We start from the raw sequence: 115,343 nt of genomic DNA on the forward strand, positions 1-115,343 counted from the left end.
GCCTGCTGTCTGTAATCCAAGTACAAAAATGAGCAGCAGCATCAATCCTTTACGAACGTTCATTAGTGCAGTCCTCCAAAATCATTATAAATTTGCGGTAAATTCTACTAGTTTAATAGACGCTCCTACCGTTCGTTTAGTTGCGAAAATCACCAAATTATGGTGTGAATACAAACAAAAAAATGCTTCCTGCCATTGAAACGGCAAGAAGCATCCTTTGATCACGGGATACGATTCATTGTATATCACCATGTGTATTCCACTGCTGAAACTTAAGACTCCGTATTACTCATGACGTCCTGAAGGTTTTTGAGGTCACGCAACCGGCTCTCATCCTGACGGAAGTATTCAACCAAGGACTCAATGCATGTAATGGAGTCCCAGCTCAGATGATGTTCAATGCCTTCAACATCATTGTAGATATTTTGTTCCTGAACACCAATCGTTGTCAAAAATTGTTCAAGCAGATGATGGCGCTCCATCAAACGTTTGCCCATCTTTTTGCCTTTTGGCGTAAGCACCAGTCCGCGGTACTTTTCATAGATCAGGTACTCGTCTTTGTCCAGCTTTTGGATCATCTTCGTCACCGATGAAGGATGTACTTCCAGTCCTTCAGCTATATCAGACACACGAGCATAGCCCTTTTCATCAATTAATTTGTATATACGCTCCAAATAATCTTCCATACTGGGCGTTGGCATCTGCTTCCCTCTTTTCTCTCTGACCGGCCCCTATTCGTGCCTGGTCCCTATCTTATAATGATACATGTTATCAATACGCATTGGCAAGTCCTGCACAGTTCGGAGCGCGCTGTTACACAAGTAATTGGCAGGCGTGACTTCTCCCCATACGAGGCAAACTAAACAAAGTTCCGCATCGAAAGGAGTGATTTCGTGAGTACAAGTGTAGCCTCACCGCCAGTTCGTAAAGCAAAAGGCACTAAACCCTTTATTCCCGATTTGGTGTATTTTGAACCCGGTGCGTTGGAATATGATAAAGGCAAACGGATTATGGAATGGGTCACATCCAAAAACATACCTTATCAGATGACCACATCCCATAACCGAATCACAAACTTGCCGGGTGAAACCGAACAAGAAAAATATCGGATGGCAAAGCGTACTCTTGTCGTTGGTGTGCGCAAAACACTTAAGTTCGACCAGTCGAAACCTTCAGCGGAATATGCCATTCCCATCTCTACTGGCTGTATGGGGCACTGCCATTATTGTTATCTTCAAACTACTCTTGGTGCGAAACCTTATGTCCGTGTCTATGTTAATACCGAGGAGATCATTCAGGCTGCAAAAGGATACATTGAAGAACGCGCGCCAGAAATCACACGGTTTGAAGCTGCCTGTACGTCTGATCCCGTAGGACTCGAGCATATCACGGAGAATTTAAGTGACTTGATCCGTTTTATGGCGGAAGAAGAATATGGGCGCTTGCGCTTCGTAACCAAATATCATCACGTTGATCCGTTGCTGAACCTTAAACATAACGGCCACACCCGTATCCGGTTTAGTGTCAATTCGGATTATGTCATCAAAAACTTTGAACCGGCTACCTCCAGATTTGAGGAACGCATTGAAGCTGCTGGTAAAATTGCACACGCCGGTTACCCCCTGGGCTTCATTATCGCTCCGATCATGTGGTATGAAGGCTGGGAAGAAGGATACTCGGATCTTTTGCAGAAGCTGGCAGATACGCTTCCAGAAGAAGCAACCAAGGATCTTACCTTTGAGATGATCCAGCACCGTTTTACCAAAACGGCCAAAGCAACCATCGAGAAACGTTATCCTAAAACCAAGTTGGAGATGGATATTGAGAAACGTAAGATGAAATGGGGCCGCTGGGGTCAGTACAAGTATGTGTATAAGGATGACCAGCAAGATGCGCTGCGCGAATTCATTACGGAACGGATCTTTGAACATTTCCCACTAGCCAATATTGATTACTTCACCTAAACGAACAACAGGATTGCCCAAAATCATATGCAGTTAAAAACATTCCTAACAAACGATTAAAAAGCAGGTTACATGACCCAGATTGACTCTGGTAACATGTAGCCTGCTTTGTCGTGCATTTTTAAATTCAAATTCAGTTCATCCGTTTAAATGATCATCCAGTCTGGTGTAATCTGCTGCAACCAGATCGTAATCTTCGTCATCTGATCTGTAAAAAGCAATATGCCAAGAAACAACATTAATGCTCCCCCGACTTTCATCATGACATTGGAATACCGTAAGATCCAGCGTGTCGAACCGATGAAAAAGGCCAAAATGAAAAACGGTATGGCAAACCCTGCCGTATAACCTGTAATCAACGCCAGCCAGGTTGTGGGCTCACTTGCAGCCATAGCAATGATTGTTGCCAGAATGGGACCAATACACGGCGACCAGCCTGCTGAGAAACCGATGCCAAATATAAAAGAGCCCAGATAGCCTGCTGGTTTCCATTTCATATCCAGCTTGCGTTCCTTCATCAGAAACTGTGGCTTGAACACACCAAGCAAAAATAATCCCATAAGCATAATTAAAATCGCAGACAATTGCCGAATCAGTTCTCGGTTATCATTGAAAAATTGGCCAAACAGTCCAGCACCCAGGCCAAGCGAATAAAATACAGCCGAGAAGCCTAAAATAAACGCCAGCGTGTGCGTCATCGTCTTAAAACGGACTTCTCGCTGATTGCGGTCATCCTTCAATTGTTGCACCGTCATACCTGTAATGTAGGAGAGGTATGATGGGTACAACGGAAGACAACATGGTGATATAAATGAGACCAAACCTGCTACAAAAGCCATCCATACATTAACATCAGGCATGAAGCGGATGTCTCCCTTCCCCGGGCTCTCGTGCTTGTTCGTTTAGCCGTCAGGCTCGGAACCCTTTTTTTCCAATCATCGTCAGAATCAGCATCATGATCAGCAATAATACAATCGTTGCTCCAGGTGCGAGGTTCCAGATACCTGCTACAACCAGTCCAAGGACTACGGCAATTTCGCCAATCACCACGGACAAAATAATGGCGGATTTGAAACTTCGGGCCATCAACAGGCTGACTGCTACCGGAATCGTCAATAGTGCTGACACCAGAAGCGCACCGACAATCTTGATCGCCGTGCTTATGACAAGTGCTGTCATCACAGTGATTAACATGTTCAGAATTCTCACAGGCAACCCTGTAACCGCTGCTGCATCTTCCTCAAAACTGAGCAGGAAAAATTCCTTATGTAACAATGCCACTACAATCACCACGATCAGCGTAACCACACCTACAAGCTTCAGATCCGTAGCGTCTAATGTATATATACTGCCGAACAAATAACTCATGACATCTGCATTATATCCTTTGCCCAGCGTGAAGAACAAGGAAGCAAGAGCCACACCACCGGACATGATAATGGCAATCGATAATTCGGCGTAACTCTTGTACGCTTTGCGCAATTTCTCTATCGCAAATGAAGCAAGCACGGCAAATATCAAGCCCACTGCAATGGGATACACTTCAATCAGGAATCCAAGTGCAACACCGGCAATGGTCACATGAGACAAGGTGTCTCCGATCATGGATAACCGCCGCAAGACCAGGAACAGTCCGATTAACGGAGCGGTAATGCCAATTAACAACCCACCCGCCAGGGCACGCTGAAAAAAATCACTCATTAATATTTCCAAAACAAACACGACTCCTTCGGCCTTACTCTAATCTAATGGGCCATAAATACGGCTAGCGTACCTGTGCAGTGGTATGTTGCAGATTGGTCTCAGCACAATCCTGTACCTCATGCGAATGACGGACATGGAAGTTAATTTTGCCATTCGTTACTGCAGCTTCAGAACCCAGATAACTCTCCATTCGATCCATATCATGAGACACCATCAGAAAAGTCATGCGGTGATGTTCATGCATATGGGTAATCAGTTCAAAGAAACTGGCCTGTGATTCAGCATCAATACCTACAGTAGGTTCATCCAGAATCAATAGATCCGGGTGATTGATAAGCGCTCGTGCCAAAAATACACGCTGCTGCTGCCCGCCGGACAATTGACCAATACGTTTGTTCGCCAGATCCTCGATCCGCATGACCTGCATCGCATCCGTGCACTGTTGCTGACATTTGCGAGACATACGACGGAACATGTTTTTGTTATTATACAAGCCTGACATGACCACTTCACGAACGGTCGCAGGGAACAACGGGTTAAATGCATTCTTTTGCGGTACATACCCGATTCGGTCCCAGTCCTTGAACCTGCGGATCGACTCTCCGAATAGTTTGATATCTCCCTGCGCAGGAGGAAGAAGTCCTACCAGCATGCGCAGCAATGTCGTTTTACCCGCCCCATTGGAACCGATAATCCCGACAAAGTCCCGTTCCTGGGCCATAAAATCGAGATTCTCAATCACTCGCTGGTCCCCGTAGGAAAATGATAGTTTCTCGATCTCTATAATTGGATCATGACATAGTGGCATGATTTGCTGCATGGCAAAGCCGCCCTTCATTATATATAAGAATCCCATAGCGTTCTAAGAGCCTTCACCGCGAACGGTAAAGACTCTTCGATCTGAATCCTTCATTCTATCTTATTTTAATGCGATCAGCAGATTTTGCAAATTTTTCTCCATGAGGGTGAAATAATCATCCCCGTTTGTTGCCTGCTCCTTGGTCAATCCCTCAACCGGATTAAGGACCATGGTCTCCACTCCTGCTTCACTTGCCAGTGTTTTCGCCAATTTGTCAGATACCAGCTCTTCGAAGAAAATATATTTGATACCTTCATCTTTAACCAATTGCGCAAGCTTCACAATATCCTGTCCTGTCGGTTCAGCATCCGGGGAAAGTCCCATAATGGCATGCTGGGTTAATCCATAATCACGTGCAAGGTAGCCAAACGCTTGGTGCGAGACTACAATTTCGTTGTTCGGTACGGTAGCCAACTCATCTGTGAAACGCTGATCCAGTGTCTCAAGCTTCGTACGAAGCGCTTCATAACGTTGTTCGTAACCTGCTTTGTGATCAGGATCTGCCTCGACCAGACTATTTTTGATGTTTTCAGCCATGATCATGGCTGATTTCGGACTAACCCACGTATGTGGATCAATATGATGATCAGCGACATCTTCACTGGTAGCCTCATCTGTATGTTCATCTACATGCTCGTCTTCGTGCTCTTCGCCGTGACCGTGCCCATCATCACCCTCAGCGGTTAACAGCTTAACCCCTTCGCTGACGGCAACAGACTTCACCTGAGTATCACTATTCAGCGACTTCAGGAAATTTGGCACCCATCCTTCCAGTCCAGCTCCATTATAGAAAAACAGCTGTGCCTTGGACGTATTAACAATATCCTGACTCTTCGGAGTCCAGTCATGCGGCTCTACTCCCGTTGGCAGCAGGTTAATGACATTGGCATCCTCACCACCGATGGCAGTCGTAAAAGCATATACAGGATAAAATGTCGTCACAACGTTTACCTTGCCTTCCACAATCTTCGCACTATTGGAACTATCCTGCCCACACGCTGACAATACCAGCAAAGTGAGAATAAGCAAACCCGTCCACATTAACTTCATGTTGCCTCTTTTGCTCGTCTTCCCTGTCCGGTTATCCTGAACTTGATGTTGATCTTTATAAAATGTCATTATGATTCACTCCGCATCTCTTAATCGTAAACATTACTGAAAGAATTATAGGTAACCTGAACCTACTTGTCAAGCTATCCCGTCCTATCATTCTTTCCTGAAGTACGGAGTTCATAACAGTATATGCTTGTTCTCTTCCCTTAAGATGCGATTTATATCAACAAAAAAAAGGGGCCCGAATTACATCGGGCCACCTTGTGTCATTTTTATGACAGAATTTGAATAAATTTCACAACTCAATTCTTATTTCACTTGTGCGCCATTAGGCATGTTGTCTGGTACTGTAGCAAGTGTAAGCTGGTCGCCATGCGATGCTGCAAGGATCATACCCTGGGACAGTTCACCACGAAGTTTCACGGGTTTGAGGTTCGTCACACAGATGACTTTGCGTCCAACCATCTCTTCTGGCGAATAGAACTTCGCAATTCCCGATACGACCTGACGCTGCTCATAACCCAGATCGAGCTGCAATTTCAGCAACTTATCCGCTTTTTTGACCGGTTCGCAGGCAATGACTTGCGCGACACGCAGTTCAACTTTGGCAAAATCGTCAATCCCGATCTCTTCCGTACCTTCAGGGGCTGTTACCGGTTCAACAGCTGCTGAAGTTCCAGCATCTGCTTGACTTGCTTCAGGCTGTGCCGCTTTTTGGCCACCAGTCATTGCTTCGGAGATATAAGCAATTTCCTGTTCGGAATCCAGACGCGGGAAGATTGGATCACCTTTTTGCAATGCGTTTCCAGTTGGAACCAGGCCCCATTGCTTGGCTGTGTCCCAAGCCGTAAGTTCACCTTCCTGAATGCCGAGCTGTGCCCAGATTTTATGAGGAGCACGTGTCAGGAACGGTTGCAACAGAATGGAAGCAATTCTCAAGCTTTCGATCAGGTGGGCCATAACGGATGCCAATTCATCGCGTTTTGCTTCATCACGAGCCAGCGCCCATGGCTGCGTCTCATCAATATATTTGTTGGTGCGGCTGACAAACTGGCTGATCGCTGTCAGTGCTACAGAAAACTGCAGGTTTTCCATGGCCTGTTCCACTTTTTCCACTGTAGCATGGCCTGCTTCTTCCAGCGAAGCATCAAATTCCGTTACATTCGATGCAAACGCAGGGGCTTTGCCTTCAAAATATTTGTCTACCATCGCAACTGTACGATTCAACAAGTTACCCAGATCGTTCGCGAGGTCGGAGTTGACACGTTCTACGAAGCTCTCCGGCGTAAACGTACCATCAGAACCAAACGGCACTTCACGCAGCAGGTAATAACGCAATGCATCCAGACCGTAGCGGTCGATCAGGGTCACCGGATCAACGACATTACCTTTTGATTTGGACATTTTGCCATCCTTCATTAACAACCAGCCGTGCGCAAACACTTTCTTCGGCAAAGGCAAGTCCAGCGCCATCAACATAATTGGCCAGTAGATCGTATGGAAACGAACAATTTCTTTCCCTACCAGATGAACATCTGCAGGCCAGAACTTGTTATACAGGGATGTATCGGATGAACCGTAGCCCAGTGCTGTAATATAGTTGGACAACGCATCAATCCACACGTAGACCACGTGTTTTGGATCGCCTTTAACTTTGACGCCCCATTCAAATGTAGTCCGCGATACGGCCAAATCTTCAAGACCTGGCTTGATGAAGTTGTTGATCATCTCGTTCTTACGGGATTCCGGCTGAATAAAGCCCGGGTTCTCTTCATAATATTTCAACAAACGATCTGCATATTTGCTCATACGGAAGAAGTAGGATTCTTCTTTGACCAATTCAACCGGGTGTCCGCTATCCGGGCTCTTGGCCGAGATAATCTCACCCTTCTCATTTTTCTCTACATCCACCAGTTGAGTCTCCGTGTAATACGTCTCATCCGGAATACTGTACCAGCCTTCGTACTCACCTTTGTAGATATCTCCCTGTTTCAGCAAACGGTCAAAGATATCCTGAACGACGGTTTTGTGACGCTCTTCGGTTGTACGAATAAAGTCGTCATTGGAAATGTCCAACTTGTTCCACAGTTCCTTGATCCCCACAACGATATCGTCGATAAAAGCTTGCGGTGTCTGCCCTTTCTCTTGTGCCTTGCGCTCAATCTTCTGGCCATGTTCATCGGTTCCTGTCAGATAGTGGGCATCATACCCGCGTAGACGCTTGTAACGAACCATCGCATCACCCGCCACTGTTGTATACGCATGCCCAATATGCAATTTGTCACTCGGATAATAAATCGGGGTTGTCAGATAAAATGTTTTTTGGTCAGCCATGAATGACTTCTCCTCCTTCTAATGTTCCTGCTTCATGTGATCCCTTCGTCCAAAACAACTAAAAAAGAACACAAAAAACTCCCGCCCCTATGGGACGAGAGTTGCTCTCACGTGTTACCACCCAAATTCCCCATGTTTTTCACAAAACACAGGCTCTGTCGGTCCTTCGACCGCCCATTAACGCTGGATCACGCCTCCGCCTTACGACAGCAGCTCTGAAATCACTGTCTGCACGCTCGAAAGAGGTTCCTCCGGGACCATATTCCATCCTCCTCCCAGACCGGTTCTCAGCTCATCCGGCTCTCTGCACTGGGGGTGTGTCTGTACTTATCCCTTCACTGGAAATCATATAGGAAAAATATACTGAAATGCGGACCCCTTTGTCAAGTGGACAGCATACTCAAGTTCAATCCTGGCCTGCTTCCATGCCACCCGAATACTTCAAGTTACATCGTTACTCTGATACCATCATGGATTTCTCCGCCTTTGGTGGCACCAGATCTACACCGCCTGGATGAAACGGGTGACATTTGGCAATACGTTTCGCTGTTAACAACGAACCTTTGAGCGCACCGTGCACTTCAATCGCCTCCATGGCGTAAGCCGAACAGCTCGGATAGAACCGACATGTTGGCGGTGTTAATGGAGAGATATAGTTGCGGTACACCCGAATGGGTGCCTGAGCAATTCTGCGCGATAACTTCATGGTTAGTGCTTCCCATGAGCGTGTGTATGTCCCGATGCCGCTTTGGCCGGAGCATGCTCTGCACAGTCCTTACAATATCCAAATACCTCGAACTTGTGGTCTACAACCTGAAATTGCTCAGGCGCATCCGCAAGCTGCATCGGGCAAAAAATAATAGGATATGTCTTCTGACACTTCAGACAGATCATATGATGGTGATGATGATCTTCACTACAGTGTGCTTTGAATTTAACGCCATCTTCGAAGATGACCTGTTCCAGTACACCCAGTTCCTGCATCACCCGCAAATTACGATATACTGTGTCAAAACTCAGTCCGCTGTAAGTCTTACCCATATATTCATAGACGTCCTTGGGTGTAAGATACCCCGGAGACTCGGCAAATAACCGGGCCAGTGTTTTCCGCTGATCGGTAATGCGAAGCCCCTGTGAGGACATGGTCGAAATAATCTGTTCTGTCGACAGCATGATCTTAAGCACCTCCTGTCATACGAGCATTTTGCATCATTCATAGAGCGACAGTTTATTCGGCAAAAGCGAAAACTTTTGCTTTCTTGTATACCTCTAATAATGCATCAAATTACGATTAGAGTCAACGAAGACACCGGGTTAGGTCATTTCAACATCACATAAAAAGGACTCCATACACATGCATTGCCATTAGTCCAGCTTGAGCTAATGACATTACATTTTGATGGAGTCCCTTCCTGACGGTTCAGATGATCAATCGTTCGGGCGACTTTTGGGGTGAACGGGTATATATGATATAAGCTTTCACTCCAAACCGTCCGTGCATGTTCATGTTATTACTTTTCAGCCGGAAGCGGCGTGAACAGCAGGTTAACAGGCAAGTTACTTCCTGGTGCCGCCGAGAAGAGAATAGTTACACTCTCGCCGTACGAACCTGTGCGATACATAACGCTTTGCTCATTAGGCGCAGTTACAGATTTACCTGTGGAAATCTGAACAACCTGTCCGTTCACGAGTGCCACACCTGAGTATCTGCCTCCACGAGGGTTGAATGAAATCAACGTGCGCGGAGCAACATTATTCAATGTAATTTTGTACAATACACCGAAGTTACCTGCGTTGGAAGCTTCCGTGTAAGCCATAGGGTCCGTTCCCACAAGGTTTGGATCACTTGCATTGTCTCCAAGTGGAAGACGTGCAGGCTTCGATCCTAATTCTTGATCGTACGTAATGATCCGTGTTGCATTCGGGTACGTTCCGCGGTTGTGAACACCATCACGATCCAGAACCGGCAGGCTCGACAACACTTCCATCGGGTCCTTGTTTTCTTCGATCATGATAATGTTGTAATCCAGTTCATAGTCACTGAATACATCCGAATACAAGGAAATGACTTGTCCCTGTTTCATCGGAAGAACGCTCAGATCATTGAGAATCAGCTTGCTTTCTCCTGGCTGGATGTACACTTTCTTTTGTCCGGTACCATTCTGCATGGATTGGAACCAACGGTCAATGGACAGCTTTCCAGCTACCGTTGCAAAAGGAGACGGTCCTGCAAAGCCCATGTTTTGCTGGTCAATGGACGCCGTGTATGCATTGTTGTTTGTCGCTACAACATACATTTTTACGCTTTTGCCCGTGTTGTTCACATGGTGAATCATGAAGCGTGTCTGTCCAAAGGAAGATTCCTTGTACACAATACCTTCCGTATTCACGGTTTCCGGGCTGTTACTACGGATCAGCAGACTTGGTTCATCATAATAAGTGAAAGGTACTTTCTCCAATGCCGGTACACCACCACCGTCAAAAGTGAACTTTTCACCGACTGGTGTGAACAATTGATTGAAGTCAGTCACACTATAAAGTGTTTCTCCCGTAATATTGATCATCTTGGTATAGCTATCGCTAGCACCATGTTTATCGGTAACTGTAATCGTTACGGTCTTCGGTCCTGGAACAAAGAATGCAAGTGCATTGTTATCCCATTCGGTTTTAACAATTGCATTCTCATCATCTGTGCTTTGATCAATATAAGTGATTTTCTCACCCATTTTGTATTCTTCTTTATCTGTCGTAAACATCGCGACAGGAGGCAGATTCGGTCTTTCAACCTTAATCGTAACCGAATACGGATCGCTCCATTGACCACTCGAATCCTGGACCGCATAGGTTACTGTGTATACACCTGGTTGGTCGAATGAATCCTGACGGCCTGTCCAACGCTCATCTACAATGCTGAGTCCCTTGGGAGAGCTGGATCTGGTTGTGTAGGTTACCTGATCTCCGGCAAAGACCTCTTTTTGTACCGTGAAGCTTGCCACCGGTTTGGTACTCAGATTCAATACAACCGTTTTGGCAGATTGATTTACTTTATACGTAATGTCCAGAGCCTGTGTAATTGAAGTCAACGGCACCATGAACGTATTTCTTTGTTGATAAGCCGCGCCCTTCATCGTTCTGGACACACCATTAACGGTATATATCTTGCTGTTTGTTTTGAAACGCAGCTCATCTTCACCACTAATAATGATCGTTTCTTTGGTTGTGTTATCATATTTTACATCATAGCCAACCCGATCAACGAGAGCACGGATCGCTACATAGGATACACCATTTTTAACAGCCATTGGCTGTCCAGCAAGATATGTTTTGCCATCTTGCATCATTTTATTACTGTTCATATAAAGAGTGAGGTCTCCACCCCCGCCTCCAGCAACAGATGAACCGCCTGTAGATGGTTGCTCCACTTCTACTGGTGCAGGTGCTGGTGTTTCCTCAGCTGTACCTTCTTCGTCCGTAGGTTCAATTACCGGCTCAACAGGAGTCGCGTCTGTTCCTGTAGGAACATCTGTCTCAGGGTTCACTTCTTCAGTTGTTTCATTATTTGATGTTGGCGTGTTTGTTCCGGATTTCACTTCGGATTCCGCGATGGTTTGTTCTTTCTTCACAACCTCCACGGATTTAACTTTGGCTGTATTCACTGATGTAGTATCGCTCTGATCTGCTGATTGTGCATTGGCAGGAATCACTGCAAACGCCTGAAACACAGCAAAAGCGGTAAGTATGGACAATTTCTTCTTCAAATTCATTCTTTGTCTTTGGCTCCTTCTGCTCCCATTTTATAAATATCCCCCTCAAAAAGTCATATTATTAGACGCTTGGAACCGGGAAAAGTTGCTAAAAAGTTAAGAGGAGAATTGTAAACTTTTAATAGAAGGAAAATACTATGAAAATAGTTATCTATCAATTATCTTTTTGGCATTCATATCCCAAAATTAACCAATATAAAATTTCAACAAAAAAATCTCTCCGGAGATGGTCAATCAGCACCATATCGCAGAGAGATGTAAGGATTGAATAGGCCTAGCGCAAACGGACAGGCAGACTTCCTGTTGGCTGCAGTCCTCCGGTTAACACATGGGACAGGGCCCGAACAACTGCAGGTGTATTTTCATACGTACACACATAACTTCCCGGCCTCGAAATCTCCAGCAGATCATATGGATTGCGCAAAGCAATTACAATCAGCGAATGATTCTTACTAAGCTTTTCAACCAAATACTGTTGCCCTTTCGGAAGATGACCTGCCGATGTGTACGTACATACGATAAGTTGTTCACTATTCGACACATCCGCCAATATCCGATCTGCTTCATCCAAAGTGGGCTGAGTAGTAATTTTGTGCTCACGAACTCTGCCTCGCAGCTGCGATAACGCCATACCCAGCGATTCTGTATGGGACCATGGTTCATCCACCTCTGTCCGTTGCACAACCTCAGGCCAGATGACATATACGTCCTTCTCTGGATTCAAGGGAAACAGCCCATCATTATGAACGATGGTAATACTGCTTGAAGCAATCTCGAATAGTGTTGATTCGTTTAGTTTACTGGAATCGGTGGTTTCAGTGGATTCAGTGCAATTAACAGGTTCAACATCGGTTATCTCGACCGTTTCACTCGCTTTCGGCGAAACCAGATGATCATTCTGCTGCCCACAGCGCTTTCTTTTCCATGTCATAATGCGTTCCACCGCCTGATGAATAACCTCTTCCGATATTCGCCCCGTTCGAACTGCTTCCACAATGGCTTCCAGCGCAGCAACCTGATCTTGCAAGGTATGACTCACCAGAATCAGATCTGCTCCTGCTTCCACAGCACGAACGGCAGCTTCAGCTACACCATATGGCTTGGATATTGCATGCATTTCAAGACAGTCTGTAATAATAATGCCTTCAAAACCCATTTCCTCACGTAGCAGACCCGATAACACCTTATGTGACAACGTTGCCGGAATGGGCTCGGGCTCAATCGAAGGGAACATCACATGAGCTGTCATAATAGCATCAACTCTGGCCTCAATCGCCTTGCGGAACGGTAACAACTCCATCTGTTCCAGCCTGTTTCGATCATGAGGTACCGTAACCATACCAAGATGAGAATCCACGGCGGTATCTCCATGTCCCGGAAAATGTTTGGCAGTAGCAGCTATGCCCTGTGATTGATATCCGGTGATGGCAGCTACGCCATGAGCGGCCACACTTTCAGCATGTTCACCATACGAACGCACACCGATGACCGGGTTAAGCGGGTTGTTATTCACGTCGACCACTGGCGCAAGGTTCATATCAATACCGATGTTTTTTAACTCACGACCCAGAATTTGAGCACACTCCAGGGTATATTCCGGATTGCCTGTCGCACCAAGTGCCATATTCCCCGGCACTTGGGTCATTCCCTCTTGGTCAATCCGTGCAACCATGCCACCTTCCTGGTCCACCGAAATCATGAGTGGTAGGGCCCCCGCTTCAGCAGCCATATCTTGCAGTTCGGTGGACAGCCGTGTCAATTGATCTATACTTTCGACATTACGCCGGAAATAAATGACACCCCCGACGTGATAGTCACGGATTAAGCGAGTAATCTGTTCATCTGCGTGCTGACCGTGAAATCCACACATTAACAATTGGCCTACCTTTTGCTCCAATGTCAGATCATTTAAGACCTTCATTTGACCTCTCCTCCCGGTTCCCTTGCCACTACGAACCCAATCGTTTACTCTGCCTGTACTCGGAGGGTTTCATGTGGAAGTGTTTATGAAACACCTTGGAGAAGTAACGGCGCTCCTTGAACCCTGTTGCTTCCCCAATCGCTGTAATGCTCCATTCGGTTGTACTCAACAATAAAGCAGCACTTTCCATCCGTTTCTGCGTCATGTATTCCACAAAAGTAACACCCATTTGGGTTTTAAATAGCTGGCAGAAGTAACCCGGGCTGATTCCGAGCCAATCTGAGACTTCATCTATTCCCAAGTCCTGTTGCAGCCGTGCGTCCATATACTCACATGCAGACAGGATCAGTTCCGATACGGAAGGACGTGGCTGCGTTTGTTTGCCCTGACAGGCATGGGCAACAACCTCTGCAAGTTCAAGGAGTTCCCTCATGGATCCGGCCCCTTGCAGTGCATTCCAATAATTCACTTCGTGCTCTTCAGCGATGGAATGTACCTCACGCAGTTCCCGAAGCATGTGAACAAGCATAAACCGAAGATTGGTTTCATCTATCCTGTTGAAAGATTGTCCTGAATTCCCCATTTGCTGTTTAAGCCGCTCCAATACATCACGTAACCCCTTCTTGTTCCCTTGCCGAATCCACCGAGTAACAAGCTCCAGATCTTCTCTTGTAATCCATGAGTTAGCCCCTTTGGAGGCCGTATGATCAGACGATAAGGTCGTTTCGGGACAACTTGCCTTCAGCACCTTGTCTTCACTCTCCGAATGGAACATCAGTATTTTTTGACAATGCCGGTATCGCTCCAGAATTTGACTTTCCAGGTTCACGGGCACATCATCCTGAACAACCCTGACCTTCACACTTGAATCCAAGGACAATATCGCATTTAATTCGAGACACAGTTGATGGGCCAGTTCCTCTGAGCGACGTTTCCACTCCCCCGATGCCTCCAGCAGGATGCACCACTCCCCTTTGCGGGTCGAAAGAATCTGACAGTCCCCCTCAATTCTCTCTGCTACTTCCCTAAGTGTGGAACTTACGGTCACATGCCATCGTTGATGCTGAAGCTCGGACCAGCCGATCGAATGGCGAAAATAACCGACCGCATCCACCAGCAGCAACGTATACGGTGCAGTAGTTGTTATGAATTCAGGAACAGAGGAAGGATAGGCAACCTTCAATGGTGCTTCTCCTCGCAACAGGTCAATCAACTGTTTGTGTCTGATCCAGCTTTCCATCTCTTGGCTGCGATAACGTTGCGATTCGTTTTCCAGACGTCTCTTCTGGATCTGCCCGGCAAGCTCACGCAGTTTATGTTCCAGATTCAAATAATCAATTGGCTTACATATGTATTCATGTACGTTATACTTGATAGCGGTTCGAGCATATTCAAACTGCTGATAACCGGTCAGCAAAATAATCTCACACGTTTCACCCTGCTCTCGCAGTAAACGAATAAGTTCCAATCCATCCATAGACGGCATCCGAATATCACACAAGAGAATGTCTGGATGACTTTCTGTTACTTTCCCCAGCGCTTCTACACCACTTCTCGCTGTACCTGTGATTTCAATCCCCATCTCTTCCCAGGGTAAAATGTAGTTCAGATTCTCCAAAATCGGCAGCTCATCGTCAACCAGCATTGCAGTCAGATTCATCCGGCTTCCTCCTGCTCATATAATGGAATGATACATCGAATAACTGTGCCATACCCCGGTGCTGAACATATAAATATGCCATACCCGGCCCCGTATTGAATACGAATTCGATCTGCCACACTTCGTAATCCCAATCCCCTGCGTTCCGTTATGGACGACAATGATTCCGCCCCTTCCGCGAGCATATCTTCCGGCGGATCTTCTGCCATATACTCAAATCGTGCGAGCATTTCCTGGGGAATACCGATCCCATTATCCTCAACACATAACACCAGATAATCCCGTTCTGCATATGCGCTTATCCGTAGTACACCTGGATAGGTGATCCCCTCAAACCCGTGTTGAATGCTATTTTCCACCAGAGGCTGGAGGGTAAGCTTGAGCAGGATTGAGCTGTATAGATGGGGTGGAATGTCAATCTCATAGGTGAACAAATCACTGAACCTGTACTGTTGAATCTCCAGATAACTTTGCAAATGTCTGATTTCCTCACCCAGCGGAATCTCCTCCTGATCCTGAATGCTGATACGAAGCATATTGCCAAGTCTGGTCACCATCTCGCTTACTTTACGGCCCTCCCCACGCAGCGCTAATCCATTAATGGATTCCAATGTGTTAAACAGAAAATGAGGTTTGATCTGGGCCTGTAATACACGTAGTTCCGCTTGGGCCTTCTGCTCTTGCTCTGCACGAACACGACGGAATAATCCCCCGATCCGATCCAATAGTTCATTGAACCCTTGCGCAAGCAGCTGCATTTCATCGAACCCTTTTCCTTCCACCCTTGCATTAAAATCACCATCATCCACACGACGCATAAACCTTACAAGTACAGCTATGTTCCCCGTAATGCGATTCATGAAAAAAAGATTAAAGATCATTGCTGCGAGCAGACATAACAGAATAATGATGACAGACCAACCGGCAAAGGCATTGGTTTCCGCAGATAAAGCTTCCCATGAAGTCACACTGACGAGGCTCCAGTTATAGTTCTTCAGATGATATTGCGAAAGGATGCTCTCCTTGCCGTCAAAGACCGTTCTGACACTGCTAAAACCGGGACCGTAACTGCCGGATTCAGCACCAAGGTTTTGCATGTTCTCACCGTTGTAAATCCCTGCAGGATCATAAACGATCAGTCCTTCTTCATTAATTAACAGGAATGATGTATCCTGTGCCGAATCGCTGATTTGCAGGTGACGGAAGATCCGGTCGATCTCTCCTTTTTTGATCTGAACAACAAGCACGCCAATATTTTGAAAATAACTGAGTTCTTTGATCAGTCTGATCTGGGTGAAGACAGGCTCTACCCCGGTTAATTCGGGATATTCCAGAGGTGCGAGCCATTTGGGCACACCATTAAGTTGCTGAATTTTGTCAAATAAGGGATGCACTTTGAATTGCTGAAAAGGAAGGGCTTGAAAATTTTCTTTGGTGAAAATGGAGACAATCTGGTTGTTCTCGGACGAACGCAAATCATATAAAAAGGCATAACTGATGAACGGATAGTTATATAGAAGGGAACGGAAATTGCGCTGGCTGGCATTCAGGGATAACTGATTACCGGTCCCCAGATCCTGCTTGGTCGGATCTTTGGCGTTCAACGCCATTTGAAAAACCGAGGTCGCTATCCCATTATCGGTCACATTGTTAATCTGCTGAAATACATTCTCGATATTGTAGCTAATGGCCTGAAGCGCATATTCGGCCTGTTGATTGTACTTTTTCTCAATCGTATGTGACGTGACCAGAAACATGCCAATGCCCAGCGCACACATCGGTACAATGATCAGCAGCAGAAATGCCAAGGCCAGCTTCATTCGCAAGTTCATATCCCGTTCTCCCTATTCACTGGTTCTTGGTATTAACCTTTGACACCACCTGCAGTTACTCCTTCAATAATTTTCTCCTGCAGTATGGCGTAGATCACAAGTACAGGTACAACGCTGTACACAATGCCTGCCGACATCTGGGCGTAGTTCATCTGATATTGATCCCGAAACTGGACCATGCCCACAGGCAGCGTACGCAATTTATCAGTGGATAAGAAATAGTTGGCGAGCAAAAATTCGTTCCAGTTGCCGAGGAAATTAACGATAAAAACCGTAACGATGGCTGGAACTGTAAGAGGTATCACTATTTTAGCAAAGATACCCGGGGCCCTCAAGCCATCCATGACAGCAGCTTCCTCAATTTCTCCAGGTAGAGAACGCATGAATGCGGCCAGTATAATTATTGTGAAAGGAATCGCATTCGCCACATAGGGCACGATCAACGCCAGATGTGTATCCAATATGCCCATTTTGCGAACAAGCAGATAGATCGGCAGCATAAGTGCATTGTTCGGTATAAGCATGCCGGCCAGAATCAGGCTGTACAGAAACAAACTCCATCTCCGATGTCTCATGCGGGTTACGGCAAAAGCAAACATGGCACCGAGCGCAATCGTGCATGCCGACGACAGAACCGAAATGTACAGGCTGTTCCAAAAATACGTGCCAATCTTGGCATTCACCCAGGCCTCCACGTAATTGTTAAACTCCCATGATGTAGGCAGACCGAACGGATTCAGGGCGATTTCATTGTTATCCTGCTTGAAGGATGAGAAAATCACAAACAAAAAGGGAAACAAAATCGCGATTAAATACAACATTAACAACACATGGGGTATACTGCTTTTTATGCTTTTCGCCATCAATATTCCACCCTCTCGCCCCGCCTCGCCACCAGCAGTTGATACACCGCAGTGAGCACAAGCGTCAGAGCAAAGATCAGCACTGCAATGGTATTGCCATAACCATATTTGAAGTTGGTAATCGCATATTTGATCATGTATGTCGCCAGAACCTCGGTGGACCCAGCGGGCCCACCTTTGGTCATGACAATCACGATATCGGCTGCTTTCATTGCACCTGCAATGGATAACATGATAACCACTGAAATGATCGGCCGGATCAGCGGCAACGTAATTCGCATTGCACGTTGTACCGCCGTTGCACCATCGATGGCAGCCGCTTCATCCAGATCACGGGGAATCGCCAGTATGGCCGCGAGCACCATGACAATGTAAAATCCCGTCCACTGCCAGGCGTTGGTCACCAAAATGGACAACATGGCGAATCGGTTATCTGATAACCAGTAGACTGGATCGATGCCCAGCACATGAAGCATTTTATTTAATAGTCCGATATTGGGTTCATAGATGAATCCCCATAAGATACCAATAACGGCTGTCGACATGATGGATGGTAGAAAAACAGCGGTTTTATACAGACCTTTTAGCCTTTTCACATTGGCAATAAGAAGTGAAAACAGGACGATCAGGGGTACTTGAATCAGCACCGAAAATCCGATAAAAAAGCCGTTATTCCGTGTGGAGATCCAAAACCGTTCATCGGTCAGTGCTTTCACATAGTTGGATAAGCCCACAAAACGCGGCTCCGCCGATACCCCATTCCAACTCGTCAGACTGTAATACAGGGAACTGCCAATAGGGTATAGAAAGAACATCACAAACAGAATTAGGGCCGGCATGACAAACAACGTATAAATTAACGGGCTGCGGAGTGAAGTATTCATGGTCAGCCTCCTTCGGTCACTTCAACGATCGCAGTTTCAACTTGAATTGGTCTATTCCACTGAGGCGTTTGCTTCCTCCTGCACCTTTTGCAGTTCTTCTGCCATTTTCTCTGGCGTAGTCTGGCCACCAATCAGCTTCTGAATCTGCAGATTGCTGATCTCTGTCGTCACATCGGCCTGAACAAGTGCATCAAATGCCGGGAACGACGTCTTGGACGCATTAAGCACGGCCACAATTTCTTTCATCAGATCATCCGTAATGCTATCGGTTAGCACTTTCTCATCCAGCTTCATGGCGGGCAACACACCATCTTCCACAAGGCCGCGGATCTGCATATCTTCATTGTAGAAATTTTGGATAAAAGCTTTCACTGCTTCCAGCTTTTGCGGATCGTCTGCCACGGATGCGGAGAAACCGTATCCATTGTTCACATCACGCATCAAAGACGTCTGATCGCCTGCTCCGTTCTCTACCGGAGGCATATTGAAGAATCCAACCTTGCCAATGAGCGATTCACCGCTCTGACCTTCTTTGAATACAGATGATTTCCATGTTCCGTCATACATCAACACCGCTTCTCCGCTCGTAAATTGCGTGGTGTATTCGGCATACTCGAAGCCCAGTTCGCCTTTTTTGAAGTAACCCTTATCGACCCATTCCTTATGCTTGGCAAAACCTTGCACGACACCCGGGTCGGTCCATTTCGCTTCACCTGTTGCAAACTTTGCAGTAATCTCCGGCCCGGCATACCGGGACCACAGATGATTGGTTAACATGAGCGGTACCCAGCCTGCCTTGGATGCAGAAGCAAGCGGCACTTTGCCATCGGCCTTGATCTCGGCCAGTATATTGTCCAGTTCAGCCATGGTGGTTGGGGCTTTCCATCCTTTTTGTTCAAAGTACTCTTTATTGTAGAAAAAACCTTCGCCCGAACCGCCAATCGGCAATCCATATACCTGGCCTTCATACGTAAATGGTTCAAGGGATGTGAACTGGTCTTGAATGCCCAGCTCTTGCAGGATCGGAGTCAGATCAAGCAGCATACCTTCTTTGGCATAAACTTTGGAATCCGGGCTGCCAAACAGTTCAAATATATCCGGCGGGTTGCCTGCAGCCATCTCTCCACGAAGCTTCTCCTTCCGATTCACATCGGATTCGACACCATCCAGCGTAAAAGTCAGGTTGGGTATTTCACCTTCAACTTTGTCCACAACATCCTGCAGGATGGCCAGTCGTTTCTGTTTGTCAGCCCCTACTTGAGTGTGGCGGAGAAGCATCTCAATCGGTTCCTTACTTGTCTCCCCCGCAGGTGTATTGCCTGCGCCCTGCTGTGGCTCGGTACTTGAGCTTGCACATCCCGCCAAAGTCCATGAAGTGATAAGCAATAATGAAAGCAGCAACGTCATTCCTTTTTTCATCTGGTTGACCCTCCTCAAGATATTGAGCATTTGGCTTTACACTCTGATTATAAAAAGCCGGAGCTTACATCGTAAGGATGACAATTCATCAATGGAGGGATAAAATCCTTCACTGGACCCATAATCTTGCATTTCCAATGGATAACAGCAAAAAAACAGCCCCTGCGAAACATGTTCGCAAGGACTGCTTGGTTGATTGTTTTTATTATATATAAAGGTTAGATTACTTACCTGAACAAGCCACGCCAGCCGTTTCCTGGCGACCTTGTTCGATCAGGCGATACGCCCGCTCCACTTCTTCTTCACTTGGTGAAGGAACTCCATCCAGTGGATATACTTTACCGAGCGCTTCCCATTTGTAGATCCCCATCTGATGGTATGGGAGAATTTCGAACTTTTCGACGCCATTCAATGTTCCGATAAACCGTCCGAGGTTAAGCAAATCCTCTTCCTCGTTATGAATACCAGGCACATACACGTGGCGTATCCACATTTTCCGACCTTGCTCCGATAACCACTTGGCTGTTTTCAACGTTCTCTCGTTGGATTTGCCTGTCAACTTGATGTGTTTCTCATCATCAATATGCTTGAGGTCCAACAGAACCAGGTCCGTGTGATCCAACAGATCGTGAATCCGTTCCGGTTCGTTAAACCCGTTGCTGTCCAGTGTCGTATGCAATCCCCAGCGCCGCTTCACTTCCTTGAAGATTTCGGCTACAAAGTGAGCCTGTAACGTTGGTTCTCCACCAGATATCGTGAGTCCGCCTCCGGAGCTGCGGTAGTAAGACAGGTAAGGCTCAATTTCAGCCAGTACCTCCTCAAGCGTCATTTCTTTTCCGCCATCCAGCGCCCATGTATCAGGGTTGTGGCAATATTGACATTTGAGTAGACATCCTTGCATAAAAAGCACAAAGCGGATGCCTGGGCCGTCAACCGTCCCGAAAGTTTCGAGTGAATGAATATGTCCGTTAACCATGCTGCCTCTTCCTTTCTGTATCCGCATCCGCTGTGCGTTTAATATGATTTGGAATATCTTGCTCTAGCGGTTTTCTACTTGCAAATTAATTACATCGAGCCATGGAACGTACGGTTGATGACATCCAACTGTTGTTCACGAGTCAGTTTAATGAAGTTAACCGCATATCCGGATACCCGTATAGTCAATTGTGGATAGTTTTCCGGGTGATCCATCGCATCAATCAATTGCTGACGATCAAATACGTTAACGTTCAGGTGATGAGCGTTTTGACCAAAGTAACCGTCCATCATCGCAGTCAGATTGGATTTACGTGTAGTCTCTTCTTTACCCAATGCTTTTGGCACGATGGAGAAGGTGTTGGAAATACCATCAAGACTGTGTTCATAAGGCAATTTGGCTACAGAGCCAAGGGATGCCAGTGCACCTTTTTTGTCACGACCATGCATTGGGTTTGCGCCTGGAGCAAATGGTTCACCTGCTTTACGACCATCCGGTGTAGTCCCTGTTTTCTTACCGTATACCACGTTGGAAGTGATCGTCAGAACGGATTGTGTTGGAACTGCGTTACGGTAAGCTTTGTGTTTGCGAATCATGCCCATGAAGTTCTCGACCAGTTCAACAGCAATGCTGTCTACGCTGTCTTCATTGTTACCGTAACAAGGGAAGTCTCCTTCGATTTCGAAATCAACTGCGATGCCTTGTTCGTTACGAATTGGTTTTACTTTGGCATATTTGATTGCACTCAGTGAATCTGCTGTAACCGACAAACCAGCGATACCACAAGCCATCGTACGTACAATGTCACGGTCATGCAATGCCATCTCGATACGTTCATAGCTGTATTTATCGTGCATGTAGTGAATGACGTTGAGGGTGTTCATGTACAGCTTCGCCAGCCACTCCATCATTGGTTTGAAGCGTTTCATAACCTCATTGTAATCCAGTACTTCGCTAGTGATGGCAGGATACTCAGGTCCAACTTGTGCTCCGGATTTCTCGTCACGACCACCGTTGATCGCATACAGGAGAGCTTTAGCCAGGTTGGCACGAGCACCGAAGAATTGCATTTGTTTCCCGATCTTCATAGCCGACACACAGCATGCAATACCGTAATCGTCACCGTAGATCGGACGCATCAGATCATCATTTTCATACTGGATTGAGCTGGTTTCGATGGATACTTTGCTGCAATAATCTTTGAAAGCTTCTGGAAGTTTCGTTGACCAGAGAACAGTCAAGTTCGGTTCTGGTGCAGGACCCAAGTTGTGCAGTGTATGCAGGAAACGGAAGCTGTTTTTGGTTACGCGTGTTTCACCATTCACAGACATGCCACCGATGGACTCAGTCACCCATGTTGGATCTCCACTGAACAGTTCGTTGTAATCCGGTGTACGCAGGAATTTGACAATCCGCAGTTTCATTACAAAATGGTCAACCAATTCCTGAGCCTGTTCTTCGGACAGAATGCCTTCTTGCAGGTCACGTTCAATGTAGATATCCAGGAAAGAAGATACACGTCCCAGTGACATCGCAGCACCGTTCTGTTCTTTGATTGCAGCGAGATAACCGAAGTACAACCATTGGAATGCTTCTTTTGCTGTTGTCGCTGGCAAGGAAATATCGAACCCGTGCATATCGCCCAATTGTTTCAATTCTTGCAATGCACGAATCTGTTCAGACAATTCTTCCCGCAGACGAATGACATCTTCATCAATAACATCAACTTCGAGTGCATTCAGTTCGCCTTTTTTGTTACGAATCAGGAAGTCTACCCCGTACAAAGCTACACGACGATAGTCACCGATGATCCGGCCACGGCCATAAGCATCTGGCAGACCTGTAATAATTCCTGCTTTACGCGCTGCACGCATATCGGAAGTATAAGCATCGAATACACCTTGGTTGTGTGTTTTGCGAATGTTTGTAAATATATCAATGACGCCTTGAGGCAATTCGAAGCCATACGCTTCACATGCATCAATCATCATCCGGATTCCGCCTGTTGGTTGAATGGAACGTTTGAACGGAGCATCGGTCTGAACGCCGACAATCTGCTCTTTGGATTGATCCAGATAACCGGGTTGGTGAGAAACAATAGTCGCTGGTGTGTTTACATCAACGTCAAGGACACCGCCGTTATCCCGTTCTTTTTTGGTCAGATCAGATACGATATCCCACAATTCTTTGGTATTCTGGGTTGCACCTGCGAGAAATGCTTCGTCACCGTAATACGGAGACAAGTTGTGTGCCAGAAAATCATTCACATCTACGGATTTGGTCCATGTTCCTTTGGTAAAGTTTCTCCAGCCTGTTTGTTGTTTGACATCTTTTTCAATCACCGACATCGTAATCCCTCCACTAATTTGGATTTCTGGACACATAACATCTTGCTTCATTCGTAGCATTGTGTGCCCAGAGCCGCGATTAATGTGAATTGTTTCACATAAACCGGAACATGTTCTCTCTACTTGGGAACCGGAACCGCGGGATGAATGTTTTTCTTACATTTTCAGTATACGACTTGGGGCTTTCATCATCTGTGATTTTTGTCACAAAGTCAGTGAAATAACTCACTCCACCTGCGCTGTGTCTCATTGCCCCCTGTAAATTCACACTTAGCCACTGCGCGGGCAGAACAACTTCCGATCGCTGTTATCCCCGGATTTTTTCAATTTTATATCTCAAAGGGGAAAATCCGAGGATAAAGGCGAACGCTCCGCTTCTTCAGTTTTTTCTGCCCTCTCCGTTATTGTGTGAACATCTGGCTCAAACAGCCACATCACGAATTCCATTACTACCTCTTTAGAACCCTTTTGCTCCTCTATGCTTGGAGCAAACCAAATTTTAAAATACTCCTGAAAAACAGGTGCTTCGCTCTTTTGTTTTTCTGCCCTTTCTTTATTGTCGAACATCTGGCTCAAACAGCCACGTCACGGATTCCGTGTAACCTCTCTAGAACCCTTTGCTCCTCTATGCTCGGAGCAAACCAAATCTTAGAATAACCCCTGAAAAACAGATGCTTTACTCTTCTGTTTTTCTGCCCTCTCGTTATTGTGTGAAAGACGGCAATCGGGGCTCCCCATTTGGGGAACCCTGATCTTCTTACCGTAAGGCACGCGTCGTTCTAAGTTTATTATTCAAACTTTCCGTAGAAAGCGTTGCGGTATACATCAGCCAGTTCAGTTACCAGCGGTAACTTCGGATTGGCGGTTGTACATTGGTCTTCGAAGGCACGGTCTGCCAGATAATCTACATGTGCTTCAAAGTCTTTGGCATCAAAGCCGATTTCCTGGAACGATTCTTCAATGCCTAATGTTTTGTTCAGGTTACGAATGGCGTTGATGAGACTGGTTACGCCTTCTTCTGTCGTACGAGCAGGCAATCCCAAGATGCGGGCGATTTCGGCATACCGCTCATCCGCTACAAAGTGCGAATATTTCGGGAATGATGCAAATTTGGTCGGTTTTTTCGCGTTGTAACGAATGACGTGTGGCATCAGAATCGCATTGGTGCGTCCGTGTGCGGTGTGATACTGACCGCCCCATTTGTGCGCCAAGCTGTGGTTAATGCCCAGGAATGCGTTGGCAAACGCCATACCTGCAATCGTGGAAGCATTATGCATTTTCTCACGTGCCAGTTTATCTCCTTGCAGTGCCGATTGCTCCAGGTATTGGAACACCAGTTGAATGGCTTTGATCGCAAGTCCGTCCGTGTAATCATTTGCCATAACAGATACATAAGCTTCAATCGCATGCGTCAGTACGTCCATACCTGTATCGGCAACAGCTGTTTTAGGCAGGGAGTATACAAACTCCGGATCAACAATCGCTACGTCTGGTGTCAGCTCATAGTCGGCCAATGGATATTTGGTGTTACCTTGATTTTTGTCTGTGATAACAGCGAACGAGGTCACTTCAGAACCTGTACCGGATGTGGTTGGAATCGCTACAAATTTCGCTTTTACGCCGAGACGTGGATATTTGTAGATCCGTTTGCGGATATCCATGAATTTTTGTTTCAGGTCGTTGAAGTCCGTGTCTGGGTATTCATAGAACAACCACATGGCTTTGGCAGCATCCATCGGTGATCCACCGCCGAGTGCGATAATGCAGTCTGGTTGGAAGCGGCGCATCATTTCGGTTCCGCGGTCTACCGTTGTTGTGGATGGATCTGGCTCAACATCGGAGAATACTTCGATCGCTACTGGCATTTGGCGTTGACGCAGATAGTGTTCTACCTTTTCAACATATCCAAGCTTCACCATCATGGCATCCGTAATAATCGCTACACGTGTGATGTCAGGCATTTTGGCAAGATACTGCGTTGCCCCTTTTTCGAAATAGACTTTGTTCGGCACTTTGAACCATTGCATATTCACGGTACGGCGAGCCACCCTTTTCACATTGATTAAGTTCACAGCGGTTACGTTGGAAGAAGTCGAGTTACGTCCGTATGATCCGCATCCCAGTGTCAATGACGGCATGTTTGTGTTGTAGATATCCCCGATGGCACCGTGTGTGGATGGTGAGTTCACAATAATCCGTCCAGTTTGCAGACGATCTGCGAATTTGCCAATCACTTCTTCATTTGTGGAGTGGATAACCGAGGAGTGACCCATGCCGCCAAAAGCAACCACTTCTGCTGCACGTTCAATTCCCTCTGCTGCCGTTTTAACTTTGTAACAAGCCAGTACCGGGCTTAATTTCTCAGCCGACAATGGGAATTTTGTACCTACCCCTTCAATCTCGGCCACGAGAATTTTGGTGCCTGCTGGAACTTCAATACCGCACAATTTCGCAATGCTTACCGCAGATTGACCAACAATCGCCGGGTTCACCGCACATTTCTCGGCATTAATCGCACCCGCTGTCAATTTTGCTGCTTCATCTTTGTTAACAAAGTAACAGCCGTTCGCAATCATTTTTTTCTTCACTTGATCAAAGATCGGTTCTTCAATGATGACCGCTTGTTCAGAAGCACAGATCATGCCGTTATCGAAAGACTTCGACAGGATCAAATCCGTTACTGCCTGATTGATATCCGCGCTTTTCTCGATGAAGCAAGGTACGTTACCCGGTCCTACGCCCAGTGCAGGTTTACCACAGCTGTACGCTGCACGTACCATGCCTGATCCGCCTGTTGCCAGAATGAGAGCCACATCATTGTGATTCATCAGTTCGTTTGTACGATCCATGGAAGGATCATCAATCCATTGAATACAATCTGCTGGTGCACCATGTTTCACAGCCGCTTCCAGCAGGATTTTGGCAGCTTCCCGGCTACAATTCTGTGCAGATGGGTGGAAACCAAAGATGATCGGGTTACGCGTCTTGATGGAGATCAGTGCTTTAAACATCGTCGTTGATGTTGGATTGGTAACGGGTGTAATCCCCATAATAATGCCGACCGGCTCCGCAATTTTCTGGAAGCTCTCATATTCGTTATCTTCAATCACACCTACGGTTTTGTCATACTTGATGCTGTGGTACACATATTCTGTTGCAAATATATTTTTGGTGATCTTATCCTCATATACTCCGCGGCCTGTTTCTTCTACGGCCATCTTAGCGAGCATCATGTGTTTATCCAGACCCGCAAGCGCCATCGCTTGCACAATCCGGTCAATCTGCTTCTGGTCCATCTTCATGAATGCAGCGTGTGCTTTATTCGCTTTGTCGATTAACGTTTGAATATACTGACCTGCTGTCGGTTCTTTTGCTGGGGCGACTTCGTTCTTTACAGCCATCTCCCTCATCCTCCTAAAGGTTCGTATTAGTTTGTCTCTCTCGTTTACATTCACATCGTAACATGACAATAAACTTAATTATGTGATTTTTTTCACAAAGTATAACAAATTTAATTTAAGTTTTGTAGTGTCCTTCATACGACCATTTTCACTTCCTATTTAAAATATAGGGCTGTAAAATTCATCCTCCCCATTAAAAGTGAATTTTATCACAATGTTTGAAATTTCGTCATTTTTGCCCCCTTTCCTTCCCCCTCAAACGGTAAGATTAGGTATATACTGAACTTAAAAATTGAACCACCGCAATTTGTACCGTCCTTCTTCCCGGCCGAGATGACCCTGATCAGGACGGCAACGGTTTGCGGCGAACCTCGGAGGCTACTGCTTATTACAGAAGGTCGTCCGATGGACACAAAGGGGAGATAGATTTATGAGAGAACTAACAACTGTACTGGAAAAGCGCGGTAATACCAACTGTTTCTCGGAAGCAAATTTCAACCATCTGTTGGTTACCATGAAAGATAGAACCTATCCGGAAGGTACACATCTGTACTGGGAAGGCGACATCTCTGACAAACTTTATTATATGAAACGGGGTCGTGCCCAGATCACCAAATCCACGGATGAAGGCAAGGAACTGATCATGTACATGTATCAATCCGGTGATATGATTGGGCAGGCTGATCCCTTCTTTGGCTCTAAACACAGCTTCTCTGCGGAAGTATTAGAGGATAGTGAGATCGGTGTACTGGAGCATAAAGACCTGGAGATGTTAATCTGCCAGCATTGTGACTTTGCGATCGACTTTATGAAATGGATGGGCATCCACCACCGGTTGACACAGACCAAATTCCGGGATCTCATGTTATACGGCAAACCGGGTGCACTCTGCTCCACCCTCATTCGGTTGTCGAATTCGTATGGTGAGCCTCATGGAGAGCATGTCATTATTCACAAAAAAATTACCCACACGGATCTGTCCAATATGATTGGAGCCACTCGTGAAAGTGTAAACCGCATGTTAAGCGACCTGCGTAAGAAAGATGGGATTGAATATGACAATGGCATGATTGTCATCAAAGATCTGAAGATGCTGCAAGGGATCTGTCACTGTGAGCTTTGCCCGAACGAGATCTGTCGTATTTAATATTTGACTATGCAATCGGAAATTGCTTATATATTTCAATGAAAAAAAGCCCATCTCTCTAAAAAGAGATTGGGCTTCTTGGTATACTTAGGATGCATTGGTCAATTCAAGCTTTACCGCATCACGTGGATTCAATTTCATGTCCAAACCATTTTCCATTAATTCTTTGTCATTCACCATAATGACCCACCGCTCATTCATACGAGGCGTGACATTCTCGACCGAAACGACAAATTTGTTATTCTCCGACATTCTTACAATGCCGCTGGACTTCAACACATCGCGAACTGTGCACTCCTGAACATAGACGCCAGCATATTGACGATTAAGAGTTGGCATAATGTTTCCACCGCTAACCTTGAGTAACGTTGTCTGATATGCAACGCCATCCCCCCCACTGTCAGCGGCTTTCACGTAAATGATCACTTCATCTTTGGCATGAAGCTCCATGTCCCAATCTTCCTGCTCAATATCCTTGCCATTTAATTTGACAGCCCAGCTAAGCGAAGAATCCAGAGAAACTTCACCGACGGATTGAATCCGTTTGCCATCTGCCGTAAAATCAACCAGTCCGCTATTGAGTAATGCTTTTTTGATTGTCAAACCCTCACTAAAATCTCGCTTAATGGACTTTGTTGCATCAGGCAAAAACGTACTGCCATCTACAGCCACTGTAATTGTATTCGCTGTTTCTGTCTCTTTGACAATTGGCTGCTCAGAAGGCTGTGTCTCACTACAACCAGCCAAGATCGCCAGTAGGAGCAAACATACACCTATGTAACCGGGGATTTTCTTCATCATGTAGGTAACACCACCCTGCGTAAAATCATTCACCCTGTTGTCCATAACCTCTATTATGGCACAACCTTCGGCAAAAAAAAGTGTCAAAGCCGTTACTTTTATAGGGTTCCGCCTCCAAATAAGGCTTGTACAAGAAAGAGAGCCTGCACACAGGCTCTCCAATCTAAATTATTTTCACGTTATCATTGGTTGCGTTATCATTGGACACAAGCCTGCATGTATGTCCGTCCTCCATCGCCATCTTTCAGATATGGATTAAGTCCGAAGAACTGCTCCTCAGACACATATACCCCTGTCAGCAATCGCCCTTCAAGTAATCCACCATCCACCTGTACGCAGCATGAAGGTGCATCTACATACTCCTGATACAACGGAATCTGCCCATATTGTTGATGTACCTTGAATACCTTGCCTTGCTCATGCAAAGGTCGTTCCGAGAAATAGGTAGGCACAATATAACGGGCAATGACATCCAATTCCTGCACGCTATAAAAGGGTTCATCACCAAGCCATGGTGCAAACATTCGAATCTTCTCATATTGAGACCAGACAACCGCCTGAATCAGCATTTCTGCCTGAACCAGCCGACCTTCTCCCACATCCAGAACCCATTGCTTACCATGGATAGTTTCTTCCATCTGAGACATCGTTGAATCAGGTTGCCCCAGCTCACATCCGATACACTTCCAGCCCCTGGACGTTTGAATCCATTTTTGCAGCACCGCCGGAGCTAATCTCGGACCATCGCTGTTCACAGAATGCGTATTCAATTGGGCAAGATCATCCTTAACCGATCGGGAATATGCTGTGCGCTTGAATAACTCTGCAGCTTTTTTGTAAATTAGATGGACCTGAATGGATGCGCTCTCAAGTTCTGCAATATCTTTCTTGCCGTAGCGTACTTCACGGGATAAGCTTTCTTCTCTCATGACGAGTGGGCCTCCTTCGCTCCGGCCGTCTGTGGCCATTTTCTATAGATTATACTACAACTCATGACAACATGTGCATAGCCCAAGAGAAAAACGCCGCTCCACCTAATCCTTAAGACAAAAACCCCTGATTTCCACGGAAATCAGGAGTCTATGTCATTCATGCAACGAATGCGGGTGATGCTTATACGTTAGTCAACCCACTGCTCAGCCCAGTCTTGAATTTGATTCATGACAGGCTGGAGCGCTCTACCTTTATCCGTCAGTTCATATTCAATACGAACCGGCGTCTCGGGATAGACGTGACGAACCAGAATACCTTCACCCTCCAGATCTTTCATCCGTTCGGATAACATCTTATCACTCATGGATGGGATCAGATTGGAGATATCCTTGAATCGCTTCGAACCACTCATCAACGTTTGAATAATTAAACCATTCCAGCGCTTGCCCAAAAAAGAAAACGCCGTCTCAAAACGCGGACACATCCGCAAGTCTTGACCTTCCACATTAATCACCTCTTTAGAGATCACTCAAATCAACTTACATTTTGTTAGTATATTTCATAATAACATATTTAAGCTTCAAAGAAAACGCCTGCAACTAAAAAGTTTAAATTTTAGAAGCATAACATCCAAAATGGATCATACATCCCAGTATACATTACACGCTGCGTCGTAACCATGGGAATTATCGTATAACTTCCCCATAGTACTATCTTACCCAAAAAGAACCCAACTGCCACAGTCATCATCGACTCGGAGAAGGGTTCCTGGGTATATGCTTGCGTTTACGTTATCTATATCAGTTCAACTAAAGAATATTTACACTAGCACTCCGATGTCAGAACAACTTTCCGATCGCTGTTATCCCCAGATTTTTTGATTTCTTTTTAAAGGGAGAAAATCCGGGGATAAAGGCGCACGCTCCGCTTCTTCAAGTTATGGCTGCCCTCTCCGTTGATGTGTAAATGTTAGTTGAACTGAATATATCTTTCACGAAGCAAATTATGAATTAAACTAGCACGCCACCAAATGGTCTTACAGGTTCACTCTTGCCAAATTCAGGCTTAAAGCTGCGGGCAGGATATGCCCATTTCACTGCGTTACTAATCACTCTTAATATTTCCGGTTTGTAATAGGTCGGATACGTCTCATGACCTGGTCGGAAATAAAAGATTTTACCTTCACCACGCCGGAACGTACATCCGCTCCGGAATACTTCCCCACCCTGGAAGTTGCTTACAAACACCAGTTCATCCGGCACTGGAATATCGAAGAATTCACCGTACATCTCTTCTTTTTCCAATACAATCTTGCCTTCGATGCCATCCGCAATCGGATGAGATGGGTTAACACACCATACAATTTCCTGTTCGTCAGCTACACGCCATTTCAGATCGCAGCTGGTTCCCATCAGCGCTTTGAATGGTTTGGAGAAATGACCTGAATGGAGCACAATCATTCCCATCCCGTTCAGCACTCGCTGCGCAACCTTCTGTGAGATCTCATCGCTTACGCGATCATGTGCCATATGTCCCCACCATATGAGCACATCTGTGGAATTCAGCACTTCATCACTTAATCCGTGTTCAGGCTGATCCAGTGTAGCTGTACGAATAGCAAAGCCTTCGCCGTCAAGTCCGTCAGCCAGTGCTCGATGCAGACCATCCGGGTAGACTTCCCTTACTTCATCGTGAATTTTCTCATGGACAAATTCATTCCAAATGGTGACGTTGATCATATTCAATTTCCCCCTAGTGTAACTCTAAACCCACCACATATCGCCCAGCGGTTCTTCGATTAATACTTGCTGGAGATTTTGCACGGCTTTAGAGAATCCTTCTTCAACCGACATCAGACCGTCTTCGTGCTCAATACTTACTACATAATCATATCCGACCAGACGCAAGGCACTCATAATGTCTGCCCATGTCTTGTTATCATGTCCATAACCAACCGAGCGGAACTGCCAAGCCCGATCCAGCATATTGGTATAGTCCTGCATATCCGTTACACCGTGTTTGTTCACGTTTACCGGATCAATCGTTGTATCTTTGGCATGGAAGTGATGGATGGCTCCTTCACGTCCCAAGATGTGAATTGCCTGAACCGGATCAATACCTTGCCACCACATGTGACTTGGGTCCAGATTGGCTCCGATCACTTCACCTGCTGCTTCACGCAGTCTAAGCAACGTTGCTGGAGTATGAACGGAGAATCCACCGTGCAGCTCCAATCCAACTTTTACGTTACGATCTGCTGCAAATTTACCCCACTCTGTCCAGTAAGGGATAACTTTGTTCTCCCACTGCCACTTCAGGATTTCCTGGAAATCATTCGGCCATGGTGCAACAGGCCAGTTGGGATATTTGGCATCCTCATGGTCTCCCGGACAACCGGAGAATGTATTCACTACAGGTACTTCCAGCTTCTCAGCCAGTTCTACCGTTTTAACAAAATCATCGTGAAATCCTTTGGCAATATCCTTTTGCGGATGTAGCGGGTTACCGTGACAGCTGAGTGCACTGATGGTCAAACCGCGTGATTCCACTGCATTTTTGAAGTTTTTCAATGCTGTAGGATTGCTTAACAACTCATCTGGCTTACAATGTGCATTGCCTGGATGTCCGCCTGTTCCGATCTCTACTGCTTTTAATCCCTTGGATGCTACATAATCAAGAGCATCCTCCAATTTACGTCCTCCGAATAGTACCAAAAATACGCCGAGTTTCAAGTGCGATTCCTCCCTGGATTAGATATCGTATGATTGCTGAATTCATGAATATTGAACTGTATACAATTACCGTTCAGATCACATGCCTGTTTGATTAGTGTGGAAAATCGAGAGTGTTTCTATCCTGAAATTGAACGTAAGAATACTGGTTATTCTGCATCACCCGTAAGAGCATCAAGCTTGGAACACTTTTTACTCAGACTAGTGGGATTCCACGGTTTCAATCTCAGTTTGAACTGTGCGAGTTACTGCAAAAGAATCATAGCTGCTCTCCAGATGTACATGCTTGCCTTCAAGTGAAGAACGCTGGAATGAATGCATGGCTTCCAGTACGTGATAAGCTAGCTTGCCACTGGCTTTGTGTTCCCGTCCGGCACGAATGGATTCAACCATTTCCGTTACGCCGATGCCTCGTTCGTTTTGTCCACTTTCGAAGACTGGTTTGACCGTCTCCCAAGTGTCTTGACCGTATCTGCGAACCTTCACTTCCCCGTTAAAATAATTGGGGTCCGGTACACTAAGCGTACCTTCTGTACCATAGATTTCAATACGTGGCAGATCCGAAGCTCCGCGAATATCGAAACTGGTAATCATGGTTGCAATGGCACCTTCTGCAAAATCAATGGTTCCTGCCAAGTGGGTAGGCGTCTCTACTTGCAGTGCTGTACCTTCCTTCGGCCCAGAGCCAATCTTGCGATCTGCAATCTGTATGCCTGCCGAGGCGCTGATTCTGCGTATCGGTCCAAGCAACGTAATCAGAGCGGTCAGGTAGTAAGGTCCCATATCAAACATCGGTCCGCCACCTGCGACATAAAAGAACTCCGGATTAGGATGCCAAGCTTCTGGTCCTCCGCCCATGAAGAATGAAGTCGCTGCAACCGGCTTGCCAATCAGCCCATCCTCAATGGCTTTACGAGCTGTCTGTATGCCTGAACCAAGGAAGGTGTCCGGTGCAGAACCAACATACAATCCCTTTTCCTCAGCCAACTCAACAACCTTGCGACCATCCTCAAGAGAAATGGCCAGCGGCTTCTCGGCATACACATGTTTGCCTGCTTCGAGTGCAGCCAGATCGGTCATCGCGTGACTGCCAGGAACCGTAAGGTTCAACACAAGTTCAATTTCGTTATTTTGCAGCAACTCATCTACATTGTAAACGTTTGCGATATTAAATTCATCTGCCCGTTCCTGAGCGCGTTCACGAATCAAATCCGCAACAGCCACGACTTCAATGACCGGGTTGTTTTTGAGATTTTCCAAGTAGATGGCGCTGATGTTACCACACCCGATGATGCCTGCTTTCATTTTCTCCACTGTGACGTTCATCTCCTTACGCATGGTGAAAATCTGCGTTTGAATGGTTGAGATACATATGTTTTGTTGGATGTTTCCTGTTCCTTAAATCTAATACTATGGTATTCCGTTTCAGCTTCAATTAAAATGAATAATATGATTGAAACATGAACTATCTGGTCATAATTTTCAAATTGCAAGGAGTATGCCCATGCCGACAGATCAATCCTGCCAAGTTCTTACAGCAGGCTTTTCGTTTCATCGTAAACCCTACGCTATGGTGCAGCCTGAAGGGATGAAGAACTACCTGTTAAGACTGCAAACAGACGGACGTTGCCGTGCACGCATAGACGGGGACATGTCCCTGGTGGATGCGGGCGATCTGCTTCTTTTTGATCCTGACGAACCCTATGAGCTGAGAATAGACAATGAAACCAATCCGATGGGAGAACGACTGGTGGAGAGTGGTGACTATCACATCTTCTTTAATGGTTCCTGGGTGGATGAGTGGTGGAAACGGCACAAACGGCCGACCCGGATCAAAGTCGAACTGACGGAAAGTCTTTTGGTCCTGTTTCGACAGCTCGTACTGGAACAGCGCCGCATCTCCAATCCTTATCCGGAAATTTCAAGTTATTATATGCGAATTTTATGTCTCGAAGTGGATCGTCTGCTCGCGGAGCATCCAACGATAACCAACACCAATTATGTGGCTTATGAGATCAAAAACTACATTGAAGAAAACGCTTCCTCTTTATTCAAGCTCGATGATGTGGCAACACATATTGGCATCAGTGTCTCACGGGGTGTTCACCTCTTCAAAGAAGCGTTTGGCAAAAGCATCATGCAATACACGCTTGACGTACGGCTGAATATGGCCAGGGAACGGATTATTTTCAGTCCAATGACCCTGGAGCAAGTGTCTGAGTCTTCCGGCTTTAACAACTATACCTATTTTCATCGGGTATTCCGTTCCCGGTTCGGCATGTCGCCGAAGGAATTCCGCGTCATTCACCGGGAACAGATGTAATCATACCAGTATACGTAAGTTGAACTTATTTGCGCGCGGCTATGGCCTCGGATACAACCATTGCCAGATCTTCATTGCCAAACATGGACAACACGCCAAGTACCGTATCATCCGGGATTTCACCGGCTTCCTCCTTGGATACAATCAGCTTCTGCACCTGCTGCAAACGCTCGTTGCTCTGCTGATTCGGGTAGGCTTGCCGGTACATCTCCTCCGGGTCCAAACCATTATTGACACACCACTGGGCAAATACGAGGATCATCATCTCTTCTTCCTGTTTATAGGTTTCTACAACAGCTTCCTCGATCTGTTTATTACGTTCCTTTTCATATTCATCCATGACTTGTATTCCTCCGTATGTGTATTCTGCAATTATTTGCGAATCAATTGTTCCGCCAGTTCATGACTGTCCATGACGTGACTTGCACTGATCAGGCAATCATCAGGTGAGTCCAGACAAGCCAGGAAATTATCAACTGCTCCGCTAAAACCTCTGCGTGTTAACACGGTGTCCCAGCTCCCGAACGTTTCTTTGGTTTCCAGACTCCCCTGTTCCATGCAGCTGATCGTGTCCATGTTCACCACTTCAACAGAGCGTCCACCACCATGCAATTCGATCTTCTCCAGATCTGCCCCAGCTTCACGCACCATATCGAATCGACCGTAGGCTGTTCTGCCCAGCTTGGCCGTTCCGGTTGCATGCAGCAGTCTGTCCAGATCATTCTTCCGAATCCATTGATGAAGCAACTCCACATTATGATCCGAGTACCACAACATCAGATCCAGTATATGGATGAGATCATCATAGATGGTTTCTGCCGCAGGACGATCCTGAATGCCTGTACGATGTTTGGTCACTGTAAGGGACTCGAAGCCTTTTCCACCCTGCATCCATTCTTTCGCTTTTTGGTACATCGGTGCGAATCTACGGTTGAAGCCTACTGCGAGTAGCAGCCCTTGTGCCTCGGCAAAAGCAGTCATCTCTTCCGACTCCCGAATCGTATAGGATAACGGTTTGTCTACGTACACGGCTAATCCCTGTTCCAGACATTGCATGACAATGTCAAAGTGCGCTTCCGTTGCTGTATGTACAAACACCGCATCCAAGTCCCAGGACAACAGTTCTTTCAGATCCGTTGTTCCCCGTTCTAATCGATACGCCTCCTGAACGGCTTTGACCGGCTCCGGAGATCGGTTCATAATGCCTACAATCTCCACGTTCGGATGAGCTGTTAACAGCGGCAAATATACTTTACGTGCAATATCGCCGAGGCCGATAATTGCAACTCGTTTACGTTGGGTTGTTTCCATGATGATCATTCCACCTTCAGTTCGGTTCTATATTTCCACGTCCTATAGTGTAACCCTTCGGACAGCAACTTGCCAGTGATTGCAGCACACTTCGCACGAATTGTTCAGACAATGGGCGAACGTGGTAAACTTAGGAGGAACAGCAGTACAGATCGGGACACGACCAGACCTGCCTGATCTGAAAGGAGCGTTTGGGATTTTGCGAAAATGGTTATGGCTTCTGTTATATGTTTTACTTGCAGGAGTCACGTTTATTTACAGATATGAACTGCTGGCCTGGACCGATCTTCATCAGTCCATTCCGCTGTTACTCGCCATGGCAACATTGTTTGCTCTTGTGCCTGTAATTCCTTATAAGTTTGTTATTATCGCCTTTGGTTACAGTTACGGTACCACCACGGCAGCCTGGATATGCTGGCTTGGCACCACACTTGCAGCCATGCTCGTGTATGGCGGAGCAAGAACCATCTTCAGACATCAGGCGAGATCGTACCTCGAACGTATTCGGGGTCTGAACCGTTTTACCACATGGATGGAAGCACATCCGTTCATGGGTGTCATGTCGATGCGACTGTTGCCGATCGTGCCTCAGATGGCCGTTAATATCTACGCAGGTATAACGTACACGCCATTCTGGGTCTTCATGCTTGCCACGGCCATTGGGAAAATGCCAGCGATTTTTGTATTTGCCTATGCAGGTGCACAAGCTGAAACCTCAATCTGGTTGAGCTTGGCCATCCTTGCCGGATATCTGGTGTTCATGGCCATTGTATTGCTCTTATTTCGCTTTCGGTCACGCAACAAAGCCTGAATTCAGAATTCGCAAACCGTTCAGATTCAGCTTGTTTTATTCCGGCTTGGTTGGCTTGCCAATTCAGGATATAATAGAAGAGCAAGCCTAATGCTTGTGTAACAAGTTTAATAAAACGGTAGATTGCTGGAGCTCGAACACGAGCGCTAAATCTTCATCAGAAATGGAGTGACTATAGCATGGAACAACATTCAAGTGAGTTAGCAACTTTTGCAGGCGGATGCTTCTGGTGTATGGTATCCCCCTTTGAAGAACTGCCCGGTATTCATAAGATCGTATCGGGTTATACAGGAGGACATACCGAGAATCCAACATATGAAGAGGTCTGCTCGGAGACAACAGGACATGTAGAGGCTGTGCAAATTACGTTTGACCCTGCCATCTTCCCTTATAAGAAACTGGTTGAACTGTTCTGGCAGCAGATTGATCCTACGGATACAGGCGGGCAATTCCATGACCGTGGATCTTCCTATCAGACGGCCATCTTCTATCACAGCGAAGAACAGCGCCAGATTGCGGAAACTTCCAAAGCGGAGCTGGGACAAAGCGGACGTTTTGATAAACCAATCTTCACTCCGATTTTGCCAGCCAAACCGTTCTATGAAGCGGAAGAACATCACCAAAATTATCACCGGAAGAACCCTGCCCATTACAAACGCTACAGCAAAGGTTCTGGACGTGTAGATTTCATCGAACGCAACTGGACCGGTAACGTGGATAAAGACGGGCTGAAAGAGCGTTTGACGCCGATTCAATATGAAGTTACGCAGAACAGCGCGACCGAGCCTGCATTCCATAACGAATTCTGGGATCACCACGGTGATGGTATCTATGTGGACATCGTATCTGGCGAGCCATTGTTCAGTTCTACCGACAAATACGACTCCGGCTGCGGCTGGCCGAGCTTCACACGTCCCTTGCGTGACCACAACGTGAAGGAAAAAACCGATCTCAGCCACTTCATGATTCGTACCGAAGTGAGAAGTCGTGAGGGCGATTCCCATCTGGGTCACCTGTTCAACGATGGTCCTGCCGAAGCAGGTGGAATGCGTTATTGCATCAACTCTGCGGCACTTCGTTTTGTACCCAAAGAAGACTTGCAAAAAGAAGGATACGGTGAGTACGCCGTCCTTTTCCAATAAGTTATAACACAAATACAAAAAGAGCAGTGGGATGATCCCGCTGCTTTTTTGTTGTACATTCTTGTTTTCATAGACGAACTATTGTTGCACAAGAATGCATTGATTAGGTTTGGCTCGAAGAGATTTCCGAATTCAATTGATTGGCAGGAGCCGTCTGATCATTACGAAATTGAATTCGCATCGCTGGAACAATACCCAGGATCATCACGGTAACCGAGATTGCGTAGACGATAAAAATGGATGTGCTGTTCATCAGTACACCTGCCATGGAAGATCCAAGAAGCATACTTCCTATGAATAAAGGTGTGATGGTGCCATTCACTCTCCCGATCAAATGCTCATCTATCCGAGTGACCAAGTATGTGGAGATGATGACGTTGATGAATGCCATACTGATTGAGCTTAAGAAGCTGATCAAAAGGGTCAGCCAGAACCAACTAGATAACACTTCCCCCATCGTGGCTACAGCCAGACACAGCACACCTACAAGCAGAGTTAAGGTCTGGTTCAGCTTAGCACTTACAGCAGCCGCAATACCTCCTCCAATCAATAAACCTACTCCGGACGCACCAGATAAAAACTGTAACGACGTTGCTTCAAGTCCCAGACGTTCAGTGATCAGAAATATTCCAAGTGGACTGATGAGACCCGCTGAAAGCCCTATACAGATGAATACCAGACTAAGCATTTTTAACGAGCGAGATCGAGCAACATATTGCCAGCCCTCTTTGATATCCGCTAATAATGAGGTATTTGTTTCCCGTTGAGTGGCGTCTTTAGGCAGCAATGTGAGTAGAAGCGCAGAGATGAGGAATAAAGTGAGTAATGCGTACATGGATGCCTGAATTCCCATTGCAGTGTATATAAACGTTCCAACGATTGGTCCGAGAATTAAAAACAACGATTGACCACTCTGTGTAATAGCAATTGCAGACTGCAAATGTTCTCCCTTTACATTTCGCCTCACAATCTTTAGAGAGGATGGTTGAGAAAACTGGCTAACGATAGAGGATACAAACGTGGCTACGTATAGAATCTGCCAATACCCGGAAGATAAGACGCCAATAATCATGACAATAGACAACGCACTCAGAATATCCCCCAGTATCATCGTACGTTTGGGATTCCAGCGATCAGCAAGTGCACCGCCTATGATGGAGAAAACAAAAATCGGGGCATATTCAAGTACGGTAATCAGCGAGACAGCTATTGGACTTCCTTGAGTTCGATCCATCACATAGTAGAGGATCGCCATATTTCGGATCCATATCGCCAGATTTTGCAGCAGATCAGACCCTGTCACGATTAAAAAAGCTTTGTTTCTGAACAATGTGTTCATTCTCCATCTCCTCTTTTAAACCGACTGTCCGGTTTATTAATATTTAAAAAGAAAAACTGAGTTACATCAGCTTTTCATAATTAATGTTGTTGAATACCTGCCAGCAGACTGGCCATGCCTTTGTGGTAAATACGACGAATATCCGTCAGGTCCTTCTCATAATAGAGTGTAGTCAATCCGCTAAACAGACCGTAGATGATGTGCATTACATCCTGTGGGTCATCCGGTTTTAACTCTCCATCTTCCATCCCTTTAGTAATAATGGACTCGTATGTCGCATACGGAATTCGGATCAGGGAAAGCATCTCATCAAGCATCTCCTGACTGACGACCTGACCCGAGACAAACTCGTTAATGGCGTGATTCAGCGGGTTAGCCAAATCATCCACGTAATGATCAGCAAGTCCGTACAATTTGTCTATGGCAGTCTTATACCCGGATTCTTTGTCCAGCCAAGCATCCATCCAATCTTCATTGTTAAGCTTGATTAGATACATGAATAACTCTTCTTTGCTTTTGAAATGATAATAGATGCTGCCTTTACTCCGATTGTTAATCGTACATATGTCTTCCATGGAAGTTGCACTATATCCCTTTTGGGCAAACAGTTCCTTGGTATTACGTGCAATGTCTTTCTTTATCTGGGTAACATCTTTTCTTCGTTTAACTTCGATTGGAAAAACCTCCATAAATTAAACCGACTATTCGGTCTAATAGTATCACAGCACAAATACTCCGTCAATTCATTTTGCACAGGCACCCTCTCATTTGCTGTTTCAAAAGGATGTACAAGAGAGTGCCTGGCTACAATTCAGGAAAGAAGAAGTCACATCATACTTACAATCCAACCGATCCAATACGCAAATGGAATTAATAACAACTGTGCCAACAGAGTACCGAATAAACGGGATACGAGCATGCAGCCATAAATCTGATTCATGCGATCCAAACGGATCTCGCCACGTAATGATTTGTCACTGAGCAGAGAAATCCGTGGATCGATCAGGATGGTTAGCAAAATAGTCGCTATTCCGTTAATTAACCCGGTCGATTGGGATGCAGCTACAGCCTGCCCTGGGTAAAGGTACGCTGCGTATAAGCTGGACAGGACACCCGTGGTATAGATTGCGGTTACCGCTACATTAAGCAGCATTAACCGTCTTGGCATCCCATGTTGTACTAATCGTTTGGCCATCTTCCAGGATGGCGGGGTGATGTAATACGTTGCATTTCTAATCTTGCTTCGCTTCAGCATACCGCGAACCATCGCAGGGATGGAACCGGCTGCTTCAAAATGTACAACCATTCTTGATGAGAGCTTCACCATGGTTGGAAAACACAATATGGCTAATGCCGTTCCAATTGTTGCCGCACCCATTAACCAGTGCAGCTGCGCTGCAAAGTGTGGATTGGCTCCACGTGTTGCAGTATCCACTAGATTACCTACCATCGGACCCTGGGCCATATTCGAGGTTCGAGAAATCAACAACAAGATACCTGCCAATGAAATGGCCAACGCGATTCTGCGGGTGCGTAATCCACCGAGGCGGAGCGCGTATGACAAGCTGTCTGCGGCATGAATCAGCATGGTGAACAGCATAGGGATTGCCAGACTAAGACTAAACATATGTATGTACTCCTTTATATTCCTGTTATTGAACTTATTTCTTTCATGGACAGCATTATACTCCTCTGGCTTGCAAAAGTATAGGAACGAGATCCTTTTATATAAGTTGAACTAAAGAATATTTACACTGGACACTCCGATGACAGAACAACCTTCCGATCGCTGTTATCCCCAGATTTTTTGATTCCTTTTATAAAGGGATAAATCCGGGGATAAAGGCGAACACTTCGTTTCTTCAGGTTTTTTCTGTCCTCTCCGTTTCGTGTAAATGTTTATTTCAATTTATATAGATCATCGGTAAATGCACTTACGACCTCGGATGTTCATCGTTTATCCCTCTCCTCACAGGGTAATATACAACTAATCCATTATTGTACAGGAGGGGTTCATATGCCTTGGAACAAACAGGATTATCCGGTATCCATGAAGAACCTGGAACCACGTGTCAGACATAAAGCAATTGAGATTGCCAATGCTCTGCTCGATGACGGGTATGAGGAAGGACGCTCCATTGCCATAGCGACAGCTAAGGCGGAAGAATGGAATGAGAATCATCCCGCACCAGAAAGTTCGAAATCGGACTCCACATCTTCTTCCGATAACTCCAACTCTAAAAAGTCGTCTTCCACAGATCGTCGTCATTCCGAGCCCGTCTCTTCGTCCAAAAGTCATGACAACATCCATGTCGTGCCTACCGACTCCGGTTGGGCGATCAAGGAAGAAGGAAAGTCTACCTATCTGTCGACATTCGATACTAAGGCAGAAGCTGTAGATAAGGCCAAAGAACTGAGTAGCAAACAAAATATTCGAGCGATTATCCATAATCAGGATGGTCAGATTGCTTCTTCGATCAAGCCCTGAATGAATCGGAAAACAACAAAATCCCTTTTGCTGCTGAAGAGCAGTCAAAAGGGATTTTGTATGAACTTTAACTATCAAGACCTGAATATGCATACAGGTTATGGTTGTTCTGAAACGTATGGTTAATTGGATACACCTCTAGCCACCGTAGTCCGTTGTGAAATAGCAGCAGCGTTAACTGCCTTGGCTGCAGCCGATGGCATCGGCAATTTCACAGCCGAAGTTGTAACCACGGTTCCGCGAGCCGGAACACTAACGACGTACGTGATGACTTTGCTGGCAATCCATACGGCCAGAATCGTATATAAAGTTTCTTTTACCGGAAGAAAGAAAAGCGACAATCCCAATACAAAAGCATCGCTGACAAAGAAAACTGTTCCCAGCTTCCATCCCTTCCAGCGGCTAACCAGCACGGCGAGAATATCGTCTCCACCTGTCGCTCCACCGAATCGAAGCACGATCCCAGCGCCTACCCCTGTCAATATACCGGATAGAACTGCCGGAATCCACAGATTTCCGTTAAACGACAATACCAGTGTGGAGTATCGTTCAAAGCCGTCATAGAATAGGGAAAATGCACCGACGCCAAGCAATGCCTGAATCATGAATTTCCAGCCTTTAAGGAACCAAGCCAGGATCATGACCGGAATGTCCAGTAACAACATACCGATAGCAGGTGATAAGCCTGTTGCGTATTTTCCGAGCAGGGCCAGACCAACAAATCCGCCCTCCGATAAATGATTCTGAAAGTTAATGTGATAATAAGCAAAAGCTAAAATAAATGTACCGAGTAGCATAATGGCGAATTTGATCGCCTCTGTTTTAACGTGTTGTAAGGTTAACGATGTTCTCTTCATTCAGGTTCCCTCGCAGTTTGTAGGTTGGTTTTTTAGACCGACCGTACCCTGCAAAAGGTAAGCCTGGAAGAAATCATCGTGTACGTCCTTCGAATATTCATTCCAATCCCCTCTTTCGCAGAGTCAGCCGTTTTTTTGAACCGGTTGGTGTACTCTACAAGGGGCGCTATGTGTATGAGAGATCGTAACGTTTCCAGATCGTCCTTGGGGAGATTGTCCTTCGGGAACTCATGGTATCCTGATCCTTTCTGTTCTGTTGTGGTTAGCTGTGCTCAGTTAAACTGAAAAATAACTACAATGCATAAGCTTGAACATTTAATTGTACACTTACACTTGGATTACAGTACCCTCTTTTGATCGCGGTTATCCCCGGATTTTTGGAATTCCATTTTCCCTCTGGGGAAAATCCGGTGATCGCTTATGCTTCCGAAGCTGCTTTCATTCAAAAAGCTTTCAGGCGAACGCTTCGCTTCTACAGATGGGTTCTGCACTCTTCGTTCCTGTGTAAATTGTAAATCCAACTTACAGCAGTTGCAAGTTCATTCAGTTTAAACACCAAAGCTAACTTGCTTGTTCTTCTATTATATAACACCAACGTGACCGGGTCTAAACAGTAGACCCCTCAAAAACAGGCATAAAGTAGCCTTTGGACTGCTCCAGCAGTCATACGGCAACACCAGGATAAGCAATGCTTGCTAATGGTGCAACCTGCTCCTTTATTCTATGACCAAAGCTTCCAAAAATAACTGTCAGTCACCCAACTGTTACAAATTGGGGCCTTTTTTTATTTTCTTGCGCTTTTTAAAGGAATCATTTTCCTTTCACACATACACTATAGCAAACGTAATCGGCTTATTCTTTGTCCAGTTCAGACGTTTCCAGACTTACTCTGCTGTTTATGGTATAATATAACAATTGAATCCCACTACCGTTTAAGCGAGGCGGATTGATGAAAACGTTAAAGCCAAGAGTCTTTATTGGCTGCTCGCTGGAAGCGAAGCCGATTGCAGCCGCAGTACACGAAAACTTACGTTTTTCAGCCGAAGTTACCCCTTGGTATTCCGGGGTTTTTAATCCAAGCAGCTATACCATGGACGATTTGGAAGTAGAGGTCCGTACGACTGACTTTGCCATTTTTATTTTTCATCCGGATGATATATCCAAAATTCGCGGGAAGTACTACGCGTCGGTCCGGGATAATACAATGCTGGAAATGGGTCTGTTTATGGGTCGTCTGGGACGAAAACGTATTTTTTTCATTCTTCCTGAGGATATTACAGACATCAAGGACACAACCAAGGTCGAAGGATTGCGTATGCCCACAGATCTGCTGGGGTTAAATCCACTCGTATATGAAATCCGTTCTGACGGAAAGTGGGCACCAGCCGTGTCCGTGGCATGTTCCAAAATCGCAGACAGTATTGAGGAACAAGGACGCTGGAGTGATCCAGAATTGGAGAACATCATTGAGGAGCATAAACGCACTGAGGGAGAAGCAAGGTTACAACTGCTTAAGTTGCTGCGGTTCTTTAGGGAATTACTGCGTACCCGCAAAGCAGATGCCAAGATGCTGGAGCGAATGAGCGATGCCTTGCGTACTGCCTTTGTCTCTCATCCTCCATTCGCTGTACGTGGCACAGCCATATACCGTACAGATGACAGTGGTTACATTGAGCAATTATGTGGTAATGTTGGAGAACCGGGGAGAAAGTATGACTTGTCCGCTAACGACGACAAACAACCGGATGATCCCAAGCGCATTCTGGTGATTGATTCTTACCGGGAGAATAAAATCAAGATTAACCTGTATGATGATTACCTTGAGAAAGAGTATCTGCTATGCTATCCTGTAGCCAAGAGGTATGTAATCACCGTTCACATTATTGGACATATTGAAGCGGATGAGGCGGTATTTCAGCAGATTGACCTACAGAATCGTCAACTGTTCAACGCCATCAACGATTTGTTAGGAGGCGAACCGGAATGAAACCGGAAACGAAAAAAATAAGCAAGCGCTGGGGCAGCGAAAAAAAGGTACGCCTCAGTTCTGCGCCCGAATCATCACGACCGGTTCCGGAACCCAAGGAAGAAGATCGTTTCCACAAGCCGGCCGTACCGCTAACTACCATTGGGCCCTCCCTGAAGGGCAAGGAAAGACCTTATAAGGTCATCCTTGAAAAAGAGGCGTTCTACGAAAAGCCTCAATATCTTGCTTAATTTCTGAACACATCATCAAACCTGCCGCTGAATCGGCAGTATTTCATAGGCCCCGCCGCCCAAGGCAGGGGCTTTTTTGTTGCTCATTTTCGCTAAAATAAAACTGCTTCTACTCGTTGACCTGGTGCCATCGTGTTGCGGCAAGGCATCCTTGAATCATGATCGCAATTCATTGCTTGTAATTACTTCTGTAGCAGACTGCATTGCATAAGGCTTATTTGGTTTATGGCCTTAGGTTTCCTGCAAAACCCATAAATTATACCTTATTTTGGAGCAGGTTTGTCCCTAAATCCCTAGCCTCACTCACTATCTGTACCTTTAGGAAAATGCGATAATGTCTGCTTCCAATATTTCTCGGTTGTATTGTGTATCTCTATTACATATATTGATTATAATATAGGAACACATGTTCTGTAAATATAAAATTCCAATTAAAGGTTAAGGAAGTGAACATATGACATCCTCAACTTCCGCCCCATCCCCTGCGGATGAAGACCATCGTCTGATTAAAGGTCTGGTTGTGCGTACGCTTTTGCTGGATGTACTTGAACGAGATATTCTCACACTGGATACGTTGCTGCTGAAGATGCCCGAAGTCTACATTCTGTCGCTGACCCGCATTCAGAACAATGTGCTCAAGGAGATGTTGGCCCTTCGTAAACAGATGAGAACCCGCGGTGTCAAAGTACTGGAAGAGAAACGGGAAGCCGAGGGTATCGAAACTCTGTATATGTGCAGAGGGTATTGGCAACGGTTCTATATGCTGTGGACATTCGCACGCAATGAAGTCAAAAAAGAACTCAGTCGGCATCTGCAGATGGACTTGGCACAGACTTGATACAACTCTGACAATATAGAACCCATTCCCCAGCAAAACAAGTTGACCACGGAAGGTTACGTTCATTAAGATGGAATAGAGATATCCAACCATTCCAATAAGGCATGATATAGTTTCACCGGATATACTCTCAACGTCTTATCAATCAAGGAGCTGTACTTCATGGATTTGAATACACATTCGATTAAACAAACACCCGCACATACAGGCATTGCCGCAGATGTAACAGAACTGATCGGCCAGACACCTGCCGTTAAACTGAACAGACTCACAGGCAGCAACTCTGCTGATGTATACGTGAAACTGGAATACTTCAACCCAAGTGGCAGCGTCAAAGACCGTGCCGCCTACAACCTGATCGTTCAGGCTGAACTTGCGGGACACTTGCTCCCTGGTGCTACCATTATTGAACCGACGAGCGGCAATACCGGGATTGGTCTTGCGATGAATGCCGCCGCCAAAGGATATAAAGCCATTCTGATTATGCCGGACAATATGTCCAAGGAGCGCATCAACATTCTGAAAGCCTATGGCGCAGATGTAGTGCTCACCCCTGCTGCGGAGCGGATGCCTGGTGCAATTCGCAAAGCGAAAGAACTTCAAGCAGACATTCCAGGAAGTTTCATTCCGCAGCAATTCGAAAATCAGGCGAACCCGGACATTCACCGGATCACGACGGCTCCCGAGATTATGCAACAGATGGAAGGCAGGCTGGACGCCTTCATCGCTACGGCGGGAACCGGCGGAACCATTACCGGAACCGGGGAAGAACTGCGCAAGCAGTTACCCGATATCCGCATCTATGCGGTGGAGCCCAAAGGTTCTCCGGTGTTGTCCGGTAGCGAGCCCGGACCACACAAGCTCGTCGGTACAAGTCCGGGGTTCATTCCGGACATCCTGAATACCGACGTGTGGGATGCCATCATCCAGGTGTCCGATGAGGACGCACTGGATACGATGCGGCAGCTTGCTGCTCGGGAAGGGCTTTTGCTCGGCCCTTCCTCTGGCGCTTCGGTGTGGGCCTCCCTTCGCATCGCGAAGGAACTGGGGCCGGGGCACCGCGTGCTCTGCATTGCGCCGGATACCGGGGAACGGTATCTGAGCATGGGTATTTTTTAACACAGCAAAAATCTATGCACATCAAAAAGGGGCTTCCATCTCCCATAAGTCATGAGCATGACAGAGGCCCTCCCTTATTAGCGCTCATTGGTCATTGGTTCTAATGAACCTGACACACGCTATTCGCTCCTATTTGCGCAGGTCTGACGTGTAACGAATCACAGCGACGTTATTTCTCCAAATCGGTCGATTTACAGGCTTAAAAGCTATTTTCGACGGGGTAGCGTTACTGAGATTCGTTAGAATTTACATCACTTCATTATCACCCTAATAAGGTGCGGTAGGTTCGTTAGAATGTTGGAGCGATTGGGAGCGAGGGAATGCCCTCGAAAAAAAGGGAAGAGAAGTACATTGAAGGAACAATCAAAACAAAAAAAGCCCTTGCTCACTTACGGATGGTGTATCCGCAGAGAACAAGAACTTATTTTGGCAAGAAACTTTATCATCAAAAATAAAGCAAGAACATGTAACCTAAGCTGGTTAGTGTGTCAGGGTTGTCCATTCCACACCTTCAGGAAGCAGGGCCGCAATGCGGTCTTTGGCTTCCTTTTTGGTATACAGCGATTCATCGAGAATGACCGCAGAACCGGAATCCGTGCTTGTCCGAATCAGACGTCCGAGACCTTGCTTCACACGCAAGAGCATATACGGAAGATCGATCTCTTCGTATGGTGCTGCCGACGCACTGCGTTTTGCATTGAAGACAGGGTCCTGTGGTGGATACGGAAGCGACCAGATCATGACATTGGATAATGACGGACCTGGAACGTCCAGACCTTCCCACAGATTAACGGAGCATAGCACACTCTCCTCATCCTGCTGGAACGCCGCAATCAGATCACTGATCTCCCGGTCGCCCTCATACATAAAGCGCAAACCTTCTGCTTCAGGTACATGAACGATGTCCTGCTTGAACGCACGTAGCTCTTCCATCGTACGGAACAGAACCAGCGCACGTCCTCCACTCTCCTGAAGTAACGACACCGCATCACGCATGCGATTTTCGTTCTCCGGGTGACCCGGTATAGCTTCATCGGTAATTTTCATCTTCATTTTGTCCGCATAATCATATGGGGAAGCCACCGAGAATGATACAAAATCATCAATGCCCAGGCTGTCCGCCACATAACGGAATGAACTGTCCACAGATAACGTGGCAGAGGAGAACACGATTGGAATACCTGTGTTGAACACACGCTCGTTCAGCATTTCCTTCACGGTGCGCGGCATGATCGATAAGGTCGTCTCATCCTCGCTCTCTTCCGCCCAACAGATGTAACCATCTTCCTTGCGGAACAAGGCAAGCGCAGACTGAATCATATCGAGATGTTCTTCCACAACACGCATCTGGTAACCATCCAGCGAGAACAATCCGCTCTCAAATACCAATTCTTCGCCGATTGCATCCAGCACACTCGTCAGACGTTCAATCTCACGTAGCAGTGGCGGCTCTACCCGAACTTCTTTCCGTTCCGAACCAGGGATCGCGACCGTATACGTATCCAGCAACGCAAACAGTCGCTCACTGCTCTCAATCGCTTCATCCACACACTCCGCGAGGGATTCACGAATCTCTCCTTCTAACAGGCGAGTGACGAGTTCCTCGAAAATGCGGTGTTTCAGCTTGTAGCTCAGTGCGTTCAGGGCTGCTTCTTCCAGCAAATGTCCTTCATCAAATACAACTGAACTGTGATCAGGCAGGAGTGGCAGTTGGCCCTCGCGTTTGCGCGCATCATAGGTCCACACATGCTCCATGTAATAATCATGGGAACAGATGATGATGTCTTTGGAACGACGGTAATGGTCACGCGACAGCGTCAGGCCGCAGCGTTGTCTTTTTGGACAAACAAAACAATCCTGGAACGGATCCCAGTTGATTTTGTTCCACTGACGATCATTTAGATGTGGATACTGTTTACGGTCACCATACGGATGGAAGGCCTGAAGTGTACCCGGGGTATTCACAAAATCCGGAAGGCTCTCATGCACTTCTTCAATAACAGGCGCATCCTCATCCGCAAATCGCATTGCACTTAATTTGTTCAAGCAAACGTATTGGTCCGGTGATTTGCCCAGACGTGCGTCCACTTCCAAGTCCAGATGTGCAGCCAGCTTCGCAATATCTCCACCGGGCTTCACAAGCTGTTCAATCAAGGACTCATCGGCACAGGCGATCACCGCCGGTTTGCCCGTATAACGTGCATAACAGACCGCGTAGAGCAGATAGACTAACGTCTTGCCTGTTCCGACACCGGCCTCCGCCATAATGGTCTTTTTATCTCCATAGGCCCGTTCGAGCTGGTACGCCATAAAAATCTGTTCATCCCGCACCTCGAAGCCGAACTCTGGCAAAATATCGTAAAAAACATCGGCAACCCATTCCCCGAGACGGGATACAAAAGGTTCAGCCGGATCATATGCAAAAGGATAACGTTGTGTAGACAATCCTAGGTCAGCCTCCATTCTTAGACGCGGTCCTCTTTCATTTTCCGTTCAAAAAAGGCCGCAGGGCAAAAGTTAATTATCTCACGCGATGAAGCGGGTGACAAGCTTTTTTTACGAGATTATTTGCGAGGTTTAATGTATAGAACCAATTTTCAGGGAAAATATATACAGGAATCCACTTTAAGGAAAGGCGGTGCTCCACTCCATGAATCATCAGTCTTCACAACCAGAGCATTCCTCAGACAAATCAGCTGAGACATTAACGGATCGACAAGGGCATCCCATTACGGACAATCAGAATGTACGAACCGTTGGTAGCAGGGGACCGACTACGCTGGAGAACTATCATTTTCTCGAAAAGATTACTCACTTCGACCGCGAACGTATTCCGGAACGTGTGGTCCATGCCCGCGGTGCTGGCGCTCATGGCATATTTGAAGCGTATGGAACAGCCGGGAGTGAACCAGTATCGAAGTACACACGTGCACGTCTGTTTCAGGAAAAAGGCAAACAAACGCCCGTTTTCGTTCGCTTCTCTACCGTTATACATGGCGGACATTCACCGGAGACCCTGCGGGACCCGCGCGGATTTGCTGTAAAATTCTATACCGAAGATGGCAACTGGGATCTGGTGGGTAATAATCTGAAAATCTTTTTCATTCGTGACCCGCTTAAATTCCCGGATATGGTACACGCCTTCAAGCCAGACCCGTTGACCAATGCACAGGATATGGAGCGTTTTTTTGATTTTGTATCACTAAGCCCTGAAGCTACCCATATGGTGACATTCCTCTTCTCTCCATGGGGCATTCCAGCGAATTATCGGCAGATGCAAGGGTCGGGTGTTAATACATACAAGTGGGTCAATCAGGAAGGCACAGGCGTACTCATCAAATACCACTGGGAACCGCTCAATCAAGGGATACGCAACCTGCTGCAAAAAGACGCGAGCGAGATTCAGGGACTGAACTTCAACCATGCGACGTTGGATCTGTATCACGCCATTGAACAAGGGGACTATCCCGAATGGGAGCTGTGCGTTCAAGTGATGGAAGACGGCGAGCATCCGGAGTTGGATTTCGACCCGCTGGACCCAACCAAGCTATGGCCGCAAGATCAGTTCCCTTTTCTACCTGTGGGCAAAATGACGCTGAATCGTAATCCCGAGGATTATTTCAATGAAGTGGAGCAAGCAGCGTTTGGCACAGGTGTATTGGTAGACGGGCTGGATTTCTCAGATGACAAGTTGCTGCAAGGGCGCACCTTCTCCTATTCGGATACCCAGCGTCACCGGGTGGGTGCAAACTACCTGCAATTGCCTGTAAATGCACCGAAGAACCGCGTTGCGACGAATCAGAGCGGTGGGCAGATGCAGTATCAAGTGGATCGTGCACCGGGTCAGAATCCGCATGTAAATTACGAGCCTTCGTCGCTCGGTGGCTTAAAAGAAGCAACTCCTCGTGGCAAGGATCATGAACCCTTGGTGGAAGGCCGACTTGTGCGCGAGAAGATTGAGCGAACCAATGACTTTGGTCAGGCAGGAGATACGTACCGGGCATTCGAGGATTGGGAGCGAGATGAGCTGATCAGCAATATGGTTGGCGCATTGGCGCAATGCAAACCGGATATCCGGGAACGCATGATCTCTTACTTCACCCAAGCGGATGCGGATTACGGTCGGCGCGTCTCTGAAGGACTATCCTCTGTACCAACCGATGATAGTGCAACGGTCCAACCGAAACATGAACCAAGTGTCGAGCAAGCAGAGAAACGCAGTCGTGAGACGGACGGATATTAAAATAGCTGGACAGCGTTTAGACTGATAAGTCTGACACGGTTAGTACATTTGAGTATTTTGAGTAAGCAGATTACGTTCTGAATTAAACATAGCCCTGATCGTCAAGTTGCCAGTTGCAGCTGCTATCAGGGCTTTTTCATGACTAGCTTGAGTGTAATCTCCACTTCAGGATGCATGCAGCTATGTATTTTTAATTAAATGAAGTTCATATGAGTGGATCGAAGGTAAGACTTGTGCTCGTGGGATGGAAAAGCGTACTTCTCTACGTTCATTTCAGATGATTCTTCGTTAAATGAGAGCTATCACCCAATGGAAAGATTACATAATTCACGTGATATTACAGGCATTGGAAGCTTGCAGGCCTGACCTGCCTGCATGTACCTCCATCTGATCAGATGATTATTGATGATAACGCTTACAACATTTACCATAAAGCTGTGTCCTAGAGATTACACCTAACCAGCCGGCATGATCTATCTCATAGGTAACGGTCTGGGTACACGGCTACCACATGCTCTTCATTCTATTCCCAATTAACCAAGGAGGTTTGCGTAATGAAATTATTCCCATCTACATCTACTCATGCATCTGTACGATCCGAACGTTCTCTGAAATCGAAAATGGCCCAGATCTGTCTGAGCGCCGCGTTCCCTCTATTATTGATTGGTGGTGGATCGGTCGGTGCTGAGGAACTGATCGAGAGCAGCTTGCAAAATCCCTCTGAATCGGTGGCGACTTCGAATATCACACTTGCTACGGGTGATCTGTATGTCGCTCCTAATGGCTCAGCCAGCAATCCGGGCACCCTCAACAGCCCTACGTCACTGGCTAACGCATTAACCCAGATCGCCCCAGGCAAGACTATCTATCTGCGCGGCGGCAACTACAGCTTTTCTCAGACTATTACCATTGAGCGTGGCAATAGCGGTACATCCGGACAACGTAAAAACCTGGTGGCGTATGGATCGGAAAAACCGGTATTTGATTTCTCAGCCCAGGCTTTCGCTTCCACCAATCGTGGACTGCAAATGTTCGGAGACTACTGGTTCGTCAAAGGGCTTGAGGTGAAGGGTGCGGGCGACAACGGCATCTTCATCGGAGGCAGTTACAACCGTCTGGAGCAAATTGAGGCCCATCACAACCGGGATACGGGTATTCAAATGGGACGTTATGCTTCCACAGCCGCCAAGAGTGAATGGCCTGCATATAATGAAGTGATTCGTTCTTACTCCCACAACAACTATGACCCCGATGACGGCGAGGATGCAGACGGTTTTGCGGCCAAACTGACCGTAGGCCCGGGCAACGTGTTCGACGGTTGTATTGCGGCCTATAACGTAGACGATGGCTGGGATCTGTATAGCAAAACAGACACAGGTGCCATTGGCGCGGTTACGATCCGTAACAGCATCGCCTATGCGAACGGGGCAACCGCAGACGGTACTTCTACCTCCAACAGTGATGGCAACGGCTTCAAGCTCGGCGGCGAGAAGATTGCAGTGAATCATATCGTTGAGAACAGCATTGCGTTTAACAATAAAAAGCACGGCTTCACCTACAACAGCAATCCCGGTTCGATCCAGATGAAAAATAACACCTCCTGGAACAATGGGCAAAGCAACTTTGCCTTTGATGTAGGCACCCACATCTTCACCAACAACCTGTCCTTCCAAGGCGGCGCCAGTGACAAAACAAGCGGAACCGACGTCAGCAGCACCAACGTCTGGTGGAAAAACAAAAAAAGCGAGAACGCCAAAGGCCTGCTCGCCAGCGCAGCCGACTTTGTCTCCCTTGTCCCTTCGGTAACACGTAGCGCGGACGGAACGCCTGTCTTGGGCAATTTCCTGAAGCTTGCGAACGGCAGTGATCTGATTGGATCGGGTACGCCATCTGGTAAAAATATTGGAGCGCGGTAGGTGGTAGGTAATAAGATAAAAGAATAATTTAAAAGCAAGTCCCTCCCCCAATGCCAGCCTAATCGGTGGTAATGGAGGAGGGGATTTTTGAATTGCTGTGAATTGTCTGCCGCTGGCTTATGAAGTAGGTAAATACTCACGGTTTAGCTAAAACCTCAATCATCAGTCTGCCGCCTGTGCGAAAACCTTGCTCAAACGCTGCTTCCACATACATAGATGTGGACTGCCCGATCAAGTCGATCAGTTTCTCCAAAGCATCGTATTCTGTATCTGTGAGATTTGTTTTGTAGTCCTGCATCATGTCCGATATCTGGCGATTGATCTCTTGATACTCGGCCTGCTCAGGATGAATCGACTCGTCCAAACGCAGGTTCCCGTGAAATAAATCTTCGATCAGGTTTGACATGTTATCCTTCATGGTAAGTTCACCTCAGGAAGATTGTACATCAAGGAAAAGGTAATGAAGGGGAATTAGCGTGAAATCCGCTAAACCTCAGCAAGGTGAGATAACAAAGCAGATCCGAAAAATATTATTAATGTATTCAAATAATTTTAAGGTATTCCTGTATTGGTCCCATTTTAGTTTTCTTAGAAAAAAACATAAACTCTTCCCCCTCACTTGCAGCAGCAATTGAATAGTTAAGATAATATTTCGTGTGTTCATGTTTTTTATAAAGTTGCTCAATTTCATTAGCCACATCATAAGTTAAGATCCAATACCGGTTTTTCATTGTATAATTAATTTTTTTGGCTAATTCAACATGATCTTCATGAGTGTAGAAATTCGTGTAGAGATTAGGCCCTTTATCATAGTAAGGAGGATCAAAAAAAGTGAGTGACTTTCGTGTTTTTGTAATCTCCGACTCAATAAAATCTTTAGCATCGTAATTATAGACTTTAATTCTACTCCCTAGTGAGGCAATAACTTTAATTCTGTCAATTATTTTTTCTTTATTAAACCTACAATTGAGTTTGTATTTCCCCTCTTGTTCTTTTCCTCCAATTACACCAGCTTTGATAATTCCTGATCTATTAGTTCTATTCATAAATAAAGTAGAAAAAGCTAATTCTAATTCATCGGCACTACTTTTATTAGCTTGAACTTTTCTCTGGAGATACCATTGATCCATATCTATTGGAGTTTCACTGATTAGTCGTATTAACTCCTCTGAACGTGTAACAATAGTATTCCAGAGAGCATAAATTCCACGATCATAATCATTTATAATAATTTTTTTAACATCGTTATTAATGAGGAGACGCAATGCAACAGCAGCACCTCCTGCGAACGGCTCAATGTAAGTAGATATGTTATTTTCTTGTACTAGATGTTTGACATACTGATATGTCTTATCTTTACCGCCTGGATATCTTAATGGCGAAAGACTGGCCATTTTATCACCTCGATGTTATGATAGCAAATTCAATGAAACATGGCCAGGAAACCCTTATGGCTGGTTCAAGTGTAAATAATTATGGAATACCAAAAGCAAGGGAGTAATCCTTAGATTTACTCTTTCAACTAACTCATTATACACAGAAGCTGAGCTATCATGAGTAATTAAATTGAGATAATCATAAAGTTTATCTGATTCAATGGAATTTAGGAAATTTTTAGTTGGTTGAAATTTCAACTTATTTTCCCCATTACAAATTTGAGTTAGTAGGCTTGGGTTAGTAAGATGAGTTTCTACTAAATACTTTAGATTTTGCTTTGCGTTTCCATGGTTAGTTAAATTCCTAGTTTTAATAACCTTATCTATTGATATTTCAAGTAACTGTCTAACAGACGAGGAAATCATATATCTATATTTATGAGCATGGTCAAGAGATTGTATTTCTTCAATAAGCATATTAACATTGGTGTTAATATTTATTTTTACTTGCCCCTCAGTAAAAGCTGGAAGTGACTTGAAAAATTCATTTTTTGGGGGATCTATTTTAATTCTTTTCTTCGGAAGAACTACATTAATTTCAACAGCCTTTGACACAGAAACATCATTATACTCTAGCTTTGCTTGTACATAGTATGTACCTTGTGAAGCATCCCCAGAAAAAATATTTTGTCTTATCAATTTTTCTTCTGATTTAAATGTTATATAACTCAATAAATTTTCACCATTTGTATCGGTTGCATATTCAACCAGCTCCATTAAATCGTAATCATTATACAATTGTATAGCGACTTTGTTTTGTTTTAGAGATAGGTTCAAATCATACGTGTTATCTTTTGATTCATCTTCATCCTCGTCTTCATATTCAGTGTCAGAATTGGTTTTATTCTCATCATTAGTTTGTTGATTTTCATCATCTTCTGGCTCCGAATTAGAGCCATCGCTTTCACCATTTTTAGTTTGTGAACCGTTGTGATCATCATTCTTAGAGTCATTAGAACTAGAATCTGAGTCGGAATTCGCATTTAATTCTATTGGTAAGATATGAGCAAAAAAAGCTGATGTCAGATCCGCTGTATATACATCGGAAACAGTTCCTCTCTCATCTAAGAAGTATTCAATCATCTCACATACTTTTTTGAAATGGGCTACGTTTTCAACATCAATTTTTTTTCCGCGTTCTAAATTGAAAATTCTCGATCTTATGTCAGCAAACGTAAAGATACGTTCAAATGTCGTAGCTAGACTTAGAGCTTTAATTTGATTGAATAGCTTTTTTCGATTAGAGGTTATTTCTAGTTTTTTATAGATTAGATTGCCGATATTGCTAGGTTTATTAAAGAATTGAGAAGCAAATGTACTTTTTTCATTGGATTCCCATTTTAACTGGCCTGCTCCTTCTTGTTCACCAGAATGAATTTTTGCTACATGATTAGCCATTGATTCTGGATCTGTATATAACTTAGTATTGACAACCCAAGTTTTGGGGTCTGTTTGCAAACTCGCTTTCACTTTGTTGATAAAACGATAGGTAGAAGGATAGAGGTCTTTAATGATTTCTGCAGTATTCTCAGTCATAAGCTTTAAAGCTGTTAACCTACGATTTCCATCATGAACAATGAATTCCTCACCTTCTTTTAAAACAATAAAATCTTCAAGTACTCCCCCGGTTTCAATAATATCCGAAATAAGAGTTTCAATCTTCTTAGGGCCTACTTTCTTTAACTTAAAAAAGGTTAAGATTGCTTCTTCTTCTGAATTAACAGGTTTGGGGAATCTAGGATTTGTTTTTGACAAGAACAAATCTGTCACTAACATTTCCTTTAATAAAGGCTTTTCATACATATATATTCCTCCATTACTTATGGTATCTAAAGTTCCCATTCCATTGTCTGGAGGGAGGGCAAAGTCAATATCCATTTAAGTATAATACTAAAGTCCTTATTTGGCGATAGTTTCCATAAACCGATGATAAGAAAGAACTATATAATCACTTTTTCAATTATTGTATCTATGTGACTGATTGCCACGCTTGGATTGACAATCCGTCGTACAACAAAACAACCCTTGAATGTTTATCAAGGGTTGTTTTGTTAGTTGTATTTCGTTCCGATCCTTAGAAATTAGTATTTGGGATTCTGATAACACCAATCCGGGTCGTACGGTAAAGATTTTAGTTTTTGTATGTCCTCCCGGTTGTATACCCAATCATTGTCTGCAATCCAGAAATAATCATCAGGATTCAGCTTGAGATATTCGTAAATAAAATGAAGTATTAACTCTTGATTACCATATATATCCTCAATGTGCCCGACTTGGCATAGTGATACATTAGGATCTAAACCTATATCTTTGTGATAATAAAATTCAGTGCTTGGGCTACTAATGCTGTGAATATGGAAAACCAATGAGGATTCATAGTCCCCTGTAAATGACTTATTATCAATATTCAGCGTTGTATACAGGAACTCCACTTAATTTGTATACGTTTTATTGTTATAAAAATAGAGAGCTGCGTCCGAATGAAAAGCTGCAACTATAGTATCAGCTAGAGGCTGATCTGGAGAATATTTATCTTTCTTTGTTAAAATAACAGCTGAAGTCCCCATTTTCATTTCTCCCTATTCCGAAGTGCAGTTTATCTGGTGAGACCACATTACAGGCAAGTTCGAGCATAAAATCATAACTTCGTTGAAATCTTCTTTATATTCAATGGTATACCTGTATTTAATCATGTTTGTATCTCCAATCTTCTTAATACAACGGATAAGCCGATGTGATCATATCAATATAGCCTACAATAATTTATTCAGCACCTCTATTTGCTGTCCTCTCACCTTCTTTGGTTTATTTTCTGCATACAAAAAAGCTCGTTCCTCACAACATTCAGGTGGGAAGAGCTTTCGGATTTTTATAACATCAATCGGGGTCATACGGCAACGTTTTTAGTGCTTTCATATCTTCCCAACTGTACACCCAATACTTGGACTATGAATACTATGGACGTATAAGATAAACGAACTTTCGTTGTTCCTCCAAATGATTTATGATTCACAATCAGTGAGTTAAGAATGTAAACCCAATCTTTTTTTTACCATATCTAATAAATTATAAATATCCTGTTTAGCTTCTGGGTGCTCCTCCACGTACTTCTCACTGTAAATCATCAAATAGTTATAAAATTCATCATGCTCCATCACTGCCATTACATCTTCATCGTATGCTGGAGGCTCTCCAATAAAACACACTTTCTGATCACCAATATACTCTTCCTCTTCTGGCATATGATAGGATGAAAATTGTACCTCCAGTGGACCTGAACCATAACCATGTCTCTCATGATCTCCGAAGTATGTTAAAGCTCTCGGAAAATCAATAATCCAGAAATAAGATTCGACTAATCTATCTATTTCAGCTTTTGTTGCCAATATTTTATACATCATATCTCTCCTCCGATATTAATTAAAAAGCAGGATCAAAAAGCTTTATGTTCCCTTTGTCGTAATTTAGAAGTTAGTCTTTGGGTTTTTATAACACCAATCCGGGTCGTACGGTAAAGATTTCAGTTTTTGTATCTCCTCCCGGCTGTATACCCAATCATTGTCCGCAATCCAAAAATAATCATCAGGATTCAACTTGAGATATTCATAAATAAAATGAAGTATTAACTCTTGATTACCATAGATATCCTCCATGTGCCCGACTTGGCATAATAATAAATTAGTATCTAAACCTAAATCTTCGTGATAATAAAAGTCAGTACTTAGGCTATTAATGCTGTGAATATGGAATATCAATGAGGATTCATTGTCCCCTGTAAATGACTTATGATTAATATTCAGCGTTGTATATAAAAATACTCCTTCATTTGTATACGTTTTGTTGTTGTAGAAATAAAGAGCAGATTCCGAATGAAAAGCTGCAACAATCGTATCAGCAAGGAGTTGTTCTGGAGCATATTTATCTTTCTGCGTTAAAATAACAGCTGAAGTGCCCATGAGATTATAATCTCCTCCCTCAAACTGGAACCAATCAAAGTTTTAATAAACATTAAGATTCAAATGTGGTTCTATTAGGGAAAAATCCATTTTCTCTAATGAAACAAACGGATAACCTTTGTGCTGCTCTATCGAAATAAAATTTTGTTGCAATGTTTGGGTCAGGAATCGGGTCTAATTCTGTAAATTTCCTTGTTATTTTATTTAATTCTATTCTCCCCATAACATTCTCATTTGGACCAAATTTATAAATAACCTTTTCCTCATCTTCCATTTCCTTAATTAACAAAACGAATGAAGCCAATATGTATCTCCTCCTTATGTTACACGGACGACCTGATCTTTTGCAGTTGTTCGCAAGCTGGAGCAATTAAATAGTACCCCAATATCTCAGCATTTCCTTATATTCCCATAGGGAACCACAATTCGATCTAACTCAATCATCTCTAGAATTTGGTCCGTTGTTTCAACTAAGGGATAGTTCTCATTAAAAGCAATATCATAACCCAGTTCATATCGCGTTTGTTGATAATATTCTAAGAGTTTTTGTACGAAATTTTGCTGCAATTTATTCCAATTTTTCATTAAAAGAGTCTTCCTCAATTTTTTTGCAAATCCTCTAGGTTCACACGCCATACAATTGTATTCTCAGAGAAGTTAGTAGATTTGTTCTCATTGTAATGTTGTATTGCAGCATCCCCCTTCTTTGTTATCTACAACATGGCCGGAAAACGAAGATATGACAAACAGGTCAATCATCGTGGTACCTAACTAAGATCAACCTGTTTAATGTAATGAAATTAATATTTAAGATTCACATTTTTCTAAAAACCATCTCCTAGCTTCTTCTTTTTCTAACAGCAATGGTTTTTCCGGTGTGCCAATATTTATACTCTGAAAAAAAGCTTCTTCTATCCCTTTAATACCCTTTAGTGTTACTCCGTTTAACAACGTATCTTTAAATGTCGATACGCTTATATCTATATTTTCTAGTCTTGCATTTCTAAAATCGGTTAAATGGAAAGATACATTAATCAGATTACAATCAACTAAACATGCGTTATTAAATGCTGCTTCCCAACAATCACCTTTACTGAATCTACTATTTTTAATGATGCAGTTGGAAAAATCCGTATACCTGAGATCTGATTTATAAAAATCACATTTATCTAAACATGTATTGATAAAAGTTGATGAGGCTAATAATGATGAATGAAAATCAATATTTTCCAGTTTGAGATCATCAAAAGTGCAATCTATTAAATAGGATTGTTCAAGTAATACATCAGATAAGTCAAAAACTCTTAAATCAACTTCATCTAACTTTAACTGCTCACCTTCATCACCAATTGTCTCAACCCACTTTTTATGCAAATCAAACATATTGATAATATCTTTTTCTTCCATTTTTCCACTCCTTTAGGGGAACCATAATATTCTATCTGCTATTCCTTCTTTATCAATTGCTTTCTTCAGTTGTTCAATATGCTCTGGCACCATTTTTTTCGTATCAATAATTACGTCATGCCCCTTAGCAAATTCTTCATGTATTTTTTGCATACCATTTTGAATAGTAAAAGCACCCTTTTTAGGATTGGTTATAGGTATTCCGTTCCTACCACTTGGATATGATTCAAAACTCTTCACGTCCCACTTTATGCCCGTAGTGGTATCAATGAACTCTGCGCCCTTATCTGCTTGTGGATCACGTATTATTCTCCCTAAATCACCTCTTGCTTCTAATTGTAATCCAACATCTCTTTCATTTATATTTTTGGGTTCTATTTTCCCACCACCAGAAGGATCTCGAGCCAAATCATCCAACTCTTTGTGATTCCTGCCTCCAGTATAACTATCTTTAACCATCCCTTTAATATTACTATCTTTCCTCACTTCAGCCGCTTCCAAATTCTTTTTAATCTTCGCTACAGCTGGATGAGAAGAAGGTACGCGAAACGGCCCTTTGCCACCCGGCATACTCCCGCGAACCATCTGAAATGCCATAAATAGTTGGCTGAATTTCAGAGAAGTCAGCATCATCTGAGCATACTTATCGGATACAGGATCGCCTGTGAAGGGATGAATTCTATTTTCAAAAGCTTTGATCTGCATCGCATAAATATCTTCCCCGGGCGCTTCAGCATCCGTAGCTTGCATCCGATTGATATCCAAATGCCCCTGATCCTTCTTATATGCCTGAAGGGCTGCCTGATCCGTAACACCATTCTCGTTCACAGGCATCCACATCAGCTTCCCATACACATTGACTTGCGCCATCCGGTAGCCTTTATCCTCCGTACTCGCATCATTACCCAAGGTCTTCATCATTACTCCCGCACCCACAGCGCCAACAGCACTTCCAAGACTCATCTTTTCAGCATCGACATTCTCAAATCGCGTAGCGATCTCCTTAAGTTCCTTGGAGATGCCCACCATACTCTCCAGTGCTTTATCCAATATAGGGCGCGACTGTTCAAACTCATAGTAGAATCGCTCCTGCGTCGCCCCCATCCACATCATCTGAACGAACATGATCTGTCTCGTCAGTTCACTGCGAATATGCTCCAACTGTTGTCTGGCCTGATCCACCTGATTGGATACATGATGTAGTTGCTCAGGAGTCACCTTAATTGTACTCATCCGTTTTCACCGCTCATCTGATATATGATTAACCTATGTTAGCAGAATTTTAATGGCAATTACATCCGGCTAACCTCCTGATTTCACTGCATGAATCCACGCTCAGAATGATTTATATCCGTCCCTCAGCCCCATAACATTTCTCTGCAGGTGTATACATGTTCCTGAGGGTTGTCATTCAATTTGATGACTCAGGATACTGCGGCATTTTACTGCGATCAACAGCAGACTTTAACAATTCATGGCATTAATGAATAAACTTGACTTGTGCCGACGAATAGGTGTACTATATGTTTGTATAAATGGAATATATTACAATTTAAATATTTATTTTGGAATCTTATATTAACAAGATGGGTATCAGAGCCTAACATAACTAAGATATCAATGCGTATAAATGAGTTTTACATTTTGTCTGCAACACATAATCATTGGCAGGCATTCATTTTACATATACATTCCTACTTCATAGAGTTTTCTAGCCTGTAGAGTTCTACCTCCTTAATTTCTTTTTTAGTAAAGAAAAAAGGGGAAGAACCATCTTTAAAAGAGAGGAGGGCAAGAGGCTTTAACTGCAAGCAGGTCTATTTGTCGTAACCGCATGTTTTTGTTAAAGAATACCCATAACAAGAAAGGTGGAATTTATTGCTATGAGAAAATTGATTAGTTTAGCTCTTATTCTTGTTCTAGTGCTTTCATTTAATGTAGCTGCCTATGCAGACGGTGATGTGACCCAAGCCAAACCTATGACAAAGGAAGAAATTATTAATTCCAAAGAATTCCGTGAAGCTGTGAAAGCGGCTAAGGCTGAATTTGAATCGCAGAAGGCTGATAATGCGGGTGGTCCAGTTCTGTTTGCGCCTGCTCCGAAAGTATCTCACATTAATGTATACGGTGTCGTATCTCCTAATGGCGGCCAAGAAATTTACGGCTTCAATAACAACCCGCTCTCCACAACCAATGATCATGGTGGGGCTTGGATTCAGTGTATTACTTTCCAGATCGGTTATGACAGCAGTCACTACGGCACACTCGCCGGCAATACAATGACAAACAACTGGTCTGAAGCTATTGATCTGGACGGTGATCGTGTCGTAGATGCTTGGGCCTATTCTTGGGTTTATGAAGCCCCTAGTACAGGGGGACAATTTGTAGGAACGGTCTATTCCATTAATATTCCAACACAGTGGACCGCTTGGATTAATGTTCGTTAACAGGAAGGATGTAATATGAACATTGGAGGAATTGGCTATCCTGGTTCTATCCTGAGGAATACGGGAAGTAAGCCCAAAAGCTCATCAGCTTTGGACACAGATTTGATTCTTGATCAGACGCAGGGATATACATCCCCTGCGTCTTTTCTCATTGTGACCTTAAAGGGCGCGACTTTGTATAGAAACCCACCGTTGCACTGTAGGCTACTTTCCCTCTGCTTGTATGAATACATACGTACTCTCGTCAGATCGCTCTTCTGAAAAGGCAAAGTTTAACCGATCAAAGTTTCTTACGTCCTTCACCTCTGCAATCTTATGCTCTGCCATATAACGTACCATTTCACCTCTGGCCATTTTAGCCCAGGTTGCCTTTTCAACAAGCTTCCCATTGACCATTTGTCCGAATACACAAGTAATGAACCGGGTTTCCTCACTTAGAAAAGGCGTGATATTTTTGCTATACTCTTTGGACGCTAGATTTAGGATGTAGTTGCTTTCCGACTGAAGCTGATCTGCGAGTTTGCTACCCCAGAATTGATAGAGCGATTTGAAACCTGGACCTTGCAGCTTGCCCTGCATCTCCAACCGATAAGGAGTAACGCCATCCAAAGGCCGTAACATGCCATAAAAACCGGATAATATGCGTAAATGCTGCTGAAGATACGCCAGTTCCTCATTTTGAAAAACACCTGGAGCCATATATTGATACTGAATGCCCTCATAGGCATAGATTGCTGGTGTCAGATTTGCTTTTATATTCATATTCTGAATCCGCTCCACGTTCTGTTCGGCGATTGCATCGTTACACTTCCACATCGCTTTGAGTTCGTCATAGGATAACTTTTGAAGCAGACTCAATAGCTGTTCTGACTCGTTTATAAACTGCGGCATCTGTGCGATAGCCATAAGATCGGTATCAATCTTCATCTTTTTAGCTGGTGATATGATAATTCTCATCGTGCTGATCCATCCTTAATCTACCGTTGTTTTTGTCGTTATCCATTGTACAGGATTGGACAGGTGAATCCAATGCCATGGCTTAACTAAATCCCTCATGGTACCTTTGAAAAGACTTAAAATGAACAAGTCAGCCCACGATTGGACCGGCTTGTTCATTAGAATTCAACACATTAAATTGGTGAGAAAGCAAGGGGTGCATTTCAAACCGCTATTAGGGAGATACGCTCCCCCCGCCGCTATTTTGCTCAGTTTTTGTAGTCGGCAATTGAATCATTGGCGTATTTGACCCACTTACATATGGAAGGGCTCCATCCCATTTCTTAATGGTTTCATATTCAACGAGTTGACTCGACAATGATTGTTGAAGTTCTTTATTTGCTTTAGCTTGACCTTCTGCTTCGATCAATAGTTTGTCTGCATTACCTTGCGCTTCCACGCGCTTACGATCTGCTTCTTTCTTGGCGATCTCCAGTTCAGTCGTTTTACGTTCCAGTTCTTGAGAAGCTTCGACACGCTTATCGATTGCTTCCTGAGTCTTGGCGTCAGGTTGAGGAACACCTACAGTAACGTTGGATACAATAAAGCCTAACTCTTTAACGTCATCAGAAAAACGTTGTTGCACGTCTACTCCTGCTTCGGATGACTTTTCACCATACACATCAATGACTGTAAACTTGGAAATCCCCTTACGAGCTGCGTCACGGAAACGTGTTTTGAGATATGTATCCTCAATTTCTTGAATGCTAATTGGCCCAAATGTATTAAAGATAGAAGATACTTTACTTGGTTCTACTTGGTAGTTGTAAGCAAAATCGATTGTGATGTTTTTCCCGTCAGAAGTAGCAATCTGAATATCTCTGTATTCCACCGTTTGAATTCGGATCGGATATTTCGTCACTTTATCAAACGCTCCAACGAGTTTCCACCCTTGACTCAGTGTGCTATCTTTTACGCCTCCATTTGGTGAATAAACGACCCCAACATATCCATTAGGAATTCGTGTTAAAAAGAAGGTCACCATTAGCACTCCCACAATAATAACTAATGCAACCGCAATTGCCCCTACCCTAAACGTCTTTGAATTTTTCATCACCATTCTCCTCTTGTTTGAATTTATTGTATTTCTTCAAAATTCTACTACCTATTTTATTGAATAGCGGGAACATTAATGACCATAGAATAAATGCTAGGATAAAAATTAAAATGATTCCCCCAATAAATGGCATATCCGTCCTCCCCTCTATGGATCTAACCGAGTACAAATTTATAAATGGTAACTAATTTTATCCTCCTTTATATATACTTTGTAAATTCATATTAGGTTTCAAGGATATTCCGCGCTTGAACTACTATTAGGTAAAGTAGAGAAGAAAATAGTGAGTGATAGTGACGTCCTGTACCCGGTTATTTCTATATAAAGAAAGTAATCATCAATTCATCTGGGTATTATGGATCAGGAGTTGTATCCATTGCTCTTCTCTGTAGGTGTACACATATTCTAAATAAACTGCCCTACTGTCACAAAAAAAGAGCCATCAAAATGTTTAATGGCATCTTCGAATGAGTAATGATACGAACCAAAATTAAAACTATAAATTTATATCACAGGTTACCATCTTATGAGCTAAAACTCACTTTTAGATGATTTAAACCTTTCTAAGTCATAGTATGGATTTGAAATATGATCTCCAACCTCCATAATCGTCTCTTTAATCTCGTTTAAAATTATCAAATCTATATTATCTTCTTTACTTATAGACTCTTTAATTTTAATAAAACAATTCTTCAAACCAAGGTTAACAACAATAGAGAGTATGATATCTACATCTTCGTAGTAATTAGTATTCCATAACTTCCTCATTAAGACATCTATCTCATTTCTAGTTTTATCCTCTAAAAGCTCATAAGTCATGATTTGTCGATCTGTTAATTCGGATAGGATTAACAAAAAAACTTTTTTATCAAGAATCTTATTTTCAAAATCTTTTAAAGCATTCCTGAACAAAGACAGTAAAACTTCTGTAGGTAACCTATCCGCTAATTTCTCAATATCTCCAATATTCATTTAATCATTTCCCTTGTCCTCTGTATGTATTTTCAGAATGACTTGTTTCCATTGCTACAGAATATACAAATCAAAATCAAACTCTGCGTTCAAATCATAGGCTATACCAATTGCCTTTTTCTCAATAGTAATCGCAGGGGTCTCATTATGCATAATCCTAATCGAGAAGCTAAACCGAAAATTCAAATTATGCTTCATTCTCAAGGTTTTCAACTTTTCTATATGTGGCTCCAAAAGATTGAGTATGTGATTCAATTGCTGATTGATATCAAAAGATTCCTGATAGTCCGTCTCCAAAAACCAACAGGTTTCCTTTCGATACAAATCTCTATCATCAATCTTTTCTCCTTTTATATAGGTTCCAGATGGTTCAATTCCAATCTGTTCTGTGATTAACTTCGGTTCGAAATGATCTCCTGTAATGATAAATTCAGCCATAATATTCGTTTTGTCCATATATGATCCTCCCAACTTTATTCATATATCAAAAACCTGAACTGCAAGAGTACTACCTTCTTTATTGATACATTTTATTATCATATTTGAACATCTTACTTATCTTTAAATTTAAATTAGCGAATTTTAAATGACCACATTTTGTCCCTCGACATATTCCCCCATGTAGTAAAAGCAACTGGTGAGTCTTCAGATATGTATTGGTTGAACAATAGACTTAAATTAAATGAATAGGAAGTCCCCAAGTATCCAAGTAAAAAGTAATGTCCGATTTATCTATTAAGAAGATTTCTTCCCCTACACCAGGTAATTCAACGGAGATATACATATTTCCACCCTCCTCAAACTTCTTAGTTATTGAGCCTGACAGAGGATCTCTTGTTAGTTCTTTATTAATTGAAACGATGTGTAGATACTTACCTTGATTTAGAGATTGGTAGCTTATTGCATCTCCTTCTTTTAAATTTGTGCATGACTGACTTTCGAACTGTTCTGTTTGAGTACTCTCTGTAGACTTTTGAGGGTTATTGACGGTAACTAAGCACACATTACCTTTTAGTTCAACAGATTTTACATGCCTGCTAGTTTCTACGGGAACCGGATCTTTCATCATAAAAAACACCAGAATGATTACTGTAATCAATAATAAACCTATAAATAATCCTTTTCTCAAATATGACCCTCCTTCTATTTAGCAACGTACCATTTACCCTCTTTCCATCTTGGCCCGGGATGCAGTTGCTTTCAGATTAAAGATGATCTGAGAGTTTGCTACCCCAAAATTGATAAAGCGAGCTGAAACCCGGACCTTGCAACTTATCCTTGCATATCCAACAGATAAGGTCTAACCCATCCAAAGGACGTAATATTCCATAAAACCGAATAATATCGGACATACCATTGAAGAATTATGGATCAGGCCATAGTTGTACCCATTTCGTTTCTCTGTAGGTGTAGACATATTCCTGTGGGTTATCCTCCAATTTGACGACTACAGGATACTGTGGCATTTTACTGCGACGAGCAGTGATGCTAATGATATCATGTTCATCCATACCCTTTTCAACGATTAAATACGTTCTTAAACCATCTTCAAGCTCCTTCATATCATTCTTATAGGAGCCATACCATGTGACTGAAGCTACAACTATTAGTGCAATTACAATCAATGCTCCCTTTAGAAATTTCATTTTATTCACCTCACTTTAGCCTGTAGTTTGTAATTCTATTAATATTCCCGCTTATTATCACCATCATTTGGTAACCACTATCTTTTCCGATTTTCCTTCCCAATCAATCTGAACTAGAAATTCATTCTCATCCAAAAACGGGGACATCCCTTCAGCTTTTCCTCTGATCACAGTATTAAAAGGAACTTCTCCTGTAGAATGAATATTTTCGCTCATAAATTTGGTTTTAACTTTTTCAATTAATGAAGGATTATCTCCTAAGTACCTAATTTCATATTCATAGCTTGCTACATCGCTATTACTTTGAACTGTACATGAGACACGCCAATTCTCACTCTCTCCTGTATATGAAGTGACTTTGTTTGAACAAGCGGATGCTGTCAATAGAAGAAGAAAAAGCAAAAAAAAGGATACTCTCTTCATAATAAATCCTCCTTTATAGTCAAGCTATAGTAAATAATAAATTAGCAAAATAAGAGATCATAACAAATTACATCTAAGGAAATTAGAGAATTAACATGAATTTCAAGAAGATTATGGTCGCCATTTTTGCAGTAACTCTCATCTTTTCAAATATCAATCCTGTTATGGCAACACAGGACGAACCAGACTTTGACACAAGCAAATATACTATTGTAAAAAAGACTGTCGCATTTGTATGACAATCTGCCAAAGTGATCTATAACACTCCGTTCAAGCCACCGAATAACCGCCCTAGAACATCAAAATATATGATGATGAAAGACATTATTATAGATATTGGTAGTATAATCAAAAATTTAAGTCTTTTCGTAGGAACAATAAATAATAAAATAATGACCATGATTAGATATATTCCCATAAGTATTGGGATCAAATAGTAATGAGTATGCTCGGGCAAGTAAGCATCGCGCAATTGATACCCTTCGGACAGTAGAGCTGTGATTGGAAGGGATAACACTAGACTAGGTACAGTTCCATTGCCTCGTGCATACCACATCACATAAGCACACATCGGAGATACTACTGCACACATCCCCCAAAAAATAATTTCTTTCATTGGAACGAAATGTAGAAAAAACACGGTGTATAGATAATAAACAGTTAGTAGCGACACAAAAAAGAAGAATACCTTAACTGCTGCTAGTTTAGGAGAATAACTAATAACCGATATGAGTGTGGCAACAAAAATCCAAATACCTAGACGCCCACCAATATCGTCAAATATGGGGTTAATCCCCTGAGCATCCACAAGCTTTGCCGCTAAACCTAAAATCACTCCGATCGTTATCGCACATACAATTGAAAAAACTTTTTGTTTAGTAGTGGATTGGTTTTCAGCTCTAATTTGACTTAACTCTTTATGTATTCCCACTTCAACCCTCCAACTTCCATAATTCCTATATTCTAACACAACCGATCCAGCCTGTAGAATCTGTTCGATCTGTTCCTCCGATAAATTTCATTGTTATTCTTCTAAAATGGTTCTATGTATCCACTCATAACCGACCCTGGTCCTTACCGAACAGAAATCCCCACTTTGTCGCATGGGTCCTTATATCTAAATCACTATATCCACTCGTCAATCTTCTATTACCTGAAGTTAGGTCGTTATTCTCATTATCTCAATGCGCCATTTTGCTATGATTATTATTACTTTGACCGTAAATCTATTCCACCAATATCATATCAGGCCATATTATTTTCAGATAACAACTAGGTGGGTTGATGAACTTATTTAATTTTATTTTAGAGAGAAAGGGTGTCTCATCCTATGTTTATTGTTCAATTACTGCTCGCTATCGCACTTCTGGGTAGCTCAGGTAGCTCAAATCATGCCACTTCTACACAACTAGAAATCAATCAAATACAGCCTATGGATGCTTCTTCTGGACAAGTCATGGAAACCGGTTTAGAACCTTTCCGGTCCGAACGCAATTATAATGGATGGGAGCCAGAACTAGATCAATTCGAGCAGGCCGCCAGCAGTCTTCAGAACAGGCTATTTGAAAGTGTTGTGTCACCGATCCTATCCAAACCTGGCGATACAGGAATATTTGATTATGGCGGGAATCTGAAATTACTAAAGTCTGTGCCTCTGAATACACGTTTTGAACGTGGCCCACTAACCATTCATATTGTTCATGCCCAATTATTAGAGGCTAGTGACATTCCTGAGGATTCACAGAAAAACATTTCCATTCTAAATCGAGAAGATATCGGTTCCAAGATCACTTATATTAATATTCTCTATACTGTTGAAAATACTACGGATCAGAATATCGGTTTTTACGGCTTAAACTCCATTCATCCAAACACGGGAAAGCCGATCTCCGCAGATCGCAATTTTATGAGAAAATCATATGTCTATAATCAGTATGATGGCGTAGTTATTGATAATACGAATTACGGTTTGGTATATACCGATGACCCTGATAAGTTGGAATCCATTGAACTTGTATTCAACAAAGTCTATGACTACGATACTGGAAAAACCATTGTAGAGCCCACTTTGTTGGAAATTCCTTTTGCTGTTCAAGAGTAGTGTAAACACAGCTCCATCGCACATTATGACAAAACTACTACTCTAAAAACCACCCTAATTCATTGAACTGCACCTCCAATTGGTAATTGTGTCTAACAATTGGGGTGCAGTTCATTCATTTGGAGTGGTTTTTTGTTTATATATCCATGGTATCCAATCGCTTTTCGTATGCAATGCTGCTACGTCCAACCGATTGCTGGAGACTCATTATTGATATGCCTGATCGAGGATCTAAATCATCTCAATTGAAGCTGACAAAAAATAACTTCAACATTATAATTGTTACATATTATCTAAAAGCAGTGATGACCAGGAGGACAAGATGCAATTTCAACCAGTGTATCATGATGGGGGACTATTTTTACCCAAAATCGAATTAAATATGGCATGTAACCAATCGATTGGCATTATAACAGACTTGAAGCGAAAACAGATTTTAATGAATCAACTGCAGGATCGTTCCCAATATTACATACTTCGAGCTCAACAAAACGAGTATACACAATTAACGGTGGAAGAATTAATCACTTTTCTAATCAACGTAACAGAGCGGAATGATCGTGCCACTATGTTATTGGATTATTTCGCTTTGAAAGAAGAACAGAAGGTAAAAATCAAGCATCTAAGCCCATCAAAAGAATGTATGTGACGTTGCTGCGCGTTTATTTTGCACATCAGCCTACACTGGTACTGGAGGAACCCTATTTTTATTTGGAAGAACAAGATCGTCGCCAGTTTAAACGGATTTTAGATGATCTTTCGAAACAAATACAGATTTTAATTTTAACTTCTAATTTAGAGGATGCTATGATTTCCTGTGATTCAATTTATCGTCTGAATGAATCCGGATTTCATCTATTGGATATTCGTGATTCAGAAGAGGATAAGCAATCAGTGCAGGAACAAGATCGAGCCAATATAACCTTGCAGAAGATTTATACGAAAAAAAATGACAAAGTGATTTTATTTAATCCGCCTGAAATTGATTACATAGAAAGTATGGATGGTTCAGTTCTTGTTCATGTAGGTGGAGAAAGTTTTATCTGTGCGCTGACGCTGACCGAGCTCGAGCAGAAATTGTTTAACTTCGGATTTTTTAGATGTCATCGATCCTATATTGTTAATCTACAGAAGGTAAGAGAGATTATTACATGGACGAAAAATAGCTACAGCTTGCGATTAAATACAGGACAAGATGCGATTGTTCCGTTATCTCGTTCAAAATTACAAGAATTAAAAACACATCTTAATATTTGATTTCCGGGGAAATATCGAATCTATCCAGCAATTAATGGTACCATTCAGCCGTTAACAGCTACATTTCGGCGGATTTCGATGGTTGGAGGCATGTAATCTTTATATGCTTAAGTCATCAACTCCAAGGAAGTGATATGCATGGATGTTATCCGAGTAGAACGTATTCGAAAGAGATTTGGAAATAAGAATGCATTATCAGAAGTATCTTTTTCAATTCCAAAAGGTGAAATTTTAGGTTTCCTGGGTCCAAGTGGTTCTGGAAAAACAACTTTAATTAAGATTTTAACTGCGCAATTAAATCCGACAAGTGGACAGGCAACTGTATTTAACCAGCCAGTGGCGATGATGCATCAGTCTGCACAGAAGATGCGCTTTGGTATTTTGTCAGATAACAGTGGTCTATATGAAAGATTATCGATAGATGAAAATCTGGAGTTGTATCGCCAATTATATGACCTTCCTAAAACTTCGATCGATACAGTATTGCAGTTTGTAAACTTAAGCGAAGAACGCAAAAAGAAAGTCATCCACTTATCGAAAGGGATGCGTCAGCGTGTTATGCTGGCATGCGCAATTATCCATGAGCCGGAATTATTATTTTTAGATGAACCTACTTCAGCTTTGGATCCGGTAAACTCCACACATATTTATAAAGGGCTACGCTACTTAAATGAGAAAGGGACAACAATTTTTCTAACGACACACGATATGTCAGAAGCGGAATTGTTATGTGACCGTGTAGCGATTTTGTATCAAGGAGAAATCCAAGCTATTGGCTCGCCTAAGGCGCTTAGAAAACAGCATCGGGAAAACGTCGTTTGTGTAGAATTGGTAAACGGGGAAACCTACGAGCTCCCGATGAATGAAGGAACGGCTGAGCAAATTGCCGATTGGATGAAGCGAGGCTTAATCGAGCGATTGGAATCGAAAGAGCCAAGTTTAGGCGATATCTTTATTAAAGTGACAGGAGGTGAACTGTTATGAGTATCTCGTTAAAACGTGCGAGAGCAATATTTGTAAAGGACTACAAAGAGTTTTCACGCAATTATGGCATTTCCATCATGTTGCTTGTTCCGATTCTATTCGCATTTCTTTTTCGCACTGCAGGCCCTTCTTTCCCTGGGGCAATAGGTTTTCTTCTAAATATTTCGTTTGTGCTCTTAACCTCTTTCGCACAAGCATGTTTGATCGCGGAAGAAAAGGAACGTAACACCTTACGATCATTAATGATGACTCCAGCCACAACGATGGATGTATTAGTTGGTAAAAGCACCTTAGTCTTTGTCATGTCTGCTATTGTTCTGGCTATTGCTACGTATATATTAGGCTATGAGCCACCTAGTATATGGGCATTTGCAATTGCAATCATTCTTTCAATAATTCTATACACAGCAGTAGGAACGATATGTGGTTTATTCTCTAAAACGGTCCTTGAAGCTTCATTAGCAATCATTCCTGCAGCAATGGTATTTTCTGCTCCTCCTGTTGCAACAATCTTGTTTGGAGATTTCCCGATTTTTAAAATGCTGGATTATACACCAAGCATTCAACTTGTGACTTTGCTAAATATACCCCATACAGGCTTTACAATTGGAGACCTCTTAAAACCTCTCCTCATTATTTTGATATGGACGGTTGTATTAACAATTGTGTCTGTTATTTTGTATCAACGGCGGTTAAAGGATGAGTAGCCACTCCTCGCCTACACAACCAAAATATAAAACAAACCCCGGTACACGTCTGCATTCAGCAGCGTACAGCCGAGGTTCACCATTACCATTTCAAATGTTACACTACCTATCTCAACTTAACTCATCTCGTAAAATCATGCTGCCCAATAGTCAGCAGCGTTGGCCTGCTCTTACTCCACACCGAAGTGGCGATCTTCGGATTGTAATAATAGAGCGCTCCGTTTGTCGGATCAGCGCCATTCAATGCCTTACGAGCAGCCCTGTAAGAAGTCTGGGTTGGCTTGGTATTAAACTGCCCATCATCTATAGCCGTGAATTGCCCTTTCTGGAAAATAACCTTCGAAATAGACGACGGGAATTCACTCGAATGTACCCGATTCAACACAACCGCTCCTACAGCGACTTGCCCTTCAAAAGACTCCCCGCGCGCTTCACCGTGGATCAGCTTCGCCAACTGGCGCAGCGTCTCGCCCTCGGCTTTGGCCTTTTTGTTCAGCCTATTCAGCGTCGCTGGACCAGCAACACCGTCTGCACTCAGTCCCTGCGCCTGCTGGAACTTGCGGACAGCACCTTTGGTGATGGTACCGTAATATCCAGTCATTCCGGCGTCAAAGTACCCCAGATCGCTTAATTGCTCCTGCAATTGCAGCACATGCTCGCTACGAACGCCCTGTTCCAACTTCTGTGCTCCCGCAGAAGGAGCTGCCACGGTCAAGCCCAGAGTCAATGCGCAGGCACCGAGAAGCATACTGACCCGCCCTGCTCTTTTGCCAGCCATGTTACCCTTCCCATGAGTGACTTTCCGACTGACAGTGATAGGTTCCATGTTGTCAGCAAACGTTAATGGATTCAGCCCCTCATTCGTGCTATCAACTGTAGTCCGTTCATTACTGTTCATATGGCTTCCCCCCTTCATCTCTGTCATCTCACTTACGCTATCTAATTCACTTATCATATTCTTTTCATTGATTTCATTCGGTTGATCCATTCCAATATTATTCTTCATCATTCCATTAACCTCCACTTTTCTGAATCCAGATCCCACATCTTCCCCCTGAATCCTCACGGTTGGACATCCCGAGTGTCATTATAGGATATAGAAAAAATGAAGTCTATCGGACCGATGACGCAGTGAAAAAACGACACCGAACATAACAAAAAGAGGCATGAGCCCATGGTCACACCATGGTCATACCCCTTCTTCTATCAACCTTACAACGCTTGTCAAACCCGGCATTTTCGTAGGCTGGCAGACCCGTACAAAAGTTGCGTTGTATTTATTGACAATTACTCAGCAAGTTCCTGACCCTTCGTTTCCCGGCCCCAGAACAGTACAGCTGCTGCGCCAATGAGGATTGTCACGAAGAAAATCGTGAAAATTAGGCTGATTGCCACTTCGCGTTGAACCAGCATACCGACCATTAATGGAGCCAGTACGCCACCGATTCGGCCAACCGATGTGGCAAGGCCAACACCTGTCGAACGAACGGAAGTCGGATACAATTCTGGGCTGTAGGCGTACAGACCACCCCAGGCTCCCAGATTGAAGAAGGAAAGACAGATTCCTGCGGTCAGGATCGTAGCTTCCGTTGTAGCCAATCCAAACGCAATCGCACTGAATGCAGTCAAGGTAAGATACACAACCAGTACGAACTTGCGACCGTAACGTTCAATAAAGTACGCAGCGGTGAAGTAACCTGGCAACTGTGCAATCGTCATGATTAGCACGTATTGGAAGCTTTTAACCAACGTGAATCCTTTTGCCATCACAACCGAAGGTAGCCACAGAAACATTCCATAATAAGAGAAAATGACGGTAAACCACAAAATCCAGAGCATCAACGTTGTACGGCGATGTGGTGCTGACCAGACGGTAGCCACTTTCTCGCGGAACGTGATTTTATGAAGCTTGGTATGATTCTTGTACCGCGGCGGGTCCTGAATGGCACGACGCAGATACAGTGCATAGAACGCCGGAAGCGCTCCAATGGCAAAGGCAATTCTCCATCCGTACTCCGGGATAACAAAGTTGGCAATGAGTGCTGATACAATCCAGCCCCCTGCCCAGAAACTTTCCAATAATACAACGGCACGTCCCCGTTCCGCTGTAGGCATCGACTCCGATACCAGTGTAGATGCCACTGGCAACTCTCCGCCAAGTCCGATACCAGCAACCAGGCGCAGTGCACACAATACGGCGAATCCGGTCGCCAGTGCAGACAGACCGCTTGCAATCGTAAAGATTAACAAGGTCCACATCAGAATGGCCTTCCGTCCAAAACGGTCCGCAAGTGCACCTGCAAGCAAAGCACCTAATGCCATACCGATGGAGTTAATACTCGTAAGCACACCGACTTGTCCGGGACTGAGACTCCATTCCTTGGCAAGTGCAGCCACGATAAAGGAGATCATACCAACTTCCATCGCATCAAACAGCCAGCTCATGCCGGCACTGAACAGCAGCTTGCGCTGCTTGGGATTCCGCAATACTTCCAGTTTGCTCATCACTTATAGCTCCCTTGATCTCTATGTAGTCATTCTGACACTAAATCATTATTATGCAGAATGCTCCAGAAATCAATGCAAAATAAGCTTTTCCTTCCGATTTCTGCGATACCTCACCCCTTGAGTGAACCCGCTGTCAGACCTGCAACAAAGTAACGCTGGAGCAGAAGGAACAGCACGATCATCGGAATGGCCGTTACCAGCACACCTGTAAGCATCATCGGGTAGTTCGTCACGTATTCCCCGCGGAACTGCATAAGTGCGAGCGGTAAAGTGAGCTTGGACTTACTGCTGAGCATCAGCATCGGAATAAGCAAGTCATTCCAGACCATGACGAGCAGGAACGTAGCCGTTGCCGCCAGCGAAGGTGCAGCCAGTGGCAGTGCAATCCGCGTATAGAGTCTCCATTCACTTGCTCCATCCATACTGCCCGCTTCCAGAATCTCCGAATTGAGCATGCGCATGAAACCTGTCAGCATAAATACTGAGACAGGCATCAGCATAGCCGCGGATACGACAATCAGGCCCGTGAGACTGTCCGACCAGCCGAGGGTACGCGTAAGGGAATAGATCGGTAGCATACTCACCTGGGATGGAACGATCAACCCTGCTACGAACAGAGCAAATACAATTTTGCCTACACTTCCGCCCCAGCGGACAATGGCGTAAGCAATCATGCTACTCAGCAATAACTCAATGGCAACCGTACCAAGCGTCACGACCAGACTGTTTCCGAAATATTGCCACATCGGCTGATTGCGGAACATGCCAGTGATGTTATCCCACGTAAACGGGTCCGGCCAGCTGAATGGACTGGTGAAGAAGTTGCTGCTTGTTTTGAACGAGGATACAAATACAAAGTACAGCGGCACCAGAATCAGCAGCGCGTACACCAATAAGATCAGGCGATTGAACCATTTTAAAAACATGTGAACTCCCTTCTGCCTCGATTGCAGGATGAATGCTCCAACATCAACCTCAATAACTTACCCGGTCGGCACGCAGTGCCTTGAACTGCAACAGCGTCAAGAGCGCGAGCAACACCAGGAAGATCATGGAACCGGCAGAAGCCAGACCAAATGAATAGCTGCCAAAGGCGGTATGATAGATATATGTTGTCAAAATTTCAGTTGCGTAGTTCGGCCCTCCGTCCGTCATTGTGAAAATGAGGTCAAATGCCTTGAACGACTGAATCGTCGTATAGGCCACAACAATCGTTGCCGAAGGTGCCAGCAGTGGCCAGGTCACGGTACGAAATACCTGCCATTTGCTGCCGCCATCCATGCGAGCCGCTTCATACAGTTCTGCCGGAATACCTTGCAGACCTGCGATGAATACAATCATCATCTGTCCGGCATGGGCCCATACCTGTACCGCAGCGATGGAATAGATGGCGATTTTGGGATCTCCAATCCAGTTACGAGCAATGCTGCTCATCCCAGCTTCATTCAGTCCATAGTTGATTAGTCCGATAGATGGATCATACATAAATGCCCAAATCAGTCCAACCGATACGGAGGACAGAATCGCAGGCAGGAAATACAATGCCCGAAGCACAATGCGTATCTTGGTATTGCGTACCAGGAGCAGCGCCAAGACAAGGGATATAAAGGTTTGTGCAATAACAACTGTTAACATGAACTCCACGTTGTTGCCAAAGGCTTTGCGGAATACGATGCTGCTGAGACTGTCCTTGTAATTATCCAGCCCTACAAATGCATACGACGGGGATACCCCATCCCAGTCCGTAAAGGAATAGAACAGCCCCGTCAATGTAGGAAATACGAACAATCCAACGTACAGCAGCAACCCGGGGATCAGAAATAGGGATAGCTGAAGACGGTTTTTCATCGTTTATTTCCCGATATGCTGATCAATGATCGCTTGTGCCTGCTGTGTTGCTTCTTCTGGAGAAGTGCCGCTCAGTACAGACTGGATGGAGTTGGTTACTGCTTTTTGATTATCTCCGTTCAGGATGGTGAACCGTGGCTGGAACACGGTCTTTTTGGTTGCCCATTCTCCGGCTACCTGAAGCTCAGGCGTATCGTACTTCACATCATTCACCGTTACATTCTGTCCCGTTTGGTTGGCATAGTTACTCGCTACATCGGGATTGCTAAGGAATTCGAGGAACTTCTTCGCTTCTTCCGGATGTTTAGACTTGCTGTTCACGGCTAGCATGAATGTGGTCGTATGCACCCCTTCATACTTCGCTTGATCGGCACTTACTGTAATCGGTGCAAGCAGTTTTTGCTCCAGGTTCGGATTCTGCTGCTTGTTCTGAGCCAATTGATACGATCCACTTGCCAGCATCGCTGCTTTCTCTTGGATAAACAGTGCTCCAGCCGCAGGGTCCTTCGTACCCAGTGCATCTTGCTGGAAGTAACCTTTATCGTTCAGTTCCTTGATTTGAGTCAACGTTTTCACCCAAAACTCATCCGTCAGTTTGGCTTCGCCCGCTTCTACTTTGGTAAAAATGTCGTCACTCGGTGCATTGTTCATCACCATTGTATTCATGAATTGCCCTGGGCCAATGTCCGCTCCGGCAAAGGCAATCGGAATGATGCCATTGTCTTTCAGCTTCTGGCAAAGGGCCAGGAAACCTTCCCAATCGGTCGGCGGCGTCAAGCCGTATTGTTCAAACAGTTTTACACTATAAATTGGATCGTTATATACGAGTTGATACGGGATCGCATATTGCTTGCCATCGTGCTGTCCTGATTCAATCAGCTTTGAATTGTAGGCCGACAGAAACGATGATCCGGTCAGGTCCGTGAACAAGCCGGCTTTGGTGAAAGCTTCGAACTGTGCACCCGGGAAGGAGGCAAATACATCTCCTACCGAACCGTCACTGATTTTGGATTGTACGGTGGACTGATATTGATCGGAAGGCAGCGTCTGCATCTCCACTTTAATGTTCGGATTTGCTGTCTCAAAAGCGTCAATGGTTTTGTTCAGTGCTTCCACATCTTCTCCACGCCAGTGCATGAAGCTGATCGTAACTTTACCTGAACCCGAGGAGCCGTTCTCTCCAGATGACGCGTTATCTCCACCGCCGCAAGCTGACAGCAGGATGGACATCACCAGCATACTGACAAGCGGCAGGATCAATTTTTTATTTTTTTTCATGAAAGACGACCTCCTGAGGATGCTTGATATTTTAACTAAAGAATGTTTATACTGACCACTCCGATGACAGAATAACCTTCCGATCGCTGTTATCCCCAGATTTATTTGATTCCTTTTTATAAAAGGAAAAATCCGGGGATAAAGGCGAACGCTTCGCTTCTTCACGTTATTTCTGTCCTCTCCGTTTTCGTATAAAAAGATTAGTTAAACTTACTTAGTTAGTAGTAACTGAGTGTTGCTTCTGTCTTGTTTTCCATTTCTCGCGAATGATCGGCATCACGGTACGTCCGAAGATTTCGGCCTCTTCCAGATGCGGGTAACCGGACAGAATGAAAGTCGTAACGCCCAGATCTCCATATTCCATCAAACGCTCTGCCACCTGTTCGGCTGTACCTACAATGAGTATCGCACCGCCGGAACGCACAACGGACAAGCCTGTCCACAGGTTAGGACCTACGACAAACTGCTGCTTCTCGGACAGTTCACGTAACTCGTTCTGTCTGCGTTGGTTGGTTGCATCCGTCTCGGCAAAAGCGGCTTTGGCTTTCTCGATCGCTTCTGGTGGTACTTTGCTAATAATCTCCCAAGCTGCTGCCCATGCTTCTTCTTCGGTATCCCGAATGAGTACCTGAGCACGCATGCCGTAACGGAGCTGACGATCTTGTCCCGTTTCCTCTTTCACCTGCTGACGAATGACCTCAATCTCTTCGATCTGCTCCTGAATCCAGTCATGAGGCTCGCCCCACATGAGGAACGTATCCGCATGTTCAACAGCGACCTTTTTCGCAATCGGAGAACTTCCTCCCAGATAGAATGGTGGATGCGGATTTTGCACCGTCTCCGGCATGCCTACCGGTCCTTTGAAATTATAATACTGGCCGTTGAATTCAGGATTGGGATCGCTGGGTGCGTCTGCACCAGATTTTGAATCACTTCCTGCAAACTCCGTCAGATTCAGTCCCGTCGATTGGGTCCATGAACGCTTCATGACCTCCATGTACTCGCTCGCTCGTACATACCGTTCATCATGCGCATGTGCCAGTGGATCGCCGAGCTCCTCCAGATCTCGAACAGAACTGCCTGTCACCACATTGATCATGGCGCGACCACCAGAGAGCTGATCCAGTGCGGCTCCCATTCGTGCAGCGAGTACGGGGGTAACCAATCCCGGGCGAATGGCGACAAGGGGACGCAATGTCTTCGTGTGACTCATCACAGCCGAGCCAACCACCCACGCGTCCAGACAGGCTCCCCCTGTCGGAATCAGTACAAATTCGAATCCTGCCTTCTCCGCCGTCTGTGCCACATCGACCAGATACTCCAGACTCGGTTCCCGCTCCGGGGCAACCCCTACATACTTACCATCCCCTGCTGTAGGCAAAAACCATCCAAACTTCATCTCTTCCTGTTCGCTCACAAAAGTCAATCCCTTCTATGATAAATTGCTCTAAAAATGTTTCACTCAAGCACTTCGGTTACAGAAAACCTTTCGAGCACTCTTGTCCCCAGATTTCTTCTCATTCCCCTTTCACGGGGAAATCCGGTGACAAAGGCGCACGCTTCGCTTCTTCAGGTCCTTTCTGTACCCTCCGTTGTCGTGTCATTCTTTAAAATGATTTATTAGGCATATCCAAACTCAAATGCCGATTAATTAACTTGGTTTAATAGGTATGGACATCATAACAATTGATTTGTCTATGATCAATGTCATTTCGCGGCAATTTTATTTTGTCATTTTGTGGTCTTTTCTCAGATTTAGGTCTTCCTGATCTTGAATATATATAAAACCCACCTGTATAATAGGTTTAAATACATGTTCAAAAAGTCTGGTTTTTAGTACCGAGAAGATGGAATGAAGCTAGAAATGGAGTAGCGGAGCGTAGGAAAACTACGTGAGCAACCACAATGTTTCCAAAGGAAACATATTTCGTAAGCCTCCTGCTTATTTCGGCTGAATTTCAGCTTCGATGTTGATGATGCCACTAGGCATGATTCGTAATCAAAAGTGGACTTTTTGAACTACATCTATAAGTGAAACTTTTAGAATGTACAAACGATACTTATACAATAAAGAGGTGTTCCTGATGACCGAGAGCATGAAGGAGGACCACCATGAGTTTTTGGAACTTATTTTCTTCACTCCATCTGAATTCGAGAAAGCTGGTGGCGCCTGGCCGATCCGCATCGGCCGTAATATAGCCAAGACCAACTATCATATTGGCCCGCGTACCACACCTTATTATTATTTGCTGTTTGTGCTGGAGGGGGAAGGTACATTCATACAGAACGGACAGTGTCACGCCCTTCGTCCCAGGGATGCGTTCTGTCTGTTTCCACATGTTACCCATGAGTACTGGACGGACCCCGAGGATACGTTGCAGAAAATATTTATTGCCTTTGATGGTGCACATGCAGCCGAACTGCTTTCCCGAATTGGACTTACACCCGACTCACCATACCGTTCAGGTGTACTTACCCCGGAGACTGCAAGTGCCATGCGCTCATTCATGGAGGATGTTCGCAAACCGCAGGACGGAGCGAGTGATCTGGGACGACTCACCCGGTTTCTAACTCTATTCGACCGGATTGCCCGCTCCCCCGGAACCAAAGGATTGCAACCGGATTCAGCTACACCTTGGCTCCAGAAAGGCAAGGAATACATGGACATTCATTTTGCAGGCGGCATCTCCGTGGAAGGTGTGTCCGCTCATGCGGGTGTGGATCGAACCCATTTTGCCAAACAGTTCCGCAAAGCCTATGGTCTGTCCCCTGTGCAATATATCCAGCAATTGAAAATGACCCAAGCCAAACGTCTACTCGTGCAGACGCCGCTAAGCTTAACTGAAGTGGCTCATTCGGTAGGTTACCCGGACTTGTTCTCCTTCTCTAAAGCGTTCAAAAAGCAAGTTGGTCTGCCGCCCAATCGCTATCGCACAGCGGAGAGCACGAAAGAATGAGGGAGCGACTTTCCCTCCTCAGCCTATACTCCATGCCTCATGCACCACGCCTTGTGTGCTGTGTGTAAGATGTTCCCTCTACCAAAGTACAACGGACTCCTGAGTTTCATATTCTGCACATCATAGTGCTGCCAAACCCATTACGAAATCCACCACCAAAAAGGCAAGCCCCATCTACCCGGGACTTGCCTTCTTTCTATACTATAGTCTTGACTACACGTACTACCTGAAACTAGAAACTTTTTTACGTTGACCTAACGCTATTCCTTCTTTTCATCCTTGCGCGCAAGCGGAATACCGTTCTCCTTGGCATACCATGCTTCATAATGATGCACAGCCACACCTGCAAAAGAAGAATGAGAGGTACCGAGATCAAACACCTTTGCCATCTCTTCATTCATATTGCTAACCGGTTTACGGAAAAAGGTCAGGTGATCCCCCTCGTGTGTATCCGCGAGTTCCGCTCCGATCCAGACTTTCTTGCCGAGATCATCCGCTTCGTCCAGTTCTTCCTTGGACAGATCATACATCTGCTGCCCACTATCCCGGTAAGCCATAATGGCCACCGCATCAAAGTGGGAGATCATCCAGCGACTGAATGTACCCTCACCTTCAGCCGACTGACGGGCATCAAGCCAGAACGGAATGGCAGCGCTCATGTACAGTCCGGCATCCTCGCCGGCTTTTGTCCAGGCCTTCATGTTGTTCTGCCACTCTGCAATGACGCTGCTCTCCTCGTTCTCCCAGCGCTTTAACTGATACGGCTCCACATCCAGTTGAATACCTTGGAAGCGTTCATTCTTGGCCGAAGCTGCATTGTATGCTCGTACTCGCTCGATAAAAGCAAGTCCTTCATCCCGCTTCTCCTCGTAGGCCCAGTCTGCATGACCGTTAAGTCCATGCACTTCAATCTCAGCCTGTCGGGCAGCCGCAATGAATTTGCGGTATGTTGCGTCAGGCAACTCATCCTGGATTTGCAGGAAGATGGTATCCACGCCCTGTTCTTTGGAGAAAGCAATAATCTCAGGTGTCTGCTCTGCAATAATGGACGCGTCCCACAGCCAGGTCGCTTTGTGTTCCTCTGCCGAGAACCATTTGAACATCCAGGACAGAAGCAGCAGGCACAACACCACAGCCAGAATAGCCCATTTCGCCATACCCACCAGTTTGCCCCGTTGCCTCATATATTTCCTCAGACGAGCAACGCTTCACTTGGTTCAAGCACAGGATGCTGTACCGAGTGACCAATCTTGTAGATATGCGGATGTGTGTACGAACGGAACGCATTACGTGTATCCAGAATCGGCACACCCATCTCGGCAATATCAAAGTAAGGCAAATCGCTGTGGTTGGTGATCAGCACGATGCAATCGTACTTCTTGAACTGCTCCAGATTGAACGCTTCGCTGTGTACGGTCTCGCCATGTTTGTCCTGGAAGGAATCCGCATGTGGATCGTAGTAGCTAACGTTAGCTCCACTTTCCTTGAACAGTTCATATACTTCCAGTCCTGGTGATTCACGCAGGTCGGCAATATTTGGTTTATACGACATACCGAGGAGCAGAATATTGGATTTACGTACGGATTTAGCGTATTCGTTCAGAATCGTTGACGTTTTGTTTAGCACATAATATGGCATGTTGTCATTGGTGGATTGCGCCAGCTCAATGAATTTGCTATAGAAACGGAAGCCTTTGGCCTTCCATGACAGGTACATCGGATCAAGTGGAATGCAGTGTCCACCGATGCCTGGGCCTGGATAGAATGGCATGAAACCAAATGGTTTCGTCGCCGCCGCGTCAATAACTTCCCAGATATCGATGCCCATGCGGTCACACATCATCGCCATTTCATTTACAAAGGCAATGTTCACACTGCGGAATGTGTTCTCCAGCAGTTTGGACATCTCGGCCACTTTTGGTGAGGATACCGGTACTACGGTTTCTACATATTTTCCATATAGCGCTGTTCCGAGCTTCAAGCAAGCTTCAGTCGTGCCCCCGATTACTTTCGGCGTATTAAATGTTGTGAAACGTCCGTTCGACGGGTCCACACGCTCAGGCGAGAAGCAGAGGAAATAGTCTTTACCTGCTTCTTGTCCGATCTTGTCCAGCTGCTGCTGGATCAGTTCTTCGGTTGTACCTGGATAAGTGGTACTTTCCAGCGTAATCAGCATGCCTGGTTTCATATGCAGTTTGATCTGATCTACAACAGTCTCGATGTAAGACGTATCCGGGTCCTGATTCTCACTAAGCGGTGTTGGTACGCAGATACTGAGTGCGTCGATCACGCGTAGCATACTGTAATCTGTCGTTGGCTGGAAACGACCGCTTTGCATTACTTTTTTCAACTCATCGGACGAAATATCGTGAATATAGGAATCTCCTTGATAGATACTGTCTACTTTGGACGCATCCAGATCAATTCCGATTACCGTGAAACCTTGATTGACCATTTCCACGGCAAGTGGAAGTCCTACGTAACCGAGCCCGACGACGCCGAGTACAGCTTCTTTATTTTCAATCGCATTCAGTAATGTGTGGAATTGTTGATTCTCCATGATATTCCCTCCGGGCAGTGTATTTGGTGGTGCTTAAAATCCATATAAATAGATGAGTGTCTGTGCTCTAAATGTTGCTCTAATCTATCTGATTCATAGTGTAAAAAAAGCTCTTACTTTGCACTTCACACAATCAGCTTATTCAAGCCGTCTTCTAATGCAGGCAGCGTCTGATTCGGGCATCCAGCTCTACAGGCGAGAACGGTTTGGTCATGTAATCATCGACTCCGCTGCGGAAGCATTGACTAATCGTCTGCTCGACACGTTGCTCGGTCAACACGACAATTTTGGGCGGCTGCTCCATCTCCAGATTCTGAATATGATGGATGAACGGCAGACCATCGATGCCATACAGATTCAGTTCGGTGAGCACCAGATCTGGTGTGACTTTCTCGATCAACTCCAGTGCAGCCAGTCCATCAACGGCTTCATAGGTTTCGTATCCCTGCATCTTCAACCGCAATTGCAGGAATTCGCGTACCGTCGGATCGTTGTCCACAATCAAAATTCGTTCCGGCTCGTCCGCCGTATTGTCCAGCGTGTAGATATGAATCTCCGACGAATCTACGAGCTTCGAGGACTCAGCCATATGCTGAATAGTTGCCTTCGAAGGGCGCTCCCCTTCCGGGAAACTGGCCAGTGTAATCTGTGGATCGGCACCGGGTACAGTCTCTTGCAACTCATGTTTGATCCGAAGTCCTTCATAATGAACTTCATCCAGTGACAAACCTGGCAACAGGACGGCAATCGCTTGGGTAGCCCCATCCTTCCACACCTGGAAGGCAGACTCACTCGTTTGTTCCAGATGTGTCCTGACCTGCTGCTCAGGTTGAGAGTTTCCTGCACAATGGATGAACATTAAGCCGCATGTTTCGGCACCCGTTTCCTTCAATCCCTGTTCTACACTTCGGTACACATTAACGGCAGCCTCACGCTGCAATGTCGCCGTATTTGGCATGTTCTTTTCCACCCTTCTCCTCGATTATCTATAAGTCCAAAAAATATTATTTACACTGACACTCCGATGACAGAACAGCCTTTCGATCACTGTTATCCCCAGATTTTTTGATTCCTTTATACAAGGGGAAATCCGGGGATAAAGGTATGCTTTCGATGCAGCTTTCTTTCAGAAAGCTTTTAGGTGCACGCTTCGCTTCTTCAGACTTTTTCTGCCCTCTCCGTTATCGTGTAAATGTCTAGTTGGACATATAATTGCTTTGATTATTCTTTAATCAAGCGGCTTCGCTTGTTTTCTTCTCATCCTCGGACCAGCTTTGACGTGTCATGGTACCCCATGAGTTGTTGTTTTGCATGAACTGCACATGACCCTGCAATCTCCACAGTACGCCGAGCTGGTGGTAACCCACGAATTTCAGCGCGGAGTAGACGAGCATTTTGACCAGATCGGAGAGTTTGTTGTAACGTTTGAAAGCAATCTCCTCCAGGACAAGTGCGCCTACACTCAGCAGATAACCACTCACAAAGTTCAGCAGTCCGAACAGAACCAGAATCGGCCATTGCGTCATATCCAGAAGGACATATCCAGCGAGAGCCAGAAGTCCGGTAATCCGGAAATACGGGTTGAGCGCTTCAAAAAGGACGTTATATGGCATGGTCACCATACCCATAACCTTATATTTTGGATTGAACAACATGCCACGATTCTCGATCATGTTCTTCAGATTCCCGCGGCCCCAGCGCTTACGCTGACTGGACAAGATCCGGTAGGAATCCGGTGCCTGCGTCCAACATACGGCCTCAGGACAGAAGGCAATGCGGTACTTCAATTTGTTTTCCAGCATGTAACGGTGAAGTTTGATGATGATGTTCATGTCTTCCCCAGGATAACCATCCCGGTATCCACCCACGGCGATTACAGCGTCCTTACGGAACATGCCGAAGGCACCGGAGACAATGATTAGCCCGTTCATGTGACTCCAGCCAATCCGTCCGCCCAGGAAGGCTTTGAGATATTCAATCGACTGGAACATGGGCCAGATCTTGCGTGGCAGCGATACATCTTGCACTGCCCCGTTTTCAATTTTGCAGCCATTGGCGATCCTTACATCTCCACCGATGGCTACCGTCTCTTCCGGATTCTCCATATACATGCGTGCCATGCGGATCAGGGCATCCTTCTCCAGCAACGAATCGGCATCGATGGAAGAGATCAACGGATAATGGGACAGGTTGATCCCGGCATTGAGGGAATCGGCCTTACCGCCGTTTTCCTTATCAATGACATACAGATCCGGGAACTCCGGGTTATGGTAGATCCCACGAATTTTCTGACAGGCGATCTTGCCCCGAATCTTCGTATTGGGTACTGGCTTCAGACGATATTCTTCCAAAAGGATATTCAGTGTCGCATCACTGGAGCCATCATTCACAACAATGACTTCATACGTTGGATAATTCAGCGTCATCAGGCAGTTTACATTTTCAATAATCGTCAGTTCCTCGTTGTATGCCGGTACCAGCAGAGAAACCGAAGGTACCAGTTCCGAGCCTGACAATGTATTGTATTTGGAATAATGCGACCGCCGGAAGATCGTCCAGATGTTACGGAACGATAAGGCCAGAATGGAAAAATAGAGCGTATTTACAAAAACAACATAGTAGATTGCGACCATGCCGTAGATTAATAGTAGATCCCTAAGCAGTGTAATCCCCTCCTACCGTAGCGACACCTGTGCGCTTCTTGCTGGTTCTGTTCTCTCGTACAGGGCCAAAATAGCGATCGTACAGCAGTCTTTTTTTGTTATGTGCAATCATCTGCTCTACAGCTCTGTCATCGGTTCTCGTGTGCTGCATGGTACTCTCAATCTGCTGCATCGCAATCTCGCGCTCAGCAACTGTACCTTGCACCGCAGCCTGACACAGCGCTTCGAATCCCGGTTCACCGAGCTTGCTCAGACTCTCCGCACTGTTATATCGAACTCTCCAGTCTTCATCCCGAAGCGCTTTGCGCAGCAATGGAATGCTGCCAGATGCATGCTTGTAACCAAGCGCTTGTACCACTTCGGCGCGAACTTCCGGATCGGGGTCCTGGATCAGCTTCAGGATTGTCTCATCCCGGAGTGCCGGACTTGCGCTAAGATACAGCTTCACCGCCTCGGCACGTACATCCTGATGTTCTGCGCCTACCAGTCTGTCGAGTGCAGGCATCACTTCAGGTACAGCCTGTCCCCACATGGCAACCAGTCCGACTTTGACAAAATCAGGATTCCGGTCTTCCAGCAATTCAATTAGAATTCTGCTCGTATCCAGACTCGTTTCGAGCAGAATATCTGCTGCCAGATGGTGAATGGACTTACCTTTGGTTAACAGCAAAGCGAGCATGTCTTTCAGTTCACCTTGCCGAGTCGTACATCTGGAGATGGATCGACCAATCATAATGGCCATCGGGCCCGGTTTCTCATCCTTCAGCAATTCCATCAAACCCGGAACGGCTTCGGGACAACGCATGCCACCCAAGCGATAAGCCGCATCAATCTGACGACCATAACGCAGACGGCCCAGTTCCTTCAGATCATGCTCTACGAATCCTGCTTCACGACACAGTGCGATTAATTTGTCGCGATACTCACCCTTGAACTGGTCGATCCATTCAATCAGTCTGTCCTGAATGACTCTGCGTTCCAGCGGAGCCAGTTTGCCTGGTGGCAATCTGAGTGGACTATTCTCAGTCAAGGCTGTTTGCAGATAGGTGAAATAGTCACGCTGCTTCAATTCATAAAACGCCGTCTTACGTCGTTTGCCATTGTGGGACATTTTCATGGCAAACAATACGATGACGCCTACAACAACAAGTGCGATACAGATGTACAAAAACAGATAGGCCAAAGCCAAACTTGGAAACATGTGAAAAGGTCCTCCTTTATACTCATTTATTCGATCTGAAAACTAGGAATTTTTTCATAACTCTTCTTCATTTTTTCGTAGCTTAGCTTCAGGCGTTCACTATACTGCACCTGCTCCCAAGGCTGCCAGCTATATACCGGCAATGTCTTCAGATCCAGGGTCGTCTGTTCACCCCCAGGCCAAGATACTTTCTTCGTGGCGCGGTCCGTTAACCACGGAATGAGGGTAACGCCTTCCACAGCAACTGTGGAGAACTCACGTCCATTCTTGAGCGGTCCATAGTCAATCGCTTGCAGCGAACTCGGATCACCGAACCCAAGCAGCATCCAGGGAATTCGCATCTCCACTTGATTGCCGTTATACTGCCATGCCGTTAATGAATCCGTATCTGACTGACCGGGAGCTGTCGTTCCCCGTTTCAATGTTCCGACCTTTTCATTCATGAACGGTTGAGCAGATCGGGTATCCGGCGGTGTCATCCTCAGGCTAACTGCCAGATTCCATGGGTGGAACGGATCTGTGGAGTCTGACTGCTGATCTGGCAGCATGTCGTATCCATCCTTGCCATACAGACGCTGATTAAAGTCATAATCCTTGGCGATCTCCACCTGAGATTCTTCATCCTGCCCCAGTGTAATCACCGTCTCAAGACCATCACTGAGCGTCCGGCCCGGGAGTAACTTGTCAGGCTGACTGCCTCCAGCAAGTGTATCGGTCCCAATTCGCAGCACTGTCTTAGCCGAGTCAAACGGTTGATCCAAGGTCAGCCCAATATACAGATAGGCTTCATCATGGGTCATCTTCATTTCCTGAATGCCGTCCACTTGGCCCTGCCAGGTCGTGACCTCTTCATCCTTCAGATCATCCCAGTCATCCAGTGATCCGTCGATGGTCAACTGTTCCTGTTTACCCGGGTCCATGGCAAGCAGACCAAACATCTTCTCGTTTGTCAGCACGTTCAACCAATATGCACGGCGATCAGCCGGGATTTCCAGTGGCATCGTGTTCCATGTTTTTTTGAACCATTCATCCTGCCACATGAACACAATTGCTCCCGAGTATCCTTCATCATAGATATCCTGCGTCAGTGACGCGTCGATATCTCCCTGCTCTACTTCGTTATGTCCACCCTGATTCCGTCCTCCCATACCCAGATGGGAAATACCAAGAGAAGAGGGTACGCCATACTCCGTAATCATTACAGGCATATCGGAAAACTCGGCTTTCAGCTTGCGCAGATAACTTTTGTACGTGTTGTACTCACCGTTCTCATCCTTGATCGTTTGGAGTGTTTTATCGATATGGAACAGATCCGGGTAATACGGGTACACATGGTAGGCTGCAAAATAACCTCCCTGCCACGCCTCCGGCTGAATATGTCGGGCATCCACACTGACGAGATCCTCTTCATACAGTGGCTCGCCGGGATGATCCAGCACATCGGTGGTTACCCAGTTGGTGAAGGTCATCGGATGTTCCCATCCATACTTCTTCTCCAGGACCGCCGTATGATCCAGCAGCTCTGCGAGCCAGTTCTCGAACGGTGACGCTTCTGGACTCGCCGAGAAATGAACTCCCTTGTACTGCGGCACGTCCGCATGTTTTGCGTTTGTGTTGTCTACCATCGCCGGGTCCCATTCCGTCCCTACATGCCAGGCCATCAGGTATTTTCCTGCATTCGTTTTGTATTTGCCGCTGGACTCTCCCTGCTTGGCAGGAATGTCCGCATCGCCATAGACAGCAGATACGGCCTTTTCAATCTCCTGTTTGAACGTCTGCTCAATATGAACCGCATAGGCATCCTGCTTCTCAATTAACTCTTCTTCAGGTGACCATATGCCCTGTATAAAATATAACGGTTGCTCCCGGCCGCGGTTATATTCGACCAATGCGGAGTAGAAAATCGGTTCGTGAACCGTGTATACCCGAATTACATTGGCTCCCAGATCCTCGATCTGCTGGAACCACCGCAAGTAATCCTCTTTGGTCAGCGGGAATTCTCCCGGGTAATGCCCCGGTGAAGTTGCGCCCAGGTTGACACCTTTGACGAACATCTCCCTCCACGTTCCATCTGGCCCGTATTCCATGAACCGGTCTCCATCGGTCTTGAATTTCATCTCCGTGCCGTTCTCCGCTGTGTACGTAACGAGCTTGGGTTGCATATAGTGCCACCCGGCAAATATCCCGCCAGTCACCACCACTGCTCCTGTCAACACCGTTAATAACCAGCGTCTTCGTCTTTGTCTGCTCATGTCTTTAGATTGCTCACCTCTCTATTATGCATCCTGCTTCAACACCGAATGGTCCAACATGAAGCATAGGAATCATTCCGCTTCGGATGTCCGCTTGGTAGAGATGTCAGCGGTGTAGTTCTCACTATAGCGCTAAGACTCTGCATTTGTAACTAGGCTGATGGAAGCAAACATGAAATGGAACATTCTGCCCATGATTCGTAAAAAGGTCCATCAACTACCACTCGGAAGCCTCTGGGATACCTCTGATTCCCAAACACTAATATTTGCTCGAATTGCATGGATTAGATGCCTGCTGATCTTGCACTTCTGGAACCTTTATTGTTATGTGCAACGCGGGTACAGGCATCATTTTCCGTTTGAACACATACCCCATTAAACGCGAGTCATATGTTAAAGTTGCGGACCTTTTTACAGTATTAACCATAAAGATTACAAAATTGATACTATAGTCCGATAACGCATCAGCGATATTCCGCGTCACATCAAGGTTTTCTGAAAAATGCAGAAAATCAAAAAAGGACGTCAGTCCCCCTCTATAGGACTGTGCCCATTTATAACCCTTTTACAAAAACCTAAATGAACGCCCGGTCATCACCCAGAGGTCACAGATCTCTCACATTAAATGTAAAAAAGCACATCTTATTTCCTAATTTCAGCCTCTAATATAGCTAATCCATAATTGTGTCCAATTTGCAAAATAATTCCGGTTGCCGCATTTCGAATTGTCAGATATGCTTATAAAACAAGAACACTTGTTCCATACTGTAAATAAACTGTTAATTATCGATGTTCAAATGAACAAATGAAGATAATGAATGCTTAACAGAAGAGCTTAGCATCACGGATAAGGAGAGAAGTCTTATGCCCCGCCAAGACAGACGTGTCATCATGCTGGCAGACTGCCAGTCATTCTATGCCAGTGTGGAGAAGTCTGCACATCCCGAATACAATGACCGCCCCCTCGTTGTTGCGGGAGATCCGGCTCGCCGTTCGGGTATTATTCTTGCGGCCTGCCCACTCGCCAAGTCCTATGGAATTACGACAGCAGAACGACTGGGCGAAGCGCTCGCCAAATGTCCGGATGTTGTTGTTGTTCGCCCCCGGATGGCCGAGTACATTCGGGTGTCCCTTCATATTACGCGTATCCTTCAGTCTTACACCGATCTGGTGGAACCCTATAGTATTGATGAACAGTTCCTCGATGTCACCGGAAGCCTGGATCTGTTTGGCAGTCCCGAGACGATTGCACGCAGCATTCAATCCAGAGTGATGGATGAGACGGGTGTATACATTCGGATCGGCATCAGTGATACCAAGGTTGTTAGCAAGATGGCCTGTGATCTGTACGCCAAGAAAGTCCCCGGGGGCATCTGCACGCTGCCTCGCAAAGATCTGCCTTCAACCATCTGGAAGAAGCCTGTGCGAGACATGTTCATGGTTGGTTCCCGCATGGCGCAGCATCTCTATAAGATGGGGGTCCATACGATCGGTGATCTGGCCCAGACCCCACTGTCCCGACTAAGAGAACGTTGGGGGGTGAATGGCGAGGTACTGTGGCGTATTGCCCGTGGTATCGACGATTCTCCGGTCAAACCCGGGACATATGCTCATCAGCAGCAGGGGATCGGACATCAGATGACGCTGCCCCGGGACTATGACTCCTGGGAAGATATCAAAGTGGTACTGCTTGAACTGGCGGAACTCGTCAGCCGACGTTCCCGGGACAAATCACTCATGGGCCATGTGGTCTCGGTTGGATGTCGCGGACAGGATTATGATCGGCCAACCGGTTTCTCCCGCCAGATGAAGGTGAATGAACCCACCAACATTACGGATGAAGTATATGATGCGGCCGCAGCTCTGTTCCTGCGCCATTGGGACGGATTACCCATCCGCCGTATCAGCGTGTCACTGACCGGACTTGTACCCGATTCCGAAGTACAGCTGTCCTGGTTTGATGACCGCGAACGTAAAAGAGAACTGGAACGTGCCACGGATGATATCAAGCGCAGGTACGGAGAAACCGCCATCATGCGGGCATCCTCCCTCTGCTCGTCCGCGCAAGCCCATGAACGTTCTCATAAAATTGGAGGTCATTATAAATGAGTAAAAAATTGCAGCAAAACGGTATCTTCGAGTCCTCGCGCATGATGCTCCCCGAACACCGGGAAGCCTACACTCTTCATCAGGAACAACTTGCTCCTCGTACCCGCCCCTCCCTGGATGCCCAGGCCGCGGAAGAAATGTCCCGTTTGCTCAGCAACTCGATGATGCTTGGAGATAAGGTCACTATTACGTTGTTTCACGAACATGACGATATCCGTTACACGGGGCAGGTGCTTCGGCTGGACCGTCCTGCCCGGACCCTCAGACTACTGATGGAAGATGGGTCCCGGGATATTCAGATGAACCTCATTACAGATGTGGCCCTAGCCGATGACTGAAGGGAGATATACCCACCCCGATGTTGTGGATATTCCATGATAGATGCAGCATAGCCGTTGTCATGCAGGACTGTCTTCCTACACTTCCAGGTGAATACCAAAAGTAGCCGACGAGACATATCCAGACCATTCACTTCGTTCTAAAGAAGCAAAATATCAGATACGTGATTCATCGGCTACATATAAGGGTAAAGCTTCTTTTTTCTGAAAAACTTTTAGAAAAAGCTCCAGTCAAATTCCTTCGACAGACGCTCGAGCAGATGCACGCCGGCAATACTGTTGCCTTTGCGGTTCAGAGCCGGGCCAACAAGACCTATGCCGAATTGTCCCGGTACAAGGGTCAGTATCCCTCCAGATACTCCACTTTTGGCGGGCAATCCGACCTCGATGGCAAATTCGCCTGATGCATTATACATACCACAGGTGGTCATGAAGGTTTTGGCAATCTGAACATAGCGACGAGGGATGAGTTCTTCTCCCGTAATTGGATCTGTTCCATTATAGGCCAGAACGAGTGACATTCGAGACAAATCTGCACACGTCACTTCAATGGAGCAATGACGGAAATACACGGCAAGCACGTCTTCAACGTCATCCTTAATGACTCCGTTGTGCTTCAAAAAGTAGCCAAGTGAACGATTCATATGACCACTCTCCGATTCGGACTGGAATACCTCTTCGTTATAGCCCAGGCGATCATTGTGTGCCAGTTTGCGGAAAAACTCCAGAATGCGGCGTGATTTCTCTTCCTTACAGTCTCCTCCAACAAGCGAGGACACCGTAATCGCACCCGCATTAATCAAGGGATTAAACGGAATACCGGGTTCGACTAGTTCAAGCTTAACCATCGAATCGTAATCGTCGCCTGTGGGTTCTTTTCCTACATTAAAGAAGACAGCTTCTTCTCCATGATCCATTAAAGCCAGAATAAGGGTAAATACTTTGGAGATACTTTGCATCGTAAATGGGACACCGCAATCCCCTGCCGACACATAGTTCCCTTCAGCGTCCATGATATGTATACCAAGCTCATCCTGAGAGGCTTTGACAAGCTCTGGAATATAAGAAGCCACCTTACCCTGCCCGGTGTGCAAACGACTGGTCTCCAGCCACTCCGGCAGCAATGCATTCAGACGTTCCATGGTTGAATTGCTCATATGTCATCTCCTCCACATCTCTATATAAGCTAGCATCTGATTACCCTCAGAACAGTTCCTTTACCGATTTATTTGAAGGTTCAACTCCAAAATCTCACCAGGAAGACCATCGTAATCGCCTATCCAGGTGGATACAAAGTTCTGTCTGGTCAAGATCCGGCGGGAAGCAGCGTTACCTGGATCGATAACTGCATAGAGTGATCCCATCCCTGCGGCTTGTGCCTGTATAATCAACCGTGACGCTATGGATGTGCCTTGACCTTTGCCCCAATGTTCAGGCAGGATCATGTAACCTATCTCAGCCCTGGTCGGGTCCTCCTGATCCGGAATCAATTTGGCATACGCTACACCGGCCCCATCTTCACTGAATACCCGGTAATGTCCGCAAGTGGAACGCTCATTAAACTCCAGCATGGACTCGAATTGTGTTCTCGCCTCTTGCTCAGGTATTGCACGTTCTGTAATCTGTTTCATTACTTCCATATTGGAAACCAATGCATAATAATCATCAAAATCAGGTTGTGTGTATTTAATGAACTTCATGATATGCCTCCTCTGGGGTACATAACTTGGTCTTAGTCTTGATGAATTCACCTAGAGTATAACAGATGCGAATGATGGAATGCACACAAGGCACCACGCTTGCAGGCAGCCAGATGGTCCGATAGGCTAACAGTCCGGCAATCTGACAACTGTAGATACCAAAAAGCGGCCTCATCTGGAGACCGCTTTGTTTACTTTATTTTTTAATTTGCTTTTTAAGATGAAGAAATATTCTCTGTTCCGTACTTCCCGTGCATGTTGTTAGCTTGCCCGTGATGAAGGGTTAAGATTCATCTGTTTTTCACGTTGACGTGCACGACGACCTTCACCTGGAGGGGTAATGATCAGTGCGAGCAACAACGAGACAGCGCAGAGTACAGCAATCACGATGAAGGTTAGATGGAATCCGCCCAGCAGGGCGCTGATGAATGATCCTGCCAAAGCACCAAATCCAAATCCCTGATAGATGACACCATAGTTTTTGCTCTGATTTTTCAGTCCGAAGTAATCGGCCACAATCGCCGGGAATACCGTAATGTTACCGCCAAAGCAGAATGCAACGGCCGCCACACATGCGAAGAAGATCCCGAAGGTCAGTGGAACCAGACTAAGTGTCATGACCGCTACGGCTGTAACCAGCAGCGCACCAGCGATGACTTTCATTCGTCCTACTTTATCCGACAGCGCACCGAGAATAATACGTCCTGCCGTGTTAAAGATCGCAACCATGGCCACTGCGTTCGCAGCGGTAGCTACATCAAGACCTGCAAGCTGTACACCGATATCTTTGACAATACCGATCAGATACAAACCGCTCATACACGCCGTGAAGAAAATAACAAACAGCATGTACGCTTCTTTTGTACGCAGCATCTCTTTCACCGTGTAATCATGACGTGCCACGACTTGTTTGGATCCTTCCTTGCTTGCCGGAGCCTGTTCACGAACAACCGCTTCACGGATCAGGAATGATCCCGCAACGACCAGAACCAGAACGATAATGCCCCAGTACATAAATGCCTGAGCAGGACCAACGGCACCAATCAATGCCGTGTTCACATATTTGAACAATAAACTACCAGTACCAAAGGCTCCGACCGAGATCCCCGAGATCAGACCTTTACGCTCCGGGAACCATTTGATCAGATTAGACAGCGACGTAATGTACGCCGTACCATCTGCAAAACCAACGACAAATCCAGCCAAAATGTACAGCAGTGTTAACGAGGTTACTTGGGAACTCAGAATAAGACCCAGCCCAAGCACAACCCCGGCTACACGGATCAGACGCTGAAGACCCCAACGTTCCTGCAACCGGCCTGCAAACAATGTGGCAAAAGCCAAAGCAAAACTGGTAATTGAAAAAGTTATCGCGACCGAGCTGACGTCCCATCCGAAACGATCAGACAACGGTTGATTAAATAAACTCCAAGTATAGATGGTTCCAAGACCCATTTGTACAATGATGGTCCCCAAAACAATAAGCCAGCGGTTCATTTTTGTAGGTGCAGATGTTGATTCAGGTGTTGATGAAACGGATGAAATTGTTGCTTTCATCGTGATCTCCCCTTTGCCGATGTCATATACATGAATGCGTTCACAAGCTAATCATACATGAAAGGGGATTCATCACACCGTTTTGAGCATGAGTTGCATCAGATGCGGAATGAAATGCTTCTAGATGCGCATGAGTTGCCTGAATTCTTTGACCTTCCCGCGACTCACGGGCACTTCAGCTTCCAAATCGCGCAGACGGAGCAGATACGTATTGTTAAACCAAGGTACAATTTCACGGATTTGCGACAGATTTACGACGTACGAACGGTGGCAGCGAAAGAACATATCCTGTGGCAGACGGCTGTGAAAATCCGATATGCTCACTGGCATGGTGAACTCCCCATTTTTGGTATATACCTTCGTCACCTTCTCTTGCGCTTCCGCATAGTAGATGTCTGCCGTATCCGTAACAATAATATTGTCATTCCGCAGCAGATTAATTCTTCTGTCTGTATGGGAATTCGTATCTCGTTCTCGTAACAGATCTCCCTGTGCAGCAGATCCGTCCACCATAGTAGCTGGTCCATCCTCAACATGTTGCTCCACCGGCGTATGATCACGTTTGAATGCGAGCTCCAGCTTATGGAGCATTGCAGCAATTCGTTTCTCGTCATACGGCTTCAGAATATAATCAAACGCCTCCAACTCAAAGGCTTCCGCTGCATGTTCCTTATACGCCGTAGTAAATACAATGTAGGGTTTCGTTGCAAACTTCCCAATATGATGTGCAAGCATCATACCGTCCAGCGAGGGAATATTGATATCGAGAAAAATAACATCTACTTCTTGTTCCTGCAAAAACTTAAGTACATCCAGCCCGTCTTCAAGGCGATCCACCACCTCAATCTGACTATGTTCCTGGATTAAATAATTCAATTCCTCACTTGCCAGAATCTCGTCTTCCACAATAAGAGCTCTCATTGATCCATCATCACCTTGTTACGACATCTCCTTTGGGCACATCAAATAAAATATCGGTTCCTTGTTCCAGCCTAGTAATGGTTACACCTTGTCCGTAAATAAGTTTGACCCGGCGATGCACATTATATAGCCCGATCTGGTTACCAGGCATACGGTCGTGGTAGACACGTTCAATAATATCTGCACTGATGCCTGCTCCTGTATCACTGACACTGATTCGTACAAACTCCGGATAATCCTGTACCCGAATTCGAACAGTCCCGGGTCCTTTCACCTTGAGAATGCCATGAATAATTGCATTTTCGACGAGCGGTTGGATAACAAGACTCGGAATATGCACCACGACCTCATCAATCTCATAGATCACATTCAGTCGGCTGCCGAAGCGGGCTTTCTCAATCTCTACATAATTGCGGACCTGCTCCAGTTCCTTATGAATATCAATTAACTCATCCGACAGCTCCAGATTGTAACGCATGTACCCGGATAGATTCACAATCAACTCGCGCGCTCGATCCGGTTTGGTTCGGATGGACGATGCAATCGCATTTAGCGCATTAAATAGAAAATGAGGATGTATGGTCGTCTGCAATGCACGCAGCTCTGCTTTGTTGGCAGCAGTCTTGATCTCTTCTACCCGCGATACCTCCATCTGGGTCGAGATGATCTGCGATAGACCTACAGCCATCGTTTGTAATGGATACGTAATTTTGTACGCTTTGCGATAATAGATTTTGAGCGCACCTGTAATGTCTCCTCGTTCTTTGAGCGGAATGATTAACAGCGAGTGGATATCGGGTGTTTTTTCATCAATGACATCATTACTGATCGTAATCTCCCCGCTGGATATCGTCTTCTTGGTCATCTCACTAATAATTTCATTACCGATATGATATCGTTCCTCACCAAATCCTACATAAGCCAGTACATTCCGGGTATCCGTAATTGCAACCGCATCAGCCTGAATATCCTCCTGAATAATTCGGCAGATCTTGCGCAGAGAATCCTCATCAATTGAACGGAAATACGGCAAGGTTTTGTTCGCAATCTCCAATGCAAGCTTCGCCTGACGGGCTGCAATCATTTCCTTTTCCCCTTCAACACTCTGCACCAAGAGCACAATCAGCCCAATGTTGACTTCACCCAGAATCATAGGCAGCGCAATCTGCGAGACAATATCGGCACCCAGTGGATCGGGATAGGAAAATAGCAGGATTAATAACATCGTCAGCGCTTCACAGATCATTCCGGCACCAATGCCGATAATCCATCGTTTAGGCTTGGGCGTGTACTTATGTATATATCCAGAGACCAGACCTGCCAGGATACTTGTGATTAGACACGGTATAGCTGTGACTCCATCCATATCGATCAAATACCGATGCACCCCAGATACAATACCCGTAATAATACCCACAGGCGCTCCGAACAAAATACCACCCGATAACACGGCGATGATCCGCACGTTCACCAGTGAACCTTCAACATTAATGCCCGTATATGTCCCGAAGATGGCAAAAGCACAGAATAACAAGGTAACCGCAATATATTCCTGCCACCTTAATTTCCCCTTTTGCAGAATCTGCCTAAATCTCGGCACCCTCGACAGAAAGAATAAAAATATAATCAACAGCGCCGCCCGTTCAAATAAACCCAGCAGCATCGTAAACATCTCCAATCGTACTTCCTCCACATCTATCTGAAAATAAAATACATACCGACATAGCCACGCCTTTTTGAGTAAAATCCAGGACATTAATCCAAAAGGCTCGTATGCAACAGTTTACCGCTCCACCTGAAGGAAAGCAAAGTCCATCCTGTGAAAATACATCAACTATATTGCACCAAGCACACCATAGTTCATCCCTTAACTTCTATGAAAATGTCCGACTCCAGAAAAACCTATGTTATAATCAGTTGTCATGTTATTCCAATTATTGATGAATTTAATCACAGAAAGGTGTTCATGCATGCTTGCCATTCTACTCCTGGGTTCACTTCTACTTTTTAGCCTAATATGGCTTACCCTATATGCTGTCTCCAGACGATCCAATAACCCTGATCGCTCAACAAGACTTGTCCTGCAAATTATTATATTTATCTCAATCTTGGTCTTACTTGTGCAAGACTACATACTCAAAGAATCCCCTTCCAATAGCACTATAATTGTAGTTCTACTCATAACTTTAATATTCATCAGCTCTTTCCAGGATAAAAGTAAAAATGTAGCGGATGAAAATACATAAACACCATTTAAAGCCCAACTAAAACGATCTTCATCCCTACCTCCACCAAAAAAAGGGTGTTCCATTAGTCAGATGACTTAATGGAACACCCTTCTTTACATTACCACACCAACTTGAGTGTAATTTGGCTTTTCTAAAGTACTTTCGTTTACACAACAACAGAGAGGGCAGAACCAATCTGAAGAAGCGAAGCGTGCGCCTTTATCCCCGGATTTTACCCTTTAGAAAAGGGAATCAAAAAAATCCGGGGATAACAGCGATCGAAAGATGGTACTGCACTCGTAGTGCCCCCGTGTAAACAACGCTCTTTATCCCACCCAACATTACATCGAATCCCTACCTAAACATCCCCCACAGCTTAATCAAATGAAACGTATTGTTTGGATCAATCTTCTGCGCGAGCACAAACGCAACAAACTGCTCCTCCTGCGCCGGAGAGAAATTCTCATTCATAATGACAGCGGAAGACTTAACCAACCTTCTGACCTTGGCCTTATCTTGCAGATCAGACTTGGTTACGCCATCAATCAACTTTTTGATACGCTCTTTGACAGCGGGATTTTTCATCTTTAATTTGATCCGCTCCACCAGCTGCGGACTAATTCCATATTGTTGGTAACCCAAAACGTATAGCACCTCCCAAAAGAATGAACTCACTTCTTATTCATATGTCGGGAGGGCTTGTACACTTGTCATTTTTTACAAAGGTAATACGAAAAACTCGCTATTATGGCATACATTAGTCAATCAGATCACCCTTGAATACTTGCTGTTGCTGCAGGAAATCACGCAGAGGTGCATAGTCCATAGAGGTCCAGAAGGTCGCATCCTCAATTAAGTGGGTCACGTCATCTCTGGCCTGTTCCAGCACAGCAAAATCGGCAACCATATCGGCAAGACGGAACTCAGGCAATCCGCTTTGTTTGGTACCAAAGAAATCACCCGGACCCCGGAGATCGAGGTCACGCCGGGATACCTCGAATCCATCCTCCGTTTCCGTCATAACCTTCATACGTTCCTGTCCGACCTCCGTCTTGGGATCAGCAATGAGTACACAATAGGAAGCATGCGCACCACGACCGACCCGACCACGAAGCTGATGCAGCTGGGAGAGACCGAAGCGGTCCGCGTCCATAATGACCATCAACGTGGCATTTGGCACATCGACCCCGACCTCGACAACGGTGGTGGAGACAAGCAACTGAATATCATTGCTGTAGAAGTATCGCATCATCTCTTCTTTCTCCAAGGCTGTCATCCGTCCATGCAGCAGACCTACACGATATTTTGGAAAGTTCTGCTGCATCTGCACATGCAGATCAATGGCATTCTGCACATCCAACTTCTCCGACTCTTCAATGAGCGGACAGATCAGATAAGCCTGACGCCCCTGATCCACTTCTCTGGAGATAAACCCGAGCACCCGCTCCATCATATCGTGTTTGACCCAATACGTGGAGATGGGAATCCGTCCTTTCGGACGCTCTGAGATCGTGGATACTTCAATATCCCCAAAAGCTGTAATGGCCAGTGTCCGGGGAATAGGCGTTGCCGTCATTGTTAACACATCCGGATTATATCCTTTGCGTCGTAAAACGCTGCGCTGATTCACCCCGAAGCGATGCTGCTCGTCCGTCACCACAAGACCCAGATCACGGAAGAAAACATCTTCCTGAATCAGGGCGTGTGTACCCACCACGATATCAATCATGCCCATTTGCAACGAGGCGATCAGATCTTTACGTTTGCGTCCATTTACACTGCCCGTTAACAGCCCTAAGGTTACCCCAAACGGTTCAAACAGCTTTTGCAGTGAGCGCATATGCTGCTCCGCCAGAATCTCTGTAGGCACCATCAGAGCCCCTTGGAAACCGGATCGAACAGTTGTGTATAGCGCAATTGCCGCAATAACCGTTTTACCCGATCCCACATCACCCTGCAATAAACGATTCATCGCATAGGGCGAACGCATATCATGCAGAATTTCAAGCTCCACCTTTTTCTGTGCATCTGTTAATTCAAAAGGTAAACTTCGTACAAACTCACGAATCGTCGTATTGTCCGTGGTATGCACTACACCATCCATGCGATTTCGGTTCAACGCACGATACGCCTGCATTTTCAACTGGAACAGAAACAGCTCTTCATACACCATCCGCTGTCTGGCCTGTTGACCTTCCCGGTTGTCCTGTGGACGATGAATTCCAGCAATCGCTTGTTTACGAGGCATCAAGCTATATTTCTTCATCAAGGACTGAGGCAGAATCTCAGGAATCATATCTCCGAATTGGATTAATCCCTGATTGATCGTTTTCCTCATCCATTGTTGCGTCAGCTTGCCGGTTACCGAGTATACAGGTTGCAGTGTACCTGAACGCCCATCCCCTTTATCGGGGAACTCCGAGTCAGTCACGGTCATCTGCATACGTTTTTGTTCCCATTTTCCCGTAATCACAATCTCCCGATTGGGCGTAAGCTGCTCTTTGAGGAAATGGCGATTGAACCACGTTGCTGTAATCATCCACTCTTCCGTCATGATCTTACAGGTCAGACGGGACTTTTTACCGTATCGTTGTAATACAGGAATACCCATCACCTGTCCCTGGACCGTAATCTTGTCCCCATCCTTCACTTCACTAAGGGAACGCAGACGATAATCCTCGTAACGGAACGGATAATATTCAAGCAGGTCTTTAACAGTAGAGATGCCAAAGGCGTGAAGCTCTCCCTCTTTGAGAGCACTCACGCCGTTAATTTGCTTAACTGATATTTCTTCCAATTTCATGTCTAATCCCTCATTCCGGAACAGGCCACATAAAGATCGCAATGACACCAGGTCCAACATGACTGCCTATTACGGCTCCAATATTGGTATAGATCACTTCATTCAGTGTAAAATGACCCCGCAGCTGTTCTGCACAAGCGATCGCTGATCCCGGGTCAGCGGTATGACCTACCGCCAGGTTAACCCGTTTGCCTGCAAGATCCTTCTGGAACAGCTCAATAATGCGTGCCATTGCTTTTTTATGACCTCTGACTTTCTCAACTGCGTAGATAACGCCTTCTTCATCAATAGACAGGATCGGCTTAATGTTAAGCAACGTTCCCAAAATGGCTGAAGCTTTGCCAATCCGACCGCCTTTTTGCAGATACTCAAGGGTATCCACGAGAAAGAACAATTTGCGAGATTGTTGCATCCCTTCAATGGCAGTAGTGATTTCGACTGCTGACTTGCCCTGTTCGGCAAGTTCAGCAGCCTGTACTACCATTAGACCGTATCCATACGATGCTGACTTCGAATCCAGCACGGTGATGTCACCCTCACGCTCCAGCAAAGACTTGCCAAGCATGGCCGATTGGTAGGTACCACTCATGCCGGATGACAGGTGGATCGATACAATCGGGCGTTCCGGGTTCTCATCAAGAAGTGTTTGGTACACATTCATGAAGTCAGTTGGAGATGGCTGTGAAGTTGTAGGCAACACAGATACCTTCTTCAACTTTTCGTAGAACTGTTCCGAAGTCAGATCAACGCCATCTGCATAGGTCTCTTCACCGAAAAGAACACGCAGCGGAACAATGTGAATTCCGTATTTGCGAATGAGTTCTTCGGGAATATCTGCCGTACTGTCTGTTACTATCGCAACCTTGTGGCTCATGACTCTCCTCCTCTTCGCTAGAGTGCTATTAGGACTCTACGGAGAACAAATAATAATATACAGGCTGTCCTCCAAGATGTACCTCTACCTCAGCATCAGGATACTGTTCTTCAAGCCATGCAGCGAGGGCAGCAGTAACCTCAGGGTCCGCTTCTTCCCCTTCAAGGATCGTCAACACTTCATCTCCACTCTCCATCATCTGTTTGAGCAGACCTTCACATGCTTGAAGCATGGTTTCATCCGTCGCTACAATTTTGGAGTTATGAATACCGATATAGTGCCCCAGCTTAATATCTAATTCATCATATTGCGTATCACGAACCGCATGAGTCACTTGACCGGACTGTACCCGGCTAATGGCCTCCAACATTTGATCACGGTTTGTTTCCGCAGACTCATCTTCCTGGAAAGCAAAGGCAGCAGCCATCCCCTGTGGAATGGTTTTGCTTGGAATAACCGTAACCCGGCGCTCATCTTCAAGCAGTTCACGAGCCTGCTCCGCAGCCAGTACAATATTCGAGTTATTCGGGAGTATAAACACCTGCTCCGCAGAAATGGAACGAACGGCTTTTACAAAATCCTCAGTACTCGGATTCATCGTCTGTCCACCGGACAGAACAACATCAACGCCAAGACTTTGGAAGATCTCTGCTATACCGTCACCGGAGGATACCGCAATAAAACCATACGGTGCCATCTCATCTGCAGGAAGCACAGCCTCTTCCATACTGCGCGCCGCCTCAGGTGGAATCTCTGCAAACAATTCAGGTGATGGAGCGATGTCCATGCCTGCTGTGAGGAGATCCCGATGCTGTTCACGCATATTAAGAATATGAATCTGTGTAATCTCCCCATAATGCAGCGCCAGGTTTAATACATCGCCTGGTGTCTTGGAATGGACATGAACTTTAATGACTTCATCATCGGCAATAATAATGATCGAATCTCCATTAACTGACAATGCTTTCCGGAATGCTTCGTCATCAAATGCCACTCCTGCGTTCTCTCCAAGCTCACGGTTAATGAAAAATTCCATATCATAAAGGAACTCAATATCTTCCGTTTCCAATCTCGCCTGAGCAGACAATGGCATCTCTGGTGCAATCACCTGCTGCTGTGCAGGCTTCTTGATATCCACTTCTGTCGGTGCAGCCGGTTTCAAAGCAAATGCTGCCAAGGATGGGGTTACTTCTTTGTTCAGCGAAGTATGACTCCCTCCGTCACTTTGCAGCAATACTTCCATAAAGCCCTCGTAGATATATACAAGCCCCTGACCACCTGAATCCACAACACCAACCTGTTTCAGTACAGGCAGTAATTCCGGAGTCATTGCCAGTGCTTCTTTTGCTTTTAACAAAACTTCATTCATTAATTCAGTAATATCATTCGTCCGTCTTGCGTAGTAGTTGGCATGTTTCGCCGCTTCCTTGGCTACGGTAAGAATGGTCCCTTCAACGGGCTTTACGACTGCTTTGTAAGCTGCGTCAACACCGTTCTGCAGGGCTGCTGCAAATTGGAGCGTATTCAGTTCCTCATAGGGAGCAGCTGAACGACTAAAACCACGGAACAATTGCGACAGAATAACACCTGAATTCCCCCGTGCGCCCATAAGCAGGCCTTTCGATAGAATACCGGCAGCTTCGCCGATGGAGGCAGAACTTTTTCTTTTAATCTCTGCGACTCCTGCACTCATTGTCAAATTCATGTTCGTTCCCGTGTCACCATCCGGCACAGGGAAAACATTCAGGGAATTGACGTGCTCTGCATGCTGTCCAAGTTGTTCCGCTCCGGCAAGTACCATTGCGGTGAAATCTGTTCCATTTAAAGAACGTATACTCAAGTGAGAATTCCCCTTCCTAGCTTGATACACGAACACCTTGCACCAAGATGTGTCTGGTCTGTTCATGCGCTAACGCGGACTGCGTTATTCTTCGTCCATACCTTGTCCGGCACAGGCATACAATACAACATGTCAGCCGGATTAACGGTCTGGGCGGCCGGACTACCAATATCCTGCACTCTCTGCACCCCTAACTTCGGGGCATACGGATATGCACCGGTATCAAGAGCCGGCATGAATGCCGCATGGAGACTGGTGCCAATGATGGAATGCCGCAGCTCACAGCGTTGCCAAAAAGCAGACCACCGACCTCTAAGTACGGTTTATTCTCCGACTTCCTCGCGGCAACAGCCTGTTCACCACTGTATTATGGACTACTCAACATTGTACTATATTAGACAGGAGAAATAAATAAAGTTTTTGGATCAGTTGACGAAGCTTTTTTAATTATGATATTATATTCAAGTATTGTTTTATGCAGGTTAAGTAATGGAAATGATCCGGTTCATGCCGGCTTAAACAACGCCATTAGCTACTGAAACCTGATCTTTATGATCAGGAAGAACAATTTAGCCCTTATGGAATGACTTTTCGTTTCTGAAGGCAACTGGTTATTTTAGGATAGGAGGTGTAATCTATGTCTCGCAAATGTTATGTGACAGGTAAGAAACCGGGCACCGGTAACCACGTATCCCACGCTAACAACCGTAACCGTCGTACTTGGGGCGTAAACGTTCAGAAGGTCCGCATTCTCGTTGACGGCAAACCAAAACGTGTATACGTAAGCACCCGTGCACTGAAAGCCGGTAAAGTGACTCGCGTATAATCACGCAAAGCTACTATAAATCGGGTAAGCAAAAAGCACCTTGTTCCTTGCAGGTGCTTTTTTGGTATTCAAAAAAAGGATTCTTGAATACGCTCATTAACATGTGAATGGCCGCCGCATGGCGCTTCGCAGGTACGAATTCCAGATAAGCCTGAGCCAAAGCGGCGGTATTCCCTGTTACCTTATCAATCGGATCAGTTCTTTTGAAACGTATTAAGTATCGCCTTTACAAACCCTCCCAAAAACTTCGGCAGTTTGAATGTGTAAAATTTCATAATTCACCCTCCCCATCATGCTCATGCGTCCGCCGTATCCTATGCTTCAGGCCTTCTTCACCTCAAACACGACAAAAAAGGCTACATGAGAAACCTGCTCATGTAACCATATTTATGCGGAACCTTCGATCCCTATTCCACAATGACAAGCCCGAAGATCAGTTCATTTACGTTTGGGAAGGAATATATTGATAGACAGCGATCATGAAAACACTCAGTACATAATACAGTATGCTGAATATGACAAAAGTAACCCGATGTCCGGTACGATCAAATTTGCGGAAATACATAATAACAACGCCTACCCCGATTAATGACGTAATGGCATTAAACGGGGATTGAATAACCGCAAACAAAGCAAGCACAAGTCCCGTCACGAGACTCGCAGCCATCGTCCACAGTGTCTCCTTGAAGGTCATAGATCAGCCTCCGTAGCTACGGCGAATTTCAGTAATCGCTGCAGCGCGATCCTCACGTCCAAATACGGCACTCCCAGCAACGAGCACATCTGCTCCAGCCTCCACTACAAGTGGAGCTGTATCGGCTGCAATCCCGCCATCTACTTCGATATGTACATCATGGCGTCCCTTTTCGTTCAACCAGGTACGAATCTGCTTGATTTTGTTCATGGTACCCGAGATAAATGCCTGTCCGCCAAAGCCAGGATTGACCGTCATAACAAGAACCATGTCCACATCATCCAGAACTTCGAGAATGGCAGACGCTGGCGTTCCTGGATTAAGGGCAACTCCTGCCTTCACTCCTTGCTCCTTAATGAGATGAATAACGCGGTGCAAATGCACACAAGCCTCAGCATGAACAGTAATTACCGCTGCACCCGCTTTGGCAAATTCCTCAACATAACGCTCCGGATTCTCAATCATCAAATGCACATCGAGCGGCAAGCTTGTATGTGGAGCAATTGCCTTCACAATAGCAGGTCCAAGTGTAATATTAGGGACGAAATGACCGTCCATAACGTCAACATGAATCCAGTCTCCTCCTGCAGCTTGGGCTTCTGCAACTTCCGCACCAAGGCGGGCAAAATCAGCTGATAATATCGATGGGGCAATTTTAATCATGTTAATACCTCCGCTTCTTATCTTTCATTTCGGTCAGGAACAGCACATAGTGCTGATATCGGCTTTCGGAGATCAGACCTTCCTCTTTGGCCGCAAGCACACGACAGCCTGGTTCATGTGTATGGGTACAACCTCGGAATTTGCACTGATCTGCAAACTGGGCGAATTCCCGGAAACAAGTGGAGAGTTCCTCCACACCGATCTCCAGAAAGTCCAGTTGGCTGAATCCTGGCGTATCCGCAACAAATCCACCATTATCCAACGGAATAAGCTCCACGTGCCTGGTGGTGTGTTTCCCTCGCCCCAGACGCATGCTGATTGCATTTGTCTCCAGCGTCAGGCCCGGCATCAATGCATTTAACATCGAAGACTTGCCTACACCGGATTGTCCGGAGAATACGCTGATCTTACCAGCCAGACGATCTCTGAGCAATTCACTTCCTTCACCGGTACGTGAACTTGTGGAAATCACTTCATAACCAACCTGTTCATACAATGCTTTCACTTCAGCAACAGTGTCTTTGGATGGATCAGCCAAATCCAGTTTGGTCAAAACAATGAGTGCATCCAGCCCCGCCTGCTCGATGTGAACAAGGAACTTGTCCAACAGGTTCAGGTTCATATCCGGTTCCTTCACAGAGAACACGAGAACAGCCAAACTTACATTCGCTACAGGAGGACGGATAAGTTCCGTCTCACGCTTCCGAATTTCATCAACCGTTCCTTCTCCGTTCTCAGTCAACATGTAGCTGACGCGATCACCTACAAGCGGTGACGTTCCCCGCTTTCTGAAGATACCTCTGGCTCGACATTGAACGGCGGAACCTTCAACCGAAGGAACCCCGTTGTCTTCCACTGGCATGACATAATAGTAACCGCTTAGCGCTTTAACGATGATACCTTCTGGCATAGCTCCGTCGCCCTCCTTTAGATGGTGGTACATTTACTCCAGACGCCAGCATAAGCCGCCCTTATGGACGGCTTGATGCGTTAATGACTTCCTTTTTCTTCTCTTTTTCCTTGCCGTGCCCCTTACCATTATTCATGGCAGAAGTGTCCTCATCTACACTGTCACCTTCACCGTCTGCCGGTGTGGACTCAGGTTCACCTTCCTGATTGGGATCAACACTTCCCTCATCAACGCTACCTTCACCTGGATCAGGCTCATTTTCTGGCGGCGTCTCGGTGCTTTGTTCCGGGTCAATGGAAGGTACGTTTACTGTTCCGTTTTTGGCTTCACTGTAGGAGACAAGATACGTATCCAGGAACTGTCCATCACGATATACGGACACAGCCCCATTTTCATTTGGAGCGAGCACAAGTGGAATGGTCAAGGTCTGGGTTGAGTTCACGGTGCGTGTTCCCCATTCCTGATTCTTGCCACGTGCGTCTTCATATGTGATACGGATTTTACTGTTTTTGCCCTCTTCTTTGGGTGATACATTAATATCAAAAGGATATTGCAGCGCTTCAGGTGGATACCCTGTACTAATAAAGATCGTAATCTTATCACCAGGATTCACCTCTGTGCCCGCTTCCACAGGCCATTGCTGCGTCACTTTGCCCTTTTCCATCGTATAACTTGGTTCTTCCTGCACCTGAGCAAGTTCCAGTCCAGCAGATTTAAGCTTTTCTTCAGCTTCACTGCGGGTAAGATTTTTCAGATCAGGCATTTTGACCGTTTCAGTGCCTTTACTTACGGTTAACTCAATCTGAACCGCCTCTGGATCGAATTTCTCATTAACGCCAGGTGTCTGGGAAATAACAGTACCTGAAGCCACATCATTGGAGAACTCATCTTTCCGCTGAATCTGATCTTCCTTAATACCAAGCTTAGTCAATTTCTTGACAGCCTCGTCATAAGTCTCTTGTTTGACATCAATCATCTTCACCAGTTCTTTTTTTGCACCAACACTGATCTGGACCTCGGAGCCTTCTTTGACAACATCGCCTTCTTTTCTGCTCTGTTCATAGACGATACCGGGTTCGACGCCTTCCTGGTACAGACGGATGACCTCATCACTTACGACGAGTCCTTTCTCCTCAAGCATTTCCCGAGCCTTTTCTTCTGTCTGGGTGATCACGTTAGGGACGGTTACTTCAGGTACAACCAGCATACCTTTGACATACCATACAACGCCCACCATGGCGATTAGAATAAGAACGGTTAATGAAATGAGTAGAGCTGGCTTCTTCCAGCTCTTGGATTTTGCCTTACCCTTGCCAGTTTCTTCATCAGACTCCATCACAGGCACTGCACCCGTCGATGTAACTCCACGAGGTTCAGGCTTGATCGCTGGCATAACGCGAGTCTGGTCTATATCGTCCTCATCCGGAAAATCAATCTTCGTTTCATTACGTCTCTCCGGCATCAGGCAAGTTTCCAGATCGGTCTGCATTTCTTTGGCCGACTGATAACGTTCCTGCGGATTTTTACGCATGGATTTTAAGATGACATTTTCCACACTTTGCGGAATCAATGGATTGAATTTGCGTGGTTCATCGAACTCTTCCTGCAAATGCTTCAATGCCACACTGATTGGACTTTCACCCAGAAACGGAAGTTGCCCGGTAAGCATTTGGTAAAGTACGATCCCAAGAGAATATAAGTCCGATTTTTCACCAGTAACGATGCCTTTGGCATGCTCTGGTGAGAAGTAATGTACAGAACCAACTACGGAACCGGTCTGCGTAATCGTTGTAGATGTAACCGCACGGGCAATCCCGAAATCCGTTACTTTCACACGGCCATTCCGGCCAATTAATATATTGTGGGGTTTGATATCCCGATGAATGATTTGATTATGATGTGCATGATCAAGAGCATCTGCAATCTGGGAAGCGATTCGCACCGATTCGTCCACCTGCAGAGGGGCGCGTTCTTTAATAATTTCATTCAAGTTTTTGCCTTCCACGTACTCCATGACAATATAATGAACGTCATCTTCCTGCCCCACGTCATAAATGCTAACTACATTCGGATGAGACAGCGATGCTGCCGACTGTGCTTCCCTGCGGAAACGGCGAATAAACTCTTCGTCATGCACAAACTGTTGTCTAAGGACTTTGATCGCTACATTCCGGTTCAAGAGAAGATCCTGGGCTTTGTACACAAGAGCCATGCCGCCACCGCCGACACGCTCAATCACTTCATAGCGTCCGCCTAGTTGGTGCCCAATCATGACTCACACCCCGTTTCCGTATCCACGGAACCTTCCCTCTGCAACTCGAACAAAGCAAGCGTGATGTTGTCGTCTCCCCCAGCAAGTAAAGCCAACTGAAGCAGTCGGTCTGCACGATCTTCCAATGCCAGTTCCAGATTGCCGGCAACCTGAATAATCTGCTCATTGCTGACCAGGTTACTGAGACCATCACTGCACAGGAGAAGAACTTCGCCTTCCTCCAGCTTGACGGTATCCAGATCTACCTTCACCTCGGCATCTGTTCCAAGCGCACGAGTTAGTACGTTGCGACGTGGATGATGGGACACATCCTCTTTGCTAATCTGACCATTTTTGAACAATTCATTCACCAGTGTATGGTCCTCGGTTAGCTGGATCACAGCTTTGTTCGCAATTTTGTAGGCTCTGCTATCACCGATGTGTCCAATAACACCTTCCGTATCGTTCAATAAAGCCGCAACTACCGTTGTTCCCATGTTGTGATACTTGTCATCTGTTGATGCCGTGCGGAAGATAACTTCGTTGGCATGCAAAATAGCATCGCTGAGAGCCGCAGACAGAGACGCATGTGACAGACCTGGTTCCAGTGTTCCCAGATCTTTCACCAACGTCTCTACTGCCAAGCGGCTTGCCGTATCCCCTGCAAGATGTCCACCCATGCCATCGGCAACAATACCCAGAATATATCCTGTATCGAGATTACGAATCCAGGCTGAATCTTCATTCACCGAACGCACTCGTCCGATATGGCTCACATGAACTGTTTTGATCAAAACGTTCTCACCTCAACTCCATATGCTTTGCACGAAGCTGACCGCAAGCGGCAGCAATATCATGTCCCTGTTCACGACGAATGGTTACATTAACACCCTGTTCCGAGAGTATCTTCTGAAAATTGAAAATGTCGCTTCTCGATGTTCTTACGTATTTGCGTTCAGGTACATGGTTAACCGGAATCAGATTCACGTGGCACAACATGTTCTTAAGCACACTTGCCAGTTCAGCTGCATGCTCTGGCTGGTCGTTTACCCCACCAATAAGTGCATACTCGAACGTAATTCTCCGACCTGTTTTGGCCAGATAATAACGAAGGGACTCCATCACGTCTTCAAAAGGAAAACGACGGTTAACCGGCATCAATTTCGAACGAAGTGCATCATTTGGTGCATGGATCGAAATGGCGAGGTTAATCTGTGTATCTTCATCCGCAAACTTGTAGATGTTCGGAACGATTCCACTCGTGGATACCGTGATGTGACGCTGACCGATGTTCAGCCCTTTTTCATGAATCATAATGCGCAGGAAAGTCATCGTAGCTTCATAGTTTTCGAAAGGTTCACCTGAACCCATGATTACAATGCTGCTGACACGCTCGTTGCGTTCATCCAGAATTTTCTGAGCCTGCACAACTTGGGCAACAATCTCCCCAGCCGTAAGGTTACGCTTGAGTCCACCCAATGTGGATGCACAGAACGTACAACCAATACGACAACCAACCTGTGTGGTTACACAGATGCTGTTCCCGTAGTTATGCTTCATGATTACCGTCTCAATGGCATGATCATCATGAAGACCAAAGAGGAATTTAACCGTTCCATCCTTGGATTCAAACTTGGTAATTTCCTTAAGCGTTACGAATTCAAATTGCTCTGTCAGTTTTTCACGCAATGGCTTGGACAGATTGGTCATTTCACTGAAATCATTCACGCGTTTTACATAAATCCAGTCAAAGATTTGGCCACCGCGAAACGCCGGCTCCCCATTCTCCACAGCCCATTGCTGCAGTTGTTCCAGAGAATAATCATATATAAAAGGTTTCATTTTGTTGTCAACACCTATTCCTTCTTTTCTTTTCGTTGGCTTCCTTCTTTTCGTTCCATTCGTCCTATTCTATCACAAAGACCACGTTACATCCATGTATACCCTTGATATCTGTACTTCATGCATTATAACACCTCAATGCCACCATCGCACCCTGTCATCACTTTTCTCTGACAATTATATCGAAGTCCCATCACAAAGAAATCCGCCGAAGTTCCCCTCGGCGGTCATGCTTCCGTGCTCTATTAAACTGTTATTCCGTTGTTTTTGTCAACCGTGCGATGAAAAACCCGTCGCTGTGAGCGTATTGTGGCAAAATCTGAACGCCTCCGTTCACAACCTTAAAGTTCGCTGTCTCCGATTCAGACCAGACGGATGCTTCTGCTGGACTATATTCCGGATGTCGATTCAAGAAGTCAGCAACCATATCCTCATTCTCAGCAGGCTCAATGGTACACGTGCTATACACCAGAATACCACCTAGTTTTAACAACGGCGCAACATGATCAAGCAATTCACGCTGTAAGCCTGCGATATCTTCGATATCTTCTACGGTTTTGGTCCATTTCACATCTGGTTTGCGGCGAATAACACCCAGACCTGAACATGGTGCATCCAGCAAAATGCGGTCAAACAACGCTTCCGGATACCGCTCGTTCAGATCTAGCGCATCTCCAGTTACAGCATCGATGCAACTCAGACCGAGACGCTCCGCCTGATCCAGGATCAGCTGGCGCTTGTGAGGATGTACATCATTCGCGACAATACGACCGCGATCCTGCATTTTCTCCGCCATGTGAGCTGTTTTACCACCTGGAGCTGCGCAGCAATCCAATACAAGTTGGTCTACTTCTGGCGCAACTGCTTCAGCGACAAGCATGGAACTTTCGTCCTGCACAGAGAACAACCCGTCCCGATACCAGGACGTTAGAGCCATATTTCCGCCACTACGTACAAGAATACCATCGGAACTCAGGCGAGAAGCTTCAACGATTGCACCTGTACTGGTCATCTCATGCATCAGTTTCTCCCGTGTGGTCATTGTGGTGTTGACCCGGACACTCACCGCTGGCGGCTCATTATTCGCACGACAGATCGCTTCCGCCGTCTCTTCGCCATACTGGGCAATCCAGCGTTCAACCATCCATAACGGGTGGGAATGCTCCAGTGAAATACGTTCGGCAACAGGCAGATGTTCTGGAATACGAAGTTCATCCCGATTGCGGATCATATTGCGGAGCACTCCATTCACCATACCCGAGATTCCCTGATGGCCCAGTTTCTTCGCCAGATTAACCGCTTCGCTCACCACGGCATGCTCCGGAATACGATCAAGGTATATCATCTGATATACGCTGATTCGCAGCAGGCTACGAACCCATGGTTGCAGTTTGGCTACTCCTTTGGCGACGTAACGTTCCAGAAAATAATCAAGTGTATTCAATCTGGCGATTGTTCCATACACCAATTCGGTAGCTAGTCCAGCATCTGCGGGGCTTAAATCCGCCTCTTTCAGACGACGGTTCAACTCCAGATTACTGTATGCTCCATCTTGCTCAACAGCACTCAGAACCTTGACTGCCAATGCACGAGCAGATGTTTTGGGTTGCTGGGAGCGAGATGCACCACCCGATTTACCCGAATTAGGACGACGGTTTCCTTCACGCCCGGATGAATTTCCAGTAGGTTTCTGGCCTTTTCCTGACGAACGACCTGGTATGTTACCACTCATCGCAGCACCGTTCCAGGTTTCAGTGTACCACCGCGAGCAAAGTCAGCGGCCTGCATCACCTTTTTGCCTGCAGGCTGCACTTCAGTCAACCACAGAGACCCATCCCCAGTGCGAACTTCAATCCCTGCCTTGTTCAATTGCAGCACGGTTCCCGGCTCTGCTTGTCCAGCATCCGAAGAAGTTGCCAGATCCATCTGATCGGGATTAGCCGTTGCCCAGACTTTGAAGACCTGATCATCCCACATCGTAAATGCACCGGAGAACGGCACAAGACCACGAATCTGATTGAACAGTTCGCGTGAAGTACGACTCCAGTCCATTTTCTCGTCATCCCGAGTCAGATTGCGAGCATACGAAGCCTCGGCATCATCCTGAGGGACCGCCGTTGTCTCGCCTGCAATCAATCGTGGCATTTCTGCCTGAAGCAGTTTGGAACCAGCCTCACTTAATTTATCAAACATCGATCCTGATGTATCTTCATCCGTAATTGGCAGTTCCACACGCGAGATCATATCTCCGGTGTCCAGGCCTTCAGCCATATACATCAATGTGACTCCTGTCACGGATTCCCCGTTAATAATGGAACGTTGAATCGGTGCTCCTCCCCGATATTTCGGTAAAAGAGAGCCATGCACGTTCACACAACCGCGAACAGGCATATCCAGCACGGCTTTGGGCAGAATCTGTCCAAAAGCCGCGGTCACAATCAGATCCGGCTTCCATTCAGCCAAGCGGGCTACGGCTTCCGGATCACGCAATTTAACAGGTTGAAACACCGGCAGACCGTGGCGTTCTGCCGCGGCCTTAACCGGTGTTGGCGTAAGTACTTTTTTGCGTCCCTGTGGTTTATCAGGCTGAGTCACCACACCCACCACATTGTATCCCTCTGCCATCAGCATATCGAGAGAAGGAACTGCAAATTCAGGTGTTCCCATAAAAACAATATTCAAATCGATCACTCCTTAATTACGACGCGGTCCCGTTTGATCGGCTGCAATTTCGTACACTTTCTCGGCGACATCCGTAAAGAGTACACCATCCAGATGATCAATCTCATGCTGGAATGCACGGGACAGCAAGCCACTACCCGTAATAATCAGCTCTTTGCCTTCACGATCCAGACCTTTAACCGTAACGGTCTCGAAACGGCGAACATCACCATTAATTCCAGGGATACTCAGACAACCTTCCGGTCCAAATTGTTCTCCCTCACTTGCAATGATCTCCGGGTTAATCATCTTGATCAGCCCTTGCTCATCACCTGCGTCGATAACAATCAGACGTTTCAGAATACCAACCTGTGGCGCAGCAAGACCTACACCTTCTGCATCGTACATGGTATCAGCCATATCATCCAGCAATTTTTGTACATTTGGTGTAATTTTGGTTACTTCTTTGGCTCTCTTGTGGAGCACCTCATCTGGTTCTTGCACGATAATGCGAATCGACATGTTGTAAGCACCTTCCTAATCCTCATCATAATTTCAGGACGATATCTGTATTTTGGGGTATTCAATTTAATCTATGTTTATACCGCTTGTTTACATCCGCATTGCTGCAAAATGCTTACATTAACATTTGCGGGTCTACATCCAGACTAATAAGCAATTTTTGCGCCTGAACATCATCGTCCATGCGCCGGGCCGTAGCCAGAGCGAGTCCTATGGCGTCTACATCCCCCCGCCATTTTATCATACATTGGAATCTGTATCTATTCTTGATCCGAGGAATCGGAGATGCTACTGGCCCCAGCACATCAAAGGCATCATTGCTGAATCGATCCAGACTGCCGAGCCATCCGGCCGCATTAGCCTTCTCTTTCAGTATTCGCGTGTAGTTCTCGGCAAGACGAATCAATACCGGAAGCTGCTCATGCGAAAAGGTGACCAGAATCAGGCGACAGTATGGGGGATATTGCAAATTGCGACGGTGCAGCAATTCCTCACGTACAAACGACACGTAGTCATGCTGACTCGCATGCCCGATTGAGTAGTGTTCCGGCGTATAGGACTGAACAAACACTTCACCAGGCAATTGGTGCCGACCCGCTCGGCCAGCTACCTGTGTTAATAACTGAAACGTTTTTTCCGCAGCACGGAAATCAGGTAAATTCAACGCTGAATCCGCTGTTATCACACCAACCAGGGTTACATCCGGGAAATCAAGTCCCTTTGCCACCATCTGGGTGCCCAGCAATACA

General features: G+C 45.4%; 103 protein-coding genes and 2 pseudogenes (2 of these 105 running past the window's edge). 22 read left to right on the plus strand and 83 right to left on the minus strand.

Going from position 1 to position 115,343, the window contains the following annotated elements; translation table 11 throughout:
• Positions 1-63, minus strand: partial view of a family 10 glycosylhydrolase gene (locus tag MKZ13_RS20090; protein ID WP_339177665.1) — the 5' end (the start) only. Its footprint begins 1,548 nt before the window's first position; only the first 63 of its 1,611 coding nucleotides appear in the window; it begins with the start codon at positions 61-63; its stop codon lies beyond the left edge, outside the window.
• 209 nt (positions 64-272) lie between these two features.
• Positions 273-701 carry a transcriptional regulator MntR gene (gene mntR, locus MKZ13_RS20095; RefSeq protein WP_036614415.1) on the minus strand — a complete coding sequence of 143 codons (429 nt, stop codon included), beginning with the start codon at positions 699-701 and terminating at the stop codon, positions 273-275.
• A gap of 192 nt (positions 702-893) precedes the next feature.
• On the opposite strand from mntR, the gene splB reads away from it, so the two are divergent.
• Positions 894-1,964: a spore photoproduct lyase gene (splB, locus tag MKZ13_RS20100; protein ID WP_076327968.1), complete on the plus strand. Its 1,071-nt coding sequence runs from the start codon at positions 894-896 to the stop codon at positions 1,962-1,964.
• Positions 1,965-2,110: 146 nt separating this feature from the next.
• On the opposite strand, the gene MKZ13_RS20105 is transcribed toward splB, so the two are convergent.
• The 18 genes from MKZ13_RS20105 to adhE form a co-directional block, all read right to left on the minus strand.
• Positions 2,111-2,824, minus strand: coding sequence for a cytochrome c biogenesis protein CcdA (locus MKZ13_RS20105; protein WP_127551282.1), 714 nt, complete (start codon positions 2,822-2,824; stop codon positions 2,111-2,113).
• A gap of 49 nt (positions 2,825-2,873) precedes the next feature.
• Positions 2,874-3,677, minus strand: a complete 804-nt coding sequence (locus tag MKZ13_RS20110) for a metal ABC transporter permease (RefSeq protein ID WP_017687569.1) — start codon at positions 3,675-3,677, stop codon at positions 2,874-2,876.
• A gap of 52 nt (positions 3,678-3,729) precedes the next feature.
• Positions 3,730-4,506, minus strand: coding sequence for a metal ABC transporter ATP-binding protein (locus MKZ13_RS20115; protein ID WP_339177668.1), 777 nt, complete (start codon positions 4,504-4,506; stop codon positions 3,730-3,732).
• A gap of 81 nt (positions 4,507-4,587) precedes the next feature.
• Positions 4,588-5,577, minus strand: coding sequence for a zinc ABC transporter substrate-binding protein (locus MKZ13_RS20120; protein WP_339185419.1), 990 nt, complete (start codon positions 5,575-5,577; stop codon positions 4,588-4,590).
• Between the two features lie 312 nt (positions 5,578-5,889).
• The gene (metG, locus tag MKZ13_RS20125) at positions 5,890-7,914 is read right to left on the minus strand and encodes a methionine--tRNA ligase (RefSeq protein WP_339177670.1); all 2,025 of its coding nucleotides are present in this window, start codon (positions 7,912-7,914) and stop codon (positions 5,890-5,892) included.
• Between the two features lie 454 nt (positions 7,915-8,368).
• Positions 8,369-8,620 carry a membrane protein insertion efficiency factor YidD gene (gene yidD / locus MKZ13_RS20130; protein ID WP_017687565.1) on the minus strand — a complete coding sequence of 84 codons (252 nt, stop codon included), beginning with the start codon at positions 8,618-8,620 and terminating at the stop codon, positions 8,369-8,371.
• Positions 8,621-8,622: 2 nt separating this feature from the next.
• Positions 8,623-9,087, minus strand: coding sequence for a Fur family transcriptional regulator (locus tag MKZ13_RS20135; protein WP_017687564.1), 465 nt, complete (start codon positions 9,085-9,087; stop codon positions 8,623-8,625).
• A gap of 338 nt (positions 9,088-9,425) precedes the next feature.
• Positions 9,426-11,678 carry a stalk domain-containing protein gene (locus MKZ13_RS20140; RefSeq protein WP_339177674.1) on the minus strand — a complete coding sequence of 751 codons (2,253 nt, stop codon included), beginning with the start codon at positions 11,676-11,678 and terminating at the stop codon, positions 9,426-9,428.
• 274 nt (positions 11,679-11,952) lie between these two features.
• A complete protein-coding gene (nagZ, locus tag MKZ13_RS20145) occupies positions 11,953-13,599 on the minus strand; it encodes a beta-N-acetylhexosaminidase (RefSeq protein ID WP_339177676.1) in 1,647 nt (548 codons plus the stop codon).
• A 28-nt stretch (positions 13,600-13,627) separates the two neighbouring features.
• Complete coding sequence (locus tag MKZ13_RS20150; RefSeq protein ID WP_339177678.1) at positions 13,628-15,259, minus strand: response regulator; 1,632 nt, start codon at positions 15,257-15,259, stop codon at positions 13,628-13,630.
• Complete coding sequence (locus MKZ13_RS20155) at positions 15,256-17,091, minus strand: sensor histidine kinase (protein WP_339177681.1); 1,836 nt, start codon at positions 17,089-17,091, stop codon at positions 15,256-15,258. The genes MKZ13_RS20150 and MKZ13_RS20155 overlap by 4 nt, the downstream gene beginning before the upstream one ends.
• A 32-nt stretch (positions 17,092-17,123) precedes the next feature.
• Complete coding sequence (locus MKZ13_RS20160) at positions 17,124-17,954, minus strand: carbohydrate ABC transporter permease (protein ID WP_145322680.1); 831 nt, start codon at positions 17,952-17,954, stop codon at positions 17,124-17,126.
• The gene (locus MKZ13_RS20165) at positions 17,954-18,838 is read right to left on the minus strand and encodes a sugar ABC transporter permease (RefSeq protein WP_336763718.1); all 885 of its coding nucleotides are present in this window, start codon (positions 18,836-18,838) and stop codon (positions 17,954-17,956) included. Before MKZ13_RS20165 ends, MKZ13_RS20160 begins: the two co-directional genes overlap by 1 nt.
• Before the next feature lie 51 nt (positions 18,839-18,889).
• On the minus strand, positions 18,890-20,257 hold the full coding sequence (locus MKZ13_RS20170) for an extracellular solute-binding protein (protein ID WP_339177686.1): 1,368 nt from the start codon (positions 20,255-20,257) through the stop codon (positions 18,890-18,892).
• A gap of 223 nt (positions 20,258-20,480) precedes the next feature.
• Positions 20,481-21,233, minus strand: coding sequence for a pyruvate formate-lyase-activating protein (gene pflA, locus MKZ13_RS20175; protein ID WP_076215706.1), 753 nt, complete (start codon positions 21,231-21,233; stop codon positions 20,481-20,483).
• An 89-nt stretch (positions 21,234-21,322) separates the two neighbouring features.
• A complete protein-coding gene (pflB, locus tag MKZ13_RS20180) occupies positions 21,323-23,581 on the minus strand; it encodes a formate C-acetyltransferase (RefSeq protein WP_237174528.1) in 2,259 nt (752 codons plus the stop codon).
• Between the two features lie 336 nt (positions 23,582-23,917).
• Entirely contained in the window at positions 23,918-24,148 is a 231-nt protein-coding gene (locus MKZ13_RS20185) for a hypothetical protein (RefSeq protein ID WP_339177691.1), read from the minus strand.
• A gap of 221 nt (positions 24,149-24,369) precedes the next feature.
• Entirely contained in the window at positions 24,370-26,982 is a 2,613-nt protein-coding gene (gene adhE, locus MKZ13_RS20190) for a bifunctional acetaldehyde-CoA/alcohol dehydrogenase (protein ID WP_076333275.1), read from the minus strand.
• A 430-nt stretch (positions 26,983-27,412) separates the two neighbouring features.
• Between adhE and MKZ13_RS20195 the strand changes: the two genes are divergently transcribed.
• A complete protein-coding gene (locus MKZ13_RS20195) occupies positions 27,413-28,129 on the plus strand; it encodes a Crp/Fnr family transcriptional regulator (protein WP_036614443.1) in 717 nt (238 codons plus the stop codon).
• A gap of 87 nt (positions 28,130-28,216) precedes the next feature.
• Here MKZ13_RS20195 and MKZ13_RS20200 read toward each other — a convergent pair whose 3' ends face one another.
• The 6 genes from MKZ13_RS20200 to MKZ13_RS20225 form a co-directional block, all read right to left on the minus strand.
• Positions 28,217-28,930, minus strand: coding sequence for a hypothetical protein (locus tag MKZ13_RS20200; RefSeq protein WP_221822171.1), 714 nt, complete (start codon positions 28,928-28,930; stop codon positions 28,217-28,219).
• Between the two features lie 197 nt (positions 28,931-29,127).
• Positions 29,128-29,859 carry a hypothetical protein gene (locus tag MKZ13_RS20205; RefSeq protein WP_221822175.1) on the minus strand — a complete coding sequence of 244 codons (732 nt, stop codon included), beginning with the start codon at positions 29,857-29,859 and terminating at the stop codon, positions 29,128-29,130.
• Positions 29,860-30,050: 191 nt separating this feature from the next.
• Entirely contained in the window at positions 30,051-30,347 is a 297-nt protein-coding gene (locus MKZ13_RS20210; RefSeq protein WP_221822238.1) for a helix-turn-helix domain-containing protein, read from the minus strand.
• Positions 30,348-30,873: 526 nt separating this feature from the next.
• A complete protein-coding gene (locus MKZ13_RS20215) occupies positions 30,874-31,602 on the minus strand; it encodes a ThuA domain-containing protein (RefSeq protein ID WP_339177694.1) in 729 nt (242 codons plus the stop codon).
• Between the two features lie 24 nt (positions 31,603-31,626).
• Positions 31,627-32,595, minus strand: coding sequence for a sugar phosphate isomerase/epimerase (locus tag MKZ13_RS20220; protein WP_036674961.1), 969 nt, complete (start codon positions 32,593-32,595; stop codon positions 31,627-31,629).
• A gap of 201 nt (positions 32,596-32,796) precedes the next feature.
• Positions 32,797-33,909, minus strand: coding sequence for a Gfo/Idh/MocA family oxidoreductase (locus MKZ13_RS20225; RefSeq protein ID WP_091028759.1), 1,113 nt, complete (start codon positions 33,907-33,909; stop codon positions 32,797-32,799).
• A gap of 190 nt (positions 33,910-34,099) precedes the next feature.
• On the opposite strand from MKZ13_RS20225, the gene MKZ13_RS20230 reads away from it, so the two are divergent.
• Positions 34,100-34,918, plus strand: a complete 819-nt coding sequence (locus MKZ13_RS20230) for an AraC family transcriptional regulator (protein WP_339177697.1) — start codon at positions 34,100-34,102, stop codon at positions 34,916-34,918.
• Positions 34,919-34,943: 25 nt separating this feature from the next.
• Here MKZ13_RS20230 and MKZ13_RS20235 read toward each other — a convergent pair whose 3' ends face one another.
• Positions 34,944-35,258 (minus strand): hypothetical protein, encoded by a 315-nt coding sequence (locus tag MKZ13_RS20235; protein ID WP_036614451.1) that lies wholly within the window; start codon positions 35,256-35,258, stop codon positions 34,944-34,946.
• Between the two features lie 32 nt (positions 35,259-35,290).
• Positions 35,291-36,229 (minus strand): Gfo/Idh/MocA family oxidoreductase, encoded by a 939-nt coding sequence (locus MKZ13_RS20240; RefSeq protein WP_339177700.1) that lies wholly within the window; start codon positions 36,227-36,229, stop codon positions 35,291-35,293.
• Positions 36,230-36,329: 100 nt separating this feature from the next.
• Here MKZ13_RS20240 and MKZ13_RS20245 point away from each other — a divergent pair, with 100 nt between their 5' ends.
• Entirely contained in the window at positions 36,330-37,040 is a 711-nt protein-coding gene (locus MKZ13_RS20245; protein ID WP_162158991.1) for a VTT domain-containing protein, read from the plus strand.
• A gap of 179 nt (positions 37,041-37,219) precedes the next feature.
• Positions 37,220-38,182 carry a peptide-methionine (S)-S-oxide reductase MsrA gene (gene msrA / locus MKZ13_RS20250; RefSeq protein WP_127545601.1) on the plus strand — a complete coding sequence of 321 codons (963 nt, stop codon included), beginning with the start codon at positions 37,220-37,222 and terminating at the stop codon, positions 38,180-38,182.
• A gap of 103 nt (positions 38,183-38,285) precedes the next feature.
• On the opposite strand, the gene MKZ13_RS20255 is transcribed toward msrA, so the two are convergent.
• The 3 genes from MKZ13_RS20255 to MKZ13_RS20265 form a co-directional block, all read right to left on the minus strand.
• On the minus strand, positions 38,286-39,521 hold the full coding sequence (locus MKZ13_RS20255) for an MFS transporter (RefSeq protein WP_339177703.1): 1,236 nt from the start codon (positions 39,519-39,521) through the stop codon (positions 38,286-38,288).
• 80 nt (positions 39,522-39,601) lie between these two features.
• Complete coding sequence (locus MKZ13_RS20260; protein WP_127545594.1) at positions 39,602-40,210, minus strand: TetR/AcrR family transcriptional regulator; 609 nt, start codon at positions 40,208-40,210, stop codon at positions 39,602-39,604.
• Positions 40,211-40,347: 137 nt separating this feature from the next.
• The gene (locus MKZ13_RS20265; protein ID WP_339177706.1) at positions 40,348-41,148 is read right to left on the minus strand and encodes a lipid II flippase Amj family protein; all 801 of its coding nucleotides are present in this window, start codon (positions 41,146-41,148) and stop codon (positions 40,348-40,350) included.
• Positions 41,149-41,538: 390 nt separating this feature from the next.
• On the opposite strand from MKZ13_RS20265, the gene MKZ13_RS20270 reads away from it, so the two are divergent.
• Positions 41,539-42,009, plus strand: coding sequence for a DUF2188 domain-containing protein (locus MKZ13_RS20270; RefSeq protein ID WP_339177708.1), 471 nt, complete (start codon positions 41,539-41,541; stop codon positions 42,007-42,009).
• Between the two features lie 122 nt (positions 42,010-42,131).
• Here the strand turns inward: MKZ13_RS20270 and MKZ13_RS20275 are convergent, their stop codons facing one another.
• Positions 42,132-42,866: a YitT family protein gene (locus tag MKZ13_RS20275; protein WP_036614465.1), complete on the minus strand. Its 735-nt coding sequence runs from the start codon at positions 42,864-42,866 to the stop codon at positions 42,132-42,134.
• 949 nt (positions 42,867-43,815) lie between these two features.
• Here MKZ13_RS20275 and MKZ13_RS20280 point away from each other — a divergent pair.
• The 4 genes from MKZ13_RS20280 to cysK all read left to right on the plus strand — a co-directional run bounded on the left by MKZ13_RS20280 (position 43,816) and on the right by cysK (position 47,040).
• Positions 43,816-44,853, plus strand: coding sequence for a nucleotide-binding protein (locus MKZ13_RS20280; protein WP_083677397.1), 1,038 nt, complete (start codon positions 43,816-43,818; stop codon positions 44,851-44,853).
• Positions 44,850-45,083, plus strand: coding sequence for a hypothetical protein (locus MKZ13_RS20285; RefSeq protein ID WP_017687536.1), 234 nt, complete (start codon positions 44,850-44,852; stop codon positions 45,081-45,083). Before MKZ13_RS20280 ends, MKZ13_RS20285 begins: the two co-directional genes overlap by 4 nt.
• Positions 45,084-45,537: 454 nt before the next feature.
• A complete protein-coding gene (locus MKZ13_RS20290; RefSeq protein WP_127545591.1) occupies positions 45,538-45,921 on the plus strand; it encodes a hypothetical protein in 384 nt (127 codons plus the stop codon).
• A gap of 162 nt (positions 45,922-46,083) precedes the next feature.
• The gene (gene cysK / locus MKZ13_RS20295; RefSeq protein ID WP_339177713.1) at positions 46,084-47,040 is read left to right on the plus strand and encodes a cysteine synthase A; all 957 of its coding nucleotides are present in this window, start codon (positions 46,084-46,086) and stop codon (positions 47,038-47,040) included.
• Positions 47,041-47,520: 480 nt separating this feature from the next.
• Here cysK and MKZ13_RS20300 read toward each other — a convergent pair whose 3' ends face one another.
• The gene (locus MKZ13_RS20300; protein ID WP_235200822.1) at positions 47,521-49,485 is read right to left on the minus strand and encodes an ATP-dependent DNA helicase; all 1,965 of its coding nucleotides are present in this window, start codon (positions 49,483-49,485) and stop codon (positions 47,521-47,523) included.
• A gap of 205 nt (positions 49,486-49,690) precedes the next feature.
• Between MKZ13_RS20300 and MKZ13_RS20305 the strand changes: the two are divergent.
• Positions 49,691-51,190: pseudogene (locus tag MKZ13_RS20305) on the plus strand (catalase); the annotation flags it as partial.
• A 647-nt stretch (positions 51,191-51,837) separates the two neighbouring features.
• A complete protein-coding gene (locus MKZ13_RS20310) occupies positions 51,838-53,199 on the plus strand; it encodes a right-handed parallel beta-helix repeat-containing protein (RefSeq protein WP_339177716.1) in 1,362 nt (453 codons plus the stop codon).
• Positions 53,200-53,335: 136 nt separating this feature from the next.
• Here the strand turns inward: MKZ13_RS20310 and MKZ13_RS20315 are convergent, their stop codons facing one another.
• The 9 genes and pseudogenes from MKZ13_RS20315 to MKZ13_RS20355 all read right to left on the minus strand — a co-directional run bounded on the left by MKZ13_RS20315 (position 53,336) and on the right by MKZ13_RS20355 (position 61,231).
• A complete protein-coding gene (locus MKZ13_RS20315; protein WP_339177718.1) occupies positions 53,336-53,617 on the minus strand; it encodes a DUF6809 family protein in 282 nt (93 codons plus the stop codon).
• A 124-nt stretch (positions 53,618-53,741) separates the two neighbouring features.
• Positions 53,742-54,593: a DNA adenine methylase gene (locus tag MKZ13_RS20320; protein WP_339177720.1), complete on the minus strand. Its 852-nt coding sequence runs from the start codon at positions 54,591-54,593 to the stop codon at positions 53,742-53,744.
• 54 nt (positions 54,594-54,647) lie between these two features.
• A complete protein-coding gene (locus tag MKZ13_RS20325) occupies positions 54,648-56,513 on the minus strand; it encodes a hypothetical protein (protein ID WP_339177723.1) in 1,866 nt (621 codons plus the stop codon).
• A gap of 1,145 nt (positions 56,514-57,658) precedes the next feature.
• Positions 57,659-58,036: a ribonuclease toxin immunity protein CdiI gene (gene cdiI, locus MKZ13_RS20330; RefSeq protein WP_339177726.1), complete on the minus strand. Its 378-nt coding sequence runs from the start codon at positions 58,034-58,036 to the stop codon at positions 57,659-57,661.
• 63 nt (positions 58,037-58,099) lie between these two features.
• Positions 58,100-58,591 carry a hypothetical protein gene (locus MKZ13_RS20335; RefSeq protein ID WP_339177728.1) on the minus strand — a complete coding sequence of 164 codons (492 nt, stop codon included), beginning with the start codon at positions 58,589-58,591 and terminating at the stop codon, positions 58,100-58,102.
• 52 nt (positions 58,592-58,643) lie between these two features.
• Positions 58,644-58,895 carry a hypothetical protein gene (locus tag MKZ13_RS20340; RefSeq protein ID WP_339177730.1) on the minus strand — a complete coding sequence of 84 codons (252 nt, stop codon included), beginning with the start codon at positions 58,893-58,895 and terminating at the stop codon, positions 58,644-58,646.
• A gap of 89 nt (positions 58,896-58,984) precedes the next feature.
• Positions 58,985-59,179: pseudogene (locus MKZ13_RS20345) on the minus strand (DUF2004 domain-containing protein); the annotation flags it as partial.
• A gap of 219 nt (positions 59,180-59,398) precedes the next feature.
• Complete coding sequence (locus tag MKZ13_RS20350; RefSeq protein ID WP_133385454.1) at positions 59,399-59,998, minus strand: pentapeptide repeat-containing protein; 600 nt, start codon at positions 59,996-59,998, stop codon at positions 59,399-59,401.
• 12 nt (positions 59,999-60,010) lie between these two features.
• Positions 60,011-61,231 (minus strand): WXG100 family type VII secretion target, encoded by a 1,221-nt coding sequence (locus MKZ13_RS20355; RefSeq protein ID WP_339177732.1) that lies wholly within the window; start codon positions 61,229-61,231, stop codon positions 60,011-60,013.
• 650 nt (positions 61,232-61,881) lie between these two features.
• Here MKZ13_RS20355 and MKZ13_RS20360 point away from each other — a divergent pair.
• The gene (locus MKZ13_RS20360) at positions 61,882-62,445 is read left to right on the plus strand and encodes a DUF4879 domain-containing protein (protein WP_339177734.1); all 564 of its coding nucleotides are present in this window, start codon (positions 61,882-61,884) and stop codon (positions 62,443-62,445) included.
• Positions 62,446-62,649: 204 nt separating this feature from the next.
• On the opposite strand, the gene yaaA is transcribed toward MKZ13_RS20360, so the two are convergent.
• The 9 genes from yaaA to MKZ13_RS20405 form a co-directional block, all read right to left on the minus strand.
• Entirely contained in the window at positions 62,650-63,402 is a 753-nt protein-coding gene (yaaA, locus tag MKZ13_RS20365; protein WP_339177737.1) for a peroxide stress protein YaaA, read from the minus strand.
• Positions 63,403-63,616: 214 nt separating this feature from the next.
• Positions 63,617-64,495, minus strand: a complete 879-nt coding sequence (locus MKZ13_RS20370; RefSeq protein WP_083669817.1) for a prohibitin family protein — start codon at positions 64,493-64,495, stop codon at positions 63,617-63,619.
• Entirely contained in the window at positions 64,473-64,631 is a 159-nt protein-coding gene (locus MKZ13_RS20375; RefSeq protein WP_165789856.1) for a hypothetical protein, read from the minus strand. Before MKZ13_RS20375 ends, MKZ13_RS20370 begins: the two co-directional genes overlap by 23 nt.
• 398 nt (positions 64,632-65,029) lie before the next feature.
• Positions 65,030-65,470 (minus strand): hypothetical protein, encoded by a 441-nt coding sequence (locus MKZ13_RS20380; RefSeq protein ID WP_339177741.1) that lies wholly within the window; start codon positions 65,468-65,470, stop codon positions 65,030-65,032.
• 54 nt (positions 65,471-65,524) lie between these two features.
• Positions 65,525-65,926, minus strand: a complete 402-nt coding sequence (locus MKZ13_RS20385) for a DUF4279 domain-containing protein (protein WP_339177743.1) — start codon at positions 65,924-65,926, stop codon at positions 65,525-65,527.
• 217 nt (positions 65,927-66,143) lie between these two features.
• Positions 66,144-66,599 (minus strand): hypothetical protein, encoded by a 456-nt coding sequence (locus MKZ13_RS20390; RefSeq protein ID WP_339177745.1) that lies wholly within the window; start codon positions 66,597-66,599, stop codon positions 66,144-66,146.
• A gap of 235 nt (positions 66,600-66,834) precedes the next feature.
• A complete protein-coding gene (locus tag MKZ13_RS20395; protein ID WP_339177747.1) occupies positions 66,835-67,116 on the minus strand; it encodes a hypothetical protein in 282 nt (93 codons plus the stop codon).
• 63 nt (positions 67,117-67,179) lie between these two features.
• The gene (locus MKZ13_RS20400; RefSeq protein ID WP_339177750.1) at positions 67,180-67,539 is read right to left on the minus strand and encodes a hypothetical protein; all 360 of its coding nucleotides are present in this window, start codon (positions 67,537-67,539) and stop codon (positions 67,180-67,182) included.
• Between the two features lie 256 nt (positions 67,540-67,795).
• On the minus strand, positions 67,796-68,470 hold the full coding sequence (locus tag MKZ13_RS20405; RefSeq protein WP_339177752.1) for a hypothetical protein: 675 nt from the start codon (positions 68,468-68,470) through the stop codon (positions 67,796-67,798).
• Positions 68,471-68,869: 399 nt separating this feature from the next.
• Between MKZ13_RS20405 and MKZ13_RS20410 the strand changes: the two genes are divergently transcribed.
• From MKZ13_RS20410 to MKZ13_RS20430, 5 genes are all read left to right on the plus strand, one after another.
• Complete coding sequence (locus tag MKZ13_RS20410) at positions 68,870-69,640, plus strand: hypothetical protein (protein WP_339177754.1); 771 nt, start codon at positions 68,870-68,872, stop codon at positions 69,638-69,640.
• A gap of 322 nt (positions 69,641-69,962) precedes the next feature.
• Entirely contained in the window at positions 69,963-70,289 is a 327-nt protein-coding gene (locus tag MKZ13_RS20415; protein WP_339177756.1) for a hypothetical protein, read from the plus strand.
• The gene (locus MKZ13_RS20420) at positions 70,280-70,897 is read left to right on the plus strand and encodes a LytTR family transcriptional regulator DNA-binding domain-containing protein (RefSeq protein ID WP_339177759.1); all 618 of its coding nucleotides are present in this window, start codon (positions 70,280-70,282) and stop codon (positions 70,895-70,897) included. The genes MKZ13_RS20415 and MKZ13_RS20420 overlap by 10 nt, the downstream gene beginning before the upstream one ends.
• A 138-nt stretch (positions 70,898-71,035) precedes the next feature.
• Positions 71,036-71,881 (plus strand): ABC transporter ATP-binding protein, encoded by an 846-nt coding sequence (locus MKZ13_RS20425; RefSeq protein ID WP_339177761.1) that lies wholly within the window; start codon positions 71,036-71,038, stop codon positions 71,879-71,881.
• Positions 71,878-72,588 carry an ABC transporter permease gene (locus MKZ13_RS20430; protein ID WP_282320831.1) on the plus strand — a complete coding sequence of 237 codons (711 nt, stop codon included), beginning with the start codon at positions 71,878-71,880 and terminating at the stop codon, positions 72,586-72,588. Before MKZ13_RS20425 ends, MKZ13_RS20430 begins: the two co-directional genes overlap by 4 nt.
• Before the next feature lie 121 nt (positions 72,589-72,709).
• On the opposite strand, the gene MKZ13_RS20435 is transcribed toward MKZ13_RS20430, so the two are convergent.
• From MKZ13_RS20435 to MKZ13_RS20460, 6 genes are all read right to left on the minus strand, one after another.
• Complete coding sequence (locus tag MKZ13_RS20435; protein WP_235431594.1) at positions 72,710-73,597, minus strand: cell wall hydrolase; 888 nt, start codon at positions 73,595-73,597, stop codon at positions 72,710-72,712.
• Positions 73,598-73,875: 278 nt separating this feature from the next.
• Positions 73,876-75,093, minus strand: a complete 1,218-nt coding sequence (locus MKZ13_RS20440) for an MFS transporter (RefSeq protein ID WP_036614537.1) — start codon at positions 75,091-75,093, stop codon at positions 73,876-73,878.
• Positions 75,094-75,206: 113 nt separating this feature from the next.
• Positions 75,207-76,022 carry a carbohydrate ABC transporter permease gene (locus tag MKZ13_RS20445; protein ID WP_017687488.1) on the minus strand — a complete coding sequence of 272 codons (816 nt, stop codon included), beginning with the start codon at positions 76,020-76,022 and terminating at the stop codon, positions 75,207-75,209.
• Between the two features lie 49 nt (positions 76,023-76,071).
• Positions 76,072-76,944: a sugar ABC transporter permease gene (locus MKZ13_RS20450; RefSeq protein ID WP_339177766.1), complete on the minus strand. Its 873-nt coding sequence runs from the start codon at positions 76,942-76,944 to the stop codon at positions 76,072-76,074.
• Between the two features lie 3 nt (positions 76,945-76,947).
• Entirely contained in the window at positions 76,948-78,222 is a 1,275-nt protein-coding gene (locus MKZ13_RS20455; protein WP_339177769.1) for an extracellular solute-binding protein, read from the minus strand.
• Positions 78,223-78,436: 214 nt separating this feature from the next.
• The gene (locus tag MKZ13_RS20460) at positions 78,437-79,639 is read right to left on the minus strand and encodes an LLM class flavin-dependent oxidoreductase (RefSeq protein ID WP_339177772.1); all 1,203 of its coding nucleotides are present in this window, start codon (positions 79,637-79,639) and stop codon (positions 78,437-78,439) included.
• Between the two features lie 667 nt (positions 79,640-80,306).
• Here MKZ13_RS20460 and MKZ13_RS20465 point away from each other — a divergent pair.
• A complete protein-coding gene (locus MKZ13_RS20465; RefSeq protein WP_339177775.1) occupies positions 80,307-81,179 on the plus strand; it encodes an AraC family transcriptional regulator in 873 nt (290 codons plus the stop codon).
• 260 nt (positions 81,180-81,439) lie between these two features.
• Here the strand turns inward: MKZ13_RS20465 and MKZ13_RS20470 are convergent, their stop codons facing one another.
• From MKZ13_RS20470 to MKZ13_RS20495, 6 genes are all read right to left on the minus strand, one after another.
• Positions 81,440-82,336, minus strand: a complete 897-nt coding sequence (locus MKZ13_RS20470) for a hypothetical protein (protein WP_339177777.1) — start codon at positions 82,334-82,336, stop codon at positions 81,440-81,442.
• A gap of 35 nt (positions 82,337-82,371) precedes the next feature.
• Positions 82,372-83,739 (minus strand): nucleotide sugar dehydrogenase, encoded by a 1,368-nt coding sequence (locus tag MKZ13_RS20475; protein WP_339177779.1) that lies wholly within the window; start codon positions 83,737-83,739, stop codon positions 82,372-82,374.
• A 154-nt stretch (positions 83,740-83,893) separates the two neighbouring features.
• The gene (locus tag MKZ13_RS20480; protein ID WP_036674925.1) at positions 83,894-84,697 is read right to left on the minus strand and encodes a response regulator; all 804 of its coding nucleotides are present in this window, start codon (positions 84,695-84,697) and stop codon (positions 83,894-83,896) included.
• A gap of 274 nt (positions 84,698-84,971) precedes the next feature.
• Positions 84,972-86,372, minus strand: coding sequence for a glycosyltransferase (locus MKZ13_RS20485; protein WP_174806433.1), 1,401 nt, complete (start codon positions 86,370-86,372; stop codon positions 84,972-84,974).
• 22 nt (positions 86,373-86,394) lie between these two features.
• Complete coding sequence (locus MKZ13_RS20490) at positions 86,395-87,603, minus strand: HEAT repeat domain-containing protein (RefSeq protein WP_036614555.1); 1,209 nt, start codon at positions 87,601-87,603, stop codon at positions 86,395-86,397.
• Positions 87,604-87,629: 26 nt separating this feature from the next.
• Positions 87,630-89,855, minus strand: coding sequence for a hypothetical protein (locus MKZ13_RS20495; protein ID WP_339177783.1), 2,226 nt, complete (start codon positions 89,853-89,855; stop codon positions 87,630-87,632).
• A gap of 864 nt (positions 89,856-90,719) precedes the next feature.
• Between MKZ13_RS20495 and MKZ13_RS20500 the strand changes: the two genes are divergently transcribed.
• Together MKZ13_RS20500 and MKZ13_RS20505 are read left to right on the plus strand one after the other, a co-directional pair.
• Positions 90,720-91,964: a DNA polymerase IV gene (locus tag MKZ13_RS20500; protein WP_339177784.1), complete on the plus strand. Its 1,245-nt coding sequence runs from the start codon at positions 90,720-90,722 to the stop codon at positions 91,962-91,964.
• A complete protein-coding gene (locus MKZ13_RS20505; RefSeq protein ID WP_339177785.1) occupies positions 91,961-92,302 on the plus strand; it encodes a YolD-like family protein in 342 nt (113 codons plus the stop codon). Before MKZ13_RS20500 ends, MKZ13_RS20505 begins: the two co-directional genes overlap by 4 nt.
• Before the next feature lie 215 nt (positions 92,303-92,517).
• Here the strand turns inward: MKZ13_RS20505 and glsA are convergent, their stop codons facing one another.
• The 9 genes from glsA to MKZ13_RS20550 all read right to left on the minus strand — a co-directional run bounded on the left by glsA (position 92,518) and on the right by MKZ13_RS20550 (position 104,225).
• Positions 92,518-93,459, minus strand: a complete 942-nt coding sequence (gene glsA / locus MKZ13_RS20510; RefSeq protein ID WP_221825291.1) for a glutaminase A — start codon at positions 93,457-93,459, stop codon at positions 92,518-92,520.
• A 60-nt stretch (positions 93,460-93,519) separates the two neighbouring features.
• On the minus strand, positions 93,520-94,002 hold the full coding sequence (locus MKZ13_RS20515) for a GNAT family N-acetyltransferase (RefSeq protein ID WP_339177788.1): 483 nt from the start codon (positions 94,000-94,002) through the stop codon (positions 93,520-93,522).
• A 261-nt stretch (positions 94,003-94,263) separates the two neighbouring features.
• On the minus strand, positions 94,264-95,499 hold the full coding sequence (locus tag MKZ13_RS20520) for an OFA family MFS transporter (protein ID WP_036675050.1): 1,236 nt from the start codon (positions 95,497-95,499) through the stop codon (positions 94,264-94,266).
• A 180-nt stretch (positions 95,500-95,679) separates the two neighbouring features.
• Complete coding sequence (locus MKZ13_RS20525) at positions 95,680-96,480, minus strand: LytTR family DNA-binding domain-containing protein (protein ID WP_221825295.1); 801 nt, start codon at positions 96,478-96,480, stop codon at positions 95,680-95,682.
• A 10-nt stretch (positions 96,481-96,490) separates the two neighbouring features.
• Complete coding sequence (locus MKZ13_RS20530) at positions 96,491-98,143, minus strand: sensor histidine kinase (RefSeq protein WP_339185420.1); 1,653 nt, start codon at positions 98,141-98,143, stop codon at positions 96,491-96,493.
• A 919-nt stretch (positions 98,144-99,062) separates the two neighbouring features.
• A complete protein-coding gene (locus MKZ13_RS20535; RefSeq protein ID WP_036614589.1) occupies positions 99,063-99,350 on the minus strand; it encodes a stage VI sporulation protein F in 288 nt (95 codons plus the stop codon).
• Between the two features lie 115 nt (positions 99,351-99,465).
• Positions 99,466-101,511: an ATP-dependent DNA helicase RecG gene (recG, locus tag MKZ13_RS20540; protein ID WP_339177792.1), complete on the minus strand. Its 2,046-nt coding sequence runs from the start codon at positions 101,509-101,511 to the stop codon at positions 99,466-99,468.
• 10 nt (positions 101,512-101,521) lie between these two features.
• Complete coding sequence (locus MKZ13_RS20545; protein ID WP_339177795.1) at positions 101,522-102,385, minus strand: DegV family protein; 864 nt, start codon at positions 102,383-102,385, stop codon at positions 101,522-101,524.
• Between the two features lie 28 nt (positions 102,386-102,413).
• Positions 102,414-104,225 (minus strand): DAK2 domain-containing protein, encoded by a 1,812-nt coding sequence (locus MKZ13_RS20550; RefSeq protein WP_339177798.1) that lies wholly within the window; start codon positions 104,223-104,225, stop codon positions 102,414-102,416.
• Between the two features lie 637 nt (positions 104,226-104,862).
• On the opposite strand from MKZ13_RS20550, the gene rpmB reads away from it, so the two are divergent.
• Complete coding sequence (gene rpmB, locus MKZ13_RS20555) at positions 104,863-105,051, plus strand: 50S ribosomal protein L28 (RefSeq protein ID WP_017687459.1); 189 nt, start codon at positions 104,863-104,865, stop codon at positions 105,049-105,051.
• Between the two features lie 194 nt (positions 105,052-105,245).
• On the opposite strand, the gene spoVM is transcribed toward rpmB, so the two are convergent.
• The 11 genes from spoVM to priA form a co-directional block, all read right to left on the minus strand.
• Positions 105,246-105,326, minus strand: a complete 81-nt coding sequence (gene spoVM / locus MKZ13_RS20560; RefSeq protein ID WP_019424875.1) for a stage V sporulation protein SpoVM — start codon at positions 105,324-105,326, stop codon at positions 105,246-105,248.
• 167 nt (positions 105,327-105,493) lie between these two features.
• A complete protein-coding gene (locus tag MKZ13_RS20565) occupies positions 105,494-105,745 on the minus strand; it encodes a hypothetical protein (RefSeq protein WP_221825304.1) in 252 nt (83 codons plus the stop codon).
• A gap of 3 nt (positions 105,746-105,748) precedes the next feature.
• Positions 105,749-106,408 (minus strand): ribulose-phosphate 3-epimerase, encoded by a 660-nt coding sequence (gene rpe / locus MKZ13_RS20570; protein WP_017687456.1) that lies wholly within the window; start codon positions 106,406-106,408, stop codon positions 105,749-105,751.
• 1 nt (position 106,409) lies between these two features.
• A complete protein-coding gene (rsgA, locus tag MKZ13_RS20575) occupies positions 106,410-107,318 on the minus strand; it encodes a ribosome small subunit-dependent GTPase A (RefSeq protein ID WP_047843681.1) in 909 nt (302 codons plus the stop codon).
• 61 nt (positions 107,319-107,379) lie between these two features.
• Positions 107,380-109,590 (minus strand): Stk1 family PASTA domain-containing Ser/Thr kinase, encoded by a 2,211-nt coding sequence (pknB, locus tag MKZ13_RS20580; protein WP_339177802.1) that lies wholly within the window; start codon positions 109,588-109,590, stop codon positions 107,380-107,382.
• Positions 109,587-110,363 (minus strand): Stp1/IreP family PP2C-type Ser/Thr phosphatase, encoded by a 777-nt coding sequence (locus MKZ13_RS20585; RefSeq protein WP_017687453.1) that lies wholly within the window; start codon positions 110,361-110,363, stop codon positions 109,587-109,589. The genes pknB and MKZ13_RS20585 overlap by 4 nt, the downstream gene beginning before the upstream one ends.
• 7 nt (positions 110,364-110,370) lie before the next feature.
• Entirely contained in the window at positions 110,371-111,411 is a 1,041-nt protein-coding gene (rlmN, locus tag MKZ13_RS20590) for a 23S rRNA (adenine(2503)-C(2))-methyltransferase RlmN (RefSeq protein ID WP_017687452.1), read from the minus strand.
• A gap of 253 nt (positions 111,412-111,664) precedes the next feature.
• On the minus strand, positions 111,665-113,143 hold the full coding sequence (rsmB, locus tag MKZ13_RS20595; protein WP_339177804.1) for a 16S rRNA (cytosine(967)-C(5))-methyltransferase RsmB: 1,479 nt from the start codon (positions 113,141-113,143) through the stop codon (positions 111,665-111,667).
• Positions 113,140-114,093: a methionyl-tRNA formyltransferase gene (fmt, locus tag MKZ13_RS20600; protein WP_221825315.1), complete on the minus strand. Its 954-nt coding sequence runs from the start codon at positions 114,091-114,093 to the stop codon at positions 113,140-113,142. The genes rsmB and fmt overlap by 4 nt, the downstream gene beginning before the upstream one ends.
• Before the next feature lie 12 nt (positions 114,094-114,105).
• Positions 114,106-114,594, minus strand: a complete 489-nt coding sequence (gene def, locus MKZ13_RS20605) for a peptide deformylase (RefSeq protein WP_017687449.1) — start codon at positions 114,592-114,594, stop codon at positions 114,106-114,108.
• Between the two features lie 115 nt (positions 114,595-114,709).
• Positions 114,710-115,343 carry the 3' portion of a primosomal protein N' gene (gene priA / locus MKZ13_RS20610; protein WP_047843685.1) on the minus strand. It continues 1,916 nt past the right edge of the window, so only the last 634 of its 2,550 coding nucleotides appear in the window; the start codon falls outside the window, past its right edge — the gene reads right to left on this strand; the stop codon is at positions 114,710-114,712.

It is taken from the genome of Paenibacillus sp. FSL R5-0701 (assembly GCF_037973995.1).
GTDB lineage: Bacteria > Bacillota > Bacilli > Paenibacillales > Paenibacillaceae > Paenibacillus.

Coding starts and splice junctions, on each gene's coding strand:
- MKZ13_RS20140 (WP_339177674.1), bottom strand. CDS start 11,678: ATGAATTTGAAGAAGAAATTGTCCATACTTACCGCTTTTGCTGTGTTT.
- MKZ13_RS20350 (WP_133385454.1), bottom strand. CDS start 59,998: ATGGAAGAAAAAGATATTATCAATATGTTTGATTTGCATAAAAAGTGG.
- pflA (WP_076215706.1), bottom strand. CDS start 21,233: ATGGTTAACGGACATATTCATTCACTCGAAACTTTCGGGACGGTTGAC.
- def (WP_017687449.1), bottom strand. CDS start 114,594: ATGTCGATTCGCATTATCGTGCAAGAACCAGATGAGGTGCTCCACAAG.
- msrA (WP_127545601.1), top strand. CDS start 37,220: ATGGAACAACATTCAAGTGAGTTAGCAACTTTTGCAGGCGGATGCTTC.
- MKZ13_RS20120 (WP_339185419.1), bottom strand. CDS start 5,577: ATGAAGTTAATGTGGACGGGTTTGCTTATTCTCACTTTGCTGGTATTG.
- MKZ13_RS20430 (WP_282320831.1), top strand. CDS start 71,878: ATGAGTATCTCGTTAAAACGTGCGAGAGCAATATTTGTAAAGGACTAC.
- MKZ13_RS20450 (WP_339177766.1), bottom strand. CDS start 76,944: ATGAAAAACCGTCTTCAGCTATCCCTATTTCTGATCCCCGGGTTGCTG.
- MKZ13_RS20435 (WP_235431594.1), bottom strand. CDS start 73,597: ATGATGAAGAATAATATTGGAATGGATCAACCGAATGAAATCAATGAA.
- MKZ13_RS20265 (WP_339177706.1), bottom strand. CDS start 41,148: ATGTTTAGTCTTAGTCTGGCAATCCCTATGCTGTTCACCATGCTGATT.
- MKZ13_RS20425 (WP_339177761.1), top strand. CDS start 71,036: ATGGATGTTATCCGAGTAGAACGTATTCGAAAGAGATTTGGAAATAAG.
- MKZ13_RS20500 (WP_339177784.1), top strand. CDS start 90,720: ATGCCCCGCCAAGACAGACGTGTCATCATGCTGGCAGACTGCCAGTCA.
- MKZ13_RS20520 (WP_036675050.1), bottom strand. CDS start 95,499: ATGAACCGCTGGCTTATTGTTTTGGGGACCATCATTGTACAAATGGGT.
- pknB (WP_339177802.1), bottom strand. CDS start 109,590: ATGATTGGGCACCAACTAGGCGGACGCTATGAAGTGATTGAGCGTGTC.
- MKZ13_RS20200 (WP_221822171.1), bottom strand. CDS start 28,930: ATGATGAAGAAAATCCCCGGTTACATAGGTGTATGTTTGCTCCTACTG.
- MKZ13_RS20410 (WP_339177754.1), top strand. CDS start 68,870: ATGTTTATTGTTCAATTACTGCTCGCTATCGCACTTCTGGGTAGCTCA.
- spoVM (WP_019424875.1), bottom strand. CDS start 105,326: ATGAAATTTTACACATTCAAACTGCCGAAGTTTTTGGGAGGGTTTGTA.
- MKZ13_RS20325 (WP_339177723.1), bottom strand. CDS start 56,513: ATGGATATTGACTTTGCCCTCCCTCCAGACAATGGAATGGGAACTTTA.
- MKZ13_RS20240 (WP_339177700.1), bottom strand. CDS start 36,229: ATGGAAACAACCCAACGTAAACGAGTTGCAATTATCGGCCTCGGCGAT.
- MKZ13_RS20465 (WP_339177775.1), top strand. CDS start 80,307: ATGACCGAGAGCATGAAGGAGGACCACCATGAGTTTTTGGAACTTATT.
- MKZ13_RS20400 (WP_339177750.1), bottom strand. CDS start 67,539: ATGAAGAGAGTATCCTTTTTTTTGCTTTTTCTTCTTCTATTGACAGCA.
- yidD (WP_017687565.1), bottom strand. CDS start 8,620: ATGAAGTTATCGCGCAGAATTGCTCAGGCACCCATTCGGGTGTACCGC.
- yaaA (WP_339177737.1), bottom strand. CDS start 63,402: ATGAGAATTATCATATCACCAGCTAAAAAGATGAAGATTGATACCGAT.
- rlmN (WP_017687452.1), bottom strand. CDS start 111,411: ATGAAACCTTTTATATATGATTATTCTCTGGAACAACTGCAGCAATGG.
- pflB (WP_237174528.1), bottom strand. CDS start 23,581: ATGTCGGTGATTGAAAAAGATGTCAAACAACAAACAGGCTGGAGAAAC.
- MKZ13_RS20150 (WP_339177678.1), bottom strand. CDS start 15,259: ATGAATCTGACTGCAATGCTGGTTGACGATGAGCTGCCGATTTTGGAG.
- MKZ13_RS20470 (WP_339177777.1), bottom strand. CDS start 82,336: ATGGCGAAATGGGCTATTCTGGCTGTGGTGTTGTGCCTGCTGCTTCTG.
- metG (WP_339177670.1), bottom strand. CDS start 7,914: ATGGCTGACCAAAAAACATTTTATCTGACAACCCCGATTTATTATCCG.
- MKZ13_RS20335 (WP_339177728.1), bottom strand. CDS start 58,591: ATGGGCACTTCAGCTGTTATTTTAACGCAGAAAGATAAATATGCTCCA.
- MKZ13_RS20455 (WP_339177769.1), bottom strand. CDS start 78,222: ATGAAAAAAAATAAAAAATTGATCCTGCCGCTTGTCAGTATGCTGGTG.
- MKZ13_RS20290 (WP_127545591.1), top strand. CDS start 45,538: ATGACATCCTCAACTTCCGCCCCATCCCCTGCGGATGAAGACCATCGT.
- nagZ (WP_339177676.1), bottom strand. CDS start 13,599: ATGAAGGTCTTAAATGATCTGACATTGGAGCAAAAGGTAGGCCAATTG.
- MKZ13_RS20440 (WP_036614537.1), bottom strand. CDS start 75,093: ATGAGCAAACTGGAAGTATTGCGGAATCCCAAGCAGCGCAAGCTGCTG.
- cdiI (WP_339177726.1), bottom strand. CDS start 58,036: ATGATGTATAAAATATTGGCAACAAAAGCTGAAATAGATAGATTAGTC.
- rsgA (WP_047843681.1), bottom strand. CDS start 107,318: ATGCCAGAAGGTATCATCGTTAAAGCGCTAAGCGGTTACTATTATGTC.
- MKZ13_RS20165 (WP_336763718.1), bottom strand. CDS start 18,838: ATGAATACTTCACTCCGCAGCCCGTTAATTTATACGTTGTTTGTCATG.
- MKZ13_RS20285 (WP_017687536.1), top strand. CDS start 44,850: ATGAAACCGGAAACGAAAAAAATAAGCAAGCGCTGGGGCAGCGAAAAA.
- MKZ13_RS20380 (WP_339177741.1), bottom strand. CDS start 65,470: ATGAATATTGGAGATATTGAGAAATTAGCGGATAGGTTACCTACAGAA.
- glsA (WP_221825291.1), bottom strand. CDS start 93,459: ATGAGCAATTCAACCATGGAACGTCTGAATGCATTGCTGCCGGAGTGG.
- MKZ13_RS20315 (WP_339177718.1), bottom strand. CDS start 53,617: ATGAAGGATAACATGTCAAACCTGATCGAAGATTTATTTCACGGGAAC.
- MKZ13_RS20445 (WP_017687488.1), bottom strand. CDS start 76,022: ATGTTTTTAAAATGGTTCAATCGCCTGATCTTATTGGTGTACGCGCTG.
- MKZ13_RS20320 (WP_339177720.1), bottom strand. CDS start 54,593: ATGGCCAGTCTTTCGCCATTAAGATATCCAGGCGGTAAAGATAAGACA.
- rpe (WP_017687456.1), bottom strand. CDS start 106,408: ATGATTAAAATTGCCCCATCGATATTATCAGCTGATTTTGCCCGCCTT.
- MKZ13_RS20235 (WP_036614451.1), bottom strand. CDS start 35,258: ATGGATGAATATGAAAAGGAACGTAATAAACAGATCGAGGAAGCTGTT.
- MKZ13_RS20205 (WP_221822175.1), bottom strand. CDS start 29,859: ATGAGAGAAGAAAGCTTATCCCGTGAAGTACGCTACGGCAAGAAAGAT.
- MKZ13_RS20545 (WP_339177795.1), bottom strand. CDS start 102,385: ATGAGCCACAAGGTTGCGATAGTAACAGACAGTACGGCAGATATTCCC.
- MKZ13_RS20515 (WP_339177788.1), bottom strand. CDS start 94,002: ATGAAGTTCATTAAATACACACAACCTGATTTTGATGATTATTATGCA.
- MKZ13_RS20530 (WP_339185420.1), bottom strand. CDS start 98,143: ATGCTGCTGGGTTTATTTGAACGGGCGGCGCTGTTGATTATATTTTTA.
- recG (WP_339177792.1), bottom strand. CDS start 101,511: ATGAAATTGGAAGAAATATCAGTTAAGCAAATTAACGGCGTGAGTGCT.
- MKZ13_RS20260 (WP_127545594.1), bottom strand. CDS start 40,210: ATGGAGGTTTTTCCAATCGAAGTTAAACGAAGAAAAGATGTTACCCAG.
- MKZ13_RS20215 (WP_339177694.1), bottom strand. CDS start 31,602: ATGATCAACGTCACCATTTGGAATGAATTTGTCCATGAGAAAATTCAC.
- mntR (WP_036614415.1), bottom strand. CDS start 701: ATGCCAACGCCCAGTATGGAAGATTATTTGGAGCGTATATACAAATTA.
- MKZ13_RS20170 (WP_339177686.1), bottom strand. CDS start 20,257: ATGAAAAAAGGAATGACGTTGCTGCTTTCATTATTGCTTATCACTTCA.
- MKZ13_RS20210 (WP_221822238.1), bottom strand. CDS start 30,347: ATGTGTCCGCGTTTTGAGACGGCGTTTTCTTTTTTGGGCAAGCGCTGG.
- MKZ13_RS20160 (WP_145322680.1), bottom strand. CDS start 17,954: ATGGCGAAAAGCATAAAAAGCAGTATACCCCATGTGTTGTTAATGTTG.
- MKZ13_RS20155 (WP_339177681.1), bottom strand. CDS start 17,091: ATGAACTTGCGAATGAAGCTGGCCTTGGCATTTCTGCTGCTGATCATT.
- MKZ13_RS20310 (WP_339177716.1), top strand. CDS start 51,838: ATGAAATTATTCCCATCTACATCTACTCATGCATCTGTACGATCCGAA.
- MKZ13_RS20115 (WP_339177668.1), bottom strand. CDS start 4,506: ATGAAGGGCGGCTTTGCCATGCAGCAAATCATGCCACTATGTCATGAT.
- MKZ13_RS20495 (WP_339177783.1), bottom strand. CDS start 89,855: ATGAGCAGACAAAGACGAAGACGCTGGTTATTAACGGTGTTGACAGGA.
- MKZ13_RS20230 (WP_339177697.1), top strand. CDS start 34,100: ATGCCGACAGATCAATCCTGCCAAGTTCTTACAGCAGGCTTTTCGTTT.
- MKZ13_RS20355 (WP_339177732.1), bottom strand. CDS start 61,231: ATGAGTACAATTAAGGTGACTCCTGAGCAACTACATCATGTATCCAAT.
- MKZ13_RS20415 (WP_339177756.1), top strand. CDS start 69,963: ATGCAATTTCAACCAGTGTATCATGATGGGGGACTATTTTTACCCAAA.
- MKZ13_RS20135 (WP_017687564.1), bottom strand. CDS start 9,087: ATGCTGTCGACAGAACAGATTATTTCGACCATGTCCTCACAGGGGCTT.
- rpmB (WP_017687459.1), top strand. CDS start 104,863: ATGTCTCGCAAATGTTATGTGACAGGTAAGAAACCGGGCACCGGTAAC.
- MKZ13_RS20485 (WP_174806433.1), bottom strand. CDS start 86,372: ATGGTCGCAATCTACTATGTTGTTTTTGTAAATACGCTCTATTTTTCC.
- rsmB (WP_339177804.1), bottom strand. CDS start 113,143: ATGAGTGGTAACATACCAGGTCGTTCGTCAGGAAAAGGCCAGAAACCT.
- cysK (WP_339177713.1), top strand. CDS start 46,084: ATGGATTTGAATACACATTCGATTAAACAAACACCCGCACATACAGGC.
- MKZ13_RS20360 (WP_339177734.1), top strand. CDS start 61,882: ATGAGAAAATTGATTAGTTTAGCTCTTATTCTTGTTCTAGTGCTTTCA.
- MKZ13_RS20275 (WP_036614465.1), bottom strand. CDS start 42,866: ATGAAGAGAACATCGTTAACCTTACAACACGTTAAAACAGAGGCGATC.
- adhE (WP_076333275.1), bottom strand. CDS start 26,982: ATGGCTGTAAAGAACGAAGTCGCCCCAGCAAAAGAACCGACAGCAGGT.
- MKZ13_RS20385 (WP_339177743.1), bottom strand. CDS start 65,926: ATGGACAAAACGAATATTATGGCTGAATTTATCATTACAGGAGATCAT.
- MKZ13_RS20420 (WP_339177759.1), top strand. CDS start 70,280: ATGTATGTGACGTTGCTGCGCGTTTATTTTGCACATCAGCCTACACTG.
- MKZ13_RS20185 (WP_339177691.1), bottom strand. CDS start 24,148: ATGTTCGACAATAAAGAAAGGGCAGAAAAACAAAAGAGCGAAGCACCT.
- MKZ13_RS20270 (WP_339177708.1), top strand. CDS start 41,539: ATGCCTTGGAACAAACAGGATTATCCGGTATCCATGAAGAACCTGGAA.
- MKZ13_RS20255 (WP_339177703.1), bottom strand. CDS start 39,521: ATGAACACATTGTTCAGAAACAAAGCTTTTTTAATCGTGACAGGGTCT.
- MKZ13_RS20370 (WP_083669817.1), bottom strand. CDS start 64,495: ATGAAAAATTCAAAGACGTTTAGGGTAGGGGCAATTGCGGTTGCATTA.
- MKZ13_RS20505 (WP_339177785.1), top strand. CDS start 91,961: ATGAGTAAAAAATTGCAGCAAAACGGTATCTTCGAGTCCTCGCGCATG.
- MKZ13_RS20395 (WP_339177747.1), bottom strand. CDS start 67,116: ATGAAATTTCTAAAGGGAGCATTGATTGTAATTGCACTAATAGTTGTA.
- MKZ13_RS20105 (WP_127551282.1), bottom strand. CDS start 2,824: ATGCCTGATGTTAATGTATGGATGGCTTTTGTAGCAGGTTTGGTCTCA.
- MKZ13_RS20280 (WP_083677397.1), top strand. CDS start 43,816: ATGAAAACGTTAAAGCCAAGAGTCTTTATTGGCTGCTCGCTGGAAGCG.
- MKZ13_RS20565 (WP_221825304.1), bottom strand. CDS start 105,745: ATGACCTTCAAGGAGACACTGTGGACGATGGCTGCGAGTCTCGTGACG.
- MKZ13_RS20195 (WP_036614443.1), top strand. CDS start 27,413: ATGAGAGAACTAACAACTGTACTGGAAAAGCGCGGTAATACCAACTGT.
- MKZ13_RS20375 (WP_165789856.1), bottom strand. CDS start 64,631: ATGCCATTTATTGGGGGAATCATTTTAATTTTTATCCTAGCATTTATT.
- MKZ13_RS20490 (WP_036614555.1), bottom strand. CDS start 87,603: ATGTTTCCAAGTTTGGCTTTGGCCTATCTGTTTTTGTACATCTGTATC.
- MKZ13_RS20480 (WP_036674925.1), bottom strand. CDS start 84,697: ATGCCAAATACGGCGACATTGCAGCGTGAGGCTGCCGTTAATGTGTAC.
- MKZ13_RS20475 (WP_339177779.1), bottom strand. CDS start 83,739: ATGGAGAATCAACAATTCCACACATTACTGAATGCGATTGAAAATAAA.
- MKZ13_RS20525 (WP_221825295.1), bottom strand. CDS start 96,480: ATGAGAGCTCTTATTGTGGAAGACGAGATTCTGGCAAGTGAGGAATTG.